General features: G+C 60.5%; 108 protein-coding genes, 1 other RNA gene and 1 other annotated feature (1 of these 110 cut by a window edge). Of the genes, 20 read left to right on the plus strand and 89 right to left on the minus strand.

From position 1 onward, the window contains the following. The 3 genes from GE107_RS02165 to GE107_RS02175 all read right to left on the minus strand — a co-directional run. Positions 1 to 128, minus strand: the 5' end (the start) of a protein-coding gene (locus GE107_RS02165; protein WP_255570092.1) for a lytic transglycosylase domain-containing protein. It extends 562 nt beyond the left edge of the window; only the first 128 of its 690 coding nucleotides appear in the window; the start codon lies at positions 126 to 128; its stop codon lies off the left edge, out of view. A gap of 103 nt (positions 129 to 231) precedes the next feature. Beyond that, the gene (locus GE107_RS02170; protein ID WP_219637820.1) at positions 232 to 447 is read right to left on the minus strand and encodes a DUF1540 domain-containing protein; all 216 of its coding nucleotides are present in this window, start codon (positions 445 to 447) and stop codon (positions 232 to 234) included. Between the two features lie 127 nt (positions 448 to 574). Beyond that, positions 575 to 1,072: a YpuI family protein gene (locus tag GE107_RS02175; RefSeq protein WP_219637821.1), complete on the minus strand. Its 498-nt coding sequence runs from the start codon at positions 1,070 to 1,072 to the stop codon at positions 575 to 577. A 211-nt stretch (positions 1,073 to 1,283) separates the two neighbouring features. Between GE107_RS02175 and GE107_RS02180 the strand changes: the two genes are divergently transcribed. The 3 genes from GE107_RS02180 (at position 1,284) to GE107_RS02190 (ending at position 4,452) form a co-directional block, all read left to right on the plus strand. After that, complete coding sequence (locus GE107_RS02180) at positions 1,284 to 3,155, plus strand: S8 family peptidase (RefSeq protein WP_370636216.1); 1,872 nt, start codon at positions 1,284 to 1,286, stop codon at positions 3,153 to 3,155. Between the two features lie 132 nt (positions 3,156 to 3,287). Then, positions 3,288 to 4,007, plus strand: a complete 720-nt coding sequence (locus GE107_RS02185) for a DsbA family protein (protein WP_219637822.1) — start codon at positions 3,288 to 3,290, stop codon at positions 4,005 to 4,007. Positions 4,008 to 4,020: 13 nt separating this feature from the next. After that, on the plus strand, positions 4,021 to 4,452 hold the full coding sequence (locus tag GE107_RS02190; RefSeq protein WP_219637823.1) for a disulfide oxidoreductase: 432 nt from the start codon (positions 4,021 to 4,023) through the stop codon (positions 4,450 to 4,452). Positions 4,453 to 4,519: 67 nt separating this feature from the next. Here GE107_RS02190 and rnpB read toward each other — a convergent pair. The 28 genes from rnpB to GE107_RS02330 all read right to left on the minus strand — a co-directional run bounded on the left by rnpB (position 4,520) and on the right by GE107_RS02330 (position 31,983). Then, positions 4,520 to 5,016: RNase P RNA component class A (gene rnpB / locus GE107_RS02195), an RNA gene on the minus strand. An 85-nt stretch (positions 5,017 to 5,101) separates the two neighbouring features. Next, entirely contained in the window at positions 5,102 to 6,217 is a 1,116-nt protein-coding gene (locus GE107_RS02200; protein ID WP_219637824.1) for a Nif3-like dinuclear metal center hexameric protein, read from the minus strand. Next, on the minus strand, positions 6,193 to 7,002 hold the full coding sequence (locus tag GE107_RS02205) for a tRNA (adenine(22)-N(1))-methyltransferase (RefSeq protein WP_255570093.1): 810 nt from the start codon (positions 7,000 to 7,002) through the stop codon (positions 6,193 to 6,195). Before GE107_RS02205 ends, GE107_RS02200 begins: the two co-directional genes overlap by 25 nt. Then, complete coding sequence (locus tag GE107_RS02210) at positions 6,999 to 7,838, minus strand: hypothetical protein (RefSeq protein ID WP_219637825.1); 840 nt, start codon at positions 7,836 to 7,838, stop codon at positions 6,999 to 7,001. The genes GE107_RS02205 and GE107_RS02210 overlap by 4 nt, the downstream gene beginning before the upstream one ends. A gap of 183 nt (positions 7,839 to 8,021) precedes the next feature. After that, positions 8,022 to 9,146 (minus strand): RNA polymerase sigma factor RpoD, encoded by a 1,125-nt coding sequence (rpoD, locus tag GE107_RS02215; RefSeq protein WP_219637826.1) that lies wholly within the window; start codon positions 9,144 to 9,146, stop codon positions 8,022 to 8,024. Positions 9,147 to 9,179: 33 nt separating this feature from the next. Beyond that, complete coding sequence (dnaG, locus tag GE107_RS02220) at positions 9,180 to 11,006, minus strand: DNA primase (RefSeq protein ID WP_219637827.1); 1,827 nt, start codon at positions 11,004 to 11,006, stop codon at positions 9,180 to 9,182. A 37-nt stretch (positions 11,007 to 11,043) separates the two neighbouring features. Beyond that, a complete protein-coding gene (locus tag GE107_RS02225; protein ID WP_219638013.1) occupies positions 11,044 to 11,505 on the minus strand; it encodes a YaiI/YqxD family protein in 462 nt (153 codons plus the stop codon). Between the two features lie 276 nt (positions 11,506 to 11,781). Further along, positions 11,782 to 12,588: a pyruvate, water dikinase regulatory protein gene (locus GE107_RS02230; RefSeq protein WP_219637828.1), complete on the minus strand. Its 807-nt coding sequence runs from the start codon at positions 12,586 to 12,588 to the stop codon at positions 11,782 to 11,784. A 33-nt stretch (positions 12,589 to 12,621) separates the two neighbouring features. Further along, entirely contained in the window at positions 12,622 to 14,706 is a 2,085-nt protein-coding gene (gene glyS, locus GE107_RS02235; protein ID WP_219637829.1) for a glycine--tRNA ligase subunit beta, read from the minus strand. Further along, positions 14,699 to 15,586 carry a glycine--tRNA ligase subunit alpha gene (gene glyQ / locus GE107_RS02240; protein ID WP_219637830.1) on the minus strand — a complete coding sequence of 296 codons (888 nt, stop codon included), beginning with the start codon at positions 15,584 to 15,586 and terminating at the stop codon, positions 14,699 to 14,701. Before glyQ ends, glyS begins: the two co-directional genes overlap by 8 nt. A 441-nt stretch (positions 15,587 to 16,027) precedes the next feature. Beyond that, positions 16,028 to 16,843: a DNA repair protein RecO gene (gene recO / locus GE107_RS02245; protein WP_219637831.1), complete on the minus strand. Its 816-nt coding sequence runs from the start codon at positions 16,841 to 16,843 to the stop codon at positions 16,028 to 16,030. Between the two features lie 66 nt (positions 16,844 to 16,909). Next, positions 16,910 to 17,068, minus strand: a complete 159-nt coding sequence (locus tag GE107_RS02250; protein WP_219637832.1) for a YqzL family protein — start codon at positions 17,066 to 17,068, stop codon at positions 16,910 to 16,912. A 99-nt stretch (positions 17,069 to 17,167) separates the two neighbouring features. Further along, positions 17,168 to 18,064 (minus strand): GTPase Era, encoded by an 897-nt coding sequence (era, locus tag GE107_RS02255; RefSeq protein WP_219637833.1) that lies wholly within the window; start codon positions 18,062 to 18,064, stop codon positions 17,168 to 17,170. A gap of 13 nt (positions 18,065 to 18,077) precedes the next feature. Further along, positions 18,078 to 18,500 (minus strand): cytidine deaminase, encoded by a 423-nt coding sequence (gene cdd, locus GE107_RS02260; RefSeq protein WP_219637834.1) that lies wholly within the window; start codon positions 18,498 to 18,500, stop codon positions 18,078 to 18,080. A 20-nt stretch (positions 18,501 to 18,520) separates the two neighbouring features. After that, positions 18,521 to 18,895, minus strand: coding sequence for a diacylglycerol kinase family protein (locus GE107_RS02265; protein ID WP_219637835.1), 375 nt, complete (start codon positions 18,893 to 18,895; stop codon positions 18,521 to 18,523). Then, positions 18,892 to 19,434, minus strand: a complete 543-nt coding sequence (gene ybeY, locus GE107_RS02270; RefSeq protein ID WP_219637836.1) for an rRNA maturation RNase YbeY — start codon at positions 19,432 to 19,434, stop codon at positions 18,892 to 18,894. Before ybeY ends, GE107_RS02265 begins: the two co-directional genes overlap by 4 nt. Next, positions 19,431 to 21,698, minus strand: a complete 2,268-nt coding sequence (locus GE107_RS02275) for an HD family phosphohydrolase (RefSeq protein ID WP_219637837.1) — start codon at positions 21,696 to 21,698, stop codon at positions 19,431 to 19,433. Before GE107_RS02275 ends, ybeY begins: the two co-directional genes overlap by 4 nt. Positions 21,699 to 21,714: 16 nt before the next feature. Beyond that, on the minus strand, positions 21,715 to 22,686 hold the full coding sequence (locus GE107_RS02280; protein ID WP_219637838.1) for a PhoH family protein: 972 nt from the start codon (positions 22,684 to 22,686) through the stop codon (positions 21,715 to 21,717). Between the two features lie 15 nt (positions 22,687 to 22,701). After that, the gene (gene yqfD / locus GE107_RS02285; RefSeq protein WP_219637839.1) at positions 22,702 to 23,895 is read right to left on the minus strand and encodes a sporulation protein YqfD; all 1,194 of its coding nucleotides are present in this window, start codon (positions 23,893 to 23,895) and stop codon (positions 22,702 to 22,704) included. Positions 23,896 to 23,960: 65 nt separating this feature from the next. Then, positions 23,961 to 24,257 (minus strand): sporulation protein YqfC, encoded by a 297-nt coding sequence (yqfC, locus tag GE107_RS02290; protein WP_219637840.1) that lies wholly within the window; start codon positions 24,255 to 24,257, stop codon positions 23,961 to 23,963. Between the two features lie 1,025 nt (positions 24,258 to 25,282). Then, a complete protein-coding gene (locus tag GE107_RS02295; protein WP_219637841.1) occupies positions 25,283 to 25,963 on the minus strand; it encodes a hypothetical protein in 681 nt (226 codons plus the stop codon). Positions 25,964 to 26,058: 95 nt separating this feature from the next. Then, positions 26,059 to 27,051, minus strand: a complete 993-nt coding sequence (gene floA, locus GE107_RS02300) for a flotillin-like protein FloA (protein WP_219637842.1) — start codon at positions 27,049 to 27,051, stop codon at positions 26,059 to 26,061. Between the two features lie 43 nt (positions 27,052 to 27,094). Beyond that, the gene (locus GE107_RS02305; protein WP_255570094.1) at positions 27,095 to 28,507 is read right to left on the minus strand and encodes an NfeD family protein; all 1,413 of its coding nucleotides are present in this window, start codon (positions 28,505 to 28,507) and stop codon (positions 27,095 to 27,097) included. Positions 28,508 to 28,708: 201 nt separating this feature from the next. Next, a complete protein-coding gene (locus GE107_RS02310; protein WP_219637843.1) occupies positions 28,709 to 29,152 on the minus strand; it encodes a GatB/YqeY domain-containing protein in 444 nt (147 codons plus the stop codon). A 14-nt stretch (positions 29,153 to 29,166) separates the two neighbouring features. Continuing rightward, on the minus strand, positions 29,167 to 29,340 hold the full coding sequence (gene rpsU, locus GE107_RS02315) for a 30S ribosomal protein S21 (protein WP_036712328.1): 174 nt from the start codon (positions 29,338 to 29,340) through the stop codon (positions 29,167 to 29,169). A 100-nt stretch (positions 29,341 to 29,440) separates the two neighbouring features. Then, a complete protein-coding gene (locus GE107_RS02320) occupies positions 29,441 to 29,791 on the minus strand; it encodes a histidine triad nucleotide-binding protein (protein ID WP_219637844.1) in 351 nt (116 codons plus the stop codon). 92 nt (positions 29,792 to 29,883) lie between these two features. Beyond that, a complete protein-coding gene (locus GE107_RS02325) occupies positions 29,884 to 30,948 on the minus strand; it encodes a phosphotransferase enzyme family protein (protein WP_219637845.1) in 1,065 nt (354 codons plus the stop codon). Between the two features lie 27 nt (positions 30,949 to 30,975). Continuing rightward, positions 30,976 to 31,983 (minus strand): phosphotransferase, encoded by a 1,008-nt coding sequence (locus tag GE107_RS02330; RefSeq protein ID WP_219637846.1) that lies wholly within the window; start codon positions 31,981 to 31,983, stop codon positions 30,976 to 30,978. Positions 31,984 to 32,352: 369 nt separating this feature from the next. Here GE107_RS02330 and GE107_RS02335 point away from each other — a divergent pair, with 369 nt between their 5' ends. Continuing rightward, on the plus strand, positions 32,353 to 34,269 hold the full coding sequence (locus GE107_RS02335) for an FAD-dependent oxidoreductase (protein ID WP_370636225.1): 1,917 nt from the start codon (positions 32,353 to 32,355) through the stop codon (positions 34,267 to 34,269). Between the two features lie 66 nt (positions 34,270 to 34,335). Here GE107_RS02335 and GE107_RS02340 read toward each other — a convergent pair whose 3' ends face one another. The 10 genes from GE107_RS02340 to GE107_RS02385 all read right to left on the minus strand — a co-directional run bounded on the left by GE107_RS02340 (position 34,336) and on the right by GE107_RS02385 (position 52,245). Next, positions 34,336 to 35,319 carry a FecCD family ABC transporter permease gene (locus tag GE107_RS02340; RefSeq protein WP_219637847.1) on the minus strand — a complete coding sequence of 328 codons (984 nt, stop codon included), beginning with the start codon at positions 35,317 to 35,319 and terminating at the stop codon, positions 34,336 to 34,338. Next, positions 35,316 to 36,338: a FecCD family ABC transporter permease gene (locus tag GE107_RS02345; protein WP_219637848.1), complete on the minus strand. Its 1,023-nt coding sequence runs from the start codon at positions 36,336 to 36,338 to the stop codon at positions 35,316 to 35,318. Before GE107_RS02345 ends, GE107_RS02340 begins: the two co-directional genes overlap by 4 nt. Positions 36,339 to 36,342: 4 nt before the next feature. Then, positions 36,343 to 37,317 (minus strand): ABC transporter substrate-binding protein, encoded by a 975-nt coding sequence (locus GE107_RS02350; protein WP_219637849.1) that lies wholly within the window; start codon positions 37,315 to 37,317, stop codon positions 36,343 to 36,345. A gap of 101 nt (positions 37,318 to 37,418) precedes the next feature. Beyond that, positions 37,419 to 38,222: an AraC family transcriptional regulator gene (locus GE107_RS02355; RefSeq protein ID WP_219637850.1), complete on the minus strand. Its 804-nt coding sequence runs from the start codon at positions 38,220 to 38,222 to the stop codon at positions 37,419 to 37,421. 195 nt (positions 38,223 to 38,417) lie between these two features. Next, a complete protein-coding gene (locus tag GE107_RS02360) occupies positions 38,418 to 39,026 on the minus strand; it encodes a hypothetical protein (RefSeq protein ID WP_219637851.1) in 609 nt (202 codons plus the stop codon). Positions 39,027 to 39,050: 24 nt separating this feature from the next. After that, positions 39,051 to 42,473: an AAA family ATPase gene (locus GE107_RS02365; RefSeq protein ID WP_219637852.1), complete on the minus strand. Its 3,423-nt coding sequence runs from the start codon at positions 42,471 to 42,473 to the stop codon at positions 39,051 to 39,053. After that, the gene (locus GE107_RS02370) at positions 42,470 to 43,687 is read right to left on the minus strand and encodes an exonuclease SbcCD subunit D (protein ID WP_219637853.1); all 1,218 of its coding nucleotides are present in this window, start codon (positions 43,685 to 43,687) and stop codon (positions 42,470 to 42,472) included. Before GE107_RS02370 ends, GE107_RS02365 begins: the two co-directional genes overlap by 4 nt. 28 nt (positions 43,688 to 43,715) lie before the next feature. Then, positions 43,716 to 47,726 (minus strand): UvrD-helicase domain-containing protein, encoded by a 4,011-nt coding sequence (locus GE107_RS02375; protein ID WP_219637854.1) that lies wholly within the window; start codon positions 47,724 to 47,726, stop codon positions 43,716 to 43,718. Beyond that, the gene (gene addB / locus GE107_RS02380; protein ID WP_219637855.1) at positions 47,723 to 51,256 is read right to left on the minus strand and encodes a helicase-exonuclease AddAB subunit AddB; all 3,534 of its coding nucleotides are present in this window, start codon (positions 51,254 to 51,256) and stop codon (positions 47,723 to 47,725) included. The genes GE107_RS02375 and addB overlap by 4 nt, the downstream gene beginning before the upstream one ends. Before the next feature lie 770 nt (positions 51,257 to 52,026). Then, positions 52,027 to 52,245, minus strand: coding sequence for a hypothetical protein (locus GE107_RS02385; protein ID WP_219637856.1), 219 nt, complete (start codon positions 52,243 to 52,245; stop codon positions 52,027 to 52,029). Between the two features lie 225 nt (positions 52,246 to 52,470). Here GE107_RS02385 and GE107_RS02390 point away from each other — a divergent pair, with 225 nt between their 5' ends. Next, entirely contained in the window at positions 52,471 to 53,448 is a 978-nt protein-coding gene (locus tag GE107_RS02390; protein WP_219637857.1) for a Na/Pi cotransporter family protein, read from the plus strand. Positions 53,449 to 53,504: 56 nt separating this feature from the next. Here the strand turns inward: GE107_RS02390 and GE107_RS02395 are convergent, their stop codons facing one another. The 20 genes from GE107_RS02395 to GE107_RS02490 form a co-directional block, all read right to left on the minus strand. Beyond that, complete coding sequence (locus GE107_RS02395) at positions 53,505 to 54,893, minus strand: class I SAM-dependent rRNA methyltransferase (RefSeq protein WP_219637858.1); 1,389 nt, start codon at positions 54,891 to 54,893, stop codon at positions 53,505 to 53,507. Positions 54,894 to 54,913: 20 nt separating this feature from the next. Beyond that, a complete protein-coding gene (gene deoC, locus GE107_RS02400) occupies positions 54,914 to 55,612 on the minus strand; it encodes a deoxyribose-phosphate aldolase (protein ID WP_255570097.1) in 699 nt (232 codons plus the stop codon). Continuing rightward, a complete protein-coding gene (locus tag GE107_RS02405; RefSeq protein ID WP_219637859.1) occupies positions 55,602 to 56,042 on the minus strand; it encodes an NUDIX hydrolase in 441 nt (146 codons plus the stop codon). The genes deoC and GE107_RS02405 overlap by 11 nt, the downstream gene beginning before the upstream one ends. A gap of 81 nt (positions 56,043 to 56,123) precedes the next feature. Next, on the minus strand, positions 56,124 to 57,473 hold the full coding sequence (gene mtaB / locus GE107_RS02410; RefSeq protein ID WP_219637860.1) for a tRNA (N(6)-L-threonylcarbamoyladenosine(37)-C(2))-methylthiotransferase MtaB: 1,350 nt from the start codon (positions 57,471 to 57,473) through the stop codon (positions 56,124 to 56,126). Beyond that, the gene (locus GE107_RS02415) at positions 57,466 to 58,242 is read right to left on the minus strand and encodes a 16S rRNA (uracil(1498)-N(3))-methyltransferase (RefSeq protein WP_219637861.1); all 777 of its coding nucleotides are present in this window, start codon (positions 58,240 to 58,242) and stop codon (positions 57,466 to 57,468) included. Before GE107_RS02415 ends, mtaB begins: the two co-directional genes overlap by 8 nt. Before the next feature lie 72 nt (positions 58,243 to 58,314). Continuing rightward, positions 58,315 to 59,019, minus strand: coding sequence for a site-2 protease family protein (locus tag GE107_RS02420; protein WP_219637862.1), 705 nt, complete (start codon positions 59,017 to 59,019; stop codon positions 58,315 to 58,317). Then, a complete protein-coding gene (gene prmA / locus GE107_RS02425) occupies positions 59,016 to 60,017 on the minus strand; it encodes a 50S ribosomal protein L11 methyltransferase (RefSeq protein ID WP_219638017.1) in 1,002 nt (333 codons plus the stop codon). The genes GE107_RS02420 and prmA overlap by 4 nt, the downstream gene beginning before the upstream one ends. A gap of 252 nt (positions 60,018 to 60,269) precedes the next feature. After that, the gene (locus GE107_RS02430) at positions 60,270 to 60,521 is read right to left on the minus strand and encodes a tautomerase family protein (RefSeq protein WP_219637863.1); all 252 of its coding nucleotides are present in this window, start codon (positions 60,519 to 60,521) and stop codon (positions 60,270 to 60,272) included. Between the two features lie 36 nt (positions 60,522 to 60,557). Next, positions 60,558 to 61,295, minus strand: a complete 738-nt coding sequence (locus GE107_RS02435; protein WP_219637864.1) for an SDR family NAD(P)-dependent oxidoreductase — start codon at positions 61,293 to 61,295, stop codon at positions 60,558 to 60,560. Positions 61,296 to 61,357: 62 nt separating this feature from the next. After that, positions 61,358 to 61,933 carry a TetR/AcrR family transcriptional regulator gene (locus tag GE107_RS02440; protein WP_219637865.1) on the minus strand — a complete coding sequence of 192 codons (576 nt, stop codon included), beginning with the start codon at positions 61,931 to 61,933 and terminating at the stop codon, positions 61,358 to 61,360. A 120-nt stretch (positions 61,934 to 62,053) separates the two neighbouring features. Beyond that, complete coding sequence (locus GE107_RS02445) at positions 62,054 to 62,419, minus strand: hypothetical protein (protein ID WP_219637866.1); 366 nt, start codon at positions 62,417 to 62,419, stop codon at positions 62,054 to 62,056. Between the two features lie 3 nt (positions 62,420 to 62,422). Beyond that, complete coding sequence (locus GE107_RS02450; protein ID WP_219637867.1) at positions 62,423 to 62,602, minus strand: YfhD family protein; 180 nt, start codon at positions 62,600 to 62,602, stop codon at positions 62,423 to 62,425. A gap of 175 nt (positions 62,603 to 62,777) precedes the next feature. After that, entirely contained in the window at positions 62,778 to 63,902 is a 1,125-nt protein-coding gene (gene dnaJ / locus GE107_RS02455) for a molecular chaperone DnaJ (protein ID WP_219637868.1), read from the minus strand. Positions 63,903 to 64,180: 278 nt separating this feature from the next. After that, positions 64,181 to 66,034 (minus strand): molecular chaperone DnaK, encoded by a 1,854-nt coding sequence (gene dnaK, locus GE107_RS02460; RefSeq protein ID WP_219637869.1) that lies wholly within the window; start codon positions 66,032 to 66,034, stop codon positions 64,181 to 64,183. Positions 66,035 to 66,063: 29 nt separating this feature from the next. Further along, a complete protein-coding gene (gene grpE, locus GE107_RS02465) occupies positions 66,064 to 66,672 on the minus strand; it encodes a nucleotide exchange factor GrpE (protein WP_255570099.1) in 609 nt (202 codons plus the stop codon). A gap of 50 nt (positions 66,673 to 66,722) precedes the next feature. After that, complete coding sequence (gene hrcA / locus GE107_RS02470; RefSeq protein ID WP_219637870.1) at positions 66,723 to 67,748, minus strand: heat-inducible transcriptional repressor HrcA; 1,026 nt, start codon at positions 67,746 to 67,748, stop codon at positions 66,723 to 66,725. 159 nt (positions 67,749 to 67,907) lie between these two features. Beyond that, positions 67,908 to 68,369, minus strand: a complete 462-nt coding sequence (locus GE107_RS02475; RefSeq protein ID WP_219638019.1) for an N-acetyltransferase — start codon at positions 68,367 to 68,369, stop codon at positions 67,908 to 67,910. A gap of 164 nt (positions 68,370 to 68,533) precedes the next feature. Next, a complete protein-coding gene (gene hemW, locus GE107_RS02480; protein ID WP_219637871.1) occupies positions 68,534 to 69,739 on the minus strand; it encodes a radical SAM family heme chaperone HemW in 1,206 nt (401 codons plus the stop codon). A 196-nt stretch (positions 69,740 to 69,935) separates the two neighbouring features. Then, on the minus strand, positions 69,936 to 71,753 hold the full coding sequence (gene lepA / locus GE107_RS02485) for a translation elongation factor 4 (RefSeq protein WP_219637872.1): 1,818 nt from the start codon (positions 71,751 to 71,753) through the stop codon (positions 69,936 to 69,938). 89 nt (positions 71,754 to 71,842) lie between these two features. Further along, on the minus strand, positions 71,843 to 73,777 hold the full coding sequence (locus GE107_RS02490; protein WP_219637873.1) for an endonuclease MutS2: 1,935 nt from the start codon (positions 73,775 to 73,777) through the stop codon (positions 71,843 to 71,845). 436 nt (positions 73,778 to 74,213) lie between these two features. Between GE107_RS02490 and GE107_RS02495 the strand changes: the two genes are divergently transcribed. Genes GE107_RS02495 through GE107_RS02510 form a run of 4 tightly spaced genes read left to right on the plus strand, consistent with a single transcriptional unit; the run spans position 74,214 to position 77,442 of the window. Beyond that, complete coding sequence (locus GE107_RS02495; RefSeq protein ID WP_219637874.1) at positions 74,214 to 74,633, plus strand: GntR family transcriptional regulator; 420 nt, start codon at positions 74,214 to 74,216, stop codon at positions 74,631 to 74,633. Next, a complete protein-coding gene (locus tag GE107_RS02500) occupies positions 74,630 to 75,319 on the plus strand; it encodes an ABC transporter ATP-binding protein (RefSeq protein WP_219637875.1) in 690 nt (229 codons plus the stop codon). The genes GE107_RS02495 and GE107_RS02500 overlap by 4 nt, the downstream gene beginning before the upstream one ends. After that, the gene (locus GE107_RS02505; protein ID WP_219637876.1) at positions 75,316 to 76,155 is read left to right on the plus strand and encodes a hypothetical protein; all 840 of its coding nucleotides are present in this window, start codon (positions 75,316 to 75,318) and stop codon (positions 76,153 to 76,155) included. Before GE107_RS02500 ends, GE107_RS02505 begins: the two co-directional genes overlap by 4 nt. A 12-nt stretch (positions 76,156 to 76,167) precedes the next feature. After that, entirely contained in the window at positions 76,168 to 77,442 is a 1,275-nt protein-coding gene (locus GE107_RS02510) for a hypothetical protein (protein WP_219637877.1), read from the plus strand. Between the two features lie 120 nt (positions 77,443 to 77,562). Here the strand turns inward: GE107_RS02510 and GE107_RS02515 are convergent, their stop codons facing one another. From GE107_RS02515 to GE107_RS02555, 9 genes are all read right to left on the minus strand, one after another. After that, on the minus strand, positions 77,563 to 77,949 hold the full coding sequence (locus GE107_RS02515) for a YqxA family protein (RefSeq protein ID WP_219637878.1): 387 nt from the start codon (positions 77,947 to 77,949) through the stop codon (positions 77,563 to 77,565). Positions 77,950 to 77,975: 26 nt separating this feature from the next. Further along, a complete protein-coding gene (locus tag GE107_RS02520; protein WP_219637879.1) occupies positions 77,976 to 79,235 on the minus strand; it encodes a stage II sporulation protein P in 1,260 nt (419 codons plus the stop codon). A gap of 427 nt (positions 79,236 to 79,662) precedes the next feature. Further along, entirely contained in the window at positions 79,663 to 80,115 is a 453-nt protein-coding gene (locus GE107_RS02525; RefSeq protein WP_219637880.1) for a (2Fe-2S)-binding protein, read from the minus strand. A gap of 6 nt (positions 80,116 to 80,121) precedes the next feature. Further along, positions 80,122 to 80,358 carry a hypothetical protein gene (locus GE107_RS02530; protein ID WP_219637881.1) on the minus strand — a complete coding sequence of 79 codons (237 nt, stop codon included), beginning with the start codon at positions 80,356 to 80,358 and terminating at the stop codon, positions 80,122 to 80,124. Positions 80,359 to 80,388: 30 nt separating this feature from the next. Continuing rightward, entirely contained in the window at positions 80,389 to 80,622 is a 234-nt protein-coding gene (locus GE107_RS02535; protein WP_219637882.1) for a spore germination protein, read from the minus strand. Positions 80,623 to 80,637: 15 nt separating this feature from the next. Further along, the gene (locus GE107_RS02540) at positions 80,638 to 80,886 is read right to left on the minus strand and encodes a hypothetical protein (protein WP_219637883.1); all 249 of its coding nucleotides are present in this window, start codon (positions 80,884 to 80,886) and stop codon (positions 80,638 to 80,640) included. A 24-nt stretch (positions 80,887 to 80,910) separates the two neighbouring features. After that, the gene (locus tag GE107_RS02545; protein ID WP_219637884.1) at positions 80,911 to 81,141 is read right to left on the minus strand and encodes a hypothetical protein; all 231 of its coding nucleotides are present in this window, start codon (positions 81,139 to 81,141) and stop codon (positions 80,911 to 80,913) included. 84 nt (positions 81,142 to 81,225) lie between these two features. Continuing rightward, complete coding sequence (locus tag GE107_RS02550; RefSeq protein WP_219637885.1) at positions 81,226 to 82,059, minus strand: FAD binding domain-containing protein; 834 nt, start codon at positions 82,057 to 82,059, stop codon at positions 81,226 to 81,228. Next, a complete protein-coding gene (locus GE107_RS02555; protein WP_219637886.1) occupies positions 82,056 to 84,380 on the minus strand; it encodes a xanthine dehydrogenase family protein molybdopterin-binding subunit in 2,325 nt (774 codons plus the stop codon). The genes GE107_RS02550 and GE107_RS02555 overlap by 4 nt, the downstream gene beginning before the upstream one ends. 152 nt (positions 84,381 to 84,532) lie before the next feature. Here GE107_RS02555 and GE107_RS02560 point away from each other — a divergent pair, with 152 nt between their 5' ends. Next, the gene (locus GE107_RS02560; protein WP_219637887.1) at positions 84,533 to 85,003 is read left to right on the plus strand and encodes an Hsp20/alpha crystallin family protein; all 471 of its coding nucleotides are present in this window, start codon (positions 84,533 to 84,535) and stop codon (positions 85,001 to 85,003) included. Between the two features lie 19 nt (positions 85,004 to 85,022). Further along, the gene (locus tag GE107_RS02565; RefSeq protein ID WP_219637888.1) at positions 85,023 to 85,451 is read left to right on the plus strand and encodes a spore germination protein GerPC; all 429 of its coding nucleotides are present in this window, start codon (positions 85,023 to 85,025) and stop codon (positions 85,449 to 85,451) included. 54 nt (positions 85,452 to 85,505) lie between these two features. Here GE107_RS02565 and GE107_RS02570 read toward each other — a convergent pair whose 3' ends face one another. Together GE107_RS02570 and GE107_RS02575 are read right to left on the minus strand one after the other, a co-directional pair. Beyond that, on the minus strand, positions 85,506 to 85,967 hold the full coding sequence (locus GE107_RS02570; RefSeq protein ID WP_219637889.1) for an Hsp20/alpha crystallin family protein: 462 nt from the start codon (positions 85,965 to 85,967) through the stop codon (positions 85,506 to 85,508). A gap of 65 nt (positions 85,968 to 86,032) precedes the next feature. Further along, positions 86,033 to 86,776 (minus strand): polysaccharide deacetylase family protein, encoded by a 744-nt coding sequence (locus GE107_RS02575; protein ID WP_219637890.1) that lies wholly within the window; start codon positions 86,774 to 86,776, stop codon positions 86,033 to 86,035. A gap of 98 nt (positions 86,777 to 86,874) precedes the next feature. On the opposite strand from GE107_RS02575, the gene pdaA reads away from it, so the two are divergent. Next, entirely contained in the window at positions 86,875 to 87,663 is a 789-nt protein-coding gene (gene pdaA, locus GE107_RS02580; RefSeq protein WP_370636219.1) for a delta-lactam-biosynthetic de-N-acetylase, read from the plus strand. Positions 87,664 to 88,909: 1,246 nt separating this feature from the next. Here the strand turns inward: pdaA and gpr are convergent. Then, complete coding sequence (gpr, locus tag GE107_RS02585) at positions 88,910 to 89,905, minus strand: GPR endopeptidase (protein ID WP_219637892.1); 996 nt, start codon at positions 89,903 to 89,905, stop codon at positions 88,910 to 88,912. A gap of 126 nt (positions 89,906 to 90,031) precedes the next feature. On the opposite strand from gpr, the gene rpsT reads away from it, so the two are divergent. After that, entirely contained in the window at positions 90,032 to 90,304 is a 273-nt protein-coding gene (rpsT, locus tag GE107_RS02590) for a 30S ribosomal protein S20 (RefSeq protein WP_219637893.1), read from the plus strand. Positions 90,305 to 90,465: 161 nt separating this feature from the next. On the opposite strand, the gene GE107_RS02595 is transcribed toward rpsT, so the two are convergent. After that, on the minus strand, positions 90,466 to 91,746 hold the full coding sequence (locus GE107_RS02595; protein WP_219638020.1) for a dicarboxylate/amino acid:cation symporter: 1,281 nt from the start codon (positions 91,744 to 91,746) through the stop codon (positions 90,466 to 90,468). A 140-nt stretch (positions 91,747 to 91,886) separates the two neighbouring features. Continuing rightward, on the minus strand, positions 91,887 to 92,933 hold the full coding sequence (locus GE107_RS02600) for a DctP family TRAP transporter solute-binding subunit (RefSeq protein WP_219637894.1): 1,047 nt from the start codon (positions 92,931 to 92,933) through the stop codon (positions 91,887 to 91,889). 50 nt (positions 92,934 to 92,983) lie between these two features. Here GE107_RS02600 and GE107_RS02605 point away from each other — a divergent pair, with 50 nt between their 5' ends. The 3 genes from GE107_RS02605 (at position 92,984) to GE107_RS02615 (ending at position 96,840) form a co-directional block, all read left to right on the plus strand. Then, positions 92,984 to 94,588 (plus strand): ATP-binding protein, encoded by a 1,605-nt coding sequence (locus GE107_RS02605; RefSeq protein ID WP_219637895.1) that lies wholly within the window; start codon positions 92,984 to 92,986, stop codon positions 94,586 to 94,588. Continuing rightward, on the plus strand, positions 94,585 to 95,331 hold the full coding sequence (locus GE107_RS02610) for a response regulator (RefSeq protein WP_219637896.1): 747 nt from the start codon (positions 94,585 to 94,587) through the stop codon (positions 95,329 to 95,331). The genes GE107_RS02605 and GE107_RS02610 overlap by 4 nt, the downstream gene beginning before the upstream one ends. Positions 95,332 to 95,403: 72 nt before the next feature. Then, complete coding sequence (locus tag GE107_RS02615) at positions 95,404 to 96,840, plus strand: NAD-dependent malic enzyme (protein WP_219637897.1); 1,437 nt, start codon at positions 95,404 to 95,406, stop codon at positions 96,838 to 96,840. 231 nt (positions 96,841 to 97,071) lie between these two features. Here GE107_RS02615 and holA read toward each other — a convergent pair whose 3' ends face one another. From holA to GE107_RS02645, 6 genes are all read right to left on the minus strand, one after another. Continuing rightward, positions 97,072 to 98,103 (minus strand): DNA polymerase III subunit delta, encoded by a 1,032-nt coding sequence (holA, locus tag GE107_RS02620; RefSeq protein ID WP_219637898.1) that lies wholly within the window; start codon positions 98,101 to 98,103, stop codon positions 97,072 to 97,074. A gap of 211 nt (positions 98,104 to 98,314) precedes the next feature. Next, complete coding sequence (locus tag GE107_RS02625) at positions 98,315 to 99,352, minus strand: anti-sigma factor family protein (RefSeq protein WP_219637899.1); 1,038 nt, start codon at positions 99,350 to 99,352, stop codon at positions 98,315 to 98,317. Further along, on the minus strand, positions 99,349 to 99,897 hold the full coding sequence (locus tag GE107_RS02630) for an RNA polymerase sigma factor (RefSeq protein ID WP_219637900.1): 549 nt from the start codon (positions 99,895 to 99,897) through the stop codon (positions 99,349 to 99,351). Before GE107_RS02630 ends, GE107_RS02625 begins: the two co-directional genes overlap by 4 nt. 141 nt (positions 99,898 to 100,038) lie before the next feature. Beyond that, the gene (locus GE107_RS02635) at positions 100,039 to 102,660 is read right to left on the minus strand and encodes a ComEC/Rec2 family competence protein (RefSeq protein ID WP_219637901.1); all 2,622 of its coding nucleotides are present in this window, start codon (positions 102,658 to 102,660) and stop codon (positions 100,039 to 100,041) included. Between the two features lie 119 nt (positions 102,661 to 102,779). Next, positions 102,780 to 103,301, minus strand: a complete 522-nt coding sequence (locus GE107_RS02640; protein ID WP_219637902.1) for a deoxycytidylate deaminase — start codon at positions 103,299 to 103,301, stop codon at positions 102,780 to 102,782. 76 nt (positions 103,302 to 103,377) lie between these two features. Next, the gene (locus GE107_RS02645; RefSeq protein ID WP_219637903.1) at positions 103,378 to 103,962 is read right to left on the minus strand and encodes a ComEA family DNA-binding protein; all 585 of its coding nucleotides are present in this window, start codon (positions 103,960 to 103,962) and stop codon (positions 103,378 to 103,380) included. A 104-nt stretch (positions 103,963 to 104,066) separates the two neighbouring features. Here GE107_RS02645 and comER point away from each other — a divergent pair, with 104 nt between their 5' ends. Then, positions 104,067 to 104,918, plus strand: coding sequence for a late competence protein ComER (gene comER, locus GE107_RS02650; RefSeq protein WP_483298230.1), 852 nt, complete (start codon positions 104,067 to 104,069; stop codon positions 104,916 to 104,918). 21 nt (positions 104,919 to 104,939) lie between these two features. On the opposite strand, the gene leuS is transcribed toward comER, so the two are convergent. Continuing rightward, on the minus strand, positions 104,940 to 107,375 hold the full coding sequence (gene leuS, locus GE107_RS02655) for a leucine--tRNA ligase (RefSeq protein ID WP_219637905.1): 2,436 nt from the start codon (positions 107,373 to 107,375) through the stop codon (positions 104,940 to 104,942). 170 nt (positions 107,376 to 107,545) lie between these two features. Then, positions 107,546 to 107,782: a binding site (T-box leader), on the minus strand. A 200-nt stretch (positions 107,783 to 107,982) separates the two neighbouring features. On the opposite strand from leuS, the gene GE107_RS02660 reads away from it, so the two are divergent. From GE107_RS02660 to GE107_RS02670, 3 genes are all read left to right on the plus strand, one after another. Beyond that, the gene (locus GE107_RS02660) at positions 107,983 to 108,486 is read left to right on the plus strand and encodes a hypothetical protein (RefSeq protein ID WP_219637906.1); all 504 of its coding nucleotides are present in this window, start codon (positions 107,983 to 107,985) and stop codon (positions 108,484 to 108,486) included. 255 nt (positions 108,487 to 108,741) lie between these two features. Continuing rightward, positions 108,742 to 109,443: a response regulator transcription factor gene (locus tag GE107_RS02665; protein ID WP_219637907.1), complete on the plus strand. Its 702-nt coding sequence runs from the start codon at positions 108,742 to 108,744 to the stop codon at positions 109,441 to 109,443. Continuing rightward, positions 109,440 to 110,798 carry a HAMP domain-containing sensor histidine kinase gene (locus GE107_RS02670; protein ID WP_219637908.1) on the plus strand — a complete coding sequence of 453 codons (1,359 nt, stop codon included), beginning with the start codon at positions 109,440 to 109,442 and terminating at the stop codon, positions 110,796 to 110,798. The genes GE107_RS02665 and GE107_RS02670 overlap by 4 nt, the downstream gene beginning before the upstream one ends. 3 nt (positions 110,799 to 110,801) lie before the next feature. On the opposite strand, the gene GE107_RS02675 is transcribed toward GE107_RS02670, so the two are convergent. Genes GE107_RS02675 through aroE form a run of 7 tightly spaced genes read right to left on the minus strand, consistent with a single transcriptional unit; the run spans position 110,802 to position 115,329 of the window. Further along, positions 110,802 to 111,587 (minus strand): class I SAM-dependent DNA methyltransferase, encoded by a 786-nt coding sequence (locus GE107_RS02675; RefSeq protein WP_219637909.1) that lies wholly within the window; start codon positions 111,585 to 111,587, stop codon positions 110,802 to 110,804. Between the two features lie 54 nt (positions 111,588 to 111,641). Next, positions 111,642 to 112,625, minus strand: a complete 984-nt coding sequence (locus GE107_RS02680; protein WP_219637910.1) for a CvfB family protein — start codon at positions 112,623 to 112,625, stop codon at positions 111,642 to 111,644. After that, positions 112,622 to 112,966: a ribosome silencing factor gene (gene rsfS / locus GE107_RS02685; protein ID WP_219637911.1), complete on the minus strand. Its 345-nt coding sequence runs from the start codon at positions 112,964 to 112,966 to the stop codon at positions 112,622 to 112,624. Before rsfS ends, GE107_RS02680 begins: the two co-directional genes overlap by 4 nt. Positions 112,967 to 112,969: 3 nt before the next feature. After that, a complete protein-coding gene (gene yqeK, locus GE107_RS02690; protein ID WP_219637912.1) occupies positions 112,970 to 113,563 on the minus strand; it encodes a bis(5'-nucleosyl)-tetraphosphatase (symmetrical) YqeK in 594 nt (197 codons plus the stop codon). Further along, a complete protein-coding gene (gene nadD / locus GE107_RS02695; RefSeq protein ID WP_219637913.1) occupies positions 113,553 to 114,140 on the minus strand; it encodes a nicotinate (nicotinamide) nucleotide adenylyltransferase in 588 nt (195 codons plus the stop codon). Before nadD ends, yqeK begins: the two co-directional genes overlap by 11 nt. Positions 114,141 to 114,168: 28 nt before the next feature. Then, entirely contained in the window at positions 114,169 to 114,468 is a 300-nt protein-coding gene (yhbY, locus tag GE107_RS02700) for a ribosome assembly RNA-binding protein YhbY (RefSeq protein ID WP_219637914.1), read from the minus strand. A 9-nt stretch (positions 114,469 to 114,477) separates the two neighbouring features. Beyond that, positions 114,478 to 115,329, minus strand: coding sequence for a shikimate dehydrogenase (gene aroE, locus GE107_RS02705; protein ID WP_219637915.1), 852 nt, complete (start codon positions 115,327 to 115,329; stop codon positions 114,478 to 114,480). Positions 115,330 to 115,343 lie beyond the last annotated feature (14 nt).

Here is a 115,343-nt window from a genome sequence, read left to right on the forward strand (position 1 = left end):
AACATAAGGCCGAACAACCCTCCGTCCTCTCCGGAAAACGACGGAGACGGATCCAAAGGATTAGCGTTGTTGATCCATTGCGAAAGCAGCATCTGTTTGACGACGCGCGGATCTGCCGATACGTTCAATTCCGATCGCTCCTGTGCGGGCATCTATCCTAATAAAATCAATTGTACATCATGTCCGCCGGTTCGACCAGTCCCGACACGTCCGGATACCCGCTCACCGGCACTATTTTTTGCTTTTCGGCTTAAACGTCAGGCAACAGGTAACGGACGAGGCTTTCGCATAATCCTGATGGGCATCGAATTCTTCTTCCCCGAACTCCTCGTTGAGGTTGACGGTCGAATGCGCATCGATTTCGATGGCGATCTCGTCGGCCCCGCACCGGTTCCCCTGGTTCCAGTACGAACAGTTGCTGACGCTGCAGGCGACGCCTTTCGGCATGCAAATCACCCCCCGGTCCTAGTGTACGCCGGCGATAACCGGGTATGCGGACCGGAGGGTGGAGGTTGCAGGAATACCGACAAGGTCCCCGAAAGTGACGCCCTTGGGGGGAGCCCCCGAAACCCATTTATTTGCTCTGGCCCGACATGCGTCGTTGGGTCAGGTAGTCGCTCTCATAGTAAGCCAAGTCGTCGCGCAATTCCTCATATACCCGGGAAACGTTCAGAACGACGTCCCGCGCGGCCCGTACGGGCTTGATGCGGAACCGGATGGCATCCTGTCCCGTGTAAGCGTACCGCCCGTCCTCCGAATAACACTCGTTCTTCGGATAGAAAAAGGCGTTCACGCAATGGTGGTACACCTCGTACAAAGTGCGTTCGGCTTGCTCGACGTCGAAATTCGGACGACGGAGCAGCGCGCCCAGCTTCTCGAAAGCCACTTCCGAGAAGACGAGCAGGTGGCGCAAATCGGAGAGCAGGCCGCCGTAGAACGCTTGCGCTTCGGCGCTGTTCTCTTGGACGAGCTCGGGCAGAGCGTGTCCGTTCAGGAATTGCTCCAGCTCCAGGATGGCGGTTTTCAGTTTTTCCCGGCTGGATTCGGCGATTCCTTTGATATTGGCTGGCATGATGGTTCCCCTTTCATTGTCCCGAAGCGTAATTCACCGTAGATGTTCGGATGCGAAGCATCCCGCGGGCACAGTCTCGCGAAATTCTACCTCATCGTACCATAAATTCATCGCGAAAGGTACTGCCTAAGGGGCGAATGCGCCGTATATTTTTCCCTCGTCCCCTTCATGCTAACGGAAACTGCATCGGGAACGTAAGGAGGTTCGACACGTGCGCAATAAAGTTTGGATCGGGGTCGCCGGAGCGGTTCTGGCGATCGCGGCCGCCCTGTTGCTGCTGCCGAGGGACAACCGTCCCGATCGCTCCGCGACGCCGGGCGCTCCGCTTACCCGGCAGCAGGCGGTCGTCCGGGAAACCCGCTATAAAGAGCTGACCGTCCACCAAGACATGGCGGCAACCGAACGGCTGGGGCGCATGCAGAGCATTCGCGACGCCCAAATCTTCGTGCGGCAGCAATCGCAGCCGAATGCCGGATATTCTGCGGACAAAGCCCTGCTCCGATACGTAAGGGAGCATCCCGAGGTGGCGGCCGTGTCCTGGATCGGAGGCAGGGGGAAACAAGACCGGATGCAAGGCTCCGCGGGCAACCTCCTGAACGGAGAAGCGGCCGCTCATTGGAGCCGGGCGAGGTCCGCCGTCGGGCAGGGAACCTCGTACATCTCCCCGTCGTTTCATCAGCTCGGACACCGTTATTTCGTGGTCGGCGAGCCTTCCCCATCCCTTCGGGGCACCGGGGTCGTCGCGCTCGTGTCCGCTTCGGCCGTACAGGAGGTCGAGCGGCATCAGCTCCGCAACCTTCGGCTTGTACCTTACCCGGCGGAAGGCCGGTACCGGACGGAAAGCGTACTGCCGAATACGACCCGGGACATCACCGTCCGGAAAGGGGAAGACAACGGCAACGCGAGCCATTACTCGGTCGATGAAGTGGTGGTCAAATTCCGCAAGCCTTTGCGTTCGCAGGATTTGCTTCGGCTGCGCAAGGAATTGGACTTGACGGTCGTCCGCCATACGAAACAGACATACGTTTTCCGTTCGCGGAAACACCGCACGGAACCGCTGATGGCCTATTTCAAAAAGAAGTGGAATCCGGTGTACGTTGAGCCCCATTACCTCTATTTGACCAATGAGGCGGGATCGGAAACCGAACCGGCGTTCGTCCCCAACGATACCCTGTATGCCCGGTACCAATGGAATCTCCCGCAGATCGAAGCCGAACAAGGCTGGAACTGGAATCGAGGGAACCAAAACATCGTCGTCGCCGTCGTGGATACCGGGGTGCAATCCGATCACCCGGACCTTCAGGGTCGGCTTGTTCAGGGCGTTAACATCGTGGACCCTTCCAAACCGCCCGAAGATGACGTCGGCCATGGCACGCACGTGGCCGGAATCATCGCGGCCCGGGTCAACAACAACGAAGGTGTCGCGGGTCTCACCTGGTTTACGAAAATCATGCCGGTCAAGGCGCTCGACAGCTCCGGCGCCGGTTCCACTTATTCGGTCGCCCAAGGCGTCATATGGGCAGCCGATCACGGAGCCAACGTCATCAACATGAGCCTCGGAAACTACGCCCAAGCGCAATTCCTGCACGACGCGATCAAATACGCGACCGCCAAAGGCGTCATTGTCGTCGCGGCCAGCGGCAACGACAATACCGACCGGCCCGGCTACCCGGCGGCTTACCCGGAAGTGCTGGCCGTATCGGCTACCGACCCCGGAGGCGGTAAAGCGGAATATTCCAACTACGGAGATTACATCGACGTTGCCGCCCCGGGAACTTCGATCGCAAGCACGTATCCCGGAAGCCGATACGCTGCGCTGTCGGGGACTTCCATGGCCTGTCCGCACGTCTCGGCGCTGGCGTCGCTCGTCCGGGCGGCGAACCCCGCGCTCTCGAACGCGGAGGTCATGAACGTCATCCGGAGTACGGCCGTCGATCTGGGCGCCAGAGGCAAGGACAACGTATTCGGATACGGTCAGATCGACGCGCGGAACGCGCTGCAGGCCGTCGGTGCGCAAGCCTCGTCCTTGCAGATGTATCCCGAGCGGGTGAGCAAGGAACTGGCGCGAATCGGAATCGAATAAGGCGAATCGGTGTCCGCCGGCGAATCTGTCGCCAGGCGGACACTATTTTTTCATGAAATTTTAATCAAATTTCGATACAATATTGGGTAGGTATGGAACCGGGACGAGCCCGGGAAAAGAAGGAGAGTGCTTGTGGAAAAAGCGCAGAGAAAAAAAGAACTAAGAATCAAAAAACAGCTCGAACAGCAAAAAAAGCGCCGCAATATGCGGATTCTCGTCTGGGCCTCCTCCGCCGTATTCGTCGCGCTGATCGCCGTCCTCGTCATTTTCTGGCCGAAACCGGGTCCGCTCACCTTCGACTATACGAAGTCCCCGTCGATCGGCCCGGCGGATGCCAAAGTGAAGCTTATGGAATTCGGCGATTTCAAGTGCCCGACATGCGCTTACTTCAGCCAAGATATCATGTCCAAAATCAAAACGGAATACATCGATACAGGTAAAATTTCGCTGAATTATCAGAATTGGACGATCATTGCGCAGGACTCTTATACCGCCGCGCTCGCCGGTTTGTCGATTTACCACCAGAGCAACGAGGAATTCTGGAAATTTTACGACGCGATGTTCAAGAACCAGAACCCGAATGAGAAGGAACTTTGGGCTACGCCCGAATTTCTGGTCAATTTCGCGAAGCAGCAAGGCCTGAAAATCGATTACGACAAGCTCAAGAAGGACATCGAAGAAGGCACGTACAAGGACGAATTGGACGCGCAGAACGCTTTCGCGCGTAAGCACAACTTCACCGGCACGCCGACCGTGCTTCTCAATGGGGTTAAGCTGGACAACCAGACGGCCTTGGCATACGACAATCTGAAAGCCGCGATCGACAAAGCCCTGCAAGAATCCGAAAAATAACGGGAGGCCCGTCATGCGAGCACTCATCCGCGAATACGGCATTCTATTCGCCTTCATCGTATCGCTGACCGCGACGGGCGGCAGCCTGTTCCTCAGCGAAGTCATGGGCTACATCCCTTGCCAGTTATGCTGGTTCCAGCGCATTTTCATGTACCCTCTCGTACTCCTGCTCGGCAGGGCCGCCATCCGTGACGACAGGGGAATCGCCGGATACGCGCTCCCCCTCAGCGTCATCGGGGCCGTGATCGCGTCTTACCATTACGCAGAACAGAAAATTCCCGGCCTTGCCGACATCGCGCCTTGCACGGCCGGCGTTCCTTGCAACACCGATTACCTGGACTGGTTCGGCATCATTACGATCCCCCTGATGGCGCTGACCGCCTTCCTTCTCATCATCGCGTTTCTCCTGCTCAGCCGCAAACCGGCGGAAGAAGCAGCATCCTAAAGTACCGGCTAAGCACCAAAAAAGTCCAAAACCCGCAAAGCATGCCGCTTTGCGGGTTTTGGACTTTCCGGAAAGTTTGCCGTAAGCCGGGTTCTGTACTTCTGGTGGTATCGCGGACGGCTGGGTGCCATCCTCCCACGTATTGAAGCGACAATCATCTTTCTAGGCCGTCCATTGCTGAACGGCTCAAGCGACCAACCCAACGCGCCCCGGGCAAGGGCTTGCGGCCGGCAATCGCCTGCCGCGCGCGTTCTCTTAGGTCTTGCTCCGGATGGGGTTTACCAGGAACAGGGTCACCCATGCTCCTCGTGGTCTCTTACACCACGGTTCCACCCTTGCCTGTTGCTCTGCCCCTCTGGTTTAATCCTTTCGGGGCCCCCGCAAAGTAATCGGAATATGCTTCGAAGCATAACGTCACTTTGTGGGGATAAGCTCATCGGCGGTCCATTTCTGTGGCACTATCCTTCGGCTCGCGCCGACTGGACGTTATCCAGCATCCTGCCCTGCGGAGCCCGGACTTTCCTCCCGCGGCCGCATGCCGCCGGCGATTGTCTGTCAAACTTTCCGGTTCGCAACGTCTAGTATAGCGCGAATCCGTCCGCGATACAACGGGAATCGCTGGCTGATCGTCCAATTCGCCCGGCCCGGTTCACCGCAGCCGGAACGGCTCCGTGTTCACCTGAGAGGCCAGGGCTTGCGTGGCGTATCCTTGTTCGGCGAGACGGAGCTGCAGCCATTCCGCCGCTTTGGCCTTCATGATTTTCTCCGCGTTATGTCCCGGATCCACGAGCGCGAGGCCGGCCGCAGCCGCGTCTTGCGCGGTATGATAGTCGATGTCGCCCGTCACGAGCACGTCGGCTCCCGCGAACATCGCGTTGCGGATAAACCGGGAGCCCGAGCCGCCCAAAACCGCGACCTTGCGGATGCGCTTGCTCCCCTCGCCCACGACCCGGACGAACGGCACGTCGAACGCCCTTTTGACGCGCTCCGCGAATTCGTCCAGGCTCTCGTCCGCCGGCAGTTTGCCGACGCGGCCCAGCCCGAAGGAGCGGCCCTTCAATTCCATGGGATACAAGTCGTATGCCGCTTCTTCGTAAGGATGGGCTTTCAGCATCGCCGCGATGACCGCTTTATGCACGCTTTGCGGCACGATCGTTTCGATTCGCACTTCCGCGGCCGTCTCGAGCTTCCCCTGCCGGCCGATGTACGGATCGCTGCCTTCCCGGGGCATGAACGTGCCCGTCCCCTCCACGTTGAAGCTGCAATGGCTGTAATTCCCGATCCAACCCGCTCCGGCGGCGAACATGGCGTCCCGCACCGCGGCTTGATGCTCCTGGGGGACGAACACCGCCAGCTTATACAGCTTGTCGGTATGGGCTTCACGGAGCACCTGGCGGCCTTCCAGACCAAGCGCATCCGCCATCCAGTCGTTCATGCCCCCGTCCGCCGAATCGAGGTTCGTGTGGGCGACGTACACCGCGATATCCCGCTTCAATAGCTCCGCGGCCAAGGCGCCTGATGGCGTATCGGTTTGGAGATGCGCAAGCGGCCGGTAAATAACCGCGTGATGGGCGATAATGAGTTCTGCCCCCAGCGCTGCCGCTTCGGCAACCACTTCCGGCGTCACGTCGAGCGCGACAAGCACCTTCGAAACTTCCTTGCGAGCGGAACCGACCTGCAGGCCGATTTTGTCCTCCGGCTCCGCGTAATGCTTGGGAGCCAGCCGCTCCATCATCTGGATTACGGTTTCTCCTCTGGCAAACATGCGAGCACCTCCCGAATTTCCGCCACCGCGGTTTCCCATTGCCGGATTTTGTCCGCGGCTCCTTCGGCGGACGAACGTCCCATCTGCGCGATGATCTGTTCCCGCTTCGCGATTTCCTGCCGCCATTTGCGCCGGAACTCGGCCCCTCCGCGGCGAACGAGAAGCGGTCCCATTTCCAGCAGCAGCTGCAGTTTCATCGAAGGTACGCAAGGCGCGAGAACCTTTTCGTCGTACAGGTTCCGGTTTTCGCGTTCCGCTTCGGACCGATCCGCCGGACGCACGGCTCGGAGCAGCGTATAAATGACGCCGTCTTCTTCAAGGAGCTGCTCCCGGTCCAGCAAGTAGCCGTTCTCGATCAGCCAGCGCCGGACCGCATCTTCCGCGACATGGGGAGACAACACTAACGTTCGGACCCCGTTCAGGCGTTCGCCCGCAGCCTCGAGCAGCCTCGCCATCAAGCTGCCGCCCATGCCCGCGATGCATACCGTGTCCACTTCTCCGGGCGCCAGCACCGACAAGCCGTCCCCGTGCCGGACGGACACCGTGTCCGCCAGCCCCGCTTCCGCGACTTGCCGTCTTGCGGCTTCCACGGGACCGGCATTAACGTCTCCGGCCACCGCGAAGCGAATCCTCCCGCTTCCGGCCAAATAAACGGGAAGCAGCGCGTGATCCGTTCCGATATCGGCCAAACGGGCGCCCTCCGGCACCCACTCCGACAACGCCGCGAGCCGCCGGGACAGTTTGACGCGCGCTCCTTCTTCTTTCATGATGTGATCCGCGTTCATCGCACAACCCATTCCATCCATTGTTTTCGAAGCCGGTACATGATCAGCCCCGCCAGTAATGTTTTGCCCAGAAGACCGGACTGGATCCACCGGGAATCCACTCCGCCCATCGAGGCATGAAGCTCCGGCATGAACCACAGGATCAGTCCCGCCGTAAAGAATACGATCCCGACCGAGCGGAACCGGACGTGCAAGTACCATGACAGCCAAGCGAACAGGAGCGCAGCCGGAATCCAGAACAGCTGCGTCTGTCCCCACGACGGCTCCGGAATGTGCCGCAACAGCAGCTTCGCATAGAGGGCAATGACCGATATCCAACCGAACCAGTGGACGAGCGCAAGGCGCAAGATGAGCCCGCAGCCGATGCACATCGCCGCGCAGATCGCGAGCAGGACGATCGGCCCTATCCCTTCCGTCCATCCGTGCAAATCCAGAATGGCGGCTCCCGCTCCGAAAAGGAAGAGCATGCCGCCTCCCAGCGCGAGCAGCGCGCGGACCGGACGGTCTTCCCGCCACATGCCGCCCATCGCAACGAATCCTGTCGTCACGAGACCGACCAGACCGATTTGCAATGCCAGAGGAAACGCGCTAAAATGAAGTACAGCAAGACAGATCAAGGCAAAAATTCCAAAAACAAGCACCCAGCTCTTGCGCGGCGCCTGCCCGATTTTCCGGACCGCCGTTTCTACCGCGCCCTTCGGCCGTTCGCTCAAGTCGTCCAAATACAAATTTTGCAGAAAATCGCAATAATGCTCGGGCAGCAGCTTGCTCCTGCGCCACGCTTCGATTTCATTGACGATAAACTTGCGTTTCTCTTCCTGATCCGCAGCCGGCACCCGACATTCCTCCTGACGTTTCCTGGAACCAAGTATAAACGGCTATTGCCGATTATGGACGGCACCACACGTTTATATCGGAGTCGATTCAGACAAGTAAGGCCAAGAGATGACGCTGCTTGCTGAATCGAAAAAGACCCTCAACCCTCAAGGGCGGAAGGCCTCGATAATCCATATATCGTCTTATTCCAGGAAATCTTTCAGTCTTTTGCTCCGGCTCGGGTGGCGAAGCTTGCGGAGAGCTTTGGCTTCGATCTGGCGGATGCGCTCGCGGGTCACGCCGAATACTTTGCCCACCTCTTCCAAGGTGCGGGTGCGGCCGTCATCCAGGCCGAACCGAAGGCGAAGCACGTTCTCCTCCCGCTCGGTCAGCGTATCCAGCACGTCCTCCAGCTGCTCCTTCAGCAGCTCGTAAGCGGCGGCGTCGGCGGGAGCCAGGGCCTCCTGGTCCTCGATGAAATCCCCGAGATGTGAATCGTCTTCTTCCCCGATCGGCGTCTCAAGCGATACCGGTTCTTGGGCGATTTTCATGATTTCCCGGACTTTGTCCACGCTCAGCTCCATTTGCTCGGCGATTTCTTCCGGCGCCGGCTCGCGGCCGAGCTCCTGAAGCAGCTGCCGGGATACGCGGATCAGCTTGTTGATCGTCTCGACCATGTGCACCGGAATCCGGATCGTCCGCGCCTGGTCCGCGATGGCCCGCGTAATGGCCTGGCGGATCCACCAGGTGGCATAGGTGCTGAATTTAAAGCCTTTCATATGGTCGAATTTCTCGACGGCTTTCAGCAGGCCCATGTTGCCCTCCTGAATAAGATCGAGAAACAGCATGCCGCGCCCGACGTAACGTTTGGCGATGCTGACGACAAGACGGAGGTTGGCTTCGGCCAGCCTTTTTTTGGCTTCCTCGGCTTCGGCGCCGCCGATCTCGATTTTTTTGGCCAATTCGACTTCGTCGTCCGCTCCGAGGAGCGGCACCCTTCCGATCTCTTTCAGGTACATCCGGACCGGATCGTTGATCTTGATCCCCGGGGGCAGAGACAAGTCGTCGTCGAAATTGAACTCGTCACGCTCGTCCTCTTCCCCGTGCGGCCCCCGGTCGTCATGGTCGTTGACGACTTCGATGCCGTGGTCGGCAAGCTGCTCGAAAAATTCGTCGATCTGCTCGGCATCCTGATCGAACGGAGAGAGCTTCTCCATGATGTCTTTATAGGTCAAGGAAGATTTCTTCTTGCCCTGTTCCAGCAGCTGGGCCTTCACCTGTTCCAAAGTGGCTTCCGTCTCAAGCCCGGTGTGTTGATCGTTCGCCATTTCCGACTCCCTCCTCCCTAGAAACCGTCCGCGTTACATCGCCTTGCGTTTCTTTTCTAGGGCCATGATCTCTGTCAAAATTTGCGCGGCGCGCAGATGGTCTCCCGCCCGCTCCGCACGCTGCATCTCTTCTTTGTTTCGGTCGATTTCCCGGGTCAAGGAGACGAGGCCGACGGTGCGGATGCAATCTTCCAATTCCCGTTCGCCGAACGGTACCTCCATCAGCGCGATGGCGCTTGCGGCCCTCTCCAGACGGTCGTCCTGCAAATAAGCGACGAAGCGTCCGACGTCGGGTTCGTTGCCTTCGGCAAAGTAGGCGTATAAGTAAGCGGCAAGCGCCGCGTGCTCCTCCACGTGAAAATCGTCCCCCAGCCGTTCCCGCACCAACGACGCCGTACCCTGGTCCTGCATCATCCACGAGAGCAGCTGTTTTTCGGCTTGAACGTAGGCTGGCGTCAGCTGCGGCAGTTTGGAGGAAGATCTCTTTTCATTCCATACATTATTCCACGATCCGGCAGGAATATCCCCTGCGTTTCCCAATTTCTCCTGCTTCCGAACGTCAAGGACTTCCTGCTTCAGCGTATCGATCGATACGCCGAATTCCTGGGCCAGTTCTTTCAGCAGCAGCTCCCGCTCGGTCGGGGAATCCCGACGCGCCACGAGGCGGACCGCTTCGCGCAAATACCGGATCTTCCCATCTTCTTCTAGGAGTATATGGGATTTCCTTAAATATATAAGCTGAAATTTGACGGCGGAAACGGCACCCTCGATGAACTCCCGGACGAAAGCCTCGGGTCCGTGGGCCGTGATGTATTCGTCCGGATCCATCCGTCCCGGAAGCACGCTGACCCGGACGCGGAATCCCGCGGATTCGAGCAGGGGGATGCTTTTGCGGGCGGCGGCTTGTCCCGCGTCGTCTCCGTCGTAGCAGACGATCGCCTCTTCCGCGAACCTGCGGAGCAGCGCCGCATGCTCGGCGGTGAGCGCCGTCCCCATGGACGCGACCCCGTTGTGGACGCCGCCCGACCAGGCTTTGATGCAATCCACGTAGCCTTCGAACAGAACCACCTGCCTGGAACGCCGGATGGCGGCCCGGGCTTCATGAAGCCGGTACAGCGTTCGGCTCTTGTTAAACAGCGGCGTCTCAGGGGAGTTCAAATACTTCGGCTGTCCGTCTCCGAGCAGCCTCCCCGCGAACGCGGCGACTTTGCCGTCCCCGTCGTGGATCGGGAACATGATCCGTTCCCGAAACCGGTCGACGTAACCGTCACCCTCTTGTCTACGGGAGAGAAGGCCTCCGCGTTCCATTTCGCCAAGATCGAATTCTTGCCGTTGCAGCGCCTGGACGAGCATATCCCACCGGGCCGGGGCGAAGCCGATTCCGAATTCCTCGATCAGCTTGTCCGTGAATCCGCGCGAACGCAGATAGTCCATCGCGGGCTTGCCGGCATCCGTGTTCCGCAGCACGTAATGATACAACTTGGCGGAATAGGCATGGGCTTCGTACAGCGTCTGGCGTTCCTTCTGCATCGGGGTCGGTTCGTCCTGGCGGACCGGGGTCCAACTGACGGGAATGCCGGCTTCCTCGGCAAGCCTTTTGACCGCCTCGGGAAACGTCTCGCCTTCCATTTCCATCACGAACTTGATGACGTTGCCGCCTTTGCCGCAGCCATAGCAATGGTAAATTTGCTTCTCCGGAGTTACGGTGAAGGAAGGTGTTTTCTCCGAATGAAATGGACAGAGCCCCTTGAGGTATTTGCCGTTCTTCGACAGGTGCACGTATCTGCCGACCGTCTCGGCGATGTCGTGCCGGCGCAGCACCTCGTCGATTACCGTCTGGGGAATCATGCCGTTGTTCATGTAAGACCACCTTCTTCAATGCACGTAATACAATTCGCTACCGATTTCGATTCTCCTGCTCGCCTCGCAGCAGAGCTGTCAGTTTTTGTTGAAACCTGATCCTATCCTCGTCGGTAAAAGCGGGCGGGCCCTTGGTCCTCACGCCTCCCCGGCGCAGCTTCGCGGAAAAATGCCGCTGTTCGAGCAATCCCGCGATGTCGGTATCCCGGATTTCCTTCCCGCGCGGCGTCAAAACCGCGGCTCCCCGTGACAGCCCCAGCGCGGCCAATCCGTAATCCCCCGTGACGAGCACGTCGCTCGGCTGCAGCACATTGGCGATATACAAATCCGCGGCCTGATCGCCGGCGTCCACGGTGACGACCTGCACGCGATCTTCCGGCACCAGCACGTGGGCATGGCTGGAGACGAGAAGCGCCGTCGCCCCGCACGACCGCACGGTCCGCGCGATTTCCGGCTTGACGGGACAAGCGTCGCCGTCCACGACCACCCGGTTTCGCATCGGATCCACCGGAATCACCACCCGCTTACCCAAAGTTTGCCGTACTATTATATACGTCAACGAGCTTCAAAATCCTGCCGCCGATTCATCAAATTTTATCATAATACCCGCTGGCCTCCCGCGTGTCAAGGCCCAGATAATGGATGACAAAAGGACGTAATGCCTATCCCTGCGGACACGAAGCGAAAATAATTCCCAAAAAGCGACGTTGCTTCTTGGCGTTAAGGCGCCCGCTGCCGAAAAAACACCGCCGCGATTCGCGGCGATGCCTTGGATCTAACGTTGGAACCGCTCCATGATGAGGCTCGCCGTTTCTTCGACCGCCTTGTTCGAAACGTCGATCACCATGCAGCCGATTTTGTCCATGACTTCCCGGGCATGGCGAAGCTCACGTTCGATCCGTTCGGAAGTCGCGTACGACGCCGTGTCGGGCAGCCCGAGCGCCTTCAGCCTCTCCTTGCGTATCGCGTTCAAAGCCTCCGTGTTGATGGTGAGCCCGACCACCTTGAACGGGGAAACGGTGAACAGCTCTTTGGGAGGAACCAATTCGGGCACGAGCGGCACGTTCGCGACCTTGAAGGTTTTATGGGCCAGCACCATGGACAGCGGCGTCTTGGACGTGCGGGATACGCCGATGAGCACGATATCGGCCTTGTGAATGCCCGTAACGTCCCGCGCATCGTCGTACTTGACGGCGAACTCCACCGCCTCCACCTTGCGGAAATAATCGGCGTCAAGCACGTGGTTCAAGCCGGGCTGATGCCGGGATTCCCGGCCGAAACGCTCCTCCAGCCGGCCGATCAGCGTGCCGAGCAGATCGATGGCGGTTACGCCCCGCCGGGCTGCCTCTGCGACGATGTGATCACGCAGCGACGGAATGACCAGCGTATACAGCACCATCCCGAGATCCTCTTCCGCGGCGGCCAGCACCGCATCGATTCCTTCCGGTGAATGGATGAACGCGGCCCGGCGGATTTGGACCGACAGCGGGTGAAACTGGGCGGCCGCCGCCCGAACCGCAAGCTCGCCGGTATCCCCGGCGGAGTCGGACACGACATAAACGGTTACGCTCGTTTGCGTCATCTCGCGATTTTCCCTCCCGGTCCGAAGCCGCGGTTATCCCGCCAGCTTCGAGAAGTCCGCGAACGATTTGACGTCGTCCGCGATCAGGCCGAGCAAGGACAGCCGGTTCGCTCGCACCGCTTCGTCTTCCGCCATGACCATGACCGCCTCGAAATAACGGGCAATCGGCGCGCTCAGTTCCGACAGCGCGGACAAGGCGTCGTCCATGCGCGCTTCCGCGATCGCCGCAGCGTACTTGCCGTGTACGTTCCGCCAAGCGACGTGCAATTCGCCTTCCGACGGATCGGAGAATAGCGCCGGATCGACACGCCGCGAGTCCGACTTGGCCGCCAGGTTGCAGACCCGGTTGATCGCTTCGGCCACGGGTCGGAACGCTTCCTTGCGGTCTTCGGCGGTTTGCTTCTGAAGGGCGTGGGCCCGCAGCAGCGTCTTCCGGACGTCGCCGGCCGCGCCGGTACCCAGCACGGCATCGATTACGTCGTAGCGGATGCCTTGCTCGGTCAACACGTTTTTCACGCGCAGCGCGAAAAACTCCTGCATGTCCTTGCGGATCCCCGCGATGTCCCGTTTCAGGCCGCGAGCCGCCAGAACGTCGAGAGCGATGTCGAACAGCTCCGCCAGCGGAAGTTCGAACTCATGCTCCAAGAGCGTGGACACGATTCCTGCCGCTTGCCGCCGCAGCGCGTAGGGATCCTGTGAGCCCGTCGGCACGATGCCGATGGAGAAGCAGCCGGCGATCGTGTCGATTTTATCGGCGATGCCGACGATGGCTCCGACCGGGGAAGCCGGAGGGCGATCCCCCGCGTTGCGCGGCGAGTAGTGCTCGTTGATGGCCCGGGCGACGGCTTCCCGCTCGCCGGCCTTGCGGGCGTAATCTTCGCCCATGATTCCCTGCAGCTCCGGGAACTCATAAACCATCTGGGAAACCAGGTCGAATTTGCAGATGTCCGCCGTGCGGCTCACGTCCGCCTTGACCGCATCGTCCGCCGCCAGCCGATCTGCCAACCGGTCGGCTACGGCGCGCATCCGGCGCACCTTGTCGGCCACCGTACCCAGCTCCTCGTGATAGACGATGTTCTCCAGCTTCGCCAGCGCGTCGGGAATCGCCAGCTTCTTATCTTCCTCATAGAAGAACTTCGCATCGGACAAGCGGGCCCGCAGCACCTTCTCGTTGCCGCGGGAAACGACGTCAAGGGACAGCGAGTCCCCGTTCCGCACGGTCACGAAGTAGGGCTGCAGCTTGCCTTCCCGGTTGAGAACCGGAAAATACCGCTGATGCTCGCGCATCGAAGTGATCAGCACTTCCTGAGGGATGTCGAGGAACGAAGGATCGAAGGAACCCGTCAGCACGGTCGGCGTTTCGACGAGGAAAAGCACTTCCTCGAGCAGGTCGTCCTTCACCGCGATCTGCCAGTCCTTGTCTTCAGACAGCTTCCGGATTCCTTGCACGATCGCGGCTTCCCGTTCCGCCACGTCGGCCAGCACGTGCTGCTCTCTCAAGCGCTCCACGTAATCTTGCGGTTCCCGGATTTCCGTCTCGCCGCCGAGGAATCGATGTCCCCGCGTGATTCGCCCGGAAGCGACGCCCGCGATTTCCAGCGGCACGACTTCCGTTCCGTGCAGCGCGACCAGCCAGCGGATCGGGCGTACGTAACGGAGCTCGTAGCTGCCCCACCGCATGCTCTTCGGAAACGTAAGGGAGGTGACCAGGGCCGTAAGCGCTTCGGGAAGCAGCGCGGCGGTTTCGACGCCCTTGCTGCTCTTATTCGCGTACACATATTCGACGCCGCCGAGCTCCTTGAAGATCAGGGCCTCCGGCTCGACGCCGTTGCTTCTGGAGAATCCGCGGGCGGCTTTGGTCCAGACGCCGTTCTCGTCCAGCGCGATTTTGCGGGCCGGTCCTTTGACCTCTTCGTTCACGTCCTCCTGGCGGTCGGCCACCCCGACCGCGAGCACGGCCAGCCGCCGGGGGGTCGCGTAGGCGCGCACCTCTTCATAGGCGAGCCGGCTGGACTGAAGCCATTTCTCGGCCTTGTCCTTGAGCTGCTCCATGGCCGCGCGGACGAAACGGGCGGGCACTTCCTCCAGCCCGATTTCAAGAAGAAGATCCTTAGGCATGTTGGTCAGCTCCTTTCTTGAGCAGGGGGAATCCGAGCCGTTCCCGCTCCTGCAAGTACGTCGCGGCCACTTGCCGCGACAGGTTGCGCACCCGGGTGATATAGCCCGTCCGTTCCGTTACGCTGATGGCGCCGCGCGCATCGAGCAGGTTAAACGTATGCGAGCATTTGAGCGCGTAATCGTAAGCGGGATACACGAGATTTTGCTCCATGGCCCGTTTGGATTCCGTTTCGTACGTCGAAAATAACTGGAACAGCATCGGCACGTCCGATACCTCGAACGTGTATTTGGAATGCTCGTACTCCTGCTGGCGGAAAACGTCTCCGTACGTGATGCCGTCGACCCACTCCAGGTCGAACACGTTCTCCTTCGCCTGGATGTAGGACGCCAGCCTCTCCATGCCGTACGTGATTTCGACCGACACGGGGTGGCAGTCGATGCCGCCGACCTGCTGGAAATACGTGAACTGGGTCACTTCCATGCCGTCCAGCCATACCTCCCATCCGAGTCCCCAAGCTCCCAAGCCCGGATGCTCCCAATTGTCTTCGACGAAGCGGATATCGTGATGGCGGGGGTCGATGCCCAGCCGCTTCAGGCTTTCGAGATAGATTTCCTGAATATTGTCCGGGGACGGCTTCATGATCACCTGGAATTGATGATGCTGGTACAGCCGGTTCGGGTTCTCCCCATACCGCCCGTCCGCGGGGCGTCGGGACGGCTCCACGTACGCCACGTTCCAAGGCTCAGGGCCGATCGAACGAAGGAAGGTCATGGGATTCAGCGTGCCCGCGCCTTTCTCCGTGTCGTACGGCTGCACGACGATGCAGTTTTGCTCCGCCCAGAACTGCTGGAGCGTCAACGTCATTTGCTGGAAATTCATGGTTCAGATCTCTCCTTCTTGGCTTTGAGGGCTCCCGAAAAGAAAATCGGATCAAGCTCGGCAGGGGGCGCGCCGTACGGGAGCAATAGCAAACTTCCCGAATGGCCAAGTAAAACGGCTACGCCGTCCTGATCGGACGGATAGACGGTTTATCGAGGTGATTCAGAAAAGTATAGCGAATTTTATACTTTCTGAATCACCAAAAAGCTCCCGTCTCTACGTCCGCGCGCGCAGACGTAGGGACGGGAGCTTCATTCCCGCGGTTCCACCCTACTTGGTCCCGGATCCGTGAACGGCCCGAAACCCGCTTTTTCCGAAATCGCCTCTCCGGAGCGCCCTTCGCCCGGTCCGTCCGTCCGGGCTCGCACTCTCCCCGGCTCGCTTGGCTGCCGACGGTAACCGGCTACTTTCTCCTTCATCGAGAACCTTATTGATGCCATTCTATCCAACCGGATCGGGATTGTCAAACCCGCGGTTTTCCCGGACTCCGGACTCCGGCGGCCGGCCGAGCAGTTCGCCGTGCCGCTCCAGCTGATCGAGAAATTGACGGGATTTGAGGTTTAAGCCGAGGTGAGTGTCCATCCAGCGGCGCAAGGCCAGCTGTAGCTGCCGCTTGGAACTCTCCTTGAGCGCGATGTTCCCGAGCCTCGCAAGATCGAGCCCAACGAACAGCCGCAGCAGCTTCCAGACCGCCTCGTCGAGCTCGAGCGCCCCCGGGTCGCGGTGCCGGCACGTTGGGCAGAGGGCTCCTCCGACGGCCGGACTGAAGCGGAAATCCCCTTCCGTCCTTCCGCAGCCCGCGCATTCGTCCAGCGCCGGCAAATAGCCGGACGCCCCGGCGATTTTCATTTCATAAACCCTCAGGAGCACGGCTGGATCCTTGCCTTCCGCCAGACCGGTCAGGCATGCCTTCAGCTGGCGGAACAGATAAGCTCCGGCATCCTCTTCCCCGACCGCCCGGTCCGTGAGCTCCGCCGCGTACGCGGCGTAAGCCGGCCCTTCCAAGCCTTCCCTCAGCTCGCGAAAAGGTTCGATGATTTCGCCGCTGTTGAGCGTCCCGAGCGAGCCGGATTTATAGAACGAATATTCCCCGTATGTAAACAATTGCGCCAGCGCGCCGTACCGGCTTTTGGGCTTGCGAGCCCCCCGGACGACGAGTCCCTGCTTGCCGTGCGATTCCGTCAACAAGGTCACGATCTTGTTGCCTTCCCCGTAGTCCGTGCTGCGGATGACGATTCCTTCCACCCGATAGAGCATCGATCAACCTCTCCCCACGGCTCCCTCGGCCGCAGTACCCCTCATACGTCTCCCGCGATACCGCCGTTACGGCGGCACCGCCTCCTCCGGGGCACCGCCGGTTCCCTCCTCCGGGATTTCGGAAGGCGGCGTGTCGGCGGACCCGAGCGCATCCATTTCCTTGTACAGCAAATAGGCTTCAATATCTCCGGTTTTCGTAAACACGTGCCAAGTGAAATCCCGCACAGCGCTTCATCCTCTCCGGGCGGAAATGACATGCTCTTACCCGTTTTAGGATGTCCCGCCGCGCGCCGGGTATCCGCCTCGGCCGCAGCCGGAAACCGCTTATTCGTGCCGGAATCCGAGCGATTTGAGCACCGACTCGCGGTTGCGCCAGTCTTTTTTCACCTTGACCCACAGCTCCAAGAAGATTTTGGAGCCGAGCAGCCGTTCCATGTCCTCGCGGGCCAGCTTGCCGATTTCCCGCAGCAGCGCCCCTTGTTTGCCGATCACGATCCCTTTTTGCGAATCCCGCTCCACGTAAATGACGGCGCCGACGTTCACGACCCCGTTATCGCCCGTTCCCATGCTTTCGATTTCGACCGCGATCGAGTGGGGCACTTCCTCGCGGGTAAGCTGGAGGATTTTCTCGCGGATCAGCTCGGCGCACACGAACTGCTCCGGATGGTCGGTCACCTGGTCGGCCGGGTAATACATCGGGCCCTCATCCAAATATTTGCCCACCTGCTCCAGAAGCGCGTTCACGTTGTTGCCTTGCAGCGCCGATACGGGCACGATTTCCGCGAAATCATGCAGCTTGCGGTATGTCTCGATGATCGGCAGCAGCGCTTCCGGATGCACCTTGTCGATTTTGTTGAGCACCAGGAACACCGGCGTACTGACGTTCTTCAGGCGTTCGATGATGAAGCGGTCGCCGCCCCCGAGCTCTTCCGTAACGTCGATCAGAAACAGCACAGCGTCCACTTCCTCCAGCGCGCTGATGGCCGCTTTGACCATGTAATCCCCGAGTTTGGAGAACGGCTTATGGATGCCCGGCGTGTCCAGGAACACGATCTGCATGTCTTCCGTCGTGTAGACGCCGTGGATTTTGTTTCTCGTCGTTTGCGGCTTGTCCGACATGATGGCGATTTTCTGGCCGATTACCTGGTTCATCAGCGTGGACTTGCCTACGTTCGGCCTTCCTACGATCGCCACGAAGCCGGATTTGAAGCCCTCTTTCATTCCGTTTCGCTCCTCATTTTCGCAAGTCCCGGTTGGTGAATGCTCCGGGCAGCAGCTCTTCCACGGTTGTGATGCGATAATCCCCGCGCAGGTTGCCCATCACGACGGGCATGTCGGGCCGGCACAGCTCCGCCATCACTTGGCGGCAGACGCCGCAAGGGGTAATCGGCGAGTCCGTGTCCCCGATTACCGCCGCGACTTGGAACTCGCCCGGCTGCCGGCCGTCCGCGATGGCCCTGAACAAAGCCGTCCGTTCGGCGCAGTTCGTCGGGCTGTAAGCCGCGTTCTCCACGTTGCAGCCCGCGTGCAGATGTCCGTCGGCGTCCATGAACACGGCGCCGACGCGGAAATTCGAATAAGGAACGTACGCTTTCGCGTACACTTCCTTGGCTGCCTCCAGCAGCCGGATCGGATCCCATTGCCTCTGTCCCGTCATCTTCCGGTTCCCCTCTCGTCCTATCCGAATATCGTCCGCCATAGCGGCGGCCCCAATACGGCCGATCCGGCGGCGGCCGCGAACAGCGAGGCGACGAGCACGGCGCCGGCCGCCGCGTCCTTCGCGGCTTTCGCCAGCGGGTGCTCGGCCCTTGTCGCCAAATCGACCGTCCGTTCCACCGCCGTATTGATCAGCTCTGCGGTCCATACGCCGGCCGCGGCGGCGCCCAGCCAAAGCCAATCCGACAGCCCCACGCGGAGCCATAAGCCCGCGGCCGCGACGACCGCCGCGGCGGCCACGTGAAACCTCATGTTCCTCTCGTTGCGGATCGCGTATGCGATTCCCCTAAGGGCAAACCCGAACGAAACGATCCAGGGAGTACGCGGACGGTTCACCGCGTCAGCCCCGCCTTCGCGAGCACGTCTTCCTGTTTGGAGAACATTTCCCGTTCCCGCTCTTCGTTATCGTGGTCATAGCCGAGCAGATGAAGGAAGCCGTGCACGAACAGGAAACCCAGCTCCCGTTCGAAGCTGTGGCCGTACTCGGCGGCTTGCGCTTCGGCGCGCGGCACGGAGATCACGATATCGCCGAGCATGTCGGAGAACGGATCCCCGGCGTCCGTTTCGTCCTCCCACGCTCCGCTTTCCCCATCGGTCCCCTCGTATTCCTCGTCGAAACGCACCAACGGCTCTTCGCCCACCGTTTCCACCAACGAAAAGGAAAGCACGTCCGTCGGCTTGTCCAAGCCGCGGAACTGCCGGTTCAATTCGCGGATCCCCTCGTCGTCCGTCAGCGTCACCGTTACGATGCCGTCATCGACGCCCTCTGCTTCCCCCGCCATATTCAGCAGCCGCTCGAGCAGCTCCATCCAGGCTTCTTCTTTCGGACCCGCGCCGCCTTCCCGTTCATCGATCCATTCCAGGCTTAGTGTCATGACAGCTTCTCCTTTGGCTCCTTATGCTCTCTCGGCTTCAAGTCTTTGTCGTCGGGATATTCGATCCGCGAGTGGAAGGTGCCGATTACCGTTTCCTTAAGCGACACGGCGATGCGGTCCAGTTCCCGAAGGGTCAAATCGCATTCGTTGAATTGATTGTCGTCCAGCCGGTCCTTGATGATTTTGCCGATGATGCCCTCGATCTGTTCGACCGTCGGATGGTTCAGCGAGCGGACTGCGGCCTCCACGCAATCCGCAATGCCCACGATCGCGGCTTCTTTGGATTGCGCCTTCGGACCCGGGTAACGGAAATCGTCTTCGGTATACTCGCAATCGACCCCTTGGTCTTTGGCCTGCTTAACGGCTTTGTAATAAAAATATTTCAGGAACGTCGTGCCGTGGTGCTGCTCGGCGATGTCGCGGATCGGCTTGGGCAGCTTGTGCTCTTTGAGCAATTGCCCGCCTTCCCGGGCATGCGCGATGATGATCGAAGCGCTCACCTTGGGCTCGAGCCGGTCGTGGGGATTGTCCCCGCCGTTCTGGTTCTCGATGAAATAGAGCGGCCTTTTCGTTTTGCCCACGTCATGGTAGAACGAGCCGACCCGGCACAGGAGTCCGTTAGCGCCTACGGCTTCGGCGGCCGCTTCCGAAAGGTTGCCCACCATCAGGCTGTGGTGATACGTGCCCGGAGTCTCCGTAAGCAGTTTTCGCAGAAGCGGATGGTTCGGGTTGGACAGCTCGACGAGCTTCAAATCGGACAGGATGCCGAACGTGATCTCGAAGAAAGGCATAAGGCCGATAACGAGGACGGCGGCGAGCAGTCCGCTGGCGAACATGAAGCCGACCGATTGCACCAGCCGGATCCGCTCCGGTTCCTCGGCGATCAGGCCGATCGCGAGCACCGCGACCGAGCCGAACAGGCTGACCATGATGCCGGCCTTCAGAATCGCGGAACGCTGACTGGCCCGATGGATCGAAAGCGCTGCGGTGAAAGAAACGACGGCGGCCACGAAGCCGTAATGGAAATCGAACAGGTTGTCCTGCCGCACGTTCAGCACCACGCTGGCGAGCATCGTGAACACGAAAGCGCTCACCAGGCCCATATTCAGGTCCATGAGCAGCGTGACCAGCATGCTTCCGAGCGCGACGGGGGCCAAATAGCCGATGAACGGCCATTGTTCGGAATGCGTTAAGGCGACCAAATGCATCATCAGGATATTAAGGCCGAAAATGAGAAGCAGCATCAGCCACTGCGCGTTGGTCCGCTCCCGGGAAACGTCGGCCGGCGCGGTCATCGCGCCGTATCCGTAAATGCCGAGCGTGAACAGGACCGATAGCAGCAGCACGCCGAGCTGCGGCCAGTACGTCTTGCGCTCCTTGAGCAATTCCATGGCCACGAGACGGTCGTAGATGTCTTGCGTAATGACTTGACCGGCCTTGACGATGACGTCTCCTTGCTTGATCAGGACAGGAGGCGTATTGCGTTTCGCCTCAACCTTGGCGTCCTCCGTCGCCTGCTTGTCATAGAACTTATTGGGAAGAATGACGAGACGCGCCAATTCCTGCACCGTTTCCCGCTCGGTCTTGAGCGAAAGGGAACTGGCGTTGACGAGCTCGGCCACTTTGGTGCGTCCGGTCTCGGCTTCCGTGAGCGGTTCGCGGGTCAGCTTGCGGACGACGTCGCGGCCTACGGTTTTCATTTCCGCGATCTGGTCGACCGTGAGCCTCGGCAGCTTATAGAACGTCTCCTCGGGAACCTTATACAGCTGCGAAGCGATCACCTTGCGCATCTCCTCGAGCAAGGTGTCTGAATAAGCGGCCGAGCCGGTGTTGGCGATAACGAAAGCGTCGATGTAACGGTTCACGAGGTCCGGGATTTCCCGGCGGTAAATGTCGACTTTGTTCGCTTCGGTTATCTGGTCGTCCTGATTCAATTGCTCGATGCGGGCGAAAATTTGGTCCAGCAGCGTTTCGTTGCGAAGAGCCACGATGGAGAAGATCGGAGCGACGTCTTCGGCCGCCTTCTCCTGCGCTTCCAGCGTCGCTTTCTCGTCCGTGTATTGGTGAGGCGCCTTGATGTCCCGCTCGCTGACGCCTCCCAGCGAAATGTTGTACGTTTCCGGAACGAACCGGGAGGCCATGCTGATGTAAAATAAAAACACAAAAAGCAGGAGCAGGAGCCAGCGTATCCATACGCTCTGCTTCCACCCTGCCCGCTGCAAGGTCAGACGGTTGCCCGACGGGCCGCTTCGGTTCCGACTCATCCGGCATTCTCCTTCCTTATGGCTGCTGATCCAGATCCCTGTTGTACGCCATAATGATTTTCTGCACGAGAGCGTGCCGCACGACGTCCTGTTCGGAGAAATAGACGATGCCGATCTCCTCGATGTCGCGCAAAATCCGCTGCGCTTCGATCAAGCCCGATTTTTTGCCTTTGGGCAAGTCGATTTGCGTCACGTCTCCGGTGATGACCATATGGGAACCGAACCCGAGCCGGGTCAGGAACATCTTCATCTGTTCGGGCGTCGTGTTCTGCGCTTCGTCGAGGATGATGAAAGAATCGTCGAGCGTCCGGCCCCTCATGTAGGCGAGCGGTGCGATCTCGATCATTCCGCGCTCCAGCGCCTTGGCGACGCCGTCGGCGCCGAGCACGTCGTTCAGCGCGTCGTACAGCGGACGAAGATAGGGGTCGACCTTCTCTTGAAGGTCGCCGGGAAGGAAGCCCAGGCTTTCCCCCGCTTCCACCGCCGGGCGGGTCAGCACGATCCGCTTCACCCGGCCTTCCTTGAGCGCCGCGACGGCGCAGACGACGGCCAGATAGGTTTTGCCCGTGCCGGCGGGACCGATGCCGAACACGATGTCTTTCTTGCGTATGGTCGTGACGTAGTGCCGCTGGCCGAGCGTCTTGGGAACGACCGGCTTGCCGCGGTACGTAGTCGTGATTTCGCCTTTGAACAGCGACAGGAGCTGGTCCGCTTTCATGTCGCGCGCGAGCTCGAGCGCGTAGCGGACGTCGCGTTCGTTTAACTGCAAGCCGCCTCGGATCAATTGGAGCAGCGTCTCAAACAGTTGTTCCAGGGAACGCACGTCCTGATGCGGACCCTCGACGACGATTTCGGCTTCACGCGAGTGGATGGTCGATTCCGTTTCCCTCTCGATCAGGCGCAGGAACTTGTCCTGCGGACCGAATAACGCCAGCCCCTCCGCCGCATTGCCCAGCGGGATCGTTGCGGTATGCTTCAACTCGGTCAAAAAGCCTCATTCCCCCTACCCTGCAGGCGATTGTACGATGGGCCGCTCGACGCCGATCGATTGATCGACCTCGAAAAGTACGGTCATCATCACTTTACCATTCTCCTTATGTTCATGCAAAATGTTTTCCGACGTAATGCGAGCATCCGGGCCGCATTTCGCCAGCAGCTCCTCGCGGGCTTGCCGAAGTCCCGCTTCCTTGGCCTGATCCTCCGTCAGTTCGTCCCGGACCGTGCGGACCTCCAGCTCCTTCTCTTTCATGATGCCGAAAGGCAGCGTCCAGGAGAGGATTTTCCACGGGTAGATCGCGGAGCCGGTGCGCGATTCCGCGAAAGGCTCCCCGCCGTATCCGGAAATTTGCAAAGCCCGGTTGCCGACGACCCAATAGCTGCGTTCCTTGGAGGCTCCGGTTAACGTTTTCTGCTCGCGAACGAGGGGCGAGACGATCCGCATCTCGTGCCAGACCAATCCTCTTACCGTTCCCTTGGAAACGACGGCCTTGCGAAGCTCGCCTTCGCCCAGCCAGCCCGAGACGAGAACCTGCCCCCTCTTCACCCGCTCGTTACGCTCGACGAGAGGCCGGCCGCTCTCGGCCACGATCCTCGTCACGACCGCGTCGGCTTTGGCGATGATATCGCTCGGACCCACGAGCGGTTTTGCTTCCGGTTTCGTCGAATCCACGACCGTGATGATCACCGTCGTTCCTTTCTTCTCCACGCCGACCCAGGCCGCATCCGGCAGCCTTGCCGCCATCCGGCGGGCCAGCACGGCGGTGTCTTTCATCTTCAGCGACCATTGGAAAGGAAATACCCCTTCCTGGCGGGCGGCTTGAAGAACGACGTTTTCCGGGATGGCGCTCTCCCCTGCAACCTTCACCTGCCACACGAAAGTGGACAACACGAACAACAGCGCGGCAAAGGCAAGCATGCCCGCCGCGAACGTTTTCCGGCGCGCCAAACGGGCGGCTTGGAACGGCAGTCCCCGCTTCTGGAGGATTCTCGTCCTCGCTCCGGACCGCTTCAGCAACGGACGCAGCCGAAAAAAATCCGGCACGGTCACGCCGAACGTCAACTCGCCCTCTCTTGAGTAGGCGATATTCCATAACGCGATCCGCTCGGAGACCGCCGCGTTGAGGAACGCGCGCGCATCCCCTCCGATCAGTTTGACCCATACATATCCGCGTATCGCGGCGACCCATGTCCCTTTCATGTTTACCGCCCTCTCCCCCGAACCGGGCTTGTCCCGCAAACGCCGGGCTTGTCCCCGGCTTGGCCTCACCCGGAAGATTTGCCTTTCGGGTGAAGCGAGACGCCCAATATGCGTCCTTCGACGAATACTTCTTCCGCGCCGATGTTGCGGATGACCAAATCTTCTCCGGACACTTCCATCTCCCCTCGTTCCATGGCCAATCGGAGCGACTGGGGAGAGAAATGGATGACCCCGCGATGATTTTCCACCGTGAGCTGGATTCCGCCGATCATCGTAACGCGGGGAAGATCCAGCGCCACGTCCTGCGGCAGGTCGAGAATGGCGGCGGTCCATTTGCGCAGCTTCCGGCTGACTCGCGGCATGAGGCGGTCCTCCTCCCGTACGGTAAAACATATGCGGGGGTGCGCCCGAATATGAAGCGGCGGCTGGCAAGCCGGCGAGCGTCATGTTGGCGAAAGGAGAGTTTGGGAGAAACGCGTGCGCGTTTGGAAGGAGGAGCGTTCGAATGGGCTGGGGGAGCTCAGGGGTGAAGGTGCGGGGCTGGATAGAACCTCCTCTTACGATCGGGTGATTAGGACCACTATTCCGAAGGCTCAGGAAATCGCCTGCTGGACGATTGGCCGTTTAGCCCGTTTGGCCCGGTTGACGGATTTTCGCGATGGCGTAACCTTGACCCTCTCACTTGGGGTATCCCAGTCGCACAGCTTCGCCATCATTACAAGCAAAACTCGCACGTATCCCCGTCGCTCAGGAGGACCATACGCAATGAACATTTGCACGTATCCCCGTCGCTCAGGAGTACCATACGCAATGAACATTTGGACGTATCCCCTGTCGCTCAGGATTACCAAAGACACATGCAACTCTCGGGCGTTTCCTCGCGGCTCAAAATCTTCTTAGCAGTAATCATCTAAATGTAAAAATACCTTTCGTACTCTAAGTTTCTCGCTAATTTCCGGTACCTAAAGGCCAAAATACAGTTAGTTGCTCAGTTATTAGTCAAAATCGTGGTTCATTCGACAAACTAATTGCATTTTTACTCCTAGTTTCTAATAAGAGGCCGTTTTCTTGAAACTAAATGTATTTTTACATTTAGCCAATCCTCGCACCCGAAAAAAGTGGTAGCGGGGCGGGGTTAGTCCTTGGCGGTTGGCGGTTGGCGGTTGGCGGTTGGCGATTGGTGGTTGGCGATTGGTGGTTGGCGATTGGTGGTTGGCGGTTGGCGGTTGGTCCTTAGCGGTGGTTCCATTCTCGGTTGGCTGGTGACAGGTAACGGGTTGGTAGGGGGCAGGGCAGCGGTGGCCGATGGGAGACAATCGCGGGAATGCGGAATTCTGCCGAAAGATCGATCAACCTGCCGCAGTCGATGCGACAGGTTGAGGAGTGGTTAAACTTTGCGGAAAGGCCGGCGGGAACGTGGTGGGCCGAGAATTTCGGCCCACACGATCGCTCGGGTCAAATCCTCGCGGGTCAGAACGTCGGACCCCTCATCGATTACGGTTAGCGCGGGCGAGGGAACGGCAGCCAGGCCGGCAGTCGATGCCAAGCCAGCAGCAGCAGTTCCCTGCCTTGACGGCTTGCCGGCAGCCGCGGATGAATCGGACTCGGCCGCGGGAAGCCGGTGAATCGGACGAGCGGGTTCTCCGTATTCGGGCTGTGGATTCGTATTTTCGGACTTCCGCGAAGGAGCGCCATATTCCGGCTGCGGATCCCCGTATTCGACCGGCCGGCCGACGCGGTAATCCGGCCGTGTCTCCTTGCTTTCCCCCGGCCGTCCGGCTTCCCGGAATTCCGGCCTTGGATCCGTTCGCTCTACCGATCGCGGTTCCCTGCGTTCCACCGGCTGCGCGCCGCGGCGGTCGGCGGGCCGGCCGTCCTCACTCCGGGGCTTCGGCGGAAACATCGGGGAGCCCCCGAAATCCGGCATCCGGTTGCCCGGGCGCGATGCCGGACGGTTCGCCGGCGGTTTCTCCAGCGGCGACTTGCGTATAAACATCGTGTAGATCAAACCGACGATGATGATCACGATATAAAAATTTTTCAACAGGAAGGAGATCAGCTCTTCCACCCTTCACCCTCCTTTCTCGAGCGGACGGCCGGCGAAACGCCATCGCCCGGTCGACAGCTCCCATGATTCTGTCTGCCGCTATCCTTATCCCGGCTTTACTTTCTCTCCTCGCCGTCTCCGCGCACGTCGCCTTGTTTGCCGATGGAGCCCCGCATTTGCGTATCGGCCTCGATATTTTTGAGGTTCATGTAATCCATGACGCCGAGCTTGCCGCCCTTCAGCGCTTCCGCCATCGCGAGCGGCACCTCGGATTCGGCCTCGACCACTTTGGCCCGCATCTCCACGACGCGCGCCTTCATTTCCTGCTCCTGCGCGACGGCCATGGCCCGGCGCTCTTCCGCCTTCGCCTGCGCGATCCGCTTGTCCGCCTCCGCCTGCTCCGTCTGCAGATGGGCGCCGATATTCTTGCCCACGTCGACGTCGGCGATATCGATCGACAGGATTTCGAAAGCGGTGCCGGCGTCAAGCCCTTTGTTCAAAACGGTCCGAGAAATCAAATCGGGATTCTCGAGCACGTCCTTGTGCGAGTTCGACGAACCGACCGTGGTGACGATGCCTTCCCCGACCCGCGCGATGATCGTCTCTTCGCCCGCGCCGCCGACGAGCCGGTCGATGTTCGCCCGCACCGTCACGCGCGCTTTGACCTTCACTTCAATGCCGTCCTTGGCCACCGCCGACACGATCGGGGTCTCGATGACGCGCGGGTTGACGCTCATTTGGACGGCTTGGAGCACGTCGCGGCCCGCCAAATCGATCGCGGCCGCCCTTTCGAACACGAGCGGAATGTTCGCCCGCTGCGCGGCGATCAGCGAATTGACGACGCGGTCCACGTTGCCGCCGGCCAGAAAGTGGCTTTCCAGCTGATTGATCGTAAGGCCCAGCCCTGCCTTCGTTGCCTTGATCATGGGATTCACGATCCGGCTGGGTACGACCCGCCGCAGCCGCATCGCCACGAGCGTGATGATGCCGATGCGGACGCCCGAAGCAAGCGCCGAAATCCACAGCATGAAAGGGAAAAAGCTCAGAAATACCGACAATGCGATCACGGCAAGCGCGATGATGACGAGCAATTGAATGTTCGCGTCCATGTTAACCCTCCGGTTTCGTTATTAACAATCCTTACTATCTTTTCTATTCCTCCGGCTCGATCTCCTTCACCACGATCCGGGTCCCGTCGACCGCGGTTACGCGTACCGGTCTCCCCGGTTCGACGAACTCTCCCGACGTGACGACGTCCATCCTTCGACCGCCGATGTCCGCCACTCCGGCCGGGCGCAGCGCGGACAGGGATACGCCCCGCTGATCGAGCCATTCGTCCCTCGGGGCATTCGGAACGTACCCTTGCTCGGTCGTCAGCCGATCGCGGAGTATGAATCGGTTCCATATTCCGCGTTTGCGGAACACGTAAGCGAAGACGGCCACGATGAAGACGGCAACGAAAGCGGCGATGCCGAGCGAGCGCACCGCATGCCCGGTGTCATATGCCGCACCCGCGATGCCGTAGATCAGGCCGGCGACGCCGAGGATGCCCAAGATTCCGAAGCTGGGGATGAACATCTCCAGAATGAGCAGGACGATGCCCGCGATGAAGAAGACGATCGATTCCATCCCCGCGAACCCCGCGACGGACTGGCCGAAGAAATAAAGCCCGAAAGCCAGCAGTCCGACGATGCCGGGAATCCCGAAGCCGGGCACCAGAAGCTCGATCGCGACGCCCGCGATCCCGACAATCATCAGCAGCGTCGACACTCCAGGCTGGGTCAGCCATTGGGACACCCGTTCCGAGAACGTAGGCTTCATCTCCACGACCGACCGACCGGACAATCCCTTCCAGGCGATGACGTCGGATACCGTCTTGGCCGTCCGTTCGGAATACCCGACCTTCAAGGCTTCTTCCGCGGAAAGCGACAGAATTTGGCCTCTCTCCTTGGTCTTGCCCAGCTCCCTAAGCTCCACGACCAAACCGGGATCCACCATGGCCGCGGCAATGTCCGGATTCCGGTCGTTCAGTTCCGCGGCGGCGATCATTTCGGACGTCCAATGCCCTACGATCTTCGGACTCTGCACGGCTTCGCCCGTCTGATCGACGATCATGGCCGCCCCGATCGTCGATCCCGGAGCCATGGCGATATCCCCTGCGTTCAGAGACAGATAAGCCCCCGCGGACGCCGCCTTGCCGCTGACGAAGGCGACCGTGGGCACTTTGGCGTTGCGAATCCGCAGGCCGATCTCTTCGGCGGTATCCAATCTGCCGCCTGGCGTGTCGATATCAAGCACCGCAAGCGAAGCACCGGCGTCTTCCGCTTCCGTAAGCGCCCGGTCCAGGAACGAGGCAAGCCCGCTTTGCACCGTCATTTTGACCGGGATGACATAGACGGGACCCGTTCGGGCCGCCTCCGTCCCATTCGCCCCGGCGGCCGTGATTGACGCGCCCGCGTTTCCGGAAACCGCCGCGGCTCCCGTTGGGTCCGTCCCCAGGACGGACAACCCCAATACCAAGAGGAAAAGCAGCATCCTTCCGTATTTCCTCCTGCCCGCCAGCAATCGGATTCCTCCTCCAATAGGGAGTTTGACGTCTAATAGGGAGTTTGCAAGAGCAAACTCTCCCCGCACAAACTCTCCCCGCTATGTTCATAAAGATTATGATGTACTACGCGAACCCTGCCGCCTTGGTTTCGGCCTCCGCCCCGCAGACGCAAAAAGCACCCCCCGCGAGAGGAGTGCTTGCTTTCGATAGGAATACGTTCAGGTAAGAAGCTGCTGGACCAATTGGTTGACAAGCTTGCCATCGGCACGTCCTTTGACCTTAGGCATCAGTGCGCCCATCAACTTTCCCAGATCTGATTTGGAAGAAGCACCGGTTTCTTGCATGGTCTGCAATACGATTTCTTTGATTTCTTCTTCGGTCAGCTGCTGTGGAAGGTACTGGCTGATGATCTCGATCTCGGCGGAGACGTTGGCAACGAGGTCCTCGCGACCCGCTTTCTGAAAATCCTGAAGGGAATCCCGGCGCTGCTTCAGTTCCCGGCTGACGACTTGGATCATCTCGTCGTCGTTCAGCGGACGGCGCAGCTCAATCTCTTGGTTCTTGATCGAAGCGCGAACCAGGCGGATGGTCGAAAGCCGGAACTTATCTCCGGACTTCATCGCTTGTTTCATGTCTTCGTTCAGTCGATCCGCGAGGTTCATGACGCGATTTCCTCCTAGAACTTCCGTTTGCGCGCGGCTTCGGATTTCTTCTTGCGCTTGACGCTCGGTTTCTCGTAGTGTTTGCGCTTCTTCACTTCAGCGAGAACGCCGTCTTTCGCGATGGAACGCTTAAAGCGGCGGAGTGCAGCGTCGATGGATTCATTTTTGCGAACTTTCGTTTCGGACACCTGTTTTCCCTCCCTCCGCAACAGACCACAACACACGGTAATCAAACTTCATTATAGGTGATGGGGAAAGGGGGTGTCAACTTGAGGCGGCTTTCGAATCCTATGTATTTTTCGGATTCAGGCCCGCCAATTTTTCCCCGCCCAAGACGTGCAGATGAAGATGGAAGACGACTTGTCCCGCATGCGGCCCGATATTGGTGACGACGCGGTACCCGTTCTCGCCGAGCCCGGCCTCCCGCGCGACCTGTTTGGCCGCCAGCATGGCCCGTCCCAACAGCTCCGCATCCTCCGGCGCAGCATCGTCCAGCGACGCGACGTGCTTCCTGGGAATGACCAGCAGGTGAACGGGCGCCTGCGGCTGGATGTCATGGAAGGCCAGCACATGGTCGTCTTCGTAAACCTTGCGGGACGGGATCGTCCCTTCCGCGATTTTGCAGAAAATGCAGTCCATCGCCACTGTCCCCTTTTCGGATCCATTTTTGTAGACCAACAATGAAATTATATCCATCATACTGCAATTTCGGGGGAGCCGTCCAATCGGCGTCACTGTCCGGCATCGGACCGATTAAGATCGTTTCGAGTACGTGTCGCAGCTTGTCCGATGCTCTTTTTCCATTCCGTAAGGCGACGCACGAGCACCCGTTCATGGTCATTCAGCCAGTCCTCCGCCTGAAGGCACCAATCGACGATTCCCCTCATCCAGCCTTCCGAATCCAGGCCCTGCAAATACCTGCCGCCGAAGTATAGGAACATCACCCATCTTCGAAGACGAATCAAATAGGGAAAATGGCGAAGTTCGTCGTCCGTCAGCAAGATGCGCTCCAAGTAACCCCGCATGAAGGCTTCGGCTGCCGGCCAGCCTTCCCCATCCTCCTCCCAGAACGCCGTCGGCCCTCCTCCGAGAGCCACTGCCGGATCGAGAGCGCGCGCATCAACGCAATGGAATTCAAAATCTATAATCCCGCGGACCTTGTCCCGTTCGATCAGCCTGTTGCCGTTCGTATAGTCCCCGTGGATCACTTGCCGGGGAAGTCGGAAATGAATTTCCGATATCTCGGCCGACAGCCGATCCGCCAAACGGATCAGCCGATCTCTTCGTTCCGGCCGAATCGGAAGCCGATTGGGCAAATCCGCCGCTTCCGTAATGAGAGGGTGAAAGCCATTCCATTCCGTGTAAGAAGGATTTCTCTGCTCCGGCAGTCTCGGGAATGCGCTGGCGAGCAGAAGTTGAAGTTCGGCCAGCGCGAGACCGGAAGCCCGCTGTCCTTGCGGATTTCTGAAATCCGGATTGACGCCCGGAATCTTTCTCATGAGAACGGCGCATCGGCCGGAAGCGGGATCCGTCATGATCGATTCTCCGTTCGGACCCGGCAGGAAGACCGGAAGCTCGAACGGCGGATGGTTGTCGGACAGTCGCTTTACGAGATCGTTTTCCCTTCTCATTTTTGGAATATTGCTTCCTTCGCTTTCGTAAATCCTGAGAATGAATTCGGAATGAGGGGTCGTAACGGCATACGTCTCGTTCATGAATCCAATGTCTAACCGGCGGAGACCGCAGTCGGGCGGCAGATTCCAATAGGGAAGAAAGGAATGAACGGTTGAAGCCATCTTGTTTCTCACCTCTATCTCGAACGCCTATGTTAAAAAGCGGACGCAAGCTTCGGTCAATCGATCGGAGAAAGACTCCATGACTCGAAGCCCTTGCGATACGGAATCGATCTGTTCCTTAAGCACGTCCGCGCCATCGACGCCGTCGCGGTATCGGCTCAGGAAATGGATGAACACATCGAGCTTGCGCAGCCGGATCAGGACCGGTATTGCCGCAGCTTCCGGGCGAGTCATCCTTTGCACCGAGCCAAAGCCCTGAAGAAACCGTTCCGCGGCACCCAGCGAATCGCCGCCCTTTACGAAACCGGACAAAATGACGGCGGGCTCCATGGCGCGCAAATCGCGGGTGCAGAACTCGAAATCCAGTATCGCCGCGATCCGCTCGCCTTTTCCGGTATCCACCAGCAGATTGGAATGATTGATATCCCCATGGATCAGTTGGTGCGGCAAGAGTCGGAATGCATGAAGGCTCTCCGTGACGGTCCTCATGGCGGATCCGATTACCCCAAGAGCTTGGCTTTCCGAACGAAACGGCTCCGGAGGACGCGCGCAAAACGCCGTCACTTGATCGGGCGGACACAACGGGTAAGCGGATTCGATTTCGTAATAGGGACGATAAGCGGGTTTGCTGGTCAAGCTTATGTTTTGAAGAGCGCCGAGCAGCCTGGCGGACGCTTCTCCTATTTGGTAAGCGATCGACAAATCCGATTCGTCCGGCCTGCGGCCTTCCGAATAGGAGAACAGGCATGCCAACCGATCCGTTCCGTCCTCCAGCCGAACGATGGTGTTTCCGTGCAAGGTCCGCTTCGGAATCGGAACGTGAAACGGGAGCCCTTGTTCCGATAAGGCGAGGAGCGCTTCGTGCTCGAAAAGGATTTTGGAGGCGTCCCGGTGGGTTTCGTAAATCCGCAGAACCCATCTGGTTCCGCTTGCCGTGACGAACCGGGTCGTATTGTTCCACCCGGACTGTCCGGCTTCGATTACCGCAGGCTCGCCGCCGAAGTAATGTTCAAGTATGCGGTCAAATAACGGCAACGTCGGTTCTCCTCCTTACGGCACATCGGTTTAGCGCTAGCGTCACGGTCGAGAGCCAGCCAGATGAAGCGGGCACGAAGAAGACGACGCCAACCGACTTCGAATCGTTTTTGCCCGAATGCTCCTATCCCCTGCGCTCGTGCACGGATACTTATTGTACCATGAGGCCATGCCGATCGTTCATGTTCATATTCTTTCGGACAGGTTCTGCGGGAAAGGCACAATCGCCGCCCCGCCGCCGGACCGACAGCTCCCGAAACGCCTTCATGACGCCGCGAATCCAAATTAGACTGTCGGTCTATTCTTCTCTGGTTTTCCCATCTTCCGCGTCGTATAATAGTATCGGGAGGAGGTTGATCGGCTTTGAAGGTGCCGGGATTGCGGGCGTCGACCCACCGGAAGAAAGCGATGGTGGCGGAAACGGCGCTGAAGCTGTTTGCCGAGCGGGGTTACGACCATGTATCCGTGGACGACATCATCGAGGCGACCGGCACGTCCAAAGGGACGTTCTACCATTACTTCCGGAGCAAGGAAGAGCTGCTCTGCGAGCTTCCCCGCAGGCAATGCGAGATCGTCCTTGAACGTTCTGCCCGCCATTATCCGGAAGGCGCTTCGCCGGAAGGCCGCGTGAACAGCCTGCTGCTGGAATTGGCGTACGCCGTGCGGGAAGTTCCGCTTCTCGTCCGCAGCCTATATGCTCTAAGCAAAATAGAGCCGCATCTGGCCAAAGCGCAAGGAGAATTGGCGGAGCGGCTGATCGGCTGTTTGTCGGATTGGCTGTCGGACCGTCGCAAAGCAAGCTATTTATACGATCTTTACACCGGAACGCTATGGACTTGGGCCACGGGCGGCAGCTCCGATCTGGAGCAGTCGCTGCGGAGCAACTTGATGTGGGCGTGGCGCGGACTTGCGGAGGGCGGACGGGAGACGCCCGCTTCTGCCGCCGGCGTGCTAAAGGAGGAACCGAAAATGGAGATCGCCGTGATCGGCGGAGGGTTGGCCGGCTTGACGGCCGCGGCGTATTTAAGCCGTTCCCCGGACGTCCGGGGCGTATTGTTCGAGAGAAGCCCGCAATGGGGCGGACGGGCGTTTACTTACGAGAAAGCCGGATTTACGCTGAACTACGGGGCGCACGCGATTTACGGCATCGACCGCCATACGATCGGCAAGCTGGAGAAGGAACTGGAGCTTGCCTTCTCGAGCCGCCAGGTCGACAAGCGCAAGGTGATGTACGAGAAAGGAACGCAGCTTACGCCGGCGCCGCTCGACTTCATCAACCTGGTGAAGACGGATGTCATCTCGACCGGGCAGAAAGTGCGTTTCGCCGCGGAAATCGCGGCCATGATCGCGAACATCCACCAGCTCCGCAAATATCCGACGCTCGGCGATTATTTGGCGGAATCCAGCGAAGGCGAAGATTTGAAGGAGCTGTGGGAGCATCTCGTCTGCTCGAACTTCTTCATCTCCCCGGAAGACGCCAGAAGGGTGCCTGGGGACGTCATTGCCGACTATTACCACAATCTCTTTCTCTCGCAGAAGCCGGTCAGCTACATTCTCGGCAGTTGGGCGGTTATTACCGGCCAGTTGAAGGAGAAGATCGAATCCTCCTCCCGCTGGGAGCTGGCCCTGCAGGAAGGCGCGGACTCCATCCGGTACGAGAACGGCAAATACCGGATCACGACCAAAAACCGCGAGCTCGCGTTCGACAAGGTCGTGTTCGCCATGCCCGTCCAGCAGGTCGTCAAGCTGCTCAAAGGCACGCCCTGGGAGCCGTTCATGGAGCCTTACGCAACGAACACGGCGACGGAAGCGCTCGTCTATGACGTCGGCCTCAGCCGCGTCGTGAACCGTCCGTTCTCCTATATTAGCGACATGAACAACAAAATGTTCATCACCGACGTCTCCGCCACCGACCACACGCTCGTGCCGGAAGGCGGGCAGCTGCTCCAAGGCGTTGCTTACCTGTCCGACGAAACGTTCGGCGCGGAAACCGACCGCAAAGCCTACCTCGACGAACGGCAAGCCCAAATGGAGGCGCTGTTCGACCGCCACTATCCCGGCTGGCGGGACGCGGTCGCGGTGAAGCGGATGAGCAAAAAAGCGATGGTCCAGAGCGTCAAGAACGTCTCCGGAAACCGGCTGTTGCCCAGCCGGATCGAAAGCGTGCCCTTCTACTTCTGCGGCGACGGCTGCGAAGGCAAGGGCGAACTGGCGGAACGCGCCTTCAGCAGCGCCCGCGCCGCGGCGCAGCTGTTGCTCAAGGAACTGCCGGTCGTCCTCAGGTAATCGTGCGCGAAAAAAACCTCCGTTTCCGCGAAGCCGCGGTTTAGACGGAGGTTCTTTTGTTATCCGTTACCCTCCGCCCCGAACTCTCTCTCGGCGCAACAAATAGATGAAATAAGGAGCGCCGATAACGGCAGTCATGATTCCGACGGTTACCTCCCTGGGGACGATCAGGATTCGTCCGATACAGTCCCCCAAAAGCATAAGATCGGCACCGATGAACGCGGCGAGCGGAATTAACCATTGCTGCCTGGAGCCTACAATGCTTCGGGCGATGTGCGGGGCGATAAGGCCGACGAACCCGACGGCTCCGACCGCCGATACGGAAATGCCGGCCAGAGCTACCGCGAGCAACAGCAGCCAGAAGCGCTCCCGCACGACATTTAGCCCGAGTGAGGCGCTTATTTCATCCCCGAGCTGGAGAACGTTCAACTTCGCGAAGCTTACCCAAGCGGCGGGAACAAGCGCGGCGATCCAAGGCAAAAGGGCGAAGACGTCGTCCCAATTCCGGCTCCAAAGGCTGCCCGTCAGCCACAGCAGCGCCAGATTGATATCGCTTGGATGTCTCACGATCAGGAATTGGGTGCCCGCCTGGAATACAGCCCCGATGGCAACGCCGACCAATGCGAGTGAAGCGGGTGTCAGCTGCAGTCGTCGGCTTAACGCGAGCAAAAGTCCGAAAGCCGCGAATGCTCCGGCGAATGCGGCGAGGGGAAGCGCATAGCTGGGCGATCTCGGAAACAGGAACAGGACGGCCGCCGCCATAAATCCTGCCCCTTTCGTGATGCCGATGACGTCGGGACTAGCCAGCGGATTCCGCAGTAAGCTTTGCAGAATGACGCCGGACACGGCTAACCCGAACCCCGCCAGAATGCCGACCGCTGCCCGGGGCATACGTACCGAGTACACGATAAAGGATGACTTGTTCGGTTCGTGCTGCAAGGTGGCCAATATGTCCTTGAAAGCAATCGGAACGGCTCCCACGCGGACGGAGACGGCAGCGAGAATCAACATCGCAATGAAGGCGGCGGCAAGCGGAATTCCTTTTCTCAACTTGCGGCACCGCCTTTGAGCCGGGCCAGATACAGGAAAAACGGAGCGCCGATGGCGGATGTCACGATCCCTACGGGGGACTCATAGGGAAAGGCGATGAATCGGCTCGCAAAGTCAGCAAAGACGAGCAACGCGCCTCCGAGGAGTCCCGTCAGCGGAGCGAGTGCGGCAAGATCGCTTCCGACCAACGCGCGGGCGATGTGCGGAACGATAAGGCAGATAAAGCCGATCGGTCCGCATAAGGCGACGGCCGAACCGGCCAAAACAATGACGAGGAGCACGCTTGTCCCGCGAATGACCGCCACCCGTCCGCCTAAACCGGCAGCGACATCGTCCTCGAACTGCAGCAAGCGGAAGGAAGGCAGCATAAAGCCGAAGAGCAGCAACCCGCCCGCCAAGAAGGGGATAAGCATGCGGACGTCCAGCCACGACGCCTGACTGAGAGAGCCGACGAGCCAAAAGATCATGCTGTCCGTGGATTCCTGATTCAAAAGAACCAGCCCCTCCGTCAAGGCGGACAGCAAGAAATGAATCGTGATCCCCGCTAAAGCCATTCGCCGGAAGCTGTTCTGCCCGGTGCCGGCTAACCCCCATACGAGCAAGGCTCCTCCTGCCGCCCCGAAGAAGGCGAATAGAATGGAACCCAAGACCGATATGTTCGCGAACGTAACGATTCCGAATACGACCGCAAGCGCGGCCCCGGCGTTAATTCCGAAAATATGCGGGGAAGCGAGCGGGTTTCTCGTCGCAAGTTGCGTGAGAAGCCCGGCCAACGCCAGCTGAATGCCGACCATGCAGGCCGTCAGGGCTCGCGGCAGCCGAAGCGTCTGAATATATAAATGAGCTTTGTCGTGCCCCTGATAGGTGACGGCTTCGTACAAGGTGCGCCAGGATACCGGAGCCTGTCCCCACTTTAAGCTGAAGACCAGGCCTGCGGCGAGCAGCGCGGTAATCGCAGAAAAAAGGAAGAGCAGCAACCCGGAACGGCTCTGCTTTTCCTTCTGGTTCTTGTTCGACATGTTGTTACTCTCCCAAGTACTTCACGATGTCCTCGGCCATTTTCTCGGAACCGATCAATCCTCTGGCGAGCGACCAGTCGCGTCTTTCGACCGTAAACACCTTGCCGCTTGCGACGGCGTCGATTTTCTTCCACAGCGGATTGCTTTCCCATTGCGTCACGATGTTCTCTTCGACGATCGGCATCAAGAACATGGCTTGCGGGTTCGCTTCGGCGAGCTGTTCCAGCGTCAGCTGAGGATAGGACGCTTCGTTTTTCACCGGATCGCTGAAGCCGAGCATCGTCAGGAAGGAACCGGTATAGGCGTGATCGGAATGGGCGAAGAAGCCTTTCTGATTGACGACTGCTGGCAGAACGCTCAAATCGGCATGCCTGATTTTCTTCTTCGCCTCTTCGATTTTGGCTTGGTGCTCCTCCAGGCGTTTCTTGCCTTCGTCTTCTTTACCGACCGCTTGCGCGATAACCATGTAATTTTTCAGCATCTGATCGTAATCGGCCTGGTAGTCATCCAGAACAAGGAGAGGAGCGATTCCTTTCAACTGTTCCATCGCTTCCTTGTGCTTGTTGAGATCCACGATAATCAGGTCCGGCTGCAGCGAACTGATCAATTCGATGTTCGGTTCGTAACGGGAGCCGACGGATTTGTAATCCTTCAATTGGCTTCTTACGGCATCCATGAACAAGCCCGGATCGTCATCGTCGGCGACTCCGACCGGCTGAACGCCAAGCGTCGCGAGCGCGTCGACAAAGCCGAATTCCATCGCGATGATCCGTTCGGGCGCCTTCGCCAGCTCTACGGTTCCGAGCGCGTCTTGGACGGTAATTTTACTTTCATTCGGAGCCGCGACTTCCTGGCCGGCTTGTTGCGGCGAGGCGGTTCCTTCGGACGGATTTTTTGGGGACTGCCCGCAAGCAGCAAGGCCTACGGCCAATACGCTTATTAAGATTATGCCGAGCGTGTACTTCAAGCCAAGATGCATTTTTCGTTCCTCCATGCAAATGATTATTATTCTCATTTGCATTTTATCGGCCTTTCTCATTCAAAGCCATATCCAATCTTAAGATCCAACATGTCTTATTTTTAGATTTTGGACAGATACTTCAGAAATTCGGTAGGAGAATATCCCGCCTCTTTCTTGAATACTCGGCTGAAGTGGAAATAATCGCCGAATCCGACTTTATGCGCGATCTCTTTGGCGGATAAGCGGGTGTCCCGAAACATCATCTTCGCTTTTTCGATCCGAATGCGGCGCAAATAATGCATCAAGGTCGTTCCGGTGTGTCTTTTGAAAAGAACGGTGTAATGGCCTTCGCTCATCCCCGCCCGCTCCGCAAGCATGGGAAGGGTAAGTTTCAGCATGTAGTGCTCGTTGATATAGGAAAGAGTCTCCTCGATCGCGGCGGCCGAAGTTCTCCCCGCTTCCTTCAGGCGCGATTCATTCAAAAAAATAAACAAGATTCTCTCCAGCATCATGCGCATCCTGGATTGGCGGACTGCTTCCTCCTCCGCCGAATCCGCGCGGATTTGACCGATCGTACGGAGCAGCTCGTCCAGCATGTAACGAATTTTGGTCTCGCTTAACATGCTGAGAGGACCGTGCAGCGTCCAAGGGCTGTTCTCCGGATAAGTGCGGTAGGCAATCACCACGTATTCGGCATCCTTCGTTTTCGGAACTTGAATGGAGAACGGTCCGTACAGCGGGTGGCAGGCATACCCTTGAGAACAGACGACTGGTTCGCGGTTTCGGGCCGAAACGCTAAGATGTCCGTGGCGGACAACGATGAGCGCGTGGAGATCTTCGGCAAGTTCAACGGTTTGAGAATCGTGACTGGAATCGATTCGCTCCACAATCGGAATGATGGCAACAAATTGTTGAAAATTCATGGAAGTTGATTCCTTTCGCAGGCGGATGAGGCGCCGCCGCTCCTAATGCGTTAGTGACACAGGGGCCGTGCAATTGGCAAGCCTCTGCGCCCATCCGGAAGATACGAGCTGACATTGGAAAAAGTTTGCATGAAACAAATACCGGTTGAGCAGATGGGCTTTCTCTGCTCATCCGGTATTCGTTTTGCGTACTTGCTATTTCAACTTGAACGCGGTGTCGATCAACGTACGGCCGGCATCGGCCGCGGGGTCGACCCAGCCCGCCCCGGCGGCCATGCTGCGGTAACCCGCATCGCCGGTCGGAGGGCGGAAGACGGACAGCTTATCCTTCATCGCCGCCGCCCCGTCGCGGACGGCGGCGAGCAAGTCCTTCTCGGCCGCGGTCAGCGGCCCTTCATGTTCGGCAACGCCGTATAGGCTGCCGCTTTGTTCGCCCATGATTTTCCCCATCGCTTCGGACAGGGGTTTGAGCGCCTCTTTGAGCGGCTTGCCGCTCGCCCGGCTCGAAGCTTCCGCCAGCAGCCCGAGCGATACATCCCCCGCCATCGCCGCCTCTCCGAGAAGCTTCTTGGCGGCGATCCGGTTCGCCGCGGATTCGTCCCGCAGGAGCCTGTCCGCACCCTCGCGAAGGCGATCCGCGAATATTAACGTATAATTATATTGTTGCGCCAGCCGCTCTCCCGTCTCCTTCGACTCCTTCTGCTGGGCAAGCAGCAGCTTGGAAGCGACGAAAACGAGCAGAATCGCCATGACTGTGAGGATCAACAGCAAGACCGGCACCGTATAAGTCCGTTTGCCTTCCAATTTCTAACCTCCCGGTAACCATCGTCACATCGTATCGAAAGTGATTCTGCTGCCCCGTCCGCCCGGTTCCGCCGGAATGACGTGCAACCTGCGCGGCAGCCGCGCCTGAAGCTCCGGCACGTGGCTGATGACGCCCACCGCCAGGGCGCTGTGCTGCAATTTCTCCAAGGACGTGACGACCGTGTCCAGCAATTCCGGATCCAGGGTGCCGAACCCTTCGTCCAGAAAGAAAAACTGCAGCGGATACTTCCCTCTCAGCTGGATTTGCGCGGACAACGCCAGCGCCAGCGCGAGCGAAGTGAGAAACGTCTCGCCTCCCGACAACGTCGAGACGGGCCGGCGGAGACCGCCGTTCGCGTCGTCGCGGATGACGAAACCTCCCCCCGCGTCGACCTCCAGCGCGTACCGCCTTCTTGTAAGATAACCCAGCCGCTCTGACGCGGCGATGCTCACTTGTTCCAATTGTTCCTCCGCGATGTACTCGACAAACGCGTTGCCTCGAAACACCGACTGCAGCTGCGCGATCCGGGACGCTTCCTCCGCCAGGGAAACGCGCCGGCTCTCGAGCGCCTCCCACCTCTCCCGCCGGGAAGCCAGATCGTCCGCGTCCCTCTCGGCCTTGGCGCATAACGCCAGCGCTTCTTCCGTTTCCCGGCGCAAGGACTCCGTCAAATGGGCGCTTTGCTCCCATTCGTCCTCCGATACCGGCTCGCCTGCCATCCGTTCCCTCAGCAGCTTGCTTTGTGCGGTCAGCTGCGCGCAGGACTCGCGGTAAGATTTCACTTCTTCCGCAAGCGGAACCGCCGAATGCAGCTCCGGCAGCAAGCTGCGGAGCTCCTCCTCCCCGGCCAGAACCGAAGCCTTCAGCCCTTCGGCCAGCCGCCGGGCCGCACGCTCTCTGGCCGACTCGGCCGCTTTGTCCCTCTCGGCTGCGGCGTCCAGCCGCCGCTGCGCCTCCTGACGCTCCCGGTCGGTCTGTTCGGCACTGGATTGGGTACGCGCCGCCTCGGCGCGCAAGCGCTCCAGCTCCTCCTTCGTATTGGCCGCAAGGACGGAGGCCGGCTCTCCTCCGGTCATCTCGCGCAATCGGCTTTCGGCCGCAGCCAGCGAGACGGCGGCGCTCTCCGCGCGAGCCCTCGCTTCGGCCGCCTTCAAGGACACCTCGTGTCCGCCGCGTTCGGTCTCCCTCCGCTTCCGCTCCTGCTCCTCCAGGAAGCCGACGCTTATGTCCAGCCGTTCCCGAAGCTCCCGCGCTTCCTTGTCCGCGGCGGCCGCTTCCTCGGCCGCGAGGTGAACGTCTTCGGGAAACCATTCCGGGAACTCCCGCTTCCAGGCAGCCAACAGCTCTTCCGCCTGAGATGCGAGTTTGCGTCCGCGGGCTTCCGCCTGATCGGCCAGGTTCGCGGCGGCAGCCGCGGCTTCCCCGGCTTGGGACGCTTCCCGGGCGAAATCGCCCCATCGGCTTTCCCAGCTGTCGCATCGTGCGGAAAGCTCCCGGAGCCGTTCCGCTAGGATGGCCCAGCGCCGTTCCCAAGCTTCCGGATCCGTCGCGGGCGGGCTCGGCTCCGCGTCCGTCGCCGCCGGCGCCGCTTCCGCCCGGGCGGGCCCGTTCGCTTCGGCACTCTCCAAGCTGGAGCGGCTCAGCCATTCAGCCAGCCGGTTCCGGTACCATTCGGCGCGTTCGGACCCGCTTCGGGCTTCCTGCTCGAGTTGCCCCACACGCTGGACCGCAACGGCGATCGCCGCCGATTCGTCCGCGAAGGATGCCGAATCCCCGGATTCTTCCCGGGTATTCGCCGGATGCGGATGGGAGGCGGAACCGCAAACGGGACAAGGCTCCCCGTCCGCCAGCTGCTCCGCGAGCAGGTGCGCCAGACGCCGCCTTTCGGTTTCCCGTTCGCGAAGCTTCAACCCTTCCGCGACAGCGGCGGCTTCCTCTGCGCTTCGCGCCGCATCGCTCCGAAACCGCCGAAGCTCCGTAAGCACGCCGGACCACCAGGCTTGCAGCATCCGCCCTTCCGAGGAGGCCTCCGCCACCGCCGCCTCCGCATTCGCTTTGCGGACTTCCGCTGCGGCCGCGCGTTCGGCGGCAACCCGCCGCTCTTGCTCCGCCTCCTCGCCTTGAACCCGCAATGCGGCCCACTGCTCCCTGCGGGAGAGCGCCGTCTGCAGCCGGCCGTGGCGTTCCGCAATGGGCAGAAGAGCCGCGAGCTGCTCTTTCAACGCGGCTTGCTTCGCCTTGCCGCGCGTCAGGATGTCCTCCTGCTCGGCCAAGGCGGAAGCGAGCCGGGCGGCCTGCGCTTCCAAGCCGGCCAGCTCTTCCGCCAGCGCGGCACGCTGACGGGCCCATTCGTCACGTTCCCGTTCCGTCTGCATCGCTTGCTCCAGCCGTTCCAGCCGGACGAGCAGCTCCGGCTCCCTCCGTCCGGCTTCCTCCCGGGCGAGCGCCCAATCCCGGGCTGCTTGTTCGGCCGCGGCGGCTTGGACCGCCAATGCCGCAATCGCTGCGTCCTTCGCGGCGCGGGCGAGCCTCGCTTCCGCTTCCGCTTCGTCCGCGTCGCGCATCGCGGGCGCGAGCTCCGCCGCTTTGGAGAGGCGCTCCAAACGCCTCTCCTTCCCGGCCATCTCTTCCGACCGTTCGGCCAAACGCGCCAGCTGGTCTTCGATCCGCTTGAGCTCGGCGTCCCGTTCCCTTCTTCGGACCAACTCGGCGTGCCTCTCCTCCGCTTCCGCCAAGCGCTGCCGGAACGTTGCCGCGGCTTCCCGCGCCTCCGCGAGCCGGGCGGCTGCCGCCTGCAGCGTCTCCGGCGAAGCGTCGCCCAACCCTTGCTGCTCCGCTTCCGTTTCCTTCAGCGACAGCTTCGTCCGGTCCGCCCGCTGGCTCAGCCGTGCGGCGAGCGCATCCCCGTACCGTTCCAGGCGGAACAGCCGCTGCAGCATCGACCGACGGTCCTTGCCGGCGAGCGTCAGGAATTCGGCGAACTTGCCCTGGGGGAGCACGACGGCGCGCGTGAAGTCGGGCATCGACAAGCCGATCAGCCGTTCGACGGCGTCATCGACCTCATTCTGCTTGTCGGCGAGGACCCTGTCCCCTTCCGGCAACACCTGCACGAGGCGGCAGATGGCACCGTGAACGGCCGTGTCTCCCGCCCGCTTGTACTGCCGCTCGACGCGGTACCGCTCCGTTTCCCCCGCGCCCGACAGCTCGAACGCGAAAGACACCGACAGCTTGTTTTCCGCGCCGTTCATGATCCCCTGCGTTCCTTTGAACGCCCTTTCCACCTTCCCGTAGAGAGCCAGCGTCATCGCGTCGAGAATGGACGACTTGCCGCTGCCGGTCGGTCCGAAGATGCCGAACACGCCGCCCTGGCACAGCCGTTCGAAATCGACCGTTTGCGTTTCCCGGTAGCTCTGAAGACCCGCGATGTCGAGCCGGATCGGCTTCATGTCCCGGACGCCTCCTTCCCGTACCCGGCTTCGCCTGCGGTATCGGCTTCCGCCTCTTCCCCGAGCAGCTCCAGGAACAGCCGCACGAGGGCGTCGTCCGCTTCGGCTCCGTTGTTCTGCCGGCGGTAAAACCGGCGGAACAGCTCGTCCGGCGGCACCGATCCCCGCGCGCGGTCTTCCCGGCTGTCCGACTCGCCGGTCCTGCCTGAATAGATCGGCCGAATTTGCACCAGTCCCTCCCGGGAAGCGCGGAGCGCCGCGATCTGCTCCATGGTGAGCGCCTCGGTGAGCGACAATTCCAGCTCGATCCAAGCGTTCGCGTCCCGCCCCTCGTCCAGCCAGCGATGCACCTCGGCGAGCCCGCCCCCGCATTTCCACTGGACCAGGGGACGCCCGCAGCTCAAGAACAGCTCCTTCGGCTGCACGACCGCCCCCGGCGCGGCTTCGAACACGACGACCGACTTCGCCTGGCCGGCCTCGGAGAAGCTGTACGCGAGCGGCGACCCGCTGTAGCGCACCGTCTCGTCCCCGTCCACCCGCTGCGGGCGGTGCAAATGCCCGAGCGCCGTATATTGCTGGCCGACCCTCAGCGCGGACGGATGCACGGTATAAGCGCCTCCGACCTGAATCGGGCGCTCCGATTCGGATTCGTTTCCGCCCAGCAGGTACAAATGGCTCATCGCCAAATTCACCGTGTCCGGCCGGTAAGATTCGGACATGGCGCGCATGAGCCGGCCGACCCGGTCGGAATAGGCGGACCGGAGCCCTTCCTCGTCCAGGGTCGCATGAAGCAGCTCGTTCAACCGCGCCTCCGACGGATAAGGCAGCGCGGCAATGACCGCCGTCTCGCCCGTTCTCGGGACCGTCACGGAAATCGGTACATCCTGCGGCATGCCGATCATCGACACTCCGTGGCGGGCGGCCAGCGGCGTCGCGGCCGCGACCCGGTCCGGATGGTCGTGGTTGCCCGCGATGACGGCGACCGCGCGCCTGCCGTTATCGGACAGCCGAGCCAGCGCGTCGTAGTATAGGCTTTCGGCCGCCGCGGGCGGATTCACCGAATCGTAGACGTCCCCCGCGATCAGCACGAGGTCGATGCCCTCTTCGCGGACGATGCCGGCCAGCTGATCGAGAAAATCCTCCTGCTCGGCGAGCCGGCTTCGGCCTTCCAGCGTCCGCCCGAGATGCCAATCAGCCGTATGCAACACGCGCATTCCCGATTCCTCCTCCTTTCCATGCCGGCTACCAAAGCCGGACCTCGTGACCCCCGTCGAAGAAATAGACGTACGCTTCCCGGACCGGGCGGCCCAGAATGCCGGCGACGGCTTCTCCGTACTTGCCGACCTGGAAACGATGCTTCTCCGCCGCGTCTTCCGGGTTTCGTCCCTTGAGCGCGTCCGTTTTGTAATCGAGCAGCACGAGCCCGTCCGCTTCCGCGAACAAGCAGTCGACGACCCCCTGGATGATGACCGTCTCCTCCGCGTCAACGCCGCTCAAACCCGCATAGACGTCGCCCGCCTGGATTCCGTAAGTAAAAGGAACTTCCCTCCACAGCCGGTCCGCCCGGCACATCCGCCCGTAAAGCTCGGTCCCGCAAAATGCGGCAATCTCCCCGGGATCGATCGAATCCCGTTGTTCCGGCGTCAGCAGAAAGCGTTCCGTCATCCGGTGCAGCAGCTCCGCAATGTCGGAGCTCCCGATACCCGCCCGGAGCGGAAGGTGCTGCATGACCAAATGGAAAACCGTGCCCCGTTCCGCCGGGGTCATTTTCGTTTCGGACAGGAACCTAGGACGCCTCAGCCGGTAAGTAAGGACCGGAGAAGATGAGCCGGCGGCGTCAAGAGCCGGCTCCCCGCTCTCCGCTTCCGCCCTGTCGTCCGCGCCGCCCGGCGTTTCCTCGTCCAGCCAAGCCAAGGCGGCTGCCGCCTCTTCCTCCGACAGCCGTTTCTTCCATGCGGTGATCGAGGTTTTGGCCGCCACCTTCGCGGCATTCTCGTGCGGATAGCGCCAGGACAGGACGGAGCGGATCCGCCGGCCCGCGGGCGTTTCGGCCGTATCCGCCCTTTCCCCCCGCAGGACGGCCTCCCATACCCCTTCGTCGACGGGCTCGTCTTGCCGGGCCGCCGCCGCTTGCCGGGTGTAGACGGAGGCCGGCACGATCCGGCAGGACCACGGCAGCACGTCCGAAACGGACGGATTCGGGGCACGATCCGCCGGGGAACCGCCGCCTTCCTCACCCGGTCGCACGTTCCAGGCCGAACCGGCCAGCACGGCGGCGGGCCCCAGCCAATCCAAATAGCGCGCCGCCGCCGCGACCGAATGGTCGGGCAGCGCTTCGTCCGCCATGGACGCCGTTTCGCGCCACTTGTCCCATTGTTTCGCGGCATCCTTTACCGTCCCGATCAGGAACAGCTTTTCCTTGGGACGGGTAAGCGCCACGTACAGCACCCGCATCTCCTCCGCCAGCATTTCGGCGGCGAGCCGGCGGCGAATCGCGAGCTGCGGCAGCGTGGGGTAGGTGACCCGCGTATCCGTTTCGACCATTCTCGGCCCGAAGCCCAACGTTTTGTGCTTCAGGAACATGCCGTTCAGATCTCTCCGGTTGAACCCGCGACCCATGCCGGCCGCGAACACGACGGGAAACTCCAGCCCTTTGCTCTTATGGATCGAGACGATCCGGACGACGTTCTCCCCTTCGCCGAGGGCGCGGGCCGCTCCCAGATCGGAGCCGGTCTCCCGCATCCGCCCCAGAAAGCGCAGAAAACGGAACAGCCCCCGGAATCGTGACGATTGCTCGTAGCTGCGAGACCGGTCGACGAGCGCCCGAAGATTGGCCTGCCTTTGCGTGCCGCCGGGCATTCCGCCCACGAAATCGTAATACCCCGTCTCGCGGTACAACGTCCACAGCAGCTCCTGCAGCGGCTCCCTCCTCGCGAGATCCCGCCACTCCGACAGATTGGCGACAAACGCGGAGACGGAAGCCCGAAGCGCTTCGGGCAGCGATTCGTTCTTCGCCGCCGCGACCACCGCGTCCCAGAATTCCCCGTTCCGGTCGCACAGCCGGATCCGCGCCAGCTCGTCGGCGGTCAGGCCGACGATCGGCGAACGAAGCACCCCGGCGAGCGGGATGTCCTGGCGGGGGTTGTCGATGATCGAGAGAAGCGACAGCATGACGTCGACCTCGGTCGCCGAGAAGTAGCCGGTCGCCAAATCCGCGTAAGCGGGAATGCCGGCCGCCTTCAATTCCTCCAGGTAGATCGGGGCCATGACGCTCGTTGCCCGGAGCAGGATGACGATGTCCCGGTACTGGACCGGGCGGTACAACCCGCTTCTGCCGTCGTACACCGCGAAAGGCGGTTCGCCGGTTCCTGCATTCCCCATGAGGCGGCGGATTTCCGTTGCGACGCAGCGGGCTTCCAACTGCGCGGACTCCAGATCCTCGCCGCCCGGATCGGCGCCTTCCGGACTGTCTTCTCCGGTTTCCCCGTTCGGGCCTTCCGGCGCGTTCCCGGCCGTTTCCGCCCCGGAGGGCGATTCGGAGGCATCGTCCGCGGACCCGGTTCCCGCCGAGTCGAGCACGATCATTTCGACTCCCCATCCGTTCGGCGCGTCCGGATGGGCCGCCTCCGTCCCGCCCCCCGGTTCCGTATCGGGGTATCCTTGTCCGTATACGAGCTCCGCGCTGCGGTCGTACGTCATTTCCCCGACGGGCTCCCGCATGATCAGCCGGAAGACGTGGTTGACCGCGTCCAGCACTTGCCTGCGGCTGCGGAAGTTGCGGGCCAAGTCGATGCGCAGGCCTTCGGGCGATTCGGCGTTCTCCAGTCCCGGGTGCCAAATGTCGTACGTTTTGTATTTCGCCATGAACAATCCCGGCTCCGCGAGCCGGAACCGGTAAATGCTCTGCTTCACGTCGCCGACCATGAACACGTTGCCGGGGTCCGTCCGGGCGATCAGCGAGACGATCGCTTCCTGGACCTCGTTCGTATCCTGGTATTCGTCCAAATAGATCTCGGCGAACCGCTTGCGGTAATCCTCCGCCGCATCGGACGGAACGCTCCGCTGCGGCGTTGAAGCCGGGTCCCGCAATATCCGCAGCGCGTAATGCTCGAGGTCCCCGAAATCGAGCAAACCCTTGGCGCGTTTCGCCGCTTCGTACCGTTCTCCGAACCGGATGGCCAGATCCGCGAGCGCCTCCATGTCTGGCGCCAGCTCCCGCATTTCCTCGGCGTATCGCTCCGGCGAGCGGACGAGCCACTCTTCCGCCAGCTTGGCCGCCGTTTTCTTGACGGCGTCCCGGTACGCTTTGACCCGTTCCTGAAGCGCGGGGTCGTACTCGTCGCCGCGGCACGGTTTCAGGCGGCCGAACGAGAAGGAAGCGAACGCGTCCCGCCACAGCGGCCAATCGTCGGTTTCGAGCGCGGCCAACAGGCCCCGGACGGCGTGCAAATCGCCTTCCAGCGTTTCGCCGTACGGCGCCGGACCGCCCGGTTCCCCGCACAGTCGCAGCCCGCACTCGAGCATATGTACCGCCCCCCGCAGCTGCAGCCGCGCATCGTCCCGCAAGCTTCGCACCCAGAGCGAGAGCAACAGCTCCTCGGCGTCCCGCACCCGGAACCGGGCGGCCATTTCCTTCAGCCAGTACTCCGGCCAAGGATGGCTGCCCGCGAATTCGCGCAGTTCCAGCACGAGCCGATGCAGCGGCTCGTCGCTCCGCTCGCCGCCGAACCGGTCGGCCAGCCGCGCGAGCGTTCCCGTCTCGCCTTCCCTCGCGTACGTTTCCTCGAACAGCTCGTCCAGCGTGTCCATCCGGAGCAGCTCCGCCTCCGTCTCATTGGCGATACGGAATCCCGGATCGAGCCCGATGAGCGGGGCGTAACGCTCCACCGCCTCGAGGCAGAACGAGTGCAGCGTCGTCACCGTCGCCCGCGGCAGCAGGGCGAGCTGGCGCTCCAAATGCAGCGAATCGGGATTCCGCTCCAGCGCTTCCTCAAGCGCGTGGCGGATCCGCTCTTTCATTTCGGCCGCGGCCGCTTTGGTGAACGTCGCGACCAGCAAGGCGTCCACGTTCAGCGGGCGGTCGGGATCGGCGATGCGCCTGATGATCCGTTCGACGAGCACGGCCGTCTTGCCGGATCCCGCCGCCGCCGCGACCAGCAGATGGGAGCCGTCTGCCGCGATCGCGGCCCATTGCTCCTCCGTCCAACGGCTGCCTTCGGGCCTCTGCGGCCAGCGCCCCGGTTGCCGGTTCATTCCGGCTCCCCCCTCTCCGCTTCCTGCCCGAGCTTCCGCCACAATTCCTCGCGGTTGCCGGGCTTGGACCATACTTGGTATTCGTTGCCGTCCAGCTCCGGATCGAATTGGCATACCGGCCTGTATTCGCAATGGGCGCATGGGCTCCGCTTGTCCATCCGGTACGGGGCGATGGCGACGTCTCCGGAGGCGATCCGTTTGCCGATTTTGCGGATCTGCCCCCGGACCGATGAACGGAGAACCGCCCATTGGCCGCGGTCGGCGATCTGGGAACGGGACGAGAACGTACCGTCCTTCTTGAACTCCACGGGAACGACCGAGGATTTCCCGTTGCCTTCGAGCGAAACGTCCATCCGCTTCACGGCATCGCCGTCCGCCAAGACGAGTCCCTGCATGCGGAATTGGCGAAACATCGCGGCTTGCGCCTCTGCCGCCGACATGCCGTTCGAGGTCGGCAGAAGCGGATTGCGCACGTGAAAATAGAGCACGCCCGCCGGCTCCGCCGGGCGGCCGAGCCAATGGGGCGCATGTGTCACGACGACGTCGAGATACGTGAGCATTTGGAGCGTCAAGCCGTGCGCCACTTCTTCCAGCTTCAGCTTGACCGCTCCCGATTTGTAATCCATGATCCGCAGCAGCAGCCCTTCCGGCGTTTCCGCCGCGTCGACCCGGTCGATCCGGCCGGCGATGTCCATCGTCCGCCCGCCTCCCAAGTCCAGGGACAGCGGAGGCAGCGGAGCGTCCGGACCGAAGCCCAGCTCCAGTCCGACCGGCCGGAAGGCCGACAGCCTCGCTTGTTCGCCCAGCATGGCCGAAGCTTGGGCGACGATGTCGCGCAGCTTGCGCGCCATGACGCCGTGCCGGTGGGAGGAGAGCAGGATTTGCGACTGCACCTTCGGCAGCAGCCGTTCGACCGCGGCCGCGGCTTCGCGCTGCCACAACCCCGCGTCCCCCGTCACGTTCTGGGCGAACAGCTTTTCCGTCGTTTGCCGAAGCGCGGCGTGGAACAGCTGCCCGATGTCGGGCGCGTCGACCCGGTAAAGCCGGCGTTCGCGCAGGCGGAGCCCGTGGGAGGCGAAATGCCGGAACGGACAGGCGACGAACCGCTCCATGCGGGACACGCTGGCCAGCAGCCGGTCTCCGTATAGCAACAGGCTCGTGTCCGCCGATAACGGTTTCTCCTCGTTCCTATAGTTCAATGAGGAGACCAGGCGTTTCAGCCGGCTTCTCCAAGCTTCTTGCTCCGACAACCAATTGTAAACCGACCACCAGCCCGAAGAAGGCTTCTCTCCGTTCCGAAGCTGGCGCAGCCTCGCGAGCACGTGCGTCAACGCCCGGCCCGGGTGGACCGCGTGGGCCAGCTGGACCTCTTCCGGATCCCCGGGCTGCGGCTCCGCGGCTTCGGTCTGCACGGGAACCGCGGGAAAACGCCGCTTCAGCCGGCGGATCCACTCGGACGGCAGCAGCCCGGAACCTTCGTCGTCGGCCAGCGGCCAAGAGATCCACAGATGGCCGGACGGCGCCGTAAACGCAAGGTACGCGAGAAACCGTTCGTCGAGCAGACGCCGCCGGGATCCCGGAGCCATCCGCAGGCCGGTCTCCGCCAGCAGCTCCCGTTCATTTTCCGACAACAGGCCGTTTTCCGGGATCCGCATCGGCAGCACGCCGTCGCTTACGCCGAGAAAATATACGAACTTCAGCCGGTCGATGCGCGTCCGTTCCGGGCTTCCGATCAGCACCGCGTCAAGGGACGGCGGCACGGCGCCCAGCTTCAGCTCCTCCAGCCCCGAATCGACCATGCCGGCAAACAGCCGCAAGTCCGGCTTCGTATCGCCCATCAGCTCCACCAGCTGATCGAGCAAATTCATGACTCCGTCCCACAGGGGACGGTGGACGGCAGCCCTTCCCGGCTGCCCGGCGGCGGCGTCTTCGCGGCTGCGGCTTTCCAGCGCGTCGGCGGCGCCCGTCTCCTCGAGGAAGAGGTACAAGCCCTCGCATAATGCCCTCGTCGAATCCGCCTTCGCGAGCCGGTTCTCCAAAGCCTTCAGCGGCTTCAGCAAAGCATCCCGGACCGGAAGAAGGCGGTTCGGCGCGGTTTCTACGCCGCCGGTTCCCTCCTCCTCTTCCAAATCCCCGCGGGACAATGGCCGCCACATCCGGTCGTCATGCCATTTCCAGCCGTCGATGCCCGCCGCGAGCGCGTAATTCTCCAGCCTGTCGATGGCGTCGCGGGTGACGCGTCCGTCCGGCGTTCCGAGCAAGTCCGTCTTCGCGCAGCGGAATACCGCTTCGGATTTCCATCCCCCGGTCACGCATTCAAGCGCCGAACGCACGAACTCTACGAGCGGGTGGTGCGAGACGGAAGATTTGCCGTCCAAATAGCAAGGAATCCCGTAATCGGAAAAAACGGAGGAAAGCAGGTCGGCGTAATCTTCCATCCGCCGGACGAACACCGCGGCGTCCCTCCAGCGGAAGCCCTCCTCGCGGACGCGCCGGAGGATATCCCGGACGGCGGCTTCCGCCTCGGCCCTCCGATTCGAAGCCGCATGCAGGGACAATCCGCATTCCGGACGTTCGGGCCGCAGCCAAACATCATCTCCCTGCCAGACGGCCGATCTCCGTTCCCAATTCCGCTCCAGAAAAGCCAAAACGGGGTTTCCGGAAAAACGCGGCGATACTTCGGGTTCGAGATGAACGGGCGGCTCCACCGGAATGCCGCAGGCTTCGGCAAGCTCGCACAGCCGCGCCGATGTTTCCGCCGCCTTGTGGAACGTGTGCAGCTCATCCGGCGTTTCGCCTGCGAGGAAAGGCTTGTCCACGGTCAGCGCGACCGTGACCCGCTTGGCCCGCCGCATGAGCCCTTCGATGACCGCAAGCTCTCCCGGCGTAAAGCCGTGGAATCCGTCCAGCCAAATTTCCGCCTCCGCGAGCCACTCCGAAGAAGCCGCGCCCCCGGCCAGCCGGCCCAGCATGTCTTCCCCGTCCATCCATCTCCCGGCCAATTCCCGCTCCATGTCGCCATAGATCATCGCCAAGTCGTGCAGCTTGTCCGCCAGCAAAGGCGAATCCGACGCCGAACGGGCGAGAGCTCCGTTTTCCGACGTCTCCGCCAGCTTGTCCGAAGAAATCGCGTACCGCTTCCACTCCGTGAGCAAATCATTCAATCCGGCGATGAGTCCCGTCTCCGACGCTCCGCCCCGGAAGAGCCGGAGCTCGTTCCTGCGGGTTTCCAACACCTTATGTAAGAGCATGGCCTTGCCGTTGTCATGGATGGGCACCATGGCCAGGCCGCCCGTTTCCTGCATGATCCGGAACGCCAGCCGGCGGAAGCTGAGCACCTGGGCCCTCATGAACCCGCCCAATCCGGGCGTTCCGACCATCGCCTGCTCGGCCTGGAAGGTGGCTTGCTCCGGCACGAGAAGAATCAGCGGGGGGCCCTGGGGATCTTCCCGCAGCTTCCCCCGGATTTCATCCAGCACGTATCGCGTCTTTCCGCTGCCGGATCGACCCGTGACGAGCCTAAGCGGCATGTTCCGCTCCCTCCTTGTCGCGTTTGCGCCGATTTCCTGTCTTGTCATTGTACCATACGGCGCGCGACGCGCACAGGCGTTCGCAAGCGGCAAGCCTTAGAAAGCATTGCATGGTCCGCCAAGATTTTCCTGAGCGTTCGAAACGCCGGCGCTGTCGTCTTCGGGGGCAATGAGATAAAATCGTGCAACTCTCGCAGAAAACGGGGGGCAGAAGGGGAATTGTTCGAAAAATTCGATGATCTCGCTCAATCGTGGGGGTGCGACGGGGGAGTTACTCAAAAATTCGCGCAACTCGCCTTGGGAAGGGATACTGTCAAAAAATTGTTCGATAAAATCGTGTAATTCGTGGAGAAACGGGACTGCACGGGGGTCGTTCGGTAAAATCGCGTAACTCTCTCCGTTGAGAAATTTTCAGACCCCGGCTTGCTCAGCCTGTAACGTTCTTTTTATGCTTTCCATGATTTGGCACTTAAGATTCTGTATTAAAAATCATATAGAAAATCCCTGCAAGCTGCAAATTCGATAAATCTATTCGAAAAATCATATAGAATCTGCACCTTTCGTCAGAAACCGAACGATTCTATTCGAAATATCATACAGAATGACCGGGCACGCCCTTCCTCTTAGATTGACTCGATCTTCCGAGCCGATTCGCCGAGCGGAGTAAACTGGATCGCTGTTTGTGAAACGGCACCGCGAATCCGGGCGTTCCTTTCACCGTTCTTTCCGAGGTGCGCCGTAGAAAAAGACGGACCCGAAGGCCCGTCCGGTCAGGAAATGTTCAAATACCATCTGGTGCCGTCGTCCAGCTGGAAAATCGCCGCGTTCGACCACAGCTCGATTTTGTAAACCTTCTTCCACTGCCGCCGGAACTCCAGGTCGTCGGCCATTTGGCGTACCCGGTCGTTAAAGCGTTCCCGGCTGCCGACCTGCATCGACCGGTTGTCGATCGGAACCGCCCGTTTCCCGAACAATAACACTTCGTTCATCCCTTACCAATCCCTCCGATACCTTATATCGCTTGGTATCATACCATCGACTCGTTAGGAATTTTGAGGGCGGAACATGAAGCGGATTCGTTTTTTCCTAACACTTGGTTAACATAATTTACCTCGCGATCCATGCCAGAGGTCATTTTCGCGCGTCCGAAATCATGTCCGGCCGGGGACAGGCATAGGCTTGGATATCGAATGTCGGTGCGGGGAGGAAACGGGATGCTGTACGTCGATCTTCTGCTTTCTTCGGTCGTCGGCTTCGTCTTGCTCATCGGGGGCATGAAGCTGACGGAAGCGGCCTTAAGCCGATGGGCGGGCAACCGGCTGGCCTCCTGGCTCGCGCGCGCCACCTCGACGCCGCTTCGCGGGTTCCTGTTCGGCACGGCAGCTTCGGCAACGCTTCAAAGCAGCACAGCCGTAACCGTGCTGACGATCGGGTTCGTAAACGCGGGCTGGATTACCCTCTCCCGCAGTTTCGGCGTCATCCTGGGTACGAACGTCGGAACGACCGTTACGACCGAAATCATGAGTCTTCACCTCCACCGCTACGGTTGGGCGGTACTGGCGGTATCGTTCGCGGGCTGGCTCTGGACGGCGGCCACGGCGGAAATGAGAACCGCCGGGAAGACGCCGAGCCAAAGCATGGTGCCGCTGCGGTACGGTTCCGTAGCGCTTGCCGGATTCGGCTTTCTGCTCATCGGCTTCAAAATCCTGCTCGGCATGGGGCCGCTCCTCCAGCAAAGCGGGTCCTTCCAATCGCTCATGGAGGCCGCCTCGAACCAGCCCCTGATCGGCATGCTGGGAGCCGCCGCCCTGACCGCGGCCGTGCACTCCAGCTCCGCCGTCATCGGCATGGCCATGGTCGTGGCCGGAACCGGCTCCCTGTCTCCCGAAGCCGGAATCGCGGTCGTGCTCGGAGCCAATGTCGGGACCTGCTTCACCGGGCTGGTCGCTTCCCTCGGCGGGGGGAGGGGCGGCCGGTTCGTCGCGCTCTCCCAGCTCGCCTTGAACGTAGGCGGCGCCCTGCTGTTCCTGCCGCTGATGCCGATGCTTCATGAAGCCGCCGAGCGAATGGCTCCGGCCGATCCCTCCGCGCAAATCGCGCACGCCCAGACGATTTTCAACGTCTCCTGCTCCGTGCTGGCGCTCCCGTTGGCCTATTGGCCATGGAAGAGGCAGCGTCCCGGGTCCGAATAACGAAAAACAGCATGCCGGCAAGTGAATCCCGCATGCTGTTTCGTTGGTTTCGGATCTCACAGCTCCGAGCGGCTGCGCACCTCGAAAATCCCGAACTTCAAATAGTGGCCTTCCTCCACGCCGGCCAGCCGGGGATGATCCCTTCCCGCGCCTTGCCATTCGATGAGACGAAGCGTTTTGCCCGCGTCGCGCGCCGCTTCCTGGATCGTCTCCAGAAACAGGTCCGGGCGGACGTGGTAGGAGCAGCTGGCGGTGACGAGGAACCCTCCCTCGTTGAGCAGCTTCATCGCGTGCAGATTGATGTCCTTATATCCCCGGCAGGCGCCGGCGACCGCCTTCTTCGTCTTCGCGAAAGCCGGCGGATCGAGAATGATGACGTCCCACGTTCGGCCTTCGGACGTGAGAGGCTTCGAGGTGTCGACCTTCTGGCCCCCGCCGTCCTTGCGCCCCCGGGCCGCCCTCTCCTCGCGGCCCGCGACCTGGCGGCGCAAATATTCGAACGCGTCCTCCACGACGAATTCGACCCGGTCCGAAAATCCGTTCCGTTCGACGTTCCGTTGGGCCGTCTCGATCGCGTGGGCCGATACGTCCAGGCAAGTCACCTTCTTGGCGCCGTATTGGCAGCCATGGAGCGTGAAGCTGCCGGTATGCGCGAAGCACTCCAGCACGGTCGCCCCGTCCCAGTAAGGAAAGGTAACGACGTTGCCGTTCGCGTTGACCGGCACCCTTCTCCGGCCTTGCTCCGTTTCCCTCTCCTCCAGGCGGATCCCGCTTCTCTCCCCCCAGCCCGTCATGAGCGGGGCGATGGACGCCCGGTTCCGGCGCTGGTCGTGGAAATAGCCGGTTTTTTGCCCGCCTTCGATATCGACTTCGATGCGCAGCCCGTTCTCCTCGATTTCCACGTACCGCGGGCACTCCCCGTACAAGATGCCGGTGCGCTCCTCCAGCCCTTCCAGCGTCCGGACCCCCACGTCGCTCCGCTCATACACGCCCGCCGGACGGAACACTTCGACCAGCATCGGCAGCCACGCGTCCCGCGTATTCTCCATCCCCAGCGTCAGCACTTGGACGACCAGAATATCCGCGAAACGGTCCACGATCAAGCCGGGCAGAAAATCCGCTTCCCCGTACACGATCCGGCAAGAAGCTCCATGTCCGATGAAACGGTTGCGGAAGGAAGCACACGTCTCGAACCGGCGGCGGAAAAAATCCGCGTCCATCGCTTCAAGCGGCGTGTAGGAAACGACCCTCAGCGTAATTTGGGAAGCCGGATTCGCATAGCCGACCGCGAGGAATTTCCCCCTGGCATCCACGATCTCGGCGAGAGTACCCGGGGAAGGCTCGCCTTCCCACCGCTCGATTTCGTTTGCGTAAACCCACGGATGCCCCTGCTCCAAACGGGGACGGCGGGTGCGGCTCAGCACCGCGCGAGGCTGGTTCGACATCGAATGTTGCACACCTTTCGCTATGTAATGAACACGGATCCCGTGCTTGTCCCGATCCGATTGGCTCCGGCCGCAAGCAGCGCCTCGGCCGCCAACCTGTCGCGGATGCCTCCCGCCGCCTTCACTCCCATGGCGGGAGAGACGGCGGAACGGAGAAGCCGGATGTCTTCCAGCTTGGCCCCGCCCGGACCGTACCCCGTCGACGTCTGGACGTAGTCTGCCCCGGAGGCTTCCGCGATCCGGCAGCCGTCGCGCTTCCGCTCGTCCGGCAGCATCGACGTTTCCAAGGTGACTTTCACGAGCGCGCCGCCCTGCACGGCCTGCACGACGGCGGCGATGTCCCGCTCCACGGCTCCCAGGTCTCCCTCGATCAGCCGGCCGATCGGCAGCACCATGTCGATCTCCGAAGCGCCGTCATCCAGCGCCGCCGACGCTTCGAACGCTTTGGAGCGCGTGGCCGACGTCCCCAGAGGAAACCCAACGGCCGCGCAAACCTTGACTTTCGTGCCGCTGAGCATCTCCCTCGCCAGTCGAACCCACCCTCCGCAGACGCAGACGCCATGGCATCCCTGCCGCAGCGCCTCCTCGCATAGCTTGCGGATATCCGCGGCGACGGCGTCCGCCCGAATCAGGGAATAGTCGACGAACGGGGCAATTCCTTGCCCTTGCCGCCAGAAAGGAAGCCGCGCTTCCGCATCTCCGCTCCGTTCAGCCGGCAACCGGATCCACCTCGATTCCGAGCTTCGCAAGCGCGCGGGCCATCACTTCGCGGTTGTTCTCGTAGCCGGAGGCCAATTGAAGGCGCCAGGCTTCCCTAGGCACATGCCAAGCGACGCCCGCGATTTCTTCTACCTGCGCCTGAAGCTCCCCCCCGTCCGCTTCCACGAGGAAATAATGAACCTCCTTGTCGATCTTGCCCCGGCCTTCCGCCTCGTATTGATACCGGATGACCTGCAAGGGTTCGACGATGCGGCCCGAGATCCCCGTTTCTTCTTCGATTTCCCGCAGCGCGGTTTGTTCGACCGTTTCGCCCGGCTCCATGCGCCCTTTGGCCAGCGTGATTTTGCCGAAGCGGTCTTCAATGATTTGGATTTCGACGGCGTCCCCGCGCTTCCGGTAGACGAGGCCTCCTGCCGCGATTTCTTTCATCAAAACCTTCCCCCTGACTTCTCCGGATGAAATAGGAAAAAAGATTCCATCCCCGTCGAAGGGGATGAAATCTTTCCAAGATTATGCATGCAGAGCAATTTCACGGATGTCATCCTGGACGGATAGAAGCTCGCCGCGGCATTCGTTCACGCCGGAACCGGTGATGCGCACGCGGCAAAGCTTGCCGATCATCGATTCGTCGCCGCTGAGCACCACGTGCAGGTAATTGTCCGTATAACCGGAGATCAAGCCTTGGCCTTCCGCGCCCTTCGCTTCGCGCTCCGGAATGACGTACAGCTCCCGGCCGACCCACTCGCGGCCGTAAGCGGCCTGCATCCGCTCGGACAGGTCGATCAGCTTGTGGACGCGCTCGTGTTTCGTTTCTTCGTCCACCTGGTCCTCCATGCGGGCAGCCGGCGTTCCGGTCCGCTTCGAGTACGGGAACACGTGCATCTCGGCGAAGCCCATGCGCTCCATGAACCGGTAGCCGTTTTCGAACTGCTCTTCCGTCTCCCCCGGAAAACCGACGATTACGTCGGTCGTAATCGCGACGCCGGGCATCGCTTCGTGAATGCGCGCGATTTTGTCGGCGAATTCGGCCGTCGTGTATTTGCGGCGCATCCGTTTCAGGATATCGTCGTCGCCGGCTTGCAGCGGAATGTGCAGATGGCGGCACATTTTCGGCGAGGCATTGAGCACGCGGATCATCTCGTCGTCGATTTGGCTCGCTTCGATGGAGCTGATCCGGATCCGCTCCAGTCCGTCGATCTTGTCGAGGTCCTGCAGCAGGTTCGCGAGGCGGTAATTTTCCAGGTCGTCCCCGTACCCGCCCGTGTGGATGCCGGTCAGGACGATTTCCTTATAGCCCGACGCGACCAGCTGGCGCGCCTGGTTCAGCACGCTCTCCGGCTTGCGGCTGCGGGAAAGCCCGCGCGACCAGGGGATGATGCAGAACGTGCAGAAGTTGTTGCAGCCTTCCTGGATTTTCAGGAACGCCCGAGTCCGCTCCGCGAAGTCGGGAACGTCCAGCTCTTCGAACTCGCGGGTTTTCATGATGTTGCGCACGGCGTTCACCGGCCGGCGGTCTTTCTGAATGTCCGCGATGAAGCCCATCAGCTTGTCGCGGTCCTGCGTGCCGACGACCAGGTCGACGCCCGGGATCGCCATGATTTCGGCCGGGGACGTCTGCGCGTAGCAGCCCGTGACGGCAATGACCGCGTCGGGATTGCGGCGGACGGCGCGGCGGATGATCTGGCGGCTTTTCTTGTCGCCGGTGTTCGTGACGGTGCACGTATTGATGACGTAGACGTCGGCCGTCGTCGTTTCGAAATCGACCTGCTCGTAGCCTTCGTTCTTGAACAGCTGCCACATCGCTTCCGTGTCGTAGAAGTTGACTTTGCAGCCCAATGTATAAAATGCCACGCTAGGCATCGAATTCCCCTCCCAACTCTCCGGATTCGTAGCCGATGCACGCCAGCGCGTACAAGGCCGCCGTTTCCGTTCTTAGTATGCGTTTGCCAAGCCCGACGGGCAGGGCGCCCGCCGCGGCGGCTTCCTCCGCCTCTTCGGGGGCGAATCCCCCTTCCGGGCCGACGAGAAGCAGCACGGCCGGCGATTCTGCCGCCAGCCTGCCGCGAAACTCGGACAGCGTCCGGCGCAAACCGGAGCCGGCCCTTCCTTCTTCTTCGTAACACAAAAGCACCAAATCGTAATCGGCGAATTGCCGGATCAAACTTCCCCAAGCTGTGACCGGACGTACGTCGGGCACGCGGCTGCGATGGCTCTGCTCGGCGGCTTCCTTGGCGATTTTGCGCCAGCGGTCCAGCCGTTTGGCTTCCTTGCGCTCGTCGTACTGCACGACGGTTCTCCGCGAAAGGAACGGCTGGAACGCGTAGGCGCCGGCCTCGGTTCCTTTTTGGATCACGGTCTCGAGCTTGTCGCCTTTGGGCAGGCTCTGCGCGACGGTCACGCGCCACGCCATTTCGGCTGCGATTGGCAACTCCCGTATGATGTCCGCGACGATCGCGTCACGGTCGATGGAACGAATTTGGGCCAGCGCGTCGCGTCCGCGGCCGTCGCAGGCGATGAACGTATCGCCCGGTTTGGCCCGCATGACGGATCCGAGATGCCGGGCGTCCTCGCCGGTTAAGGTGACGGCCGTCTCCGACATTCGCGCCGGGTCCACGAAATACCGCTGCATGCGTAGGTGGCCTCCCGCGTTTTGTCCATCCTCCATCATACCTCGTTCCGGTCCGCCGCGCCACTCCCGGAATCAAATTCCTAAATCGCGGACGTATTCGAAAATAGGCGATGCCGGCTGGCTGAAAAACCATTCGAGAACGTGGTGCATGCCCCGGAGAATCGGTTCCTTCAAAGCGAACAGAGGCCCGATCGTCACATCCCGGAGCGGTGGAATGAAAATTAACAGAAGGAAGAGGAAAAAGGTCCATTGTTCGTATTGCATCATCCGGATGCGCACGCGCAGCGGGAAAAATTGCTCCAAAATTCGGTAGCCGTCCAAAGGCGGGAGCGGAATCAGGTTGAAAATGAACAGGTTGAGGTTGATGACCACCCAATAGTAAAAGAAAATATCCAATTTGCCGGTCATATCCTCGGAAATATTCATATTAGCGAACAGGATGGCGTACACAAGCAGCCCCAGAAAAGCCAAAACGAGATTGGAAACGGGGCCGGCGGCGGTGACGAGAATGCTGCTGAGCCGGTAAGGCCGGCGCAGCTTGCTCTCCCGGACCGGAACCGGTTTCGCCCAGCCGAAGCCGGCGACGATCAGGAGGAGGAACCCCATCCAATCGAGGTGCGCCTTCGGATTGAGCGTGACGCGGCCTTCGCGGTACGCCGTGTCGTCCCCGAGCTTGTAAGCCGTCCATGCGTGGCCGAATTCGTGCGTGGAAAACGCGACGAGCATGACGAGAATGATAATGGGCAGGTGTTCGATCGGAAACCAGAAAAAACTCATGCTCCCTCTTCATCCTCCTTCGGTTTGCCTGCCACGAAGGCAACCCAATCCTCCTGGCGCACCCGGTCTATGATTTCGAATCCGGCGGCCAAGAGCCCGGCCTCCACGTCTGCTTCCTTGTTCTTGTAAATGCCGGAGGCGATGTAGATGCCGCCGGGCTTCAGCACTTTCATAACGTCCGAGATGAACAGGAGAATGATCTCGGCGAGAATGTTCGCGACGACGATATCGACGGGCGGTTTCACCGTTGCCGTCACCGCTTCTCCGCCCGGCTTATCCCCTTCGTTCAGGATGCCGAGCAGATCGCTCAGCCGGACTTCGATCACGTCCTGCAAGGCGTTCAGCTTGATGTTCTCCGTCGCGCTGGACACGGCGACGGGGTCCAGATCGAGGGCCAGCACGCGGGAAGCGCCCAGTTTCACGGCTCCGATGGCGAGAATGCCCGAGCCCGTGCCGACGTCGATCAGCGTCTCGCCCCCGCGCACCGCGCCTTCCAGCGTCCGCAGGCAGAGCGCCGTCGTCGGATGCGTGCCGGTGCCGAACGCCATGCCGGGATCGAGCTCGATCACGACCTCGTCTTCGCCCGGTTCGTAAGCTTCCCAGGTCGGTTTGATCGTCAGCCGCTCGGAAACCTTCAGCGGTTTGAAATATTTCTTCCAGGCGTCCGCCCAGTCCTCGTCTTTCACCTGGGCCACGGAAACCGCGTACTCGCCGGCGTCGTAGCCGAATTCGGGCAGTTCCTCCAAAGCGGCTTTCAACCGCGAGACGACTTGTTCGATGTCCGTGCCTTCGGCGTAGTAGCCTTTGATTTCCGCGTACCCCGGACGGATATCGTTGAGCGGCTTGTCATACCATTGGCCCAGGGAAGTATCCCGCGGCTTATCCGGGGTCCACGACTCTTCCACCGATACGCCCGCCGCTCCGAATTCGTATAAATAATGGGACACCATCTCTTGCGAAGGCTCCGTTGCCAGAACCGTGATTTCATGCCACAGCACGTTTGTTGCCCCTTCCCGTCCGGAACCGCTGAACCGGCCTTTATAATCAGCCTCCATTATACACGTTTCCGATTCCCCTAGGCAAAAAACGCCAGAGGACGCCCCACTTCCGCCGGAACCAAGTTTGGGCCTGCCCATTTCGGATCGGCGGCAGTCAACGAATAAAAACCCCCACCCGGAGGGATGGGGGGAGCGCCGGTTGGCGGCTCTTCTGCATGTACGGTACGCATTGCCGGCGCGGTGTGCTGCGCATCATTCTGTTGTAACGTCTGCAAGGTCGGCTGCTCGTTGCCGACGATATTCCGGGACTGGAAGTCCGCCCCATCCCCAATTTTCCAACTCCACCTCCTCAATGATGACGAAGGTTGCATTCAACGGTTTGTTCAAAACGTCGCGAAGCAGCTCGCTGGCGCCTTTGATCAGCGCGGCCTTTTCCTCCCGCGTGACCGATTGACGGTTCGGAGCTGAGCCTTCGCGGGTAATCTGAATGGTTACGATAGGCATGGAATTACCCCTCCACTTCGGATTGGACTGAAGATATTAGCGGCCTGCATTTTGGCCGCCGTCCACGTGCAAGATTTCACCGGTTACAAAACCGGCCGTTTCCAGATACATAACTGCCTCGGCGATCTCCTCCGCTTCGCCCATGCGGCCCACAGGGTGAAGTCTGGCGAGAAAATCGTGCGTTTCGACGGCGTGCATCGGCGTTTTGATAATTCCCGGCGCGACCGCATTTACTCGGATCCCTTTCGTTGCATACTCGATCGCCAACGATTTCGTCGCGGCGTTCAACCCTCCCTTCGTGAGCGAGGCCAGCACGGAAGGCACGCCGGCGATCGGCTGATCGACCAGACTGGTCGTAATGCAAATGATATGGCCCGCACCTTGCTTGAGCATCTCTGCGGCCGCACGCTGTGTGACGTGAAAGAAGCCGGCAAGATTGATTGACAGCACCGTATCGAAATCCTCTTCCGTATAGTCCGTAAACGGCTTGGCGATAAAAATGCCCGCGTTGTTCACCAGCGTATCGATTCGACCGAAATGAGCCACTGCTTCGCGAACTAAACGTTCGGCTGTCTGCGGGGCGGCAACATCGCCGACAACAATTCGAACATTCCTTCCGGAGGGATCGATTTCTCTTGCGGCGTCTTCCAGAGATTGTTCACGTCGGCCGTTGATGACTGTCTTCACCCCCCTTTTTACAAATTCAGCGGCGATCGCTTTCCCCAACCCGCTGCTGCCGCCTGTAATCACTGCCACTTTTTCTTGCAAGCTCAAGAAAACCTCTCCTTTTTATCTACCTACTAAAAGGTAGATTTTATATTGAAAAAATATCTGCTTTAAGCTTTCGCCAAAGCAGATATTAATCCCTCAGCAATCGTGTCGAATCTCTTGATATCCCGAAAGCTTCTAGCCAGAAGCTGCGCTCCTTGAAGCGCGGCCAGGAGCTTATGGGCCTGCGCTCCCGCGTTGCCGTCGAAGCGTAAAGTTCCGGCTTGACGGCCGTGCTCCAAGACGCGCTCCAACCACAACAAATTCAAATCAAACAAGTGATTGAGCTTATCCTGCGCTTTCGCAGACAAGACAGCAAGGTCGGTAGACAACATGACACCCAGACACGTGCGATAATCCCGAACAGGTTCGCGGTATAGTTCCACGAACTTGCGCAGCCTTTCCAGATCATCTGTCGTACCCGTTTCGATCCAGGCTGCGGCGGCATGAAAATTCTCGGTATATCGCGCAATCAGCGCCTCTCCCAAGTCCTCCTTACTCGGAAAGTGGTAATGGATGCTCGCGGTCCGTATCCCCACTTTGCCGGCAATATGCGCGTAACTGAACCCGTTAAAACCGCACTCTTGCACAAGGGTCTGGGCGGTATCCAATATCGTTTCTGCCATATTCGTTTTTTTGTTCATACCCGCATTCTACCTTTTAGTAGATATGATGTCAATGATTTTTCATTGGCCTTCAATCTAATCCACGACCTCAACCCCACCCGGCCGGGTGGGGTTGTTCAAAAGAGGCGATTCGCAAAGCTACATCATCTCTCCGCCCGCGCCAAGAAGGACGCTTCGGGCCTGTTCAGCCGCCATTACCGGCACGTTGGCCGACAGGGTGAAGCTAGCGGCTGGCGCTCCTTCCGCGCCGACTCCCCAACCGTTGGCAGCGGCATCCGCAGAAGCCATGACGCCGCTGTACGATTGGACGGCGGAACCGGCCAGCACGGAAGCGGTCAACCCGTCTGCGGATTGATCGGCGTCGATCGCCGGGGTACCCGCCTGGGCATACGCGGCTTCCCGCTCGATGCGGAACCGGTCGCCTCTCAGCGAAGCCAGCTTGCGGACGGCGGATTCGGCCTGCTCCTGAGTGGAGAACCGGGCCTGTATCGTCAACGTGTCCACGACTCAGTCTCCTTCGTAGGCTGCGGCCCGCCGATCGGCTTCCGCCGCGCGCTGCTGCGCTTCCCGGTCGTCTTGGTCCGCAAGCTCTTCCGAGAACTCGACGTCTTCCGCGGAAGCGGTGGGCAGGGACTCGTTCACTGCTTGCCGGAAAGCGGATTGGCGATTGATGGGTTGTTCGCTCATCGGGAATCCTCCTTGTGCCGGTCTTGCCGCATGGAAAAATCCGGCCGTCTCGGTTGATTCCTATAGCATGCGACATCACTTGGAAGTTATGCGGCGAAGAGGCAAAAAGAAAACCGCCCCCGCGAAACGGCCGTTTCGGCGAGGGACGATTGGATAAGCGCGGTCGATCGCGGGCTTACTCGCCGAGGATCGCTTTCTTCATGCGCTCGAAAATGTTCTGGTGCTGCTCGTGCGTATGCTCGCCGCCGTTCGCCGCGAAAGCGCGCAGCAGGTCCTTCTGCTCTTCGCTCAGGTTCGTCGGCGTTACGACAGTCACCTTCACGTGCTGGTCGCCCTGCCCGTAACCGCGGAGCCTGGGGACGCCTTTGCCCTTGAGGCGGAAATACGTGCCCGTCTGGGTGCCGGCCGGGATTTTGAGCTTTACTTTCTCGGTCAGCGTCGGCACTTCAAGCTCGTCGCCCAGCGCCGCCTGCGCGAACGTGAGCGGCACCTCGCAATAGATGTCGTCGCCTTCGCGTTCGAAGAAATCATGCGCCTTCACGCGGAGCACGACGTACAGGTCGCCGGGCGGTCCGCCGCGGACGCCGCCTTCCCCTTCCCCGCTGATCCTCAGTTGGGAGCCGTCGTCGACGCCGGCCGGGATTTTGACGTGGATTTTCCGCTGCTTCTTCACTTGCCCGCTGCCGGCGCAAGTCGGGCACCGCTCTTTGATCATTTTGCCTCGGCCGCCGCAAGCCGTACAAGGACGGCGGTTGACGATGCGGCCGAACGGCGTGTTCTGCGCGACTTCCTGCTGCCCGCTGCCGCGGCAGACGGAACACGTTTCCGGTTTGGTTCCGGGTCTGGCGCCGTTGCCGTGGCACGTATCGCAAGTTTCGGTACGCGGAATCGTGATGTCGGTTTCCTTGCCGAACACCGCTTCCTTGAACTCGATCGTCATCGTGTACTGCAGGTCGTTGCCGCGCTGCGGGGCGTTCGGATCGCGCCGGCCGCCGCCGCCTCCGAAAAACATATCGAAAATGTCGCCGAAGCCGCCCATGTCCCCGGTGAACCCGCCGCCTCCGCCGAAGCCGGCATTCGGGTCTTCGTGGCCGAACTGGTCGTAACGGGCCCTGCGCTGGTCGTCGCTCAGCACGTCGTACGCTTCTTTGACTTCCTTGAATTTGGCTTCGGCGTCGGACGCCTTGTTGACGTCCGGATGATATTGGCGCGCCAGCTTGCGGTACGCTTTTTTGATATCCTCCGCGGAGGCTCCCCGTTCGACGCCGAGCACGTCATAGTAGTCTTTCTTGTCGGCCAACTCTCCACCTCCTCATGAGGAAAGCCAAAGCCGTTCCCATTGCGGAAATGAGGTCGTTTTGGATAGCGCCTAGCCGGTTCGATTCTCTCTCCAGCCTTCTTTATCCCCGCAAAGTGACGTCTATGCTGACGAAGCATATTCCGATTACTTTGCGGGGACCCGGAACTGGACGTAAACTCTTACGAGAGAATCAAACCTTTACGGCGTGGCCCAAAACGGACATCAAAGGCAAAAGGAAGGGGCTTTGACTTTCTGGTTCCCAAAATAAAAACCTAGGCTTATTTCTTGTCTTCGTCCACGACTTCGTAGTCGGCGTCGACGACGTTGTCCTTCTTCGCGGAGCCTGCGCCTGCGCCCGCGTCCGCGGCGTCGGCGCCGGGAGCGCCTTGCTGGGCCTGGGCAGCTTGCTCGTAGAGCTTGACGGACAGCTGCTGGACGACTTGCGTGAGCTCGTCGGAAGCGGCTTTGATTTCTTCCAGGTTGTCGCCTTCGAGCGCTTTCTTCACTTTCTCTTTCGCGGCTTCCGCTTTCTGGATCTCGCCGGCGTCGACCTTGTCGCCCAGATCCTTGATCGTTTTCTCTACGGTATATACCAATTGGTCCGCGCTGTTGCGGGCTTCGACCAACTCGCGGCGCTTGTTGTCTTCTTCCGCGTGCAGCTCGGCTTCCTTCTGCATCCGTTCGATCTCTTCCTTGCTCAAGCCGCTGGAAGAGGTGATCGTGATTTTCTGGCTTTTTCCCGTGCCTTTGTCGGTCGCGTTGACGTTCACGATGCCGTTGGCGTCGATGTCGAACGTCACTTCGATCTGCGGCACGCCGCGCGGAGCCGGCGGGATATCGCTCAGGATAAAGCGTCCCAGCGTTTTGTTGTCGCGGGCCATCGCGCGCTCCCCCTGCAGGACGTGGATCTCGACTTGCGTCTGGTTATCCGCGAACGTGGAGAACACCTGCGATTTGCTCGTCGGGATCGTCGTGTTCCGGTCGATCATCTTCGTCATGACGCCGCCGGCCGTCTCGATGCCGAGGGACAGCGGGGTGACGTCGAGCAATACGACGTCTTTGACGTCGCCCGTCAAGACGCCGGCTTGCACGGCGGCGCCGAGCGCGACGACTTCGTCCGGGTTGACGCCTTTGTGCGGCTCTTTGCCGATCAGCTTCTTGATCGCCTCGACGACGGCCGGAATCCGCGTGGAGCCGCCGACCAGCACGACCTTATCGATATCGGCCGACGTCAGGCCGGCATCGGAAAGCGCTTGGCGAGTCGGCCCCATCGTCCGCTCGACGAGCCCGGAGGTCAAATCGTCGAACTTGGCGCGGGTCAGGTTGACCTCCAGATGCTGAGGTACGCCGTCGACCACCGTGATGAACGGCAGGGATATCGTCGTGGAGAGCGTGCCGGACAGCTCTTTCTTCGCTTTCTCCGCCGCGTCTTTCAGACGCTGAACCGCCGCTTTGTCCTTGAGCAGATCGACGCCGTGCTCTTTTTTGAACTCGGCCCCCAGCCAATCCATGATCGCCTGGTCGAAATCGTCTCCGCCCAGATGGTTGTCGCCGCTCGTCGCCTTGACCTCGAAGAAGCCGTCGCCGAGCTCGAGGATGCTGACGTCGAACGTGCCGCCGCCCAAATCGAACACGAGAATCGTTTGGTCTTCGCTCTTCTCAAGTCCGTAAGCGAGAGCCGCGGCCGTCGGTTCGTTGACGATGCGCAGCACTTCGAGGCCGGCGATTGCGCCCGCGTCCTTCGTCGCCTGTCGCTGACTGTCGTTGAAATAAGCCGGAACGGTAATGACCGCCTGGGTGACCGTCTGGCCTAAGTACGCTTCCGCGTCGGCTTTCAGCTTCTGAAGGATCATCGCCGAAATTTCCTGCGGGGTATAATCTTTGCCGTCGATCGACTCTTTGTGGTTCGTGCCCATATGGCGCTTGATCGAAATGATCGTGCGGTCCGGATTGGTGATGGCTTGCCGCTTCGCCGTCTCTCCGACGATCCGCTCGCCGTCTTTCTTGAAGCCGACGACCGAAGGGGTCGTGCGGTTGCCTTCCGCGTTGGGGATGACGACGGCTTCGCCGCCCTCCATGACCGCCACGCAAGAGTTGGTCGTTCCCAAGTCGATGCCGATTACTTTGCTCATTAAGTAGTCCTCCTATCGGAACTGTTCGATTAACCGCTCACTTTCACCATGGCCGGCCGCAGCACTTTGTCCTTCAGCCAGTAGCCGTTTTGCACGACTTCCACCACGGTGCCTTCTTCGTGCTCTTCGCTTTCCACTTGCATGATCGCTTGGTGCAGCTCGGGATCGAAAGGCGTTCCGGCCGCTTCCATTTTGCGCAGACCTTCCGCCTCCAGCACTTGCGACAGCTGGCGGTAGATCATGTCGACGCCCTTGGCGAACGAGCCCGTCTCGCCGGCGTCCGAGCCCGACTGAAGCGCGCGCTCGAAATTGTCGAGCACCGGAAGCAGCTGCCCGACCAGCTTCAAGGAAGCGTATTGCGCGAGCTCTTCCTTTTCCTTCAGCGTGCGGCGGCGGAAATTATCGAAGTCCGCCTGCACCCTGAGGTGGCGGTTCTGGCTTTCTTCCAATTGCCGCTGCAGCTCCGCAACCCGCGGATCTTCCTGCGCTTCGTCTGCAGAAGCGCCTTCCGCTTCTTCGGAACCCCCATTGTCCGCCTCGGGTTCCTGCGCGCCTTCCGGCGACGCCCCGAAGCGTTCTGCTTGCTCTTCAGCCATTCTCTCCTGCTCCTTCGATTCGTTCATCTGAGTGGATTCCATGAGGCTATGACCTCCTTACCGTACCACCCGTTCCTGCCGCTATGCGCAGCTTACTTGAGACGGCGGTTCAGCATCGACGCGATGTCCCTGGACAGGAATTCAAGCAAGCCGATGACCTTTCCGTATTCCATCCGCGTCGGCCCGAGAATGCCGATCGTGCCCAGCGATTGCCCGTCTACCGTATAATTCGCGGTAATAAGGCTGCATTGGTTGATCGCTTCCATCGCGTTTTCCGTGCCGATCTTCACCTGGATGCCGCCGAGGCCGGCCGGGAACAGCTGCGTCAGCTTGCCCGTCTCCTCCAGCGTATCGAGAATCAGCTTGGCCTTGTCGACGTCCTTGAACTCGGGCTGCGCCAGCATGTTGGCCGCCCCGCTCAAGAACACGCGGGGGTCCTTCTGTTCCTCGATCGACTGCTCCAGCACCGACAAAATCTCTTCGCACCGGTCCATATAACGGCCCAGCTCCCTGGCGATTTCGCTGTAGAGGACCGATTTCACCCGGTGGAAGGGAACGCCGACCAGCTTATCGTTGAGCAGGCCGACGATTTTGCCGAGATCTCCGACGTCGATTCCTTCCGGAATCGTCATCGTGCGGTGCTCGACGTGGCCCGTGTTGGTGACGATGATGGCGACGGCCGAGCTGTCGTTCAGGGGAACGAGCTGGAAATGCTTCAGCGAGGCGCTGAACATTTCGGGCCCGAGGACGATGGACGTATAATTGGTCAAATGGGACAGGATCGTCGCCGCATGGCCGATGACGTCCTCCCAGTGGATCATTTTTTCGGCGAAAAAAGCCCGGATCTTCCGTATGTCTTCTTCGCGGACGCCGCCCGGGGCAATCAAGTGATCCACGTAATACCGGTAACCCTTATGGGAAGGAATCCGTCCGGCGGACGTATGGGGCTGCTCCAGAAATCCGAGCTCTTCCAAATCCGCCATTTCGTTGCGGATCGTGGCCGGACTGAAAGACACGTCGCCCCGCTTCGAGATGCTTCGGGATCCGACGGGCTCAGCGGAACGAATGTAGTCGTCCACGATGGCGGTTAAAATCATCCGTTGGCGCTCGCTTAACATTCGGGCATCCCCCTCCTTATCCTTCCTACTTTCGACTTTAGCACTCAACGAGATAGAGTGCTAACGGCTATTACAAAAATACCAAACCGTTCCGGTCGTGTCAAGGACGTACCGGGTCGGTTCGGCATCGGTTCACGGGTATGAGCGAGGCCGGCTCTCTTACGCCAGCAGCTTGAGCATCGCGATTTCATCGCAGCAATGCTGCTTGGCGCAGTGAACGCAATCGGTCCACACTTTCTCGGGAAAAATTTCCTTTTCGACGACGTTGAAGCCGTTCTTCCGAAAGAAATCGACCGCATACGTCAAAGCCATCACTTTGGGCACGCCCATAAGGCGGGCTTCTTCGAGCAAAGCGTCGACCAGCCGGCTTCCGAGCCCCATCCCCTTATAGCCTTCCGCCATGCCCAGAGAGCGGATTTCGACGAGGTCGGCACCGAGCCGGAACAGGGAACCGCAGCCGATCAGCCGGCCATTCTCCTCCGCCACGATGAAGGAGTCGATGTGCCGCAGCAGCGCTTCGCGGGAACGGGGGAGCATGATGCCCCGTTCCGCATAACCTTGAATCAATTCGTATAGAGCTTCGACGTCTGCGGCCCGGGCCTTGCGGCAGGTGATCGTCATGTTCACGGGATTCCCCACTTTCCGGCTTCCCCTTTTCTTGGATGTGTATAAATATACAACAAAACGAATGTATCCTCAATAGGGTTTCGTTGACCGATAAATTATTCTATCATCGTCGCGGCAAAAAAATCGAATCGGACAGGACGACCCGTCCCCCCGATTCATCACGGATCCAGAAACGCAGCGAACACTTCGTTGCCCAGCATGACGCCTTGCGGCGTCAGTCGATATCCTTCCGGCTGCGGGAGACGCTCCAGCAAGCCTTGGCCGGTCAATCGGCGAAGCGCGTCGCCGAAGCGCTCCTCAAGCCGCGTCCCGTCCCCGAACTGCGCCGCGAAGTCGGCCGCCAGTACGCCGCCGAGCAGCCGCAAGCCGACCATCATGAAATCTTCCATCGCTTCCTGCGGCGAGACTTCGTGGCTTTCCAGCCGGGGGAGCCTCTCCCGTGCCGCGTCGATGTAAGGCTGAACGCCTTTGATGTTCATGTGCCTCACGCCGAGCGCGTAGCCGTGCGCCCCCGCGCCGAGCCCGTAATACGGCTCGTTGCGCCAGTATGTGGTGTTGTGGCGGCTTTCGTACCCCGGCCTCGCGAAATTGCTGATTTCGTAATGCCGGTAGCCGGCCTCCGTCAGACGTTCGATCAAATGGCGGTACATCGAGATCTCCTCTTCCTCCTCGGGAAGCGGAAGCTCGCCCCGTTCGTACAGCCGGTGGAACAGCGTGTTTTCCTCGACTTTCAGGCTGTAGAGGGAGTAATGCGGCAAATCGAGCTCCAGCGCGCGGGAGACGCTGTCGCGAAGGTGGCTGAGCTTCTGGTTCGGCAGGCCGAACATCAGGTCGATCGACAGGTTAGCGAAACCCGCGGCTTTGGCACTCTCGATGCTGCGGACGACGTCGTCCGCCTCGTGGATGCGGCCGATCATCTTCAGCAGCCCGTTATCGAACGTCTGCGCGCCGAAGCTGATCCGGTTGACGCCGCCCTCGCGCATCGCGGTCAGCTTCGCGGGATCCGTCGTGCCGGGATTCGCTTCCATTGTATATTCGACGTCCGGCGCCAGCGGAAAATGCCGGCGCACGGAAGCGAGGAAACGGGCCATTTGCGCCGGATTCAGCACCGTCGGCGTGCCTCCGCCCACGAATACCGTATCGATCCGCTCGGTCGGCAGCGCGGCCGCCGTCCGTTCCATTTCGCGCTCCAACGCGTCCAAATAGGCGTCGATCGGCTGTCCTTCCGCCACGTACGAGTTGAAGTCGCAATAGAAGCACTTGTTCGTGCAAAACGGGATATGAATGTAGAGCGCGCGCGGCTTCCACGTATGCAAGGGGGTGACCGGCGCGGCGGTTCGATCGTTCGTCGTTCGGGCGTGCATGGGGTTCACCTCTTTCCTGCCGAAAACGCGAGAAGAACGGGCCGAGGCCCGTTCATCGTCTCGGATTGCTCGAAAACAGCGGAACGGAGTTCCGTTATTTCGGCTGGTTGGCCGGGTTTGCGCGGAATAGCGGAACGGAGTTCCGTTATTTCGGCCCATTGCCGTTCTAGTTCTCGCGCCGTTATTTCTCCGCGAATCAGTCCTCGTCCAGCTTCAGCACGGCCATGAACGCTTCCTGCGGCACTTCCACGCTGCCGACCTGCTTCATCCGCTTCTTGCCTTCCTTTTGCTTCTCGAGCAGCTTCCGTTTCCGGGTGATATCGCCGCCGTAGCACTTGGCCAGCACGTTTTTGCGCATCGCCTTGATCGTTTCGCGGCTGATGATTTTCTGCCCGATGGCGGCCTGGATCGGCACCTCGAACATTTGGCGCGGAATCAGGTCCTTCAGCTTCTCGCAAATGACCCTCCCCCGCTGGTAAGCCCGGTCCCGGTGCACGATGAACGACAGCGCGTCCACCTTCTCGCCGTTGAGCAGGATGTCCATTTTCACCAGATTCGAAGCCCGGTAGCCGGACAGCTCGTAATCGAAGGAAGCGTACCCTTTGGTGCTCGATTTGAGCTGGTCGAAAAAGTCGTACACGATTTCCGCCAGCGGAATGTCGTATTTCAGCGTGACGCGGTTGGCGTCCAGGTACTGCATGTCGATGAACTCGCCGCGTTTGCCCTGGCACAGCTCCATGATCGCCCCGACGTAATCGTTGGGCACGATAACCGACGCTTTGACGTAGGGCTCCTCGACTTGGTCGATTTTGCCTTGCTCGGGGTATTCGGACGGATTCGAAATGTCCAGCGTCTCGCCGCTCGTCAGCGTGACCTTGTATATTACGCTGGGCGCGGTCGTGATCAGGGGGATGTTGAATTCCCGCTCGATCCGCTCCTGGATGATCTCCATATGGAGCATGCCGAGGAAGCCGCAGCGGAAACCGAAGCCGAGCGCCTGCGACGTCTCCGGCTCGAACCGCAGGGAAGCGTCGTTCAGCTCCAGCTTCTCCAGCGCGTCGCGCAGGTCGTTGTAGTCCGTCGAATCGATCGGATACAAGCCGCAGAACACCATCGGATTGATCCGGCGGTAACCCGGAAGCGGCTCCGTGGTCGGGTTCTTGGCGTCGGTGATCGTGTCGCCGACCCGCGTGTCCTTCACGTTCTTGATCGAGGCGGTGACGTAGCCGACGTCGCCCGGCCCGAGCTCGTCCACGGGCGTCGCGCGGGGACGGAACGTCCCGACTTCGACGACGTCGAAGGCCGCGCCGGTACCCATGAACTTGATGCGCGTGCCTTGCTTGATCGTTCCGTCGATGACGCGGATGAAGCAGATGACGCCTTTGTAGGCATCGTAGTACGAATCGAAAATGAGCGCCTTGAGCGGCGCGTTCCGGTCGCCTTGCGGAGCCGGGATTTTCTTGACGGCCTGCTCCAGTATTTCCTTAATGCCGATTCCGTTTTTCGCGGAAGCCAAGACGGCGTCGCTGGCGTCGAGGCCGATCACGTCCTCCACTTCCTGCTTCACGCGCTCGGGCTCGGCGCTCGGCAAGTCGATCTTATTGATGACCGGCAAAATTTCCAGGTTGTTGTCCAGAGCGAGATACACGTTCGCCAGCGTCTGGGCTTCGATGCCCTGGGCGGCGTCGACGACGAGCAGCGCGCCTTCGCAGGCGGCCAGGCTCCGGGAGACTTCGTACGTGAAGTCGACGTGGCCCGGCGTGTCGATCAGGTGCAGCGTATACGTCTCCCCGTCGTCGGCCTTGTATTGCAGCCGGACGGCCTGCAGCTTGATCGTGATTCCGCGCTCCCGCTCCAGGTCCATGGAGTCGAGCACCTGGTCCTGCATTTCGCGGGACGTCAAGGCGCCGGTATATTCCAAAATGCGGTCGGCCAGCGTCGATTTGCCGTGGTCGATATGCGCGATAATGCAAAAATTGCGAATATGGCTCTGTTTCACTTGATCTTCTGCCATCGTTTTCGAGTACCTCCAAGCGGTCACTTGCGGATGAGCGCATCACTTCATTATAGCAAGGGACCGCTGGAGCGGCAATCCGGCCTTCGTCAGTCCTCCGGCGGCTGCTCGATCGTCATCCCGGGCACATGCCGCTTGCCCATCTGCTTCCGCTTCTTGCGGTTTTCCACGGTATCGAACACGATGTCCATGTCGTAATCCTCGCCGGGATACAGCTTCTCCCGCTCGATATAACGGCGGATCCGTTTATGGTTGATCGTGATCTTCTCCTTCTGGATTTGCACGACCGCGTTGCCCCGCTCGTCCGGGAGCCGGTACAGGACGCCGGTCCGGCGCAGATGGGGGATGAACACGACATCGCCGACCTCGAACGGCGGCTGCTCCGCGGCTTCCGGCGCCGCCTTCTCCCGCCTGCCCTCGAACCGCTTCGCTTCCGGCTTCGGAACTTCCGGCTTAGCGGCCGGAATCTGCGCGGCCGGCGCAGACGCGCCGCCTTGCTTCAGGCTGCCGGCAATGACGCGCGCGCGCTCGACGATGGCGGGCGAGATGCCGAGCTTGGCCGCGATCACGAAGGCGTAACTGTTTCCCGCTTCTCCCATGTCCAGCCGGTACAGCGGCTGCAGCGTCTCCTCGTCGAATGCCATGCGCGCGTTGCGGAATCCGGGCGTCACCCGGGCGTACTCCTTGATCTCATTGAAATGCGTCGTAGCGAGCACGACGGATCCGCGCCGGAACAACTCCTCCAGCACGGCGATGGACAAGCCGACGCCTTCTCCCGGGTCGGTTCCGGTCGCGAGTTCGTCCATCAGCACGAGCGTGCCCGCGTCCGCCACGCTTAGAATATCAATGACGTTGCGCATATGGGCGGAGAACGTGCTGAGAGAAGCGTCCATGCTCTGGTCGTCCCCGATATCCGCTTCGACCGCCCGGAACGCCGCCAGGGTACTGCCCTCGCCGGCCGGAACGAGCAGGCCGGACTGCGCCATCAGCGTCAGCAGGCCTACCGTTTTCAGGGAAACGGTCTTGCCTCCCGTATTCGGTCCCGTAATGAGAAGCGAACGGTACTCGCCGCCGACTTCGATGTCCAGCGGCACCGGCTTGCCGGCGAGGAACGGATGCCGTGCCTGCCGGAGCCGGATGACGCCCTCCCCGTTCATCGGCACCGCCGCAGCGCCGATCGCCATCGCCCACCTGGCCTTGGCCAGCAGGAAATCGTAGTGTCCTGCCGCCTCCACGTTGACCGCAAGCTCATGGGCGTAAGATTCCGCGACCCCGGTGAGCTCCGCCAGCACCTGCGTTTCTTCCCGGGTTTCCTCCGTTCGCAGCATCGACAGCTCCATCTGCAGGCCGGCCACCTCGGACGGCTCGACGAAGACGGTCTGGCCGCTCGACGATTCATCCAGCACGACGCCGGAAATCCGTTTGCGCAGTTCCTTCTTCACCGGCAGCACGTAACGCCCGTTCCGCTGGCTGACCAGCCGCTCCTGCAGGATGTCCGCGTGCCGGGAAAGCAGCCCGTCCAGCTTCTTCTGCAGACGTTCGTCCGCGACCCGAATCTTCTTCCGGATCTTGTGCAGCTCGTTGCTGGCGGAATCGAGAATCCTGCCCCTGTCGATGCACAACTCGATCGCTTCCTTCAGCCGGGACAGGTCGTACATCGAAGCGGCGTAACCCGCGACGGCGGGCGCCTCCGCGCCCTTGGAAGCCATGTACTGCCGCAGCTGCCCGCAGCTCCGCGCGAATTGGGCGAGACAGCCGAAATCCGTCTCCGACAGCACGTACCCGGTGCCGAGCAGCGCCATCACGCTCTCCATCCCTTCCAGCGAAGGCAGCGGCGGATGGCCGCCTTTGCTCATCAGCAGGCGCGCTTCTTCCGTTTCCTGCAATCTCCGTTCGATCACGCGCAAATCCGTCAGCGGGCGAAGCTCTTCCGCAAGCTTGCGCCCGGCATACGTAGCGGTATAACCGACGACGGTGTCCACGACGCGGCGGTATTCCAATTTATTCAACGAATGGGTTCTCAAAGGGGATTCCTCCATCGATATCGGGTGATGTTGACGCAAAAAAGCCGTGCCCGAATGAGCACGGCCGATCTTCCTTATCGAACGCTTACGTTCGTCAGGTCGGTCTTCCGGTTCTGTTCTGGCCATTCCCACGCTTCCCGGAGGTACGACGAACAGAACCGGCGCATCCTGCGCGGCTGCCCTGTCTACCCGTGTAAGAAGCCGTATGGAGTTGATCAGATCAGAACCAATACCAACATCAAAATTTCCCCTGTCGAATGGATTGCTTTTATCATATGCGAGCGGAGCCCGGGGCGTCAAGATTCGATTCGCAAGATGCAGACCCGCGATGAAGACGTCAAGAAACCGTTGACAAGATCCATGTACTATGCGCATAATACAACCATTGTGTATGAACCACTTAGTACACACACTCACCGGAGGTGAATCACTACGCATGAACGATTCTGGCGAATCGTCAACGTCCGTCCCAGCCTTTAACAACCGGGACCCGGTTTATTTGCAGGTCGTCCGGCATTTCAAGGTGGACATCGCGACGGGCAAGCTCAAGGCCGGGCAAACGATCCCCTCCCGCCGGGAGTTGGCCGCGCGTATGAACATCAATCCCAACACCGCCCAGAAAGCATATAAGGAAATGGAGGACCAAGGTTTGATCGTGACCGAAGGAAACGCCCCCAGCAAAGTGACGTCAGACGAGCGCGTTCTCGGCGCCGTCAAGGACGAGCTCGTCGCGGAATCGGTAGCCGCGTTCGTCGCTTCCGTCCGCGGAATCGGGTTGCCGTCGGAGGATTTGCTCCGGATCGTCAAACGGGCTTACGAAGCCGTAATGTCGGGAGATAAGGAGGGGCAGCCATGATCGAAGCGGTAAGGGCCACGAAGAAATTCGGGAGGAAAACCGTGCTGCGAAACCTCTCCATGACAGCCGAGAAAGGACAGATCACCTGCCTGATCGGCATCAACGGGGCCGGGAAGTCGACGCTGCTCAAAGCCATCATGGGCCTGACCCCCTTAAGCGGTGGCCAGATCCGGATCGACGGGGCGCCGATCGGCAAAGCCGTCTACGAGAAAGTCGCGTTCGTGCCGGACACGCTCCCCATGCCGCCTTCCATGACCGTGGCGGACAGTCTCCAATTCATGGGCGATTATTATTCCAACTGGAATGCCAAACGCGCTTCGGACCTGCTCGTCTTCTTTCGTTTGAACGTATCCGACCGGATCTCCTCATTGTCCAAAGGCAACGCGGCCAAGCTGAACCTGCTGCACGGCTTGTCGCTGGACACCGACTACGTGTTGATGGACGAACCTTTCTCGGGCATCGACCTGTTCAGCCGGGAGCAGATCGCGTCCGTTTTCACGAGCGATTTGATCGAGGGCCGCGGCGTCATTCTGACCACGCACGAGATCGGAGAGATCGAGCATCTGATCGACAAAGCGGTGCTGCTGGACCAGGGCGAAGTGCGGCGGGAATTCATGTGCGAGGAAATGAGGATGGCGGAAGGCAAATCCGTGATCGACGTCATGAGGGAGGTGTACCGGGCATGAACCGTTACTTGAAGCTGGTCGTCATGGAGCTGCACCGATTTTGGAAAATTTACGCCGCGCTCATGCTCCTCACGTTCCTCTCGCAATTCGGGGGATTGTTCCTGACTCTGAGAAGCTACCTGACCGAAGTCAAAGGCCGGATGTACGCGGAGTCCTTATACGATTATGCGGCTTATGCGGAGAAACACGGCCCGGAAAGCTTCTACACCATGACGAGCAGGATGGAACCATGGTTCACGGCTCCCGTACTCCTCTGCATCGCCGCCCTGCTGTTCTATGTGTTTATGATCTGGTACCGCGATTGGTTCGGCAAAAACCCGTTCGTTTACCGGATGCTCATGCTGCCGACGTCACGGATGAACCTGTACTGGGCAAAGCTGACGGCCATCATGGTGTTCGTTCTCGGCTTGGTGGGCTGGCAATTGGTCCTCTTTCCGCTGCACATGGCGCTGTACCGGAGCATGCTGCCCGCGGAGCTGGCCGTGACGCAATCCGTGGAATCGTTCATCCATCATCATTCCGTCTTCCAAACACTCATTCCGCAAACCTTCACGGAGTTCGTTCTCTATTACGGTGCGGGTCTCATGACGGTCACCGTCCTGTTCACCTCCGTCCTGATCGAGAGGAGCTACCGGTTCAAGGGAATTGCCGGAGGCTTGGTCTACGCCGCGGCCTCGCTTTTCGCGATGCTTGCCCCCCAGTTGGTCAACGACGGCATCGGCTTCGAACTGTACCCGTGGGAGACGTTCCTGCTGCTGGTCGTCATCGGCGCGGTGTTGCTCGCGCTGTCCCTGGGGATCAGCCGATACTTGCTCATTCGCAAAATTACGGTGTAAGGAGGAGCTTCCTTGAAACGAAAACGATATTGGGCATCGGGCCTTCTTGCAGCATTCATCATTCTCTCTATTGGAATCTACTATATACAGGCTGCCTCCTCCCATTTGCCCCAGTTCCGGTTAGCCGCTCTGGAAGGCAACGAAGCCGAAGCGGAAGGCCTCGTTCTGTCCGCGTATTACAATCACGATGCATTGGGCGAACAGGCGGAAATCACAGCCTCGGGAACGCGGTACGAAAGCGAGCGCCCGTTCCTGGATCGCGTTGGAGATCTGGAGGGATGGATGGGGAGCGTTCAGCCCATCGGCCGGCTGACCCTCCAATATCCGAGATTCATGCGAGGACGCGCTTTCGCGGAATACCTGGATGACGAAGCCTGGGTCATCCGGGCCGAACTTGAGCCGGAATACGGAGTCGATCTCTTGAAACCGAGCTATCGGTTTCGGATCGATATGCTCGACAAAAAGACCGGCAAAAGCCGCTCCTTCCGGGCGGATCTCCCGGAATCGAAATTCGACAGCAAAAGTATCATCGACTTGCAGCGATTCGGAACCACAATCAAAGCGGCTGTTCAATACGAAGTCATCGGGATGGACGGCCGGCGCCGCGAATCCGAGATCCGGATCTACGATATCGATCTGAATGAAGAAAAAATCACGGGCAGCGCCAAAGTCGACTTCGGAACCTCGGCGGGGGATGGACGGGAAATCCGGATCTTCAGGGTCTTCGAATACCACTGGACGAAGCCGAGCGACAGTCTGGCGCTTGAGGTATCCGTCATGGACGTTTCGGATTTGGAAAGCAAAGACGGAACCTCGGGCGGCATCGCAAACCAAAACGCAACGGCGGTCCGACAACCGGTCATGGCGGAGCATCGGTTGGTGATTTACCATTACGGAACGGGAGAAGTCAAGCAGACTTCGCTGCCCCTCTCCTTGCCGGACGCAAGCCAGAATCTATTTCGCACCGGGCCCGTCGTCCTCTGGACCCGAAGCGACGGCCAAGCGCTTGATCTCAAGGGCTACCGCGCTTCCGACGCAGCGCTCGCGTTCGAGAAGAAGCTAACGGCGCGCGTACTCGGAGCGGAATCGATCGGCCAAACGGCCATTGGACCTGACAGGCTTTATCTGGCGCTCACCGCGTCCGGCACGCCGGAGGTCGCCGCCGTCGATCCGGCGGACGGGCACCTCGCATTCCGCGGCGCCGTCACGATCGACGGGGTCGATGAAAATGAGAAGAAGCGCTTGCTGTCCAGCATCGGGGTCTCGTCGATTTCCGTCCGCAGCTAGCTTGCCGCAATCGAAGCAGGACCAAGCGCAATTTCAAGGGCTTGTTCCCCTTAGGTTCCAGAAATGATCCCCGAAAGGACAAGGGACGCATTGCCAAGCGCACGGAAGTGACGGGCTCCTCTAGGAGCCTGTCACTTTGTCGAATAGAGAAACGACGAACTTGATGCCGCCGCTCGAGAGGCTGTGCAGCGCTTCGGCCGTCGCTGCCGACACGCGGTCGACCAACGGCTTGCTGTCGTTGCGGGGGATGGCGAGGTCCGCGTCCTCCCTCACCCCATCTTGTACGGTATGATTTTGCGAGGAGTGGCCGCGGCCGGAATTGCGGGGCGGCAGCGTCCAAACGTCCCCCTCCGCGTCCGGTTGGTCCGTGCTCTGCACGGTCGCCTCCGGCGGGTCCATCGGCCCGTACACCCGCTTCATGCCGCTCGAGGACAGCTCCATGCCGTACAGAACGGCAAACCCCACGATCCCGGCCAGCAGAAGCAATTTCAGCGAATCCTTCGCCATTTTCCTTCCCCCTTGATCGTGTATCGTCAACTTTTGCCGGTTCCGCCGGCGGCGGCTTTGCCGTCCACCTTCTCGGCATCCTGGCTCTCCCAATACAGATCCGCGATCGCTTCCGCCAGCACGTCGGCGGTCCGGTAGCATTCCTCCAGCGTATTCTCGATCCCGCCGATCTCGATCAGCACGCTGTCCGGGGAAATCGACTGGTTGTATTCCCCGTTCCCGTTCGCCGCGGTTTTCCCCCAGATGCCGCGCGACAGGCCGGGATAGTTCTTCTCCAGCCTCTCGTGGATCCGGCTGGCGAATTGCTCGTTTTCTTTCCAGTTCGGGTTACGGTGCCCGATGATGAAATAAACCTGGGCGTAATCGACCCCGCGGATCGTCGCCGTCGTTTTGCCGCGGCGCTGGGAATCCCGGTGAATGTCGAAGAAATATTTGAGGTTCTTGTTGCCGGCCAGCGCCTGGCGGACGGTTTGCAGCGAATATTTGTAGGACAAATTCCAGTTGTAAGCCTTGACGGAGGACGCATAGTCCTTCGAAGACTGGGAGGCGCCTACGCCCCTTGCTTCGAGCTGCCGGGCCAGCCGCTGGCCGACGAGCGTGACGTTGATTTTGTCGTCGTTCGGATCCTTCGTGCCCGGCTTCAGCTCCGGCAGCCAGGATTCCCGGTTGTGGCTGTGGTAGATGAACACCACCTTGTCGCTGCCCGTATCGTGCTGAACCGATGACGGAGTGCGGGGCGACGACGCCGAAGGCTCCGAAGGCGCAGGCTCGGACTCCGGCTCCGGATCCCGCCCGGGATCGCCGGAAGACGGAGCGGCTTGTCCTCCGCCGTGTTCCTCCTCAATCGGACCGAGGTCTTCCGGGGCTTCGTCCCCGCCGCCCGATCCAGGACGAAGAAGAACGGACCGGTCCGGGTTCATGCCCGGCATTTCGCGCGCGAGCAGGCTCTTGGGATCGTTCGGGTTCAAGTCGGTCAGAAACCGCACCAGAAACGCCGCCAGCTTGCCGGTCTGAAAGGGGGACGTCCCCGGGTCCCCGGTCATATGGGGCAGCTCCATGCCGAGAAGCGATTCGAAGAAACGCCCGGACACGGAAGCCGCGAAGCCCTTCATCGATTGGACGGGCGAGACGGCAAACGATTTCTGCAGCATCCCGGCCAATCCGAGCATGACGAATACCGCCATGGAGCATAGGCTGAGGACGAAATAGGCGCGGCCGGTAGAGAGAACTTTCCGGAAACGAAGCTGGGCATGCTGCCAGGAGATCCGGAACGGGGTACGATTCATGTCTCCTCCTCCTGTCCGGTCCCACCGGGGGGGGGGGGGGGACGGCTCTCTGTGCGTACAGGTATTGAATCATATGAGAATAGCAAATCGGTTAGAACAAAGGTCGAAAGTTTTATAGAGTCCGCGACAGGCCGAAAGCAAAATAAACGACCTCGTCGTCCTCCTGAAGCAAGAGTTCCCGCTAAGAGCTTTCATACAATTCGTCTTCTCATTCCGAACTTTGTTAGGGGCACTAAGCGCTGAAATGCATTTATTCTAAGCCAAAACTTCATTTTTCCGACGAAACGGGCTCTGCTAATTGCATTAGGGCTTTTATTCATCGAATTCTATTGCAAATAACAAATAATAACTGCATTTTGGCCCTAGTCGTTTTGTGCGAAATGGGTCAGCCGCAGAAAAAAAGGGACGAAGCGGCTGGAAATCCCGCTTAGTCCCGTTTTCCGTTCATGACGGAAGCCACCGCTTCCCGAATTTCCGCATAGCCCGTGCAGCGGCAGATGTTGGACTGCAGCCAATCCCGAACGGTCGTTTCGTCGGCATCCGGATGGTGCTGCGCCAGCGCGTGGATGTTCATGATGAAGCCCGGCGTGCAGTAGCCGCACTGGAAGGCGAAACGCTCCACGAAGGCGCGCTGGACGGGCGAATCCTTCAAGCCTTCGATCGTGACGACCGCGCGGCCCGCCGCTTCGATCGCCAGCATCAGGCAGGATTTCATCGGCATGCCGTCCACGATCACCGTGCACGTTCCGCAATCGCCGTTCCGGCAGCCGGGTTTGGCTCCGGTTAGGCCCAAACGGTCCCTTAGCGTATCCAGGAGCAAGTCCGCCGGCCGGACATGGACGGTCCGGCGTTCTCCGTTCACTTCGAGTTCGAGCTCCATCCGGCATCACACCAAACTGTTCTTGGCCGCGTTGCTGTCGACCAAATCCGGATCCAGCGAAATCGACAACGGGAGATTGGCCGGCGACAAATCTCCGTTCAGCTCGCCGAAGCCCTGGTTGCGCTTGTAGGACACGAATTGATCGATCACCTGCAGCGGCCCGGCATTCACGACGGACGAGTTGTCGATCGAATTGACCTTGAATCCGAGCAAGTTGATCGCCGTCGGCGTAAAGAAAACCATGACTTCCTCTCCCTTCCCGTGCGGGATCGATTAAAAGAAACTGTTCTTGACGGAGGAACTGTCGATCCCATCCATGTCCCAAACCCGGGAGAACGGCAAATAATTCGGAGACAGGTCCCCGTTATGCTCCCCGCTGCCTTGGTTCCGCTTGTACGACACGTACTGATCCGCATGCTGACTCGGCCCCAGGTTCACGACCGACGAATGATCCATCGTGTTGATTTTGAGGCCGAGCACCGTAACCGCAACCGGCGCGAAATTCACGTTCCCCCTCCTACCTCAAGGCAAGGCGACCCGATCCGATTCGAACGAAGAAGCGGAATCGATCTGATCCCGGTCGTCGACAAGGCTCTTCGTTCCGAAAAACGCGCTGCCGTCTCCCATATTCTGGCCAAGCCCCATGTTCTTCTTGTCGGAGTTGTGCCACTCGGCGAGCAGATTTTGGCCTACGTTGATGGCGGAAGCATTTTCGAACGAATTCACTTTAATCGTTTGGATATTGATGATGAAGCATGGCGGGTTCGGCATGTTCATCTCCCCTTCGGGCGGCTGCTACACCCGGTTGATTTTCGCTCTGACCGCATCAGCGAGGTCGTCGTCCAATACCATGTGAACCGTGGCGCAACGCAGGACGCCGTCGGCAAATTGCTGCCCGAAACCTTGGTTCTTCTTGGCGTTGACGTTCCGGTTGGTTTTCACGGTCGTCCCGAAGGAAACGCCGCTCTGGTGGCCGACATTGTTGATCTTTATGCTTCCGATCCGCACTTCCGCGGGTACGAACATGCGGTTCAGCCCTCCTTCCGCAGGGATGCGTGTCTTACAGCTTACTCCGGCGATTTCCGGAATATGAACGCGAAGTCAGGAAGTTTAACGGCCGTCCCAGGCCGTCAGCGTTTCCAGAAGGATTTGTTTGGCCACGAATTCGCGGTAGGGCGCCGAACCTTTGATGTCGTCAAGGACGGGGGCCGGCCACATCGCCGCGGCACGGTCGACCCGTTCCGCAGGCGGCAGATCGGTCCGGTTCAGCAGCTGCTCGACGGCCGCCGAACGGAATGGAAATGCGCACAGCCCGCTGAAGGCCGCGCGAATGCCGGAAGGGGCCTTCAGCGCGGCGATCGTGACGAGCGGATAATCGATGGCGGATGCCTTGCGCCGCTTGACGGTCACGTATGGCATCCTCGCATATTCCGCACCGGTCCGCATTTGCACCAGAAACTCTCCTCCGGCAAGCTGCAGGGCACGGTTGAACGCCTGGCTCATCGGAACCCGGCGGATCCCCGCCGGACCGGCGATCACGGCCTCGCCGTCGGCGAGGAGCAGCGGCAGCGCGGCCTCCTTGTAGATGAACCGGCTGCATACGTTCCCGCCGAGCGTGATTTTGTTTCGGGACGTTCGGTCCGCGACGCCCGCCCCCGTCTCCCCCAAGAGCGGAAACACCCGGGCATCATGCAGCTCGGACAGCGTCAGCGCGGAGCCGAACGTCAACGTGTTCCCGCTAGCCGCCAGCGCCCGGCACTCCGGTATGCGCTTGATGTCGATCATCGCTTCGGTGTAAGCCAGGTTTAACCTGCCGAGCGTGATGACTTCCGTTCCGCCCGAGAAAAACAGAGGCTTCTTCCCCAGCGAGTCCAATTGCCGATAGAGGGAAACGGCCTCGCCTACGGACCCGGGCGCATAATAATCGAAATCGAATCCGATCACGGCCGCTCCCCCATTCTCGCCCGCCAAACGGTTTCCGGGAACAGCGGCAGCCGGTTAAGCCGAGTTCCGGCCGCCCGGGACAGCGCGTCCGCCAGAGCGGCCGGCATGCCGATCAACCCATGCTCCCCCAGCGCCCGGGCTCCGAAAGGCGCATCCAGACATGGATTCTCCACGAATTCCACGACATACTCGGGATTCTCCCCGTAACGGATCAACGGATAGTCCCGAAGCGACGGATTCAAAATCGCGCCCAGCTCGTTAAACAGAAACGTTTCCCGGCTCGCGAAGCTGAGCCCCATGGACATCGCGCCCATCACTTGGCCGAGCGCCCCCTTCAGGTTCAGCACTTTGCCCGCGTCGATAACGGAAACCGCCTTGACGATCCGATACGTGCAATCCCTCGTGTCCATTTCGATTTCGACCGCCTGCGCGCCGACGTTCCATTCGGGTCCCGGCGTGCCCTCGCCCGTTTCCGGGTTCATCACGCTCATCCTGCGCTGCGTGTAAGTCCCCCTCCCGATGATCTGCCCTCCGATCGTGTTGCCGTTCGGAAACCGATACCCGTAACAAATGTCCTTCACCGGAAGGTAAACGTTCGGATCGGCGCGCACATAGACCTTCTCGCCTCCGATCGCCAATTCGTCCGTCGGGGCGCGAAGCACGCACGCCGCAATGTCCAGCAGCTGCCGGATCGCATCGTCCGCCGCCCGCAGCACCGCCCTCCCGGCCATGAACGTGCCGCGGCTGGCGACCGTTTTCCAATGCTCCGGCGTGATTTGCGTATCGATGAGGAGCTTGACATGAATCCGGTCCGTGCTCATGCCCATTCTCTCCGCCAGCATTTGAGCGAGAACGGTTTTCGTGCCCGTGCCGATTTCCACGACGCCGGTTTCCAAGTTCAGGCTGCCGTCCGTGTTGAAGGTAACGATGGCGCCAGAGCTGGCGTCCGGATCGATCGAGGAGTTTTTCCAGAAGCAGCTGATGCCCATGGCCCGAACGCGGTGAGCATCCACCTGCCGGACCGTGCCTCCGTCCCATCCGGAAAGCGCGCGCATCCGGTGCAGACACGTCCGTAAATCGCCCAGGTTGCTCGGGGTGAGCAAATCCCGGGTCGGCGCCGTGTCGCCCGGGATGGCGGCATTCCGGAGTCGCAGCTCCCACGGATCCATCCGCAGCTTATCTGCCAAGGCGTCCATCGCGCGCTCGACGGCGAATGTCAGCTCGGCGTGCCCGTAGCCCCGGAATGCCGCCGCGAAGGGATGATTCGTGTACAAGGTGAGGCAATCGCACCAAACATGTTCGATCCCGTATGGGCCGGAGCAGTCCGCGGCCGCAGCTCTCGCCACGTCGCTCGATTTGTCGTCGTACGCGCCTCCGTCGAAATGCAAACGGATATAGGCGGCTTGAATCCGCCCTTCCCGGTCGCTCCCGAGCGTCACCGACGCTTCCAGTCCGATATGGACGGGAGAGGAAGCCATATCTTCCTCCCGCGTGTTTACTAGGATGACTTTGCGGCCTTGGACCGCCTGAGATGCCAAGTACGCGATCAGCTCCAGCTGAACCGCCGTTTTGCCGCCGTACGCTCCCCCGACGAGCGGCGTCCGGACGACGATCTGACCGGAAGGCAAACCAAAATACTTCGCGAGGTATCGTTTGACCGTAAACGGGGCCTGCGTCGAGGACTCGATCACCACCCGGCCGTCCGGCAGGATCTCCGCCGTCGCGCATCGGGTTTCCATGGCCGCATGATCGGAAGGCGCGAACGACACGGCGTTCTCCGCCACGACCTCGCACGCCCGCAAGGCGGACTCGGCATCGCCCTTCCGAACGCGGATGACGCTGGCGATATTGGTGCCCGGGACGGACACGACGCCTGCGCCTTTCTCGTATTGTCCCAGCCTTTCGTGCAGGATCGGCGCGTTCCGGCGGAGCGCTTCTGCCGGTGTCTGCACGACCGGAAGCGGCTCGTAGCGCACGCGAACGCGATCCGCGGCACGCTTCGCCTGGACCTCGGTATCCGCCACGACCACCGCGACGATTTCGCCGTAATACCGGACTCTGTCCCGCGCGATGATCGGGCGGTCGCGGATTTCTTCTCCGACCAGCACGCTGGACAATGTGCCGGTCAGAACCGACCTCACGCCCGGCATGCCGGCCGCGGCGGACGTGTCGATGTCCGCGATGCGGGCATGGGCATAAGGACTGACCGCAAGCCGCGCATACAGCAAACGGGAGTCCGATTGGTCGGCCGTGTAACGCGCGGCCCCCGTCACTTTATCGTTCGACTCTTTCTTCGGTACGCTTTGGCCGATCTCCGTCAATCCGCCTCATCTCCACGTTCGGATCGTTAGCCTCCATTTACCATTTTATGGACCGTACAATCCGGTTATGACCGATTGACGCGAGGCATGAACGGCCTTGTACACAAATAGGATGGAATACGGCGTCGATATGGACAACGGGGTGTTGCCTCATGAATCCCGACAAAATCAACAAATGGCTGGAGCTCGCCAAAAACTTAACCGGCAACGATTTTTGGTCCGATATGTTCGAGCAGCCCCGCCCGCAGCAGCCGGCCGGTCCGGCCGTTCCCGAAGGCGGGAGTATTCCGAACGGAGGGTCCTGGCGTTTTCCCGCGGCGGACGTGCTCGCCTCCGACCGCGAAATCGTCGTGCTGATCGATTTGCCGGGCGTGGAGAAGGAAGACATCCAGCTGGCCGTCGGTGACGAAACGTTGTACGTCAAGGGAGAAGCCAAGCCGCTTTTTCCCGGTTACTCGCCGGTTTCCGCGGAGCGGTTCACGGGGAGCTTCGAGCGGCCCATCGGCTTGCCGGCGCGAATCGACGGACAGGCATCCCAGATCCGGGCTTCGTTCCATCAAGGCACGCTGATCGTGCGGATCCCGGTGGCCGCGGCCTGGAAAAAAACGATCTCGATCGACTGAACCGCGAGGTGTTCCATCCATGTCTATGCTGCGTCGAATCTTCGGGCGGAGGAGCGTCCCGCTCCCGCCCCAGCCCCGGCCCCCAGCTCCGGCTCCATCCCCCGTCCATGAGGAGCTCGTCAGGCGTCTTGACGGCATCGAGCGCCAGCTCGCCCGGCTTGCCGAGGAACGGACCGCCAGGCCGCCGGTCGTGATCGAACATGCCGATAAAGTCGTCATCGAGAAATTGGCGTACAGCAACCATTTCGATACGCTCTCGATCGAGACCTTGACGGGGAGACTGAACATCGGCGTGAACTACCAGGGCGTTGCGCCGCCGGACGAGCTGCTTCCGGTCGGAAATCCGAAACCGCAATTCCCGGCCAAGCCGGCACAGCCTCCCCCGAACGCGGACGGACCGTCATACCGGATCCGCGCCCGCAACCAAAAGGACCGCCCGCCCGAATAGCCGACGCTATCCGGAAGGGAGGTCCTGTTTCGTTCCCGTATCGCAGCCCTTCGCCTACTTTCCCCCCTGGCGGATGAAGATTTCGCGGAATGGCTCGCCGCCCTCGATCCTGGGCAATCGGATTTCCAAAACTCCGTCCTTCCAGCCCGCGATCGCGCGGCCCGCATTCACGTCGGAAGGCAGCGCGACTTCCTCGGTGCGGCCTTGGCACTCGATCTTCAGCCTGCTTCGATTTCCCCAGATCCGGACATCCCGGGACGTCAGCCCGTCCGGCACCCGGCAGCGAACGAACACGGAGCGATGGGTTTCGAAGATTTCGCAGTCGAGGGACGAAGAAGCGAAGGGCCGGAAACCCGATTCGAACGGCGACGACTTCGGCATGAACGTTTGGATCGCCTTGCTGACGAATTTTTCGATGTTCCTCGGATGCAGCTCGCCTCCGACATAAGGAATTTGCTTCAGGAGGTTTTGTTGGAATTCGCGCCAGTTCCCAGCCGGATGCCGCCGGTCGTTCATCTGCTTCCACCGCCTTCTCAATACGCCTATACCCATTATTATGCGAAAGGCGTCCGGAATGAACATCATCCGCCGCAATCCCGCAGCCATCCCCGGAACTCTTCCATCGGCATGCCGCTTGTCACGAGAATCCGATGCAGCGTGAACCGGCCTTGGGACGGATCCGCGCAGCCCGTTTCTCCGGTGACCGCGAACCGATATCCGGCAAGCCGGACGGCTTCCTCGGTTTCCGCATCGTATGCGCCATACGGGTACGCAAGCGCAACCGGCCGATGACCCAGCTGCCGGACGATTTCGCGGCGCGATTCGATCAGCTCCCGTCGTTTGCCGCCGGCATCGAGCCGGGTTAGATTCGGGTGCGAGACCGTATGCGATTCGGCGCGCACGACTCCGGACGCCTCCATTTCCCGCAATTGCCCCCAAGTCAGATACCCCGGTTTTCCGATTTCGCCCGTAATGGAGAATACGGTCGTTTTCATGCCCGTTCGGCGCAAAATCGGGTAAGCCGCCGCGTAATTGTCCGCATAACCGTCATCCAAGGTAATAAGCACGGGCTTTGCGGGCAACGGGCGGCCTTTCTCCCAACCTGACAAATCGGAAAAGAACAGCGGATGGAAACCCTTCGACCGCAAGTACTCCATTTGTTCTTCGAACCGGGAAGGGCCGAGTTTCAAGGGATTGCCTGTGTCCTCGGAGACCGAATGGTACAGCAGAATCGGCACCGGACGCGCCGCGAGATCCCGTGCAGACCCGCGGTACCCCGGCGCAAGCAAAAGAAGGGCGAATAAAATCCGGCTCAGCTTTTTCATGGGACATAGGGTACCCGCGGCGGCCGCGGATCATGAGAGTAGATTTCCGAAAATGCGGAAGATTAGACGTGATCAATCGTAGAAGGAGTGGATTCACTGTGCATCGCAGCTTGAAAATCCTCTTGTGTTCCGCCGCTTTATTCGGCCTCCTCGGTTTCGGAGTTCTCGCTTCCGCTCAAGAAGCCGGACCGTTCCATTTCGGGTTCAAAAAAAGCAAAAACGGCGAGCTTCCGTCGATCGCGCAGGAAGGGTTCATGGGCATTCTGCGGAAGCATCAAGCCGTTTTCCTTGGCGACACGGGAAAAAAAGAGCTGTATCTCACCTTCGACAACGGATACGAGAATGGGTACACGAAGAAAATCCTCGACGTGCTCAAAGAGAAAAAAGTGCCCGCCGCTTTTTTCGTGACGGGGCACTTTATCCGGGATCAGCCGGAATTGGTCAAACGGATGGTGAATGATGGCCACGTCGTCGGCAACCATTCGTGGAGTCATCCGGACCTGAGCCAGGTGTCAGCCTCGCGGATCCAAGAGGAATTGGAGAAGGTGCGTCAGGGAGTGGCGGATCTGACCGGCCGGCAGGAGATGAAGTATTTGCGGCCGCCGCGCGGCATCTTCAGCGATCGCATGCTGCAGGTTTCCCGGACGCTCGGCTACACCGGCGTCTTCTGGTCCGTCGCGTACCGGGACTGGGAAATCAACCGCCAGAAGGGCATGCAATACGCTTACGGCAGCGTGATGGGCCAACTGCATCCCGGCGCCGTCATTCTCCTGCACTCCGTATCGGCCGACAACGCGGCCGCACTCGGGAAAATCATCGATGACGCCCGGCGGCAAGGTTACGTCTTCAACAGTCTCGATCAGATGCAGTTGAAAACGTACCGGTGATTTCCCAGACGGAGAATGCCCCGGATGCGGCCGTTCGATCAAAGCCGGAGCCGATGCAGCAGGTCTGCCTGCTGTTTCGGCACTCCGCACACGTTAAGCCTGCCGCGCCGACTTAACTCCCTCCATCCGCCGCACTCCGCACACGTTAAGCCTGCCGCGTCGACTTATCTCCCTCCATCCGCCGCACTCCGCACACGTTAAGCCTGCCGCGCCGACTTATCTCCCTCCATCCGCCGCACTCCGCACACGTTAAGCCTGCCGCACCGACTTAACTCCCTTCATCCGCCGCACTCCGCACACGTTAAGCCTGCCGCACCGACTTAACTCCCTTCATTCGCCGCACTCCGCACACGTTAAGCCTGCCGCACCGACTTATCTCCCTTCATTCCCCGCACTCCGCACACGTTAAGCCTGCCGCACCGACTTATCTCCCTTCATCCGCCGCACTCCGCACACGTTAAGCCTGCCGCACCGACTTAACTCCCTTCATTCGTCATTTTGCCTACTACTCCATACTTCTCCGGGTTTTTCCGGGTAAAAGCAGTTCTTGGGCGGGGTGTTTCGGCTCTCCAGCCGGGTTTTTCCGGGTTACAGCAGTTCTTGGGCGGAGTTTCGGCTCTCCAGCCGGGTTTTTCCGGGTTACAGCAGTTCATGGACGGAGTTTCGGCTCTCTAGCCGGGTTTTTCCAGGTTACAGCAGTTCATGGGCGTAGTTTCGGCACTCTAGCCGGGTTTTTCCGGGTTACATCAGTTCATGGACGGAGTTTCGGCTCTCTAGCCGGGTTTTTCCGGGTTACAGCAGTTCTTGGGCGGAGTTTCGGCACTCTAGCCGGGTTTTTCCGGGTTACAGCAGTTCTTGGGCGGAGTTTCGGCACTCTAGCCGGGTTTTTCCGGGTTACAGCAGTTCTTGGGCGGGGTTTCGGCACTCCAGCCGGGTTTTTCCGGGTTACAGCAGTTCTTGGGCGGAGTTTCGGCTCTCCAGCCGGGTTTTTCCGGGTTACAGCAGTTCATGGACGGAGTTTCGGCTCTCTAGCCGGGTTTTTCCGGGTTACAGCAGTTCTTGGGCGGGGTTTCGGCACTCTAGCCGGGTTTTCCGGGTTACAGCGGGTTGCTGCGGATGCAGCGGGCCGTGGGAGTTTTTGCGCACAATCAACGCCCATGCGAAAAAACCTGTTGAAGCTCTTCAACAGGTTCAAACGAAACCCCGACCCCCTCAACATTCGCATGCAGACACCAAACGAACGAGCTCAGTGCGTATAGGCAGCCACGTTGTTCGTATCCACCGCTTCGTGCAGGGCGGCGTTGAGTCCGCTGGCGATGATGTTGGCGATATCTTCCATGAATTTGTCGATTTCCTTGGGCGTCACGAGCAAGTCGTGGCCGAGCGGCTGCAGCACCTCGCGCACGAGCTGGAGACGCTCCTGCTCCTGCATCGTGCCGAACACCCCGAACAGCGGCTGCGTGTTGTCCGTCTGCTTCTTCATATGATCGAATACCATATCCAACGTGTTGTTCACGATCGTCGAAGCGTAAACCACCGTCGGAACGCCGATGGCGATCACCGGAACGCCTAGGATTTCGCGGGTGAGGCCCCGTCTTTTGTTGCCGATGCCGGAGCCGGGGTGAATGCCGGTATCCGCGATCTGGATCGTCGTGTTGACCCTCTCCAGCGATTTGGCGGCCAGCGCGTCGATGGCGATGATCAGATCGGGCTTGGACTTCTCCGCGATGCCGGCGACGATGTCGCTGGACTCGATCCCCGTCGTGCCCATGACCCCGGGCGCGATCGCGCTGACGGGGCGGTAGCCCGGGGAAACGTCCCCCGGCATCAATTCGAAATAATGGCGGGTGATCATGATGTTCTCCACCACCAAGGGACCGAGGGCGTCGGGGGTGACGTTCCAGTTGCCGAGACCCGCGATGAGCACGCTGCTGCTCGGCCCCACGCCGATCCGGGAGAGGAACCCTTCGAACTCGCGGGCGAACGCCGTGGCCACCCGATCCTGCAGGTCCGTGTCGCCGTCCCGCAGCTCGGGAACTTCAAGCGTGACGTAGTGCCCTTTCATTTTGCCGATTTTTTGCGAGCCTTCGTCCGTCTGGATCTGCATCCGCGTGACCAGAACGCCTCCGGCGTTTTCCGTCTCGCTCCAAACGCCCGGGATGGGGCCGCCGTGCGCGGCCATCTCTTGGGCCTCCAAGGCAAGGTCGGTCCGTACGTTATAGAGGTTCAAATCGATCGTCATCGGGTATGGAGGGCCCCTTTCGGATACGGATGGGAGAGGGATTATCGCTTGCGTTTTACCCCCCTGCATGATAGAATGTTACAAGTTGTGTGGAGAAATACCCTTGTTTTGCAGGAGGTGAAAAGAATGCCGAACATCAAATCCGCGATCAAACGGACGAAAACAAGCGAGAAGCGCCGTCTGCGCAACGCTTCCCAGAAATCCGCCCTGCGCACGGCCGTGAAAGCCGCCGACCAAGCAGTCGTCGGAACCGACATCAACGCAGCGAAGGACGCGCTCGTCCTGGCTCAGAAGAAGCTGGACAAAGCGGTGACCAAAGGCCTCATTCACAAAAATGCAGCTGCCCGCAAAAAGTCCCGTCTCGCCAAAAAATTGAACGCTCTGTCCGCACAAGGCTAAGCAGCCGGTGCTTGACACATAAGCCGTACGCGAAAAAACCATCGGTTTTCCGGTGGTTTTTTTGTTTCGCCTCTCAATCCCCGCACGAAACGTGGCCGGCAAACGCGAAACAGACGCATGCGATTGCATGCGTCTGTTTCGATTCGGGGAATCCTAGCAAATCAGGAAACGGCCCGCGGTTTCACCGTTTCGATTTTCAGTTCCTCCTGGGCCTTGCGGCTTGCGTTCTCGTCGAACTCCTTTTCCATTTTGGAGACGACGACCGTCGCCACGCCGTTGCCGATCAGGTTCGTAATCGCCCGGGCTTCGGACATGAACCGGTCGACGCCGAGCAAGAGCGCGATCCCGGCCACCGGAATCGAAGGAAAAGCCGCGAGCGTCGCCGCCAGCGTAATGAAACCGGAACCGGTCACGCCGGCCGCGCCTTTGGACGTCAGCATCAGGATCCCAAGCAGGGTCAGCTGCTGCCACGGCGACATATCTACACCGTACGCCTGGGCGATGAACATCGCCGCCATCGACAGGTAGATCGCCGTGCCGTCCAAATTGAACGAATACCCCGTGGGCACGACCAGACCGACGACCGACTTCGAACAGCCGTACTTCTCCAGCTTCTGCATCAAGCGCGGAAGCGCGGATTCGGAGGAAGACGTGCCGAGGACGAGCAGGATTTCTTCCCTGATATACCGAATGAACTTGAAGATGCTGAATCCGTACATCTTCGCGATGCCGCCAAGCACGAGCACGATGAACAGGAACATCGTCAAGTAAACCGATCCCATCAGCTTGCCCAGCGAAAACAGCGATCCGATCCCGAACTTGCCGATCGTATACGACATGGCACCGAACGCGGCGATCGGAGACAGCTTCATGATCATGCCCACGATTCCGAAAAACACTTGGCTCAGCCGTTCGAAAATCTGCACGACCGGCGTCCCCTTTTCCCCCATGGCCGCCAGGGCAAGCCCGAACAGAACGGCGAAGAACAGGATGGGCAGCAGCTCGCCTTTGCTCATGGCCGCGACGACATTATCGGGCACGATGTTCGAAATGAAATCGACGAAGCCGTGACTCGTCTCCGCGGCAGCCGTCGTGTACTTCGAGATGTCGCCTTTGGCCGCGCTCATGTCGACGCCGTGACCGGGTCGGACCACGTTCACGACGAGCAATCCGACAGCCAGCGCGATCGTCGTGACGATTTCGAAATAGATCAGCGCTTTCCCGCCGATGCGGCCGACTTTCTTCATGTCTCCCATGCCGGCAATTCCGGTCACGATGGTGAAGAAGACGATCGGCGCGATGACCATTTTGATCAATTTGATGAACAGATCCCCGAGTACTTTCAGTTGAACTCCGGTGGAAGAGAAGAAATGGCCGACCAGTACGCCAAGCGCGATCGCAATCAGCACCTGAACCGTTAAATTGCGGAAATTGATTTTCATCATGGTTGCTCCTCGCCGCATAAAATTTTGAAAGCGGTTGCATCTCACGCTTCTCATTTTACGGGCTGGGTCAGCGGGCGACAACGTAATGGCCATACTGGTCTTTTTGGTCTTTTCGGTCACGGCTGCGGCATTTTCGGTCACGGCTGCGGCAGCCGTACCCGGGCCATCAGCTCCGGTCCGATTTCCCTGGCGAACTGCGCGTACAGAGGCTCCAGAACGGAGATCAACGCTGCCCGGTTGTCGGGCGACAATGCGTACAGCGTCAGCCCGGAGTCCCGTTTCATCCGGTTCAAATTGTCCTCGTTCAGCTCCGCGGCTTTGCGGGCGATCCAAGCGGCGGTTTCCCGGGCGGACTCCTCGATCGCCGTTTGCACGGAGCTTGGCAGCCGGTTCCAGAAATCGCCGTTCGTCATCACGGCATACCCGAGGAAACTGTGGTTGCTGATTGTCAAATACTTTTGCACGCGGTACAGTTTTTTGGTAAACATATTGGATAACGTGTTTTCCTGGGCGTTCACCTCGCCCGTCTCCAGGGCACGGTAGGTTTCGTTGAAAGGGATCGCCGACGTCTGCGCGGAGAGCAGGCGGTACTGGGCTTCGATCACCCGGCTCGGCTGGATCCGGAACCGCTGTCCCTTGAAATCGGCAGGCTCCCGGAGCGGGCGCACGGAGCTGGCCATTTGCCGGAACCCGTTGTCCCAGAAGGCGAGTCCCTTCAAGCCTTTGCGATCCAGCGTCTCGAACAGCAGCCGTCCGACTTCCCCGTTCAGCGCGGCGTGAACGTCGTCCAGACTGTCGAAAATGAACGGCAAATCCAAGACGTACCATTCGGGAATGCCGTTCGACACATTGGAAAAGGACGGGGCGATCATCTGGATGTCCCCGCGTCGAAGCGCGGCTATTTCCGTATCCTCGTCGTAGAGCATGCCGTTCGGAAACACCTGGACCTCCGCTTTGCCTTTCGTTTTCTCGGCCACGAGACGGGCGAAATGTTCGGCGGCCAATCCTTTCGGCGTGTTCTCGGCGACGACATGGCTGAATTTGATGACGATGCGTTCTTTCAGGCCTTCCTGTTCGGCATCGTATGCCGCGGCTCCCCCGAACAGATCGGGGCGGAATCCGACGGCGACCGCCGTCATCAAGCCGATCGCGACGAACAGGGCGATGGCGATCGCGGATTTCATGTTCGGATCGCCCTCCCGTTCGGTTCGGGAATCCTGTTCCGGCAAGGAGAATGCCTATGCGCTTGGTCAATTTGCGAATGCATTGGAAAATCACCCTGCTTTCCTTCGGCATCGTCCTTTTCTCGCTGCTCATTGGAAGTCTTATTTTACTCGGAATCTTGTTCCGGGTTCAAGAGCGCGAAACCGGACAGCGCCTGCTCGTCACCGCCAGAACCGTCGCCGAGCTGCCCTCGGTCCGTCAGGCGGTGGTCCGGCCGGACGGCTGGCGGGAGATCCAGCCGATCGCCCAGCGAATCCGCGTCATCAACGATGTCACCTATCTCGTCATCCTGAATATGGACCGGGTCCGCCTGTCCCACCCGGACGCGGACAAAATCGGAACCCGGCTGAACTCCCCGGACGCGGAACCGGCGTTCGCCGAACATACCTACAGTGCCCGAACGAGAGGGGAAATGGGACAAGCGGTCCGCGTTTACGTGCCGATCATGAACGAACAGCACGAACAGATCGGGGTCGTCATGGCCGGATGGCTGTTGCCGACTATACGGGACATCATCCTCGGGCAGCGGCAATATATCGCCGTCACGCTCTCCCTCTCCCTGCTGTTCGGGGTTTGCGGCTCGCTCATGCTCGCGCGGAATATCAAACGGCAAATGTTCGACCTGGAGCCGCATGAGATCGCCCGCATCCTGCGGGAACGCACGGCGGCGTTCCATGCGATGCACGAAGGCGTGATCGCGATCGACAGCAACGAGAAGGTGACGATTTTCAACGAGCGGGCCAAGGAGATTTTCGGCTTGCAAGGCGAGCTCGTTGGCCAGCCGATCCGCGAGGTGCTGCCGGACACCCGCCTGCCGGAGGTGCTTCGGCTTCGGCAGCCCATCTACAACCAGGAGGTCGTTATCGGCGGAACGCTGATCTGGAGCAACCGCATCCCGATCAAGCTCGGGGAGCAGACCGTCGGGGCCGTCGCCATTTTCCAAGACCGAACCGAAATCACCCGCATCGCGGAAGAATTAACCGGAGTCAGAGCATTCGTCGACGCCCTCCGCGTACAGAGCCACGAATACATGAACAAGCTGCACACGATTGCCGGCCTTCTGCAGCTCGGCCAGCCGGACAAGGCGCTGGGTTACGTATTCGACGTCAAGGAACAGCAGGAAGAGCTGAGCGGCTTCCTCTCCTCGCGGATCCGCGACCAGAACGTTTCCGGCTTGCTGCTCAGCAAAATCCGGAGAGGCAAAGAACTGGGCATCCGCGTCACCCTCGATTCCCGCAGCTCCCTGCGCCGTTTTCCGCGGCACTTGGACCATCACGATCTCGTGCTGCTGCTCGGAAACCTGATCGAAAACGCGTTCGACGCCGTGCTGAACGCAGGCAAACCGGACAAGGACGTGTTCGTCAGCATCGAGGAATCCGACGGCATGCTCTCCATACTCGTCGAAGACAATGGCGCCGGGATGGACGAAGAAACGCGGAGCCGCATGCTCGAACCCGGGTATTCCACCAAAGCCGCGGAGGGCCGGGGGATCGGCCTTCACCTTGTCCGGCAGGCGGTCGACAAAGGAGGCGGCGAGCTCCTGTGCGAATCGTCTCCCGGTGGAGGAACCGCATTTACCCTCACATTTCCGTTGGAAGAAGGGATCGAACGATGAAAGAATACCGGGTGGTCCTGATCGAAGACGATCCCATGGTCCGGGAGGTCAACCGCCAATTCATCGAGAAAGTGCCGGGATTCCGCGTCGTCGCTTCGGCTTCGGACGGGCAGGAAGGCATGCGGATCGTGCGGGAGAAGCTGCCTGATCTTGCGATCATCGATATTTTTATGCCCGGAATGGACGGAATCGAAACGCTCCGACAGATGCGCAGGGAAAACCTGCCCGTCGACGCGATCGTCGTCACGGCCGCCAAAGACGCCGCAACGATCAACCAGATGCTCCGCGGCGGAGCGATCGACTACTTGATCAAGCCGTTCGAGGCTTCGCGCCTTCAGCAGGCCCTGCAACGTTACCGGATACTCCGCGACCGGTTGGAGCGGAATCCGACCTTGTCCCAGCCCGAGCTCGACAGCGTCCTGCTTGCCGCAGAACATCCCGGCGGAACCCGCGGCCGGTCCACAGGCGCCCCCTCGTTCCCGGATCAAGACCAGCTGCCCAAAGGACTGAACGCCGTGACGCTGAGACAAATCTGGTCGATCCTGCAAGCCGCGGAATCGGAGCTCTCCGCCGAGGAAGTCGCGGACAAATCCGGACTCGCCCGGGTAACGGCCCGCAGATATTTGGATTACCTGGAGAAAAACGAATGGATCCGGCTGGACATGCGGTACGGAGGCGTCGGTCGCCCGGTCAACCGGTACACGATCGTCCGAAACCAAAATGACCAAAAAGGACCGATATGATCAAAAACTTCCCAGCCCCCTCATGAAAACGCTACCCTGATTCCATCGAATGCTAAGGGAGCGTGCTTACTTATGGCTTTACCGGCAGGAACAAGCGCCAGCATCATTCTTCGGGTGGAACTCAGCTCCGCGAACTTCGGCCAAGTGGCCGCGGCGGTCAGCGACGCCGGCGGAGACATCGTCGCCGTGGACGTGATCCGGGCAGGCAAGCAGGTCTCGGTTCGCGACCTTACCGTAAACTTGACCGACCCGCTTCAGAGCAGCCGGATCGCCGCGGCCGTACGGCAAGTGCCCGGCGCCAAGCTGGTGAACGTGTCCGACCAGACGTTTCTCATGCATCTGGGCGGGAAAATCGAAGTGACGGCGAAAATGCCGATCAAAAACCGGGACGATCTGTCCCGCGTCTATACGCCGGGGGTCGCGCGGATCAGCACGGCGATCCATGAAGATCCCGCCAAAGCGCATACGCTGACGATCAAGCGTAATACGGTCGCCGTCGTTTCCGACGGGTCGGCTGTGCTCGGGCTTGGCAACATCGGCCCGCTTGCCGCCATGCCGGTCATGGAGGGGAAAGCGATGCTGTTCAAGCAGTTTGCCGGCGTCGACGCTTTCCCGATCTGCTTGGATACGCAGGATACGGAGGAAATCATCCGGACGGTCAAGCTGCTCGCGCCTGCTTTCGGCGGCATTAACCTGGAGGACATTTCTTCGCCCAGATGCTTCGAAATCGAACGCCGTCTGGCCGAGGAGCTGGACATTCCCGTCTTCCACGACGACCAGCACGGCACGGCGGTCGTCCTGCTCGCCGGGCTGCTGAACGCGCTGAAGCTGGTCGGCAAACCGCTCGAGGCGTGCAAAATCGTGTTTTGCGGCATCGGCGCCGCCGGCATCGCCTGCACGAACATCCTGCTGTCCGCGGGCGCCCGGAACGTCATCGGCGTGGACAAGCACGGCGCGATCGTCCGCGGGGCCGATTATCCGAACGAAGCTTGGAACGAGTACGCCGCACGGACGAATCCGCTGAACGAGAGCGGCTCTTTGTCGGAGGTCATCGAAGGAGCCGACGTGTTCATCGGCGTATCCGGTCCCGGCGTCCTTACGGCCCGCGATATCCGCAAAATGGCCAAAGACCCCATCGTGTTCGCGATGGCCAATCCGAGTCCGGAAATCTCGCCCGAAGAAGCAGAGCCTTACGTCAGGGTCATGGCGACGGGAAGGTCGGATTACCCGAACCAAATCAACAACGTGCTCTGCTTTCCCGGCCTGTTCCGCGGTCTGCTCGACAGCCGGTCCACGCGGGTGACGGAATCGATGAAGCTGGCCGCCGCCAAGGCGATCGCGTCGGTCGTCACCGACGACGAGCTGAGCGAGCAATATATCATTCCCAGCGTGTTCAACCATCAGGTCGTCGAAAAAGTCCGCGAAGCGGTCATCCAGGCAGCGCTTGAAGCCAACGTCGCCCGCAAAGGCGCCTCTTCGTTCCCGGAGCTCTCCGCTTCGTTGACCTGAAATCGATATGCCGGACTCGCCTCGCCAGTCAACTATTGAGGGGAAACCTCCCACTATTTCCGATCATTTCATGGATTTGGGTGCCGAAATCAGATACACGTATGACGTTCCTGCGTGCGAGTCACAATATCCGCTTCGCAAGATGAACAAAGCAAAACCGGGAGCGCCAATGCCGTAAACGCGCCGAAAAACCTCCGACCGCCTGACAATCAGGGGATCGGAGGTTTTTCGTCATTGCGCTTTTTCGGAGGAGGTTCTGAGCAGGAACAGCTCGAGTCCGAGCGCCTTGTCGGTTTGACCGGTCTTCATGGCGTAATCGAGATCCGCGAGTTCGGACAGCAGGCGGGCCAGCCGGCTTGTGCTGAATTTGCGCGCCTGCTCGGACGTGATCTTGACCGCGTAGGGATGCAGGCCGAGCTGCCCCGCCATTTGCTGCGGCGAATAGCCTTGTCCGCCCAGTTCCTTCACGTACAACATATTGCGGATCTGACGGACGATAAGCGACATGAGCTTGATCGGCTCTTCCCGCTGCCGGAGCAGATCGTGGTACAGCGCCAGCACCTTGTCGGTCCTCAGAGCCGCCAGCTCCTCGGTCAGCTTGAACACGTTCTGCTCGGTCGCGGCGGGCACCAATTCGCGAATCGCGGCGACCGTGATCGTTCCGCCTTCGCCCGCATGCAGGCACAGCTTGTCCGTTTCGGCAGCCAAAGCGTGCATATCCGTACCCACCCGCTGAAGGAGTTCGGCGGCCGCGCCTTCAGCCATCCGGCGGCCTTGCTTCCCCGCTCTGGCGGCCACCCATTGCAGCAGCTCGTCCGCCCCGAGGGGAGCGAAATTGACGGCTGCGTCGGCGGATTTGACGGATTTGACCAACTTCTTCCGCTCGTCCAACTTCTCGTGCGGCACCAGAAACACGAGCACCGTCGTTTCGAGCGGCTGCTTCAAGTAGTCCGCCAGCCGTTCCGGCCTGTGCTCGATCTTGGCCGATTCCTTGCCCGACGCCAGCAGAACGCTGTCCCGCACGAGAACGATTTTGCGCGGCACGAGGAAGGGAAGCGTCTCCGCTTCGTCCATGACGGCGTCGAGCGGAGACTCCGCCGTGTCGAAACGGACGACCGCCATGTCCCGATGCTCCGGCTCGGCCAATTGGTCCGTCAATCGATCGGCGAATTCGTTCATCAAATAGGACTCCGTGCCGAAGCAAGCGTAGAACGGACGGACCTTTCCTTCCCTCAGCTCGCGAAACGCTTGTCTTGCCTCCATCCGATACGCCTCCACGTCTTTCGACTCTTATCATAACAACAAAGAGATCACGCCACGAATGGGACGCGATCCCTTTGTCCTCGGACATCTATATCAACGTTCGCCGGCCGGCCCATGGAACCGTGCGCGAACGACCGTGACGACGTCCTTCGGACGGCGTCGACACCATCGGTACAGCATACGCGGAGCGCATGCGGAACGTGACAATGGATCAACGCGAGGCTTCTTTCATTTCCGGAACCTTCAGGTACATTGGGGTTTGTTTCCCTTCCGGGTCCGTGAAGGTGTAATCCAATTCCGTGCTGCTCTCGTTCCAGACGAGACCGCTGCGCTTGCCGCCTTCCGGAGTCGGGCCGAATGCGAGGCTGCCGTCGCTTGCGTTGAAGACTTGCAGCACCCCGTCGGTCAAGACCGCTTTCCATTTGCCGTCCGGGGACAGCGATTCTTCCTTGGCCGCCGTGAGCGTGACTCCCTTGTCAGAAACAGGCGGCTCGGCGGGAGAATCGGAAGGGGTCGCGGCGAAGTATTGGTCCGCGTTCTCCCCGTGCGTACCTCCGGTACCGGCGTTCGCGGCCGGAGAACCGGATGGCGCCGCGTTGGACGCTCCGTATGAGCCGGATGCCCCGCCGCCTCCGGACGAAGGCTCTTGCGACGCAGCTCCTTCCTTGGAAAGCTCTTTGCTCGAAAAGTTTCGCGTGGTCGTATCGGGAGCGAGGAATGTGGACGATGACCCAGCCGGCGGCTCCTGAGCTTCGCCATATTGGTCTTTCGTCGTTAATTTCATGCTAAAGCTCTTATCCGACGTCGAGGCCGACTCTTGATTCGCCGCCGCTTCCGGCGCGGAAGCCGCGTCCTGCTGGCTGCTCCCCAGCCGGCCCGTGAACGGACCGTTCACCAGCAGCACGCCTACGGCAATCCCCAGTGCTACAACGCCAGACAGCTTGGCGATCCAGCTTCGGCGAGGGCGTGAGGCCCGCCGGCTTCTCGGGGCGAGCGAAGCCTCCCCGCCGGTCTCCGCGGCCGCGGCATCCCAATCGCCGAGCTCCGGAAGGATTTTGTCGACCAAGCTGTATGGAGGAACGACGCGGGGCAGCTGTTCGAGCCCCCGCGACAGATTGACCAGCTTCTCCAGCATGGCGGCGCAATCGGGGCAATGTCCGACATGATCCATCAAGAGCGAAGTCTCTTGCTCGTCCAGGTCATGGTCGACATGGCGCTGCATCAGCTCCATCACCTCTTCGCAGTTCATCCGCGGACACCACCCTTCTGATAGTCGTGAAGTAAATGCTGCAATTGCTGCCGGGCCCGGAATAAGTAGGATTTCACCGTATTCAGGGGAAGCCCCAACGAATCGGCGATTTCATTGTAGGAAAAATCCTGCAGGTAGCGGAGTACGACGACGGTCCGGTGATGCTCCGGCAGCTTGCCGATCGCCTCCCGGATTTCTTCCGCCGCGTAAGCCGAGAGAACCTCTCCCTCCACGTCGTCCTTTGCATGGAAAACGAGCTCGTGTTCGTCGATCGAAACGGAGGGACGTTTACGGCGGAACTTGTCGATGCAGATGTTCGTCACGATCCGCTGCACCCAGGTTCGGAATTGGGCCTTCTCCTCATAGGAGCCGATTTTCGTATAAATGCGGATAAGGGCTTCCTGCGCCGCATCCAGCGCGTCCTGCTCATGGTTCAGCAAATAATAAGCCGTACGGTAAACTTGTTGCTCGATCTCGCGGAGCAGCGATACGAGCGCATCCCGATCGCCCGCTTGCGCGGCCTTGATCAGCGCCGGCTCCACCACAGAAGATCCTCTCCTCCCCTGCAACCACTCAGACGTCCGTGTCCTCCGAAAGGTTGCACCGCGCCGGAAGCCTTTTTTCCGGCTTTGCGGACAATACTTTTAGTCTAGCAAAAATGGGGCGTGGCGCACAGCCCTATATGCTCATGGCGCAACGGTTTCTCCGGACGGGCGTTTCGTTTGGCGCCATAACGCTCCCCGGGGCGTCACCCGGTAGCGGACCTCGCCGTCCCGGTCCGTTCGGAGCACGGTGAGCCCCGCCCCCGCCAATCTCGCAACCACGGCGGGATGCGGGTGCCCGTACGGATTGCGCCGACCGACGGAAATCACCGCCTCCGACGGCTTCCACCATGCGAGCCAATCCGGACTGGTTGACGTCTTGCTTCCATGATGGGCCGCCTTCATGACATCAACATGCGTGTCCCGCCGCCGAAGCATTCCCGCTTCCCTGGCTTCCCGTACGATATCGGTCTCGCCGCGCGTTTCGACGTCGCCCGTCAGCAGAAACCGCCTGCCGTATACCGTCAGCATCAGCACGACGCTGCTCTCGTTCTGCTTGTCCAGGACGGGCAGCGGAGCCGGGAGCTCGGCTGGAGGGACGCTGCCGCCCCTGTCCGTCTCCGGATCCGGAAACAGCACTTCGATTTCGGAGGAATTGTCCGGTTTCCATTTCATGCCGCTTTTCGCCGCGTAAACCGGGATTCCGCGCCTTTCCGCCTCGCGGAACAAACGGTCCGCCCCCGGGCTTCGTTTCCAAGTTCCGTTCCAAATCACGGCCCCAACAGGAACGCTCTTCAGCACGGCTTCCGCGCCTCCCATATGGTCGGCGTCCAAATGGGTGATGACGAGCGCGTCAAGCGCGCGGACGCCTCTCTGCCGGAGCAAGGGAACGAGCAGCTTCCGGCCGATTTCGTACGGATCCCGGCGTTCCCGCCATTCGTCCCCGGGTTTGCGGAACACGACCGTCCCCCCGGCGTCCACGAGCACGTGTTTTCCAGAGCCGGTCCGGATCAAGGCCGCGTCCCCTTGACCGACATCGAGAAATTGGACGTAAGCGTCCGCGTCCAGGAAGGCGGGCCGGTACCCCCACAGCAGCCATCCTCCCCAGACGAAGACGAGCGAGGCTCTAACGGCCGCCGCTCGCAGAAGAGACCGACTTGGCGCGGCATGGCTCTCCGCCAAAGGAAGCGTAGCATCCGTCTCCAGGCCGATCGCCCCGGTCTCCGTCTCCGCTCGTTTGAGGGCAGCTTTCCGGCGCAACAACCAAACCGTTCCCCCGATCAAAACGTAAGCGCAGACGACCCACAGCCTCGACGGCTGGGGCCAAACCGTACGGAGCGTTTCGGCACGGTTCAGGAATTCGACGATCCAGAAGGTCAAGCGGTTGCCGGCGGAAGCCAGCATCGCCGGAATCGCGCCAAGCGGCGCCCAAGCGGCGCCAAGCGCGACGGATGCCATGCCGAGCGGGAGCACAGCGAAGCTGATGAAGGGAACGAGGATCAGATTGGCCGGAAGCGAGAGCAGGTGAACGCCGTGAAAATAGTAAACGGTGAGCGGAAAAGAAACCGTTTGAGCCGTGATGCCGACCGCCAGCGCTTCCCGGAGGAACCGGGGGCGGACGCCTCTCAGGGCGCCGGCCGCGAAAGGCGTGAACAAAAGCAATCCTGCGGTGACCGCGAACGAGAGCTGGAAGCTGACGTTTTCGACGACGTGCGGATCCCAGATGACCATAGCCAGTGCCGCGGCAGCGAGCAGATGCAGGCCGTCCTTGAGCCGATGCCGCTTGGCCAGGACCAAGGCGATCATGGCCATCAGGCAAGCCCGCACCGCCGAAGGGGAGGCCCCCGTTACCAGCATATAGAAAGGCATGGCGGCAAAGGCGATATCGATCGTGCGCTCCCTCGTCAATCGGCACAGCGCGCCGAACCGGAGAATCACGAAAACGACGACGCCCACGTGCAATCCCGAAATGGCGAGCACATGGGTAAGACCGAGCCGGGAGAAAGCGTCGTATTGGCCGGGATCGACCTCATCCGAGATGCCCGCGACCAAACCTTTCATGTATCCGGCGTCTCCATTCGGATAGAGGCCATCCATCAACCGCCCGATCGCGGCTCGGAGATCGTCCATCGCGCGCAAGGGAAGGAGGTGCGGCGGAACGGCCGCCTTGACGGGCTCGACCGACTCTGCCCCCCGGACGGACCATTGCCACCGGATCCCTTGCCGTTCCAAGTAGATCCGGTAATCGAAAGCACCGAAATTGCCCGCGTCTGCCGGCTTTTCCGGGATCCCCGCCGCCCGGATCCGGTCGCCCCGTTTCCAGGCGGAAGCGGCGGCTTGCTCCGCCTGCTCTTTAAGCTTGACCCTGACCAGAACCGTTTCGCGGATCGGAAATTCCCCTGATGAATCCTCTCGGAGCCGGTCGGCCGACAAACGGAAGGTCACGATATCCCCGTCCGCCTCCGGCGGAGAGACGATCGTCCCTTCCGCTACCGCGCGAACCGGGACGGATCCCGTCCGCCAGCGCGCCGAGAGGTCGGACTCGCCGGTCTTGTCAACCCAAGCCCGTTCAGCGGACGCGAGCAGCAACGCGGCCAAGCAAACGCAAGCCAGCCGTCCGGTCAGACCGCCCGTCAGCCAACAACCCGTTAGGACAAGCACAAGCGCTGCGTACGCCGTCAGTTGGCCGGTTCCTGGCCAGAGAGACGGTACGGAAGCGCCGGCGAGCCAACAGCAAGCAAAAGCCACAAGCGGCCGTTCGTTCATCGGTTCTCTCCTCCCGCCGAGCGGGAAGACAAAAACACCTCCCCCGCCGGATGGCGGAGGAGGTGCTTCCTCGCTCGTTTGCTCGTGGAATGGTTTCGTTTCCTTGTCACGCCCGCCGATCAGATCGCATCCTGCACTTCGGTATCCGGCGGCGGTACGTAACCGTCGATTTGGCGGAACCGGATTCCCCTCTGGTCCATCAACGCGGAGACCTTGTCGTAATCCTTGGGATAGACGCGATGAAAGACGATTTCCGCGATTCCGCTGTTCGCGAGCATGTTGGCGCACGTCCAGCAAGGTTGGTCGGTCACGTACACAACGGAGCCTTCTCGGTCGATCCGGTCGGTAAACAGCAGAAGGTTCTGTTCCGCGTGGATCGTCCGGATGCAGCGCTGCTTCACTTTGATACCGCCGGAAGCCTCCGATCCTCCCGCCGGTTCGAACTCTTCCACGATCATGCAGCCCGCCTCCGAGCAATCGGGAACCCCCATCGGCGCGCCGTTGTAGGCGGTGCCGAGCAGCTTCTTTCCTTGGACGAGGACCGCTCCGACATGCCGCCGGGGACAGCGGGAACGGGTGGAGACCATGAACGCGATGTCCATGAAATAGGTGTCCCAGTCTTTACGCACAGATGCCGGCATGATTGGCCTCCCTCCGTTCGTGGATTTTCACTCTATTGTCGCAAATAAAGGATGATTGTAAAGCCGATTCGCCGCATCATGGCGGTGACTGCGCCACGGTCACCAGCGGGCGGATCCTTTCGAGCAGCTTCGTGCCGATGCCCTTCACCTGCAGCAGCTCGTCGACGGAACGAAAGCCGCTGCGGGCGTCGCGATAAGCTGCGATGGCTTTCGCTTTGGAGGGACCGATGCCCGGAAGTCCGTCCAATTCCGATTCCGTTGCCGCGTTCAAGTCAAGCAGCCCAGCCGCTGGTTTGGCTACGGGAGCCGAAACCGGCTCCCGTCCGGAAGATTCGGCGGCTGCGGCGGATGGGGCCGCGGTCGAACCTGCCGATGGAACCGGCTCTGCCGGCGTCGCCGCAGGCCCTCCAGCGGGCGCGGATGGCGCGGGAGCCGCAAGCCCGGGTGAGGAAGCGGCAGTCGGGGCCGTCGATTCCGCCTGGCCGCTTTCCGCAGCCAACGTCGCCTGTAAGGAGCCGTTCACCGGCTGCCAGCCCGGAATGCCCCGATCCTCGGGAGCCAGAAGCAGATACAGCAGCACAGCGGCTCCCGCGGAGGCAACCAACCATCCAAAGATCCCCGCGGACGTTTTCCTAGGCTGACCGGGGAAAAAATAGGCCATTTCTTTCGCCCCTTTCCGCGCACGCTTTTCGAAAAGCCGTCATGCGGCGCGGTTCATTCTCATATAGTGGGATGAAACGAACCAGGGAAAAGGAGGGACGATGGATGAAAGTCGGCTTCATCGGAACCGGCAGCATGGGAAGCTTGCTCGTCGGGGCTTTTATCGATGCCGGCGCCATGCTACCCGCGAACGTCGCGGTCTCTTCCCGTACTCCCTCCAAAGCAGAAGCCTTGACGCGCAGGTATCCCGGACTCCGGCTGGCTCCCTCGAACGCCGACGCGGCCCGCGATGCGGACCTCTTGTTCTTGTGCGTGAAACCGTCCGATTTCCGGGCGGTGCTGACGGAAATCGCGCCCGTGCTTCATACCGGCCAAATCGCGGTTTCCATTACGAGTCCCGTCAAGCTGGAACAACTGGAAAGGGCGCTGCCGTGCAAAGTCGCCAAAGTGATCCCGAGCATCGTCAACAAGGCGAAGGCCGGCGCTTCCCTGGCCATGTGGGGAACCCGTCTCGCTCCGGAGGATCGGAACCGATTGACGGAGCTGTTCTCGACCATTAGCCGGCCGGTCGAAATCCGGGAAGACGATGTCCGAGCCGCTTCCGATATTTCCAGCTGCGGCCCGGCTTTTTTCGCGTTTCTGCTCGGGGAATTCGCGGATGCGGCCGTCCGGCACGCGGGGATGGAACGCGGCAAGGCGGAAACCCTCGCAGCGGAAATGCTGCTCGGAACCGCGAGGCTGCTCGTCGAACAAGGCTTCTCGACGCAGGAGCTTCAAACCCGCGTTTCCGTCCCCGGAGGCATTACCGCCGCCGCGCTGGACGCTCTCCGCGCTTCCACGGCCGAGGCTTTTCCTTCCGTCTTCCGGGTCACGCACGAGAAGTTCGCCGAAGATTTGGCGAAAGTCGAGGCTTCCCTCCGCGAGTCCGGCGATACCGAGAAGGGCGGTTCTCCTTAGCGGGAGAGGCCGCCCTTCTTGTTAGTTCGCGACGATGTTGACGAGCTTGCCTTTGACCGCGATGACCTTCCGTACCGTTTTTCCTTCGATCAGCGCCTTCACCTTCTCGAGCGACAAAGCCGCCTCCTGCATGCCCGCTTCGTCCAAATCGGAAGGGACGCTTACGCGACCGGCGATTTTGCCGTTTACCTGAACCGCGATTTCCACTTCGGCGTCGACGGTCAACGCCGGATCGTACTCCGGCCACGGCACGTACGATACGGAACCTTGATTTCCAAGCCGCTCCCACAGTTCCTCGGCGATATGCGGAGCGATCGGAGAAAGCAGCTGCACGAAGTGCTCCATCGCTTGTTTCGGCAGCGTTTCGGTCTTGTAAGCGTCGTTGACGAAAATCATGAGCTGGCTGATCGCCGTATTGAAGCGAAGCCCCTCGTAGTCTTCGGTGATTTTCTTGATCGTCCGGTGCCAGGTCCGGCGGAACGTTTCCTCGCCCGGCACGTTCCGGATCTTGCCGCTCAGCTTGCCGCTGTCGTCCACGAACAGCCGCCAGACGCGGGAGAGGAAGCGGTACACGCCCTCCACGCCGTTCGTGTTCCACGGCTTCGTCGCTTCGAGCGGCCCCATGAACATCTCGTACATCCGCAGCGTGTCGGCCCCGAATTCGTTCACGATCTCGTCCGGATTGATGACGTTGCCGCGCGATTTGGACATTTTCTCGTTGTTCGTGCCCAAAATCATGCCCTGGTTGACCAGCTTATGGAACGGCTCTTTCGTCGATACGACGCCGAGGTCGTACAGCACCTTATGCCAGAAACGGGCGTACAGCAGATGCAGGACCGCGTGCTCCGCGCCGCCGATGTAGAGGTCGACGGGCAGCCACTCGCGCTGCTTCTCCGGCGAGCAAATTTCCTTGTCGTTGCGAGGATCGATGAACCTTAGGTAATACCAACAGCTGCCTGCCCATTGCGGCATCGTGTTCGTTTCCCGGCGCGCGCGGCGGCCGGTCTTCGGATCCGTGACGTACAGCCAGTCTTCGGCGTTGGCCAGCGGCGACTCGCCCGTGCCGGAAGGCTCGATCGCTTCGAGTTCCGGCAGCAGCAGCGGCAGCTCTTCTTCCGGCACCGTCTCCATCGTGCCGTCCTCGTAATGAAGGATCGGGATCGGCTCTCCCCAGTACCGCTGGCGGCTGAACAGCCAATCGCGGAGGCGGTAGGTGACTTTGCCTTGTCCCTTGCCGTTCTTCTCCAGCCAGTCGATCATCGCGCGGATCGCGTCCGGCGTCTGCAGCCCGTTCAGGAAATCCGAATTGACGTGCGCGCCGTCTCCGGCATACGCGGCCTCCTCGACGTTGCCGCCTTGCACGACTTCCACGATGGGCAGCCCGAATTTCTTCGCGAACTCCCAGTCCCGCTCGTCATGCCCCGGCACCGCCATGATGGCTCCCGTGCCGTAGCCGCCGAGCACGTAATCCGCGATCCAGATCGGCACCTTGGAGCCGCTGACCGGATTCACCGCGTAAGCCCCCGTGAACACGCCCGTTTTCTCCTTCGCCAAGTCGGTCCGTTCCAGATCGCTTTTGCGCGCCGCTTGATCGACATAGGCATCGACAGCCGCCTTCTGCCCGGGCGCCGCGATCCGGGCCACCAGCTCATGCTCCGGCGCCAGCACGCAATAAGTGGCGCCGAACAGCGTATCCGGTCTTGTCGTGAACACCGTGAGCGCCGCGTCATGGCCGTCGATCGCGAAGACGACTTCCGCTCCGGTCGACTTGCCGATCCAATTGCGCTGCATGTCCTTGATGCTTTCCGACCAGTCCAGCTCCTCGAGGTCTTCCAACAGGCGTTCCGCGTATTCGGTGATCTTGAGCATCCATTGCCTCATCGGCTTGCGGATGACCGGATGCCCGCCCCGCTCGCTCTTGCCGTCGATGACTTCCTCGTTGGCGAGTACGGTCCCGAGCGCCGGGCACCAGTTCACCGGCACCTCGGCCACGTAGGCCAAGCCTTTCTTGTACAGTTGGATGAAAATCCATTGGGTCCATTTGTAGTATTCGGGATCCGTCGTGCTGAACTCGCGCTCCCAATCGTACGAGAAGCCGAGCGACTTGATCTGGCGGCGGAAGTTGTCGACGTTCTCCGCCGTGATGTCGCGGGGATGGCGTCCCGTTTGAAGCGCGTACTGTTCGGCCGGCAAGCCGAATGCGTCCCACCCCATCGGATGGAGTACGTTAAAGCCCCTCATCCGCTTGTAGCGGCTTACGATGTCGGTAGCCGTGTAGCCTTCCGGATGGCCGACGTGAAGTCCCGCCCCCGAAGGATAAGGGAACATGTCGAGGGCGTAAAATTTCGGTTTGCCCGGATCTTCCGTCGTGCGGAACGTCTTGTTCTCGTCCCAGTACTTCTGCCATTTGGGCTCGATGATCTGCGGTCTGTAACCTTGTTGGTTTTCTTGGCTCATGGTTTGCCTATCTCCTTTGTTCGAATCCTCCGAGGAGAAGTAAAAACGCTGCGTCGTCCTCTTGCTGCGGAGAATGTCGTTTTTCTCGAAGATCATTCAGAAATGAATAGGAGCGTAACTTATCAATTCCGAATGATAAAAATAAAAAACTCCCGCCCCCAGCGATTATCGCTAGGGACGGGAGGATCTCTTCCCGTGGTACCACCCTAGTTGGCGTCTCCCTGCTTGGGAATCCGCCCACTTGATCCCCGTAACGAGGGGGGACGCCGCAATTGTCGGGCCAACCTGCCATGCCCGGTTCATGCGAAGGCTCCAAGGCGAGTTCGCCGCAGCCATCCGCCGGTTTCCACCCTTCCCGGCTCTCTGTTGGACGCTTGCCGACTACTATTCCTCTTCAACGCCAAGATATGCCCTGATTATAGCCATCCGACGCAAAAGATGTCAAGGGCGCCCCCTCCGTGCTTCCCTTATTTTTCCCGTCCGATTCATATCGATTTCTCACATTTGTCTCAAACCCCTCTCAAAAAAGCGGGCTATGATGAACTCGTAGCCCAAATTCCGAAAGGGGAAATGAACGATGAAAATGTCCAAGAAGTTGATTGCAGGCTTGACCGCGGTGCTGCTCGTTACCGGCGCCGGAAGCGCATTTGCCGCCACCGCCCCGGCAGCGAAAACGACGGCCCAGGCGAAGTCGGAAAGCACCAAGACGACGGTCGCGGCGAAGTCCGAAGGAACCAAGACGACGGCCGGCAAATCGGCGGTCAAGCATGCGCAGCACAAAAAGAAAACGAAAAAAGCGAAGGTCAACCGCAAAACGGCGAAGGAAGCAGCCAAAAAAGCAGCGGTAACTGCCGCCAAGACGGCGAAAAAAACCGCAACCGCAAACAAGAAAGCGGTAAAGACAGCGCATAAAACGACCAAGAAAGCTGCAAAAACAGCACATAAAACGGCCAAAAAAGCGGCAAAAACAGCGCATAAAACGGCCAAAAAAACAGCAAAGAAAAGCGTCAAAGCCGTGAAAAAATCCGCGAAGAAACCGGCGTCCAAAACGACAACGACAGCCAAGCAATCCGCTAATCAAACGGAAACGAAGCCTGCGGCTAAACATTAATTGCAATTAAACACGACATTCTCTTGGTACAAAGCATGTCGTGTTTGGCGAAGATCATTCAGAAATGAATGGGCGGCGTGAAACTTATATTCTGAATGATTGAAAGAAGCGAGAAGCCGGTCTTCTCGCTTCTTTCCCGTCTATTACGCTGGTGAATGCACCCACCGCCTTAAGTCCTCCCCGAAGAGGGAGAGGATTTCTTTCGGATTATGTTAAACTTAAGCCATCCTGTACAAATGCCGGAGGCGATTCTTGATGTCCCATGTCGTGGTTGTCGATGACGATCCGCCGATTCTGGAGCTGATTGCGGAATATTTGCGCAAGGAAGGTTTCCGGGTTTCGGTTTTCGAAGAGGGTACGGGGCTGGTCGATTTCGTTCGCACCGTTAGGCCGGACGCGCTCGTCCTGGATATCATGATGCCTGGCATCAACGGGCTTGCGCTTCTGACGGAGCTGAGGACGTTTACCGAAATTCCGATCGTGATGATCTCCGCCAAGGGAGACGAAACGGACCGGATTATCGGACTCGAACTCGGCTGCAACGATTTCCTGTCCAAGCCCTTTAATCCCCGCGAGCTCGTCGTAAGGGTCAAGTCGTTGCTTCGGCTGGTCGCTTCGCACTCGCAATCCGCTCCCCCCGGCGATCGGGGCCAAGCCTTGCAAGTCGGCAATGTCACGCTCTTCCGGGACTACCGCCGCGTGGAAGTGGACGGAAACGAATTGCCTCTTACCTCCCGCGAGTATGAGCTTTTCACGTACTTCCTCGCCCGCCAGGACCGGCCCTTCAGCCGGGAACAGCTGATTCGGAACGTGTGGCAGTACGATTTTCTCGGCGACGAGCGGGTGGTCGACGATTTGGTCAAGCGCCTGCGCCGCAAGCTGGCGGAAGCGAAAGCGGAGGTTTCGATCGAAACCGTCTGGGGCTTCGGATACAAAGCGACGGTCAAGGGCCCATGAGAACGATCCGCGGACGTTTGTTCCTGTCGCTGTTTCTCGTCATGGTTTTTTCCATTGCGGTGACGATCGTGCTGTTTTCCCGCTATACGACCGAGCTGTTTCGCGACCAAGCCCGAACCCAGCTGGAGATCCAACTTGAAAAAGCGCTGGAAGTGCTGAACGGCGGCCAGATTTCCGACCTGGACGACGCCGCCCTCGAGCTGCGTTTCAAAAATCACCTCTTTAACGCGGACTATGCCGTCCTCAATTCGGCGAACAAGGTTGTCGCCTCCAGCGATACGTCCTGGATCGGAACGGTCGTTTCGGCGGGACCGAGCGGCACGACGGGCAAATTGAGGGAACGCGAAAGCGAATGGCTGTATACGGTCGACGATATCGATCCGGGAAAGATGCGGCTCATGTTGTTCACGCCGATCGAAGATTTGACGGGATTTAACCGCCAATGGATCGGCGTTTCCGCCGCGGCGCTCGGCGCAAGCACGCTGTTCATTTTCATGGTCGGTTTTCTCTTCGTCTGGAATACGACACGGCCCCTCAAGCGCCTTCAGAAAGCCGTCGGCGAGTTCCAGCCGTATCAACAGGCGACGGCAATCCCCGAAGGCGAAACGGAGTCGGAAATCGGCCAGTTGATCAACACTTTCCGGTCGATGGCGGAACGTATCCGGCACCATCACGAACATCAGCAGGCTTTTCTGCACACCGTGTCCCACGAGCTCAAAACGCCGCTGATGTCCATTCAAGGCTACGCCTTGGCGATCCAGGACCAGGTCGTTCCGGTCCATCAAGCGGTCGGCGTCATCCGCACCGAATCGGCCCGGGTCGTTCAGATGGTCGAGAAACTGCTCGAATGGAGCCGGCTGGAAAGCACCAACGAAGCATGGCCGACCCAGAACGTCGATTTACGGGAAATGGCGGAACATGCGGCGGAAATCATCGCTCCGTTCGCCGGGGAAAGACAGGTTGACGTAAAGGTGGCGGGCCCGGAATCGGCGGAAGCGGAAGCGCCGGCCGACCAAGTGTTCCAGGTGCTGCTGAATTTGGTGCATAATGCAGTCCGCCACAGCAAGGGCAACGTTCGGATCACGGTGGAAGAAACCGGCGGGGGATGGGCGTACCGGGTGGAGGATGACGGGGACGGCGTTCCGGAAGCGATGCGGGAACGCATCTTTTCCCGTTTCTTCAAAGGACCCGGAGGAGGGACGGGACTCGGCTTGGCCATCTGCCGCCGGATAGGCGAACGGATCGGGGCGACGATCGCCTGCGGGGATTCGCCAATGGGCGGAGCTTCGTTCGAATTCCGTTTCCCTTCGGCGAAAAGAAAAACAGCCTCCGTCCGGCATGGGGACGCAGGCTAGTTCTCATGACGGCTTTCTTGCCGCGTAAAACAGTCTCTCGGATTCCTCGTCCGGCGCTTCCCACGCGAAATCGGCAGCCCGGTGCAGCAGCTCGAACCCTACTTCGGCAAGCCGGTCCGCCAGCCAATCCGGATCGTACGCGCGCTGGGCATGGGATTCGGTGAACCGGCGGTACAGGCCGGACGCGGACCCGACCGATTCGTCGAGGACGAAAAAAGTCAGGTCATGGCGGATAATCCCCTCGCCGGAGTCGTATTCGGACGTCCACAAATAGGCGACATCCCGCTCGTCGTAAACGAAAGGCTGTTCCTCGGCATACCGCTCCAGCGTGCGCGGCGCGTGGACGTCGAAGACGAACAGCCCGCCCGGAGCGAGACCCTCGTACGTCCGGCGGAACGTCCTGACGACGTCCTCCGCCTCCGTCAAATAATTCAGGCAATCGCAGAAGCTGATGACGGCGTCGACCGGCTTCGGCAAATCCCAATCGCGCATGTCCTGCTGCAGCCAGCGGATCGATCCGCTGCCGCCGCGCGTGCCGCCCGCTGGCGGCTCGTCCCATTTGCTGCGCGCGATGGCCAGCATCTCGGCCGACAGGTCGATGCCGAACACTTCAAAGCCCGACTTCGCGAGCGGGATGGAAATGTTGCCGGTGCCGCAGCCGAGGTCGACGACCGACTTCGGAATGCCGTACCGCTCGAAGCAGCGTCTGGCGAAGCTCAGCCACTCCGCGTAAGGCATTTCTTCCATCAACCGGTCGTATACGGCCGCGAACTCCCGGTAGGAACGCATTGAACTGTCCTCCTGTCATGGTTGCTCGATCTAGGCTGTTCCCCGGATCCCGCCTCAGACTTCCGGAGATCCCCTCTCCTCGGCTGTCCGGCCCGCTTCCCGATCCGGCATCGCCGAAGCGTTGCCGTCAGAACCGGCAGATGCGGGATCGCCGGTCAAATACGTCCAGCTCGCCTTTTGGGTCACGAGTCCTTCTTTCATGAGCTTGCCGACCGCGCGTTTGAACGCCGACTTGCTGAGGCCGAAGCGCTTCTGGATGATGTCGGCCGGCGTCTCGTCGGAATAGGGCATGCCCCCGCCGGGCCGCTCCTTCAAGAAATTCAGGATCCGATCGGCGTCTTCCAGCCGGCCTTTCTCCTTCTGATGCCGCATGCTTAGCGTCACCCGGCCGTCATCCCGGACTTGGGCGATTCTCGCCTGGAATTTCTGCCCGATCCTCAAAGGGACGGTCATGACCGACTCGTGAACGTAACCAAGCGCGCCATAGCCGACCATACCGCCTTCCACCAGAGCGAACGCCCCGTCGCGGAATACGTCCGTCACCCAAGCTTCTTTCCACTCGTTTCGCCAGGTCTGCGGGGCTCGGATGACGAGACCGGCGAAATCATCGATTTTGGCAAGCCGGGCAAGCATGCGCCCTTCTTTGTCGTGCTTCATGACGACGTGCAGCTCGTCGCCCTTCTCCGGCCAGACGTTCCTGCGCGCTTCCGGAAGTTCCTTCGCCGGAAGCAGCAGCTGGCGTCCGATGCCCATTTCAAGGAAATACCCGAACCGCGGATGAAAATCGGCCACCGTCAAGCGGGCCAACTGCCCAAGTTGAATGTGCGGCTTGCGCTGCGTGGCGGTCAAGCGGCCCTTATCGTCGTGAAACAAAAAGAACTCCGCTTCGTCACCCGGCTGGGGACGGCGGACGACGGCCTCGCCGTACGGAAGCAGAATGTCGGCGCCGCCTTCTTCCCCCTCCCCGACGAACCAACCGTAAGGAGGCGTTTCCCGGCGCACCCGGAGTTGCACGGTCGTCCCGGCTTGCAGCGTCATACGATTTCCACGGCCTTCGCGTCGGACCACAGACGCTCCAGATGATAGTACTCCCGTTCGTCCTTATGGAACACGTGAGCGACGATATCGCCCATGTCGATCAAGACCCAACGGGCCGTGTCCAGACCTTCCGTCCGCACGCGGAACCCGCTCTCCTCCGCGCGTTTGCGGATTTCCGCCGCGATCGCCAGCACCTGCGTGTCGGAATTGCCGTGGCAAATGACGAAATAGTCCGCCACCAGCGAAATCCCTTGCAAATCGAGCGCCACGAGGTCGTGGGCCTTTTTGTCCTCCGCTCCGTCCACGACCGTTCTCAGCAATTGCTCCGCTTTGCCTGCCATGCCTCAACCTCCTTGAAGTTCGGATTGACCGCGTTTTTTCAATTCATCGATCAGACCGTTTCGAGCGATAACCGTCAAAGGAAAAATCCGTTTGCCTTTCTCCACGAGCAAGGAAATGGTGGAATCGAACCCTGCGACGAGCCCTTCTTCCAAACTATGCTCCGCCAGTCTTCGGATCTTATTCACGCCGGGAAAATCGCGGCCCGGCTCGATGTAGTCGGCCAGACAGACGATTTTGTCCGTCAGCGTCATCCGTTCCCGTCCGGACGTGTGATAGCGGATCGCGTCCAGCACCTCTTCGTCATCGATCCCGTGTTCTTCGCGGACCGCCCAGGCGCCGACATGCGCGTGCCACAGCTCCTTGTCGAAATCCAGCAGCTCCGGCGGCAGCCCGCGTTCCCGGATGACCATCGCCTGCCGGTCGATCGGCCAGGCTTTGGCGTAATCATGGAGAAGCGCGGCCAGCTCGGCTTTGGCCGCGTCGCCGCCGAACCGCTCCGCGAGCTTCACGGACGTTTCCACCACGCCCAGCGTATGCTTCCACCTTTTATCCGGCATTTGCCTGCGAGTCGCTTCCCTGAGCGTCTCAAGATTCATAGAGACCATGCCTCCGTATCCATTCGTGCACCGGCTCCGGCGTCATGAACCGGATCGACCGGCCTTCCTTGCGGCGGCGGCGGATGTCCGTGGACGAAATCCCGATCGGCGGCATCGACGCCCGCAGCAGCTTGCGCCGGACATAGGACGGGAGATCGACCTCATCGCACGGTTCTCCCGGTCTCTCGAGGCCGATGAAGGTCACCTTCTCAGCCAGTTCCTCGGCTTGCCGCCAATTCGGCAAGTCTTTCACCATGTCCGAACCGACGATCCAGTAGAACGCGCGGTCCTGGTACCGCTCGTGCAACGCGTTCACCGTATCGATCGTGTACGATACTCCCTGACGGGACAGTTCGATCTCCTCGACCCGGAAGCCCGGGCAATCCGCCAATGCCGTCTCCAGCATGCGCCGCCGGTTCTCGGAATCCGCGCCAGGATGGGACTTATGGGGAGGAACGAAGGTCGGGATGAACCATACCTCCTCCAGCTTCGCGGCTTCTCGCGCCGATTCGGCCGCGAGCAGATGCCCGTAGTGGATCGGATCGAACGTCCCCCCGAACAAACCGGTCCTCCTCATGCGATCACGCCTTCCTTGGCCAAACTCGTTACTTGGGAAGCTCGATTGTACGATTCTTCTCCTCATGGGCCTGTTTGTACAGCACGATCGTTTTGCCGATGACCTGGACCAGCTCGGAGCCGGACCGTTCCGCCAGCTCCGGCGCGATCTCGCGGGCTTCCTCCAGGGAGTTGTTGAGTACCGACACCTTGATCAGCTCGCGCGTCTCGATCGCTTCTTCGATGTGTCGGATCAAATGGTCGTTCACGCCGCCCTTGCCCACCTGGAAAATCGGGTCGAGGTGATGGGCGAGCGAACGCAAATAACGTTTTTGTTTTCCGGTGAGCATTCGAGGTTCCTACTTTCCTGTGAATGAGGCCAACACTTCTTCCCGCATGGCCGCCGCGGGGGCCGGTTGCCCGGTCCAATATTCGAAGGCGTAGGCGCCTTGATAGACGAACATCCCGAGTCCGCCGTGGATCCGGCAGCCGCGTTCTTGCGCCTGCTGCAGGAAGGCCGTCGTGAGCGGATTGTAGATAAGATCGCTCGCCACCGCTCCGGGCTTGAGCCAAGCCGGGTCGACCGGCGTCTCGGATACGTTCGGCGCCATGCCGACCGACGTCGTGTTTACGACGACGTCTGCCTCAAGGCACGCTTCGCGGAGCTCCTCCCAGCGGATCGCCTTCGCGATCGACCCGGAGCCTTCGCCGAGATGGTCCGCGAGCGCCTTCGCCTTATCCCATGTTCGGTTCGCGACGAGGAGCGAGGCCGGACGTTCCCGGTTTAATGCCCACAGGATGCCCCGGGCCGCTCCCCCCGCGCCCAGCACGACGATTTTTTTGCCCGCCAGCTCCGGCTCCGCTTCTTCCTTCAAGGATCGGACATAGCCGATCCCGTCCGTATTGTAGCCGACCAGCCTGCCGTTCTCGTTCACGATCGTGTTAACGGCGCCGATGGCCATGGCTCCTTCGTCGATTGCGTCCAAATAGGCCATCACGTCCACCTTGTGGGGAATGGTGACGTTCAGTCCCCGGAAGCCCAGCGCCCGCATGCCCGCGACGGCTTCTCCCAGCCGCTCCGGCTTCACGCGGAATGCCGCATACGTACCGTTCACCCCGGTTTCCCGAAACGCGCGGTTCTGCATGAGCGGGGATTTCGAATGGCCGATCGGGTCCCCGATGACTCCGTACATGACGGTATTGCTGTCCATGCCGGTGCATTGCT

This window comes from Cohnella sp. CFH 77786 (genome assembly GCF_019400745.1).
Classification (GTDB): Bacteria; Bacillota; Bacilli; order Paenibacillales; family Paenibacillaceae; genus Cohnella.

Excerpts from the sequence above, each read along its gene's own strand:
- GE107_RS02170 (WP_219637820.1), bottom strand. The coding sequence starts at position 447 with ATGCCGAAAGGCGTCGCCTGCAGCGTCAGCAACTGTTCGTACTGGAAC.
- GE107_RS02175 (WP_219637821.1), bottom strand. The coding sequence starts at position 1,072 with ATGCCAGCCAATATCAAAGGAATCGCCGAATCCAGCCGGGAAAAACTG.
- GE107_RS02190 (WP_219637823.1), top strand. The coding sequence starts at position 4,021 with ATGCGAGCACTCATCCGCGAATACGGCATTCTATTCGCCTTCATCGTA.
- GE107_RS02200 (WP_219637824.1), bottom strand. The coding sequence starts at position 6,217 with ATGTTTGCCAGAGGAGAAACCGTAATCCAGATGATGGAGCGGCTGGCT.
- GE107_RS02205 (WP_255570093.1), bottom strand. The coding sequence starts at position 7,002 with ATGAACGCGGATCACATCATGAAAGAAGAAGGAGCGCGCGTCAAACTG.
- rpoD (WP_219637826.1), bottom strand. The coding sequence starts at position 9,146 with ATGGCGAACGATCAACACACCGGGCTTGAGACGGAAGCCACTTTGGAA.
- dnaG (WP_219637827.1), bottom strand. The coding sequence starts at position 11,006 with ATGAACAACGGCATGATTCCCCAGACGGTAATCGACGAGGTGCTGCGC.
- GE107_RS02225 (WP_219638013.1), bottom strand. The coding sequence starts at position 11,505 with ATGCGAAACCGGGTGGTCGTGGACGGCGACGCTTGTCCCGTCAAGCCG.
- GE107_RS02230 (WP_219637828.1), bottom strand. The coding sequence starts at position 12,588 with ATGACGCAAACGAGCGTAACCGTTTATGTCGTGTCCGACTCCGCCGGG.
- glyS (WP_219637829.1), bottom strand. The coding sequence starts at position 14,706 with ATGCCTAAGGATCTTCTTCTTGAAATCGGGCTGGAGGAAGTGCCCGCC.
- glyQ (WP_219637830.1), bottom strand. The coding sequence starts at position 15,586 with ATGAATTTCCAGCAAATGACGTTGACGCTCCAGCAGTTCTGGGCGGAG.
- recO (WP_219637831.1), bottom strand. The coding sequence starts at position 16,843 with ATGCTCTATCGGGTGGAAGGAATCGTCATCCGCAGCACGGACTACGGG.
- era (WP_219637833.1), bottom strand. The coding sequence starts at position 18,064 with ATGAAAGAGGGCTTCAAATCCGGCTTCGTGGCGATCGTAGGAAGGCCG.
- cdd (WP_219637834.1), bottom strand. The coding sequence starts at position 18,500 with ATGACGGGACAGAGGCAATGGGATCCGATCCGGCTGCTGGAGGCAGCC.
- ybeY (WP_219637836.1), bottom strand. The coding sequence starts at position 19,434 with ATGACACTAAGCCTGGAATGGATCGATGAACGGGAAGGCGGCGCGGGT.
- GE107_RS02275 (WP_219637837.1), bottom strand. The coding sequence starts at position 21,698 with ATGAGTCGGAACCGAAGCGGCCCGTCGGGCAACCGTCTGACCTTGCAG.
- yqfD (WP_219637839.1), bottom strand. The coding sequence starts at position 23,895 with ATGAAAGGGACATGGGTCGCCGCGATACGCGGATATGTATGGGTCAAA.
- yqfC (WP_219637840.1), bottom strand. The coding sequence starts at position 24,257 with ATGCCGCGAGTCAGCCGGAAGCTGCGCAAATGGACCGCCGCCATTCTC.
- floA (WP_219637842.1), bottom strand. The coding sequence starts at position 27,051 with ATGGACGCGAACATTCAATTGCTCGTCATCATCGCGCTTGCCGTGATC.
- GE107_RS02310 (WP_219637843.1), bottom strand. The coding sequence starts at position 29,152 with ATGAACCTCGCGGATCGACTGAACGAAGACATGAAACAAGCGATGAAG.
- GE107_RS02320 (WP_219637844.1), bottom strand. The coding sequence starts at position 29,791 with ATGGACTGCATTTTCTGCAAAATCGCGGAAGGGACGATCCCGTCCCGC.
- GE107_RS02325 (WP_219637845.1), bottom strand. The coding sequence starts at position 30,948 with ATGGCTTCAACCGTTCATTCCTTTCTTCCCTATTGGAATCTGCCGCCC.
- GE107_RS02345 (WP_219637848.1), bottom strand. The coding sequence starts at position 36,338 with ATGTCGAACAAGAACCAGAAGGAAAAGCAGAGCCGTTCCGGGTTGCTG.
- GE107_RS02350 (WP_219637849.1), bottom strand. The coding sequence starts at position 37,317 with ATGCATCTTGGCTTGAAGTACACGCTCGGCATAATCTTAATAAGCGTA.
- GE107_RS02355 (WP_219637850.1), bottom strand. The coding sequence starts at position 38,222 with ATGAATTTTCAACAATTTGTTGCCATCATTCCGATTGTGGAGCGAATC.
- GE107_RS02365 (WP_219637852.1), bottom strand. The coding sequence starts at position 42,473 with ATGAAGCCGATCCGGCTCGACATCGCGGGTCTTCAGAGCTACCGGGAA.
- GE107_RS02370 (WP_219637853.1), bottom strand. The coding sequence starts at position 43,687 with ATGCGCGTGTTGCATACGGCTGATTGGCATCTCGGGCGGACGCTGGAA.
- GE107_RS02375 (WP_219637854.1), bottom strand. The coding sequence starts at position 47,726 with ATGAACCGGCAACCGGGGCGCTGGCCGCAGAGGCCCGAAGGCAGCCGT.
- addB (WP_219637855.1), bottom strand. The coding sequence starts at position 51,256 with ATGCCGCTTAGGCTCGTCACGGGTCGATCCGGCAGCGGAAAGACGCGA.
- GE107_RS02385 (WP_219637856.1), bottom strand. The coding sequence starts at position 52,245 with ATGAACGAAGTGTTATTGTTCGGGAAACGGGCGGTTCCGATCGACAAC.
- GE107_RS02390 (WP_219637857.1), top strand. The coding sequence starts at position 52,471 with ATGCTGTACGTCGATCTTCTGCTTTCTTCGGTCGTCGGCTTCGTCTTG.
- GE107_RS02395 (WP_219637858.1), bottom strand. The coding sequence starts at position 54,893 with ATGTCGAACCAGCCTCGCGCGGTGCTGAGCCGCACCCGCCGTCCCCGT.
- GE107_RS02405 (WP_219637859.1), bottom strand. The coding sequence starts at position 56,042 with ATGAAAGAAATCGCGGCAGGAGGCCTCGTCTACCGGAAGCGCGGGGAC.
- mtaB (WP_219637860.1), bottom strand. The coding sequence starts at position 57,473 with ATGCCTAGCGTGGCATTTTATACATTGGGCTGCAAAGTCAACTTCTAC.
- GE107_RS02415 (WP_219637861.1), bottom strand. The coding sequence starts at position 58,242 with ATGCAGCGGTATTTCGTGGACCCGGCGCGAATGTCGGAGACGGCCGTC.
- GE107_RS02420 (WP_219637862.1), bottom strand. The coding sequence starts at position 59,019 with ATGAGTTTTTTCTGGTTTCCGATCGAACACCTGCCCATTATCATTCTC.
- GE107_RS02430 (WP_219637863.1), bottom strand. The coding sequence starts at position 60,521 with ATGCCTATCGTAACCATTCAGATTACCCGCGAAGGCTCAGCTCCGAAC.
- GE107_RS02440 (WP_219637865.1), bottom strand. The coding sequence starts at position 61,933 with ATGAACAAAAAAACGAATATGGCAGAAACGATATTGGATACCGCCCAG.
- GE107_RS02450 (WP_219637867.1), bottom strand. The coding sequence starts at position 62,602 with ATGAGCGAACAACCCATCAATCGCCAATCCGCTTTCCGGCAAGCAGTG.
- dnaK (WP_219637869.1), bottom strand. The coding sequence starts at position 66,034 with ATGAGCAAAGTAATCGGCATCGACTTGGGAACGACCAACTCTTGCGTG.
- grpE (WP_255570099.1), bottom strand. The coding sequence starts at position 66,672 with ATGGAATCCACTCAGATGAACGAATCGAAGGAGCAGGAGAGAATGGCT.
- hrcA (WP_219637870.1), bottom strand. The coding sequence starts at position 67,748 with ATGTTAAGCGAGCGCCAACGGATGATTTTAACCGCCATCGTGGACGAC.
- GE107_RS02475 (WP_219638019.1), bottom strand. The coding sequence starts at position 68,369 with ATGACGATCACCTGCCGCAAGGCCCGGGCCGCAGACGTCGAAGCTCTA.
- hemW (WP_219637871.1), bottom strand. The coding sequence starts at position 69,739 with ATGCACGCCCGAACGACGAACGATCGAACCGCCGCGCCGGTCACCCCC.
- lepA (WP_219637872.1), bottom strand. The coding sequence starts at position 71,753 with ATGGCAGAAGATCAAGTGAAACAGAGCCATATTCGCAATTTTTGCATT.
- GE107_RS02495 (WP_219637874.1), top strand. The coding sequence starts at position 74,214 with ATGAACGATTCTGGCGAATCGTCAACGTCCGTCCCAGCCTTTAACAAC.
- GE107_RS02500 (WP_219637875.1), top strand. The coding sequence starts at position 74,630 with ATGATCGAAGCGGTAAGGGCCACGAAGAAATTCGGGAGGAAAACCGTG.
- GE107_RS02505 (WP_219637876.1), top strand. The coding sequence starts at position 75,316 with ATGAACCGTTACTTGAAGCTGGTCGTCATGGAGCTGCACCGATTTTGG.
- GE107_RS02515 (WP_219637878.1), bottom strand. The coding sequence starts at position 77,949 with ATGGCGAAGGATTCGCTGAAATTGCTTCTGCTGGCCGGGATCGTGGGG.
- GE107_RS02520 (WP_219637879.1), bottom strand. The coding sequence starts at position 79,235 with ATGAATCGTACCCCGTTCCGGATCTCCTGGCAGCATGCCCAGCTTCGT.
- GE107_RS02525 (WP_219637880.1), bottom strand. The coding sequence starts at position 80,115 with ATGGAGCTCGAACTCGAAGTGAACGGAGAACGCCGGACCGTCCATGTC.
- GE107_RS02530 (WP_219637881.1), bottom strand. The coding sequence starts at position 80,358 with ATGGTTTTCTTTACGCCGACGGCGATCAACTTGCTCGGATTCAAGGTC.
- GE107_RS02540 (WP_219637883.1), bottom strand. The coding sequence starts at position 80,886 with ATGCCGAACCCGCCATGCTTCATCATCAATATCCAAACGATTAAAGTG.
- GE107_RS02545 (WP_219637884.1), bottom strand. The coding sequence starts at position 81,141 with ATGTTCGTACCCGCGGAAGTGCGGATCGGAAGCATAAAGATCAACAAT.
- GE107_RS02560 (WP_219637887.1), top strand. The coding sequence starts at position 84,533 with ATGAATCCCGACAAAATCAACAAATGGCTGGAGCTCGCCAAAAACTTA.
- GE107_RS02565 (WP_219637888.1), top strand. The coding sequence starts at position 85,023 with ATGTCTATGCTGCGTCGAATCTTCGGGCGGAGGAGCGTCCCGCTCCCG.
- GE107_RS02570 (WP_219637889.1), bottom strand. The coding sequence starts at position 85,967 with ATGAACGACCGGCGGCATCCGGCTGGGAACTGGCGCGAATTCCAACAA.
- GE107_RS02575 (WP_219637890.1), bottom strand. The coding sequence starts at position 86,776 with ATGAAAAAGCTGAGCCGGATTTTATTCGCCCTTCTTTTGCTTGCGCCG.
- gpr (WP_219637892.1), bottom strand. The coding sequence starts at position 89,905 with ATGACGATCGATTTGAACCTCTATAACGTACGGACCGACCTTGCCTTG.
- rpsT (WP_219637893.1), top strand. The coding sequence starts at position 90,032 with ATGCCGAACATCAAATCCGCGATCAAACGGACGAAAACAAGCGAGAAG.
- GE107_RS02595 (WP_219638020.1), bottom strand. The coding sequence starts at position 91,746 with ATGAAAATCAATTTCCGCAATTTAACGGTTCAGGTGCTGATTGCGATC.
- GE107_RS02600 (WP_219637894.1), bottom strand. The coding sequence starts at position 92,933 with ATGAAATCCGCGATCGCCATCGCCCTGTTCGTCGCGATCGGCTTGATG.
- GE107_RS02605 (WP_219637895.1), top strand. The coding sequence starts at position 92,984 with ATGCCTATGCGCTTGGTCAATTTGCGAATGCATTGGAAAATCACCCTG.
- GE107_RS02610 (WP_219637896.1), top strand. The coding sequence starts at position 94,585 with ATGAAAGAATACCGGGTGGTCCTGATCGAAGACGATCCCATGGTCCGG.
- GE107_RS02615 (WP_219637897.1), top strand. The coding sequence starts at position 95,404 with ATGGCTTTACCGGCAGGAACAAGCGCCAGCATCATTCTTCGGGTGGAA.
- holA (WP_219637898.1), bottom strand. The coding sequence starts at position 98,103 with ATGGAGGCAAGACAAGCGTTTCGCGAGCTGAGGGAAGGAAAGGTCCGT.
- GE107_RS02625 (WP_219637899.1), bottom strand. The coding sequence starts at position 99,352 with ATGAACTGCGAAGAGGTGATGGAGCTGATGCAGCGCCATGTCGACCAT.
- GE107_RS02635 (WP_219637901.1), bottom strand. The coding sequence starts at position 102,660 with ATGAACGAACGGCCGCTTGTGGCTTTTGCTTGCTGTTGGCTCGCCGGC.
- GE107_RS02640 (WP_219637902.1), bottom strand. The coding sequence starts at position 103,301 with ATGCCGGCATCTGTGCGTAAAGACTGGGACACCTATTTCATGGACATC.
- GE107_RS02645 (WP_219637903.1), bottom strand. The coding sequence starts at position 103,962 with ATGGCCTATTTTTTCCCCGGTCAGCCTAGGAAAACGTCCGCGGGGATC.
- comER (WP_483298230.1), top strand. The coding sequence starts at position 104,067 with ATGAAAGTCGGCTTCATCGGAACCGGCAGCATGGGAAGCTTGCTCGTC.
- leuS (WP_219637905.1), bottom strand. The coding sequence starts at position 107,375 with ATGAGCCAAGAAAACCAACAAGGTTACAGACCGCAGATCATCGAGCCC.
- GE107_RS02665 (WP_219637907.1), top strand. The coding sequence starts at position 108,742 with ATGTCCCATGTCGTGGTTGTCGATGACGATCCGCCGATTCTGGAGCTG.
- GE107_RS02670 (WP_219637908.1), top strand. The coding sequence starts at position 109,440 with ATGAGAACGATCCGCGGACGTTTGTTCCTGTCGCTGTTTCTCGTCATG.
- GE107_RS02675 (WP_219637909.1), bottom strand. The coding sequence starts at position 111,587 with ATGCGTTCCTACCGGGAGTTCGCGGCCGTATACGACCGGTTGATGGAA.
- GE107_RS02680 (WP_219637910.1), bottom strand. The coding sequence starts at position 112,625 with ATGACGCTGCAAGCCGGGACGACCGTGCAACTCCGGGTGCGCCGGGAA.
- rsfS (WP_219637911.1), bottom strand. The coding sequence starts at position 112,966 with ATGGCAGGCAAAGCGGAGCAATTGCTGAGAACGGTCGTGGACGGAGCG.
- yqeK (WP_219637912.1), bottom strand. The coding sequence starts at position 113,563 with ATGAATCTTGAGACGCTCAGGGAAGCGACTCGCAGGCAAATGCCGGAT.
- nadD (WP_219637913.1), bottom strand. The coding sequence starts at position 114,140 with ATGAGGAGGACCGGTTTGTTCGGGGGGACGTTCGATCCGATCCACTAC.
- yhbY (WP_219637914.1), bottom strand. The coding sequence starts at position 114,468 with ATGCTCACCGGAAAACAAAAACGTTATTTGCGTTCGCTCGCCCATCAC.
- aroE (WP_219637915.1), bottom strand. The coding sequence starts at position 115,329 with ATGGACAGCAATACCGTCATGTACGGAGTCATCGGGGACCCGATCGGC.